Here is an 81843-nt window from a genome sequence, read left to right as displayed (position 1 = left end):
ACGGCGAGTCACTTTTTGTCAGACGCGACAAAAAGTAACCAAAAAACGCTGCGCTCCGATCATCCGGCCCCTGCGCTGCGCTCCGGGGTCCCCTCACTCCGGCCTCGCTCCCGGGAGGACCGCGCTGCAGGCCCCATCCTGGGGCCCAGCGCTTGACGGGCATCCATGCCCGTCACCTCCCTTCGCAAGGCCTGCGTTCGGCCTCCTGAAGTCGCGAAGATCAAAAGCAAGATCAAGATCAAGATCAAGATCAAGATCAAGATCAAGAGCTGGGCCGGGGGGGGCGCAGCTGGGCATTTCTCAAGCGGTGCTTGGACCGCGTCGCGCTATGCGCGACAATGGCGATCATTTTCGGAGCCCCCCATGACCGATTTCACCCCCGACGCCATCCTCGATGCAACCGGCCTGAACTGCCCGGAACCGGTGATGATGCTGCACCAGCACGTGCGTGACCTGGCCGCTGGCGGCCTGCTGAAGGTCATCGCCACCGACCCGTCGACCCGCCGCGACATTCCCAAGTTCTGCAACTTCCTCGGCCACGAACTGCTGCAACAGCAAGAGGACGCCGGTACTTTCTTGTACTGGATCCGCAAGAAAGCCGACTGAAGCGCTCTGGAACACGCCCGACGTTGCGCCTACACTGCGTTCCCCAGACAGGAGAGCGCCATGCTGATAGTTGCCGACGAGAACATCCCGCTGCTCGATGCCTTCTTCCAGGGTTTCGGTGAAATCCGCCGTTACCCCGGCCGAAGCCTCGATGCCGCCAGCGTCAAGGACGCCGATATCCTGCTGGTGCGCTCGGTAACCAAGGTCGACCGCCAGTTGCTCGAAGGCAGCCGTGTACGGTTTGTCGGCACCTGCACCATCGGCACCGATCACCTGGACCTCGACTACTTTGCCCAAGCCGGCATTCGCTGGAGCAGTGCGCCGGGCTGCAATGCCCGCGGTGTGGTCGATTACGTGCTAGGCAGCCTGCTGACCCTGGCCGAGCTGGATGGAGCAGCACTGCCCGAACGCGTGTACGGGGTAGTGGGTGCGGGTGAGGTGGGTGGCCGCCTGGTGCGGGTGCTGCACGGCCTGGGCTGGAAGGTGCTGGTGTGCGACCCGTTGCGCCAGGCCGCCGAGGGCGGCAACTACGTTAGCCTGGAAACCATTGTGCAACAGTGCGATGTGATCAGCCTGCATACCCCGTTGCAGCGCGGTGGCGAGCACCCGACCTGGCACCTGTTGGGCCAGGCGCAGCTCGCGCAGTTGCGCCCGGGTGCCTGGCTGATCAATGCCAGCCGAGGCCCGGTGGTGGACAACGCCGCCTTGCGCGAGCTGCTGCTGGACCGTGAAGATGTGCATGCGGTGCTGGATGTGTGGGAGGGCGAGCCACAGGTCGACCTGCAATTGGCCGACCTGTGCACCTTGGCCTCGCCGCACATTGCCGGCTACAGCCTCGACGGCCGCCAGCGTGGCACGGCGCAGATCTACCAGGCGCTGTGCCGTTTCCTGGGGGTGCATGAGCAGGTGCAGCTGGCAGACTTGCTGCCCCGACCGCCGCTGGCGCAGATCGAGCTGGATGCCAGCACTGACCCGGCTTGGGCATTGGCGACCCTGTGCCGCGCCGTGTACGACCCACGACGCGACGATGCCGACTTCCGTCGCAGCTTGAGTGATGACCCGCAGCAGCAGCGTGCGGCGTTCGACCAGTTGCGCAAACAGTACCCGCCTCGGCGCGAGATCGAAGGGCTGGCGGTGCGCTTGCGTGGGGAGTCGCCGCAGTTGGCGCAGCTGGTCAGTGCCTTGGGGGCTGAGTTGGTCTGACAAGTTGGCAATTCCCCAGGTTTTTGCAGTCCCCTGTAGGCGCGGCGTACACCGGCTGTCAGGCAATAAAAACCCGGCGCATGCGCCGGGTTGCAAAAAATCCGCCGATTAACCTTTGCGTACGCGCTCGACCCGGCTTTCTTCCAGAGCCTTGCAGGCCTGCTGGATCATCTGCTCGGTGATAGGCACTTCGCGCCCCTTGCCGTCGATGATCGAACCGCACGCCTGTGATTGCGGGATGGTCTGGGGCTTCTGGTTGTCATTGCCATGCTGCAAGCTCATGCACTGTCTCCTCTTCAGGTTCAAGGTCAGGGTAGCCCTGCGCCGTGACTGGCCTGTGACAGCTTCTGTGTCACGGCAGCAACAGTCCAACAGAAACCCTGTGAAAGCTCCATGATCTGTTTAGACCAATGCGTTATAGCAACCTGCGTACACTCCATCGACCCGGATGAATGATAGTCTGCGGTTTCCCCGCCATTGTGGTCGCTGCCATGCCAGAATCGGTTTCTCCCCGCCAACGCCGTGCCTTGCGCCTGGCTTGGCAGTTCGTCCGTCCGTACCGCCGCCAGGTGCTACTGGCCTTGTTGGCCCTGGTGGTCACTGCCGCCATCACCCTGTCCATGGGCCAGGGCATCCGCCTGCTGGTAGACCAGGGCTTCATGACCCGCTCCGCGCACCAACTCAACCAGACCATCGGGCTGTTCCTGCTGCTTGTGCTGGCCCTGGCAGTGGGCACCTTCAGTCGTTTCTACCTGGTGTCGTGGATTGGCGAGCGCTGCGTGGCCGATATCCGCCGTGCCGTGTTCGACCACCTGATCGGCCTGCACCCCGGTTTTTTTGAAGACAACCGCAGCTCCGAGATCCAGTCGCGACTGACCTCCGACACCACCTTGCTGCAATCGGTCATCGGCTCCTCGTTGTCGATGTTCCTGCGTAACGCGCTAATGGTCATTGGCGGTGTGGTGCTGCTGTTCATCACCAACCCCAAGCTCACCAGCATCGTGGTGGTGGCCCTGCCGCTGGTGCTGGCACCGATCCTGTTGTTCGGCCGGCGGGTGCGCAGCCTGTCGCGCCAGAGCCTGGACCGGGTGGCCGATGTGGGCAGCTACGTGGCCGAGACCTTGGGGCAGATCAAGACAGTACAGGCCTACAACCACCAGGCACATGACCGCGAGCGTTTCGCCGACACGGTCGAAGCCGCATTTGGCGTCGCCCGCAAGCGGATTGCCCAGCGTGCCTGGCTGATTACCTTGGTGATCGTGCTGGTGTTGGGGGCGGTGGGGGTGATGCTGTGGGTCGGCGGCATGGATGTAATTGCCGGGCGTATTTCCGCAGGCGAGCTGGCGGCTTTTGTGTTCTACAGCCTGATCGTCGGTAGCGCGTTCGGCACCCTGAGTGAGGTGATCGGCGAGCTGCAACGTGCGGCGGGTGCGGCCGAGCGTATCGCCGAACTGTTGGCGGCGCGCAGCGCGATCCTGCCACCCACCGTGGCGCAGGCGCTACCGCAGCAGCGGGCCAGCGGACATATCGAGCTGCAGCAGTTGGTATTCGCCTACCCGTCACGGCCCTCGGTGGCGGCTGTCGATGGCCTGAGCCTGGTCATCGAGCCTGGGCAGACCGTGGCCTTGGTTGGCCCTTCGGGGGCGGGCAAGTCGACCCTGTTCGATTTGTTGCTGCGCTTCTACGACCCCCAGCAAGGGTGCATCCTGCTCGATGGGCTGCCGGTTACCGAGCTGGATCCCGACCAATTGCGACGGCAGTTTGCCCTGGTGGCGCAAAACCCCTCACTGTTTCGTGGCACGGTGGAGGCCAATATCCGTTATGGCCGGCCCGAGGCGACCCTGGCGGAGGTCGAAGCAGCGGCGCATGGCGCCTATGCCGACGAATTTATCCGGCAGCTGCCGCAAGGCTACCAGACGCCCTTGGGCGAGGGCGGCATCGGCCTTTCCGGCGGCCAGCGCCAGCGCCTGGCGATTGCCCGTGCGTTGCTGGTCGATGCACCGATCCTGTTGCTGGATGAGGCCACCAGCGCGCTCGATGCGCAGAGCGAGCACCTGATCCAGCAGGCATTGCCCAGCCTGATGGCCGGGCGTACCACGCTGGTGATCGCCCATCGCCTGGCCACGGTGCAGCACGCCGAGCGCATCGCGGTCATCGACAAGGGGCGGGTGGTGGCGGTGGGCACCCACCGCCAGTTGATCGAGGAAAGCCCACTGTATGCGCGGCTGGCGGCCTTGCAATTCACAAGCGGCTAACGCGTCGTAAGCTTGTAACAATTTTGTAGCAATTGCCTGAGAGTATCTGGCTCAACTGTTGCGTAAGTGCTCGACCTGGCTGCCATTGCTTGATGGCAGCTTTTTTTTGGCCTGCCAACAAGGACATGGAATGCCTTACCTGGTGTTGCGGATGCGCGCCATTCCTTTCCTTCCGGTTTCGAGATCCACGATGTTGCGTAAATCCCTCAGAGTGCAAATTCTCTCGCTGCTTGGCGGTAGCCTGGTGGCGATGCTGCTGATCGCACTGGTGTGTTTCCAGTTTTTGTCGTCCAGCGTGCGCGGTTATGCTGAGTTGGTCGACGGGCCGCTTCGGGCCTCGCAACTGATTGACGAAGCCAACCTGCAGTTCAAGATCCAGGTGCAGGAATGGAAGAACGTGCTGCTGCGCGGGCGTCAGCCGGCTGAGCTGGACAAGTACTGGCAGCAGTTTCAGGCGCGCGAGCAACAGGTGCAGCAACTGCTCGGGCAATTGATCGACAGCAGCGACGCCAGGCTCAAGGCGCCGTTGCAGCAATTGCGTGATAGCCACCGACAGTTGGGCCAGGCCTATGCGCAGGGCCGTCAGGCCTTCGTCGCCGCGGGTGGCGACCCGGTCGCCGGCGATCGGGCGGTCAAGGGCGTGGATCGCGCAGCCAGTGAGCAGATGAGCGAACTGGTCGAGCAATTGCGTGCCGATGCCCGCCAGCGCGCGGCCAGTATCAGCGCCAGCGCCGAGCGCACGGTATGGCTGGGCCTGCTGGTGATGCTGGCCTCGGCGGTGACGGTGGGGCTGCTCAGCCTGTGGCTGGTGAACCGCAGCCTGATCGAGCCGATCCGCCAGCTGATCGAGTATGTTGCGCAGCTGAGCCAGGGCCGTTTTGCCGCCCGGGTGGACAGCCGCCGGGAGGATGAACTGGGGCGCCTGGCGCGGGCCGCCAATACCCTGCGCGACTTCCTCGCCGACACCGTCGGCCGGCTGAAGGACAATGCCCAGGAGCTGGAAGGTGCCAGCGGCCAGTTGCGCAGCATTGCCGGCGACATGGCCCGCGGCACCCATGACCAGTTCCAGCGTACCGACCAGGTGGCCACGGCCATGCACGAGATGTCTGCCACCGCTCAGGAAGTTGCCCGCCATGCTGCAGAAGCTGCCCGTGCGGCGGATGACGCCGACCACAGTGCCCAGGCCGGTGAGCAGGTCATGCAGCAGACTATCGACATCATTGGCGTGGTCAACCGCGAAATCGCCGGTACCGCAGCGGTGATCCGCGACCTGGAGCATGACAGCACCCGTATCGGCAAAGTACTGGAAGTGATCCGCGGTATTGCCGAGCAGACCAACCTGCTGGCGCTCAACGCGGCGATCGAAGCGGCCCGCGCTGGTGAGGCCGGGCGGGGCTTTGCGGTAGTGGCCGATGAGGTGCGCAGCCTGGCCCAGCGCACGGCAGCCTCGATTGCCGAGATCCATCAGATCATCGAAGCGGTGCAGTCGGGCGCGGTGGAAGCGGTGAAGGCCATCGAAAGCGGCCAGCAGCGAAGCGAAGAGGGGGCCGAGCAGGTGCAGCAGGCCGGGCAGATGTTGCAGCGCATCACCCTGGCGGTAGAGGCGATCCGCGACATGAACCGGCAGATCGCCACGGCGGCCGAAGAACAGACCAGCGTGGCCGAAGACATCTCGCGCAACCTCATCGAAATCACCCGTATTGCCACGGCCAACCAGGCGTCTGTGCAGTACACCGAGCAGGCGGGGCAACGCCTGCATGGGTTGTCGGGGCAACTGGGTGAAGTGACCTCGCGCCTGAGCGCCTGACAATTTCAGCGCAACAAAAAGCCCGCGCAAGGCGGGCTTTTTGAAAGGATCTGGTCGGAGAGACAGGATTCGAACCTGCGGCCTTCTCGTCCCGAACGAGACGCGCTACCTGGCTGCGCTACACTCCGATGAACAAAATCCTACTGCATCCGGTTTTTGCCCGCAAGCCCTTGTTGTTTAAAGGGCCATTGGCAAAAAAAGGTGTTTTTCACAGCTCTTTGACGGTGCGGATCTGGTCCTTGTTCAGGCGCGTGCGCTTACCGTCGAGCTGCTCGAATTCGTAGAAACCGGAGTCTTCGTCAAAGGACGGTTTGTCGGTTGCCTGGATCTCCCGGCCATCGTTCAGGGTGATGACGGTAGGGGTCGAGCAGCCAGCGAGGGCGCCCAGGCCCAGAGCGAGCAGGAAGGCGGGTAGGGTCCGTTTGATCATCGTGTTTCTCCAAGTGCGATGGTGCTAGATGACATTTATGACGCAGGACTTTAGTGCAAGTTCACTGCAAGTGCAGCATAGCGACAAATCTGTCCCCTTGATCCAGGGCAAGGCTGATGGGCGCAACGCCGGAAAAGGTACGCTGTGATATAACTGCGGCCATCTCATCCTGTTGTGACGGACACCCATGAAAGCCAAGGCAGATACCCCCTTCGTGGCGCTGAACATCGCCGTGCTGACGGTCAGCGACACCCGTACCTTCGACACCGACACCTCTGGCCAGCTGTTCGTCGACCGCCTGAGCGCCGCGGGCCACCACCTGGCCGAGCGTGTGCTGCTCAAGGACGACCTGTACAAGATTCGCGCCCAGGTCGCCACCTGGATTGCCGATGACAGCGTGCAAGTGGTGCTGATTACGGGCGGTACTGGCTTTACCGGCCGTGACAGCACGCCCGAGGCGGTGGCCTGCCTGCTGGACAAGCAGGTCGATGGCTTTGGCGAGCTGTTCCGGCAGATCTCCGTGGCCGATATTGGCACCTCCACCGTGCAATCGCGCGCCTTGGCCGGGCTGGCCAACGGCACGTTGGTCTGCTGCCTGCCGGGCTCTACCAATGCGGTGCGCACGGGCTGGGATGGCATCCTGGCCGAGCAGCTCGATGCACGCCATCGCCCCTGCAACTTCGTGGCGCACCTGAAGCAGGCAGCGGCCTGTGACAGCCGTGGCTGAGGTCAGCCAGGCCCGGCCGCTGATGCCGGTGGAGCAAGCCCTTGGGCAACTGCTGGCGCTGGCCGAAACGGCGCCAATCCGTGACATCGAGAACCTGCCGTTGGCCGAGGCCGAGGGCCGCGTACTGGCCACCGACCTGGTGGCCTCGCTCGACCTGCCGCCCTGGCCGAACAGTGCCATGGACGGCTATGCCTTGCGCAAGGCCGACTGGCAAGGCGAGCCTCTGCCGGTCAGCCAGCGGATCTTCGCCGGCCATGCGCCGCAGCCGCTGCAGCCAGGCACCTGTGCGCGCATTTTCACCGGGGCGCCTGTGCCCGAAGGTGCCGACTGCGTCGAAATGCAGGAAAACACCGAAGTGGTCGACGGCGGTCGGGTGCGCTTTCTCGCACCTTTGCAGGCTGATCAGAACATTCGCCCCCAAGGCCAGGAAACCCGCAAGGGCGAGCAGGTGATGAGCGCCGGTACCCGGCTGGGGCCGATCGAACTGGGCTTGGCGGCGACGCTGGGTCACGGCCGCCTGGACGTGGTGCGCAAGGTGCGGGTGGCGGTGCTGTCCACGGGAGACGAACTGGTCGAGCCTGGTCTGCCCTTGGGGCCGGGGCAAATCTACAACAGCAATCGTCGGCTGCTGGTCAGCTGGCTGCAGCGGCTGGGCTGCGATGTTGTGGATGCAGGCATCCTGCCGGATGACCTGGCGCTGACCCGCGCATGCCTGGCTTCGCTGGGCGACGTTGATTTGATCTTGTCTACCGGTGGTGTTTCGGTGGGCGAGGCCGACTACCTGGGCGCGGCGCTGCGCGAAGCCGGCGAACTGGCCTTGTGGAAGCTGGCGATCAAGCCGGGCAAGCCACTGACCTTCGGCCACTTCCAGGGCGTACCGGTGATCGGCCTGCCGGGTAACCCGGCCTCGACCTTGGTCACCTTTGGCCTGCTAACCCGGCCTTACCTGTTGCGCCGCCAGGGTGTGCCGGATGTCACGCCGCTGCGCTTCGATATGCCGGCAGGCTTTGACTGGCCCAAGCCTGGCACCCGGCGCGAGTACCTGCGTGCACGCATCGAGCACGGCCAGGTGCGTATCTACAAGAACCAGAGCTCCGGCGTGCTGCGTAGCGCGGCGTGGGCCGAGGGGCTGGTGGAAGTGCGTGAGGGCAGCACACTGAAACAGGGTGACAGCGTGCCGTTCATTCCCTTCAGCGAGCTACTTGGCTGAGCGGCCCAGCCAGGCACTGCCCAGTGGGGCGGCCTCTGACGGTGCTGCCTGGGTCAGGCGCATGTGCACATTCTCCAGCTGCTGTGCGGCTACGCTCCAGTCATGACGCTGGCGGGCCAACTGGCGCCCGGCAGCGCTCAACTGGCTCATGCGCCAGGGCTGGTTGAGCAGTTGGGTGATCAGCAGGGCCAGCTGGTCGCCGTCATCACTGCCCAGGTAGTGCTCACCATTGTTTGCGCTCAGGCCCGATACGCCTTTGCCGGTTGTGATTACCGGTAGGCCTGCTGCCATGGCCTCGAGGATTTTTACCTTGGAGCCGCCGGCATAGCGCAGCGGCGCGAAGAACAGTGCCGAACGTTTTTGCAACTCACGCAGGTCAGGGCGGTAGCCGAACCATTCGATGCGCGGGTCGTTCCAGTGCAGTTTCCAGCTAGCCGGCAGGGCGTGCCCGGCTATTGCCAGGCGCACTGCCGGGTTGCTCATCCACACCTGCGGCATGATGTCCTCCAGCGCCCACTCGATGGCCTCCAGGTTGGCGCCATATTCGAAGTTGCCGACGAACAACAGGCGCTGGCTGTGTAGCGCGGGTTCCACTTGCTGGTAGAAATCACAGTCAACCCCATTGACCACTACGTTTACCGGCCGTCCGCTGATCTGCGCGATCAGCTCGGCATCGTGGGCGCTGACTGCCACCAGTTCGGTGGGCTGGCGGAGCACCCTGTGTTCCCAGCGGCGGTAGCGCCAGCGGTCGAAGGCGTTGAGAGGACGCAGCCACAAGGGCAGCCGGTCGTGGCAGGCCCCGCCCATCACCGACTCCAGCGTGTGTTCGCTTAGCATGTAGGGCAGCCCGCGGGCCTGCAGCGCTTTTTCGAAGGGTTGAAAACTGTAGCTGTGCTCGATCTGGATCACGTCCCAGGGTTCGTCCAGCAATTGCTCGAAACGGTGCCGCAGACAAGGCGAAAGGCCGTTGATGATGGCCCGCATGGGGTAGTCGATGATTGGCGAAGCCAGCAGGTTCAACGGGCTGTGCAATGGCCGACGGGGTATTACGATCAGGCGTTCGAGCAGGGGCTCCAAGGCTTCGCGGGCTGCGTCGCTCAGGGGTATTTTTGACTGCGCCAACAGGGTAATGCGATGGCCCTTCTGCGCCAGTGCGCGTATCAGGTGGTATTGCCGGGTCTTGCTGCCACTGGTGGTCGGCCAGGGTAGATAGGGCAGTGTCCAGAGAATGCGCATGACCCGGAATCCTCGCTAAAGGCCGCGGATGTAAAGACGCGCCCATCGCCAGTGTGCTGAGTACCACTGCCGGGGCGCGTCCATGGCTAGGGTTCGGAGCCCCACACACAAGCGTCAAAAGACTGACTTGCCAGGGGGCGTTGTTTGCCTAGGTCAAAAACTTGTCAAATGTTCATTTTCTGAGCATAGCGCGCATTGTCGGGTGTGGGAAAAAGACCACGCACGCTTCGGTATTTTTTTGTGGGCATGCAACGATCCGCGGCCGTGTGTGGTCGAGATCTGGGTCGGTCAATTTCTCGGAGACGCGCGATGCAAGGGCGCAAGGCAATGCTGATTCTGCACGGCAAGCAGGCGATGAATGAAGAGCTGCGCAGCGCCGTGCTGGATCTGCGTGATACAGGCTGGGTGCTGGATGTGCGGGTCACCTGGGAGGCAGGTGACGCGCAGCGCCTGGTCGGCGAGGCGCTGACGGCTGGCTACAGCCATATCGTCGCTGGCGGTGGGGATGGCACTTTGCGGGATGTGGCCGAGGCCATGGGGCTGGCGGGCGCCGAAGCCAGCCTGGCGTTGTTGCCGCTGGGCACGGCCAACGATTTCGCCAAAGCCGCCGGCATACCCTTGGAGCCCGCTGCGGCACTGGCGCTGCTGAATGCGCCCGCGCAGGCCATTGACCTGGGCCAGGCCGGCGACCAGTTGTTCCTCAACATGGCCACGGGTGGGTTTGGTAGCCAGGTCACCGCCAACACCTCCGAAGACCTGAAAAAAGTGCTGGGTGCTGCGGCCTACCTGTTCACTGGCTTGTCACGTTTCAGCGAATTGCAGGCCGCTTCTGTTGAGCTGCAGGGGCCTGACTTCCATTGGCAGGGGAGCTTGCTGGCACTGGGTATCGGTAATGGTCGCCAGGCTGGGGGCGGTCAAGTGCTATGCCCCGACGCGGTGGTGAACGACGGCTTGCTCGACATCGCCATCCTGCCAGCGCCACAAGAGGTGGTTGGGGCGCTGCGGGACCTGCTGGCGGGTGACGGCCTGTTCGTTCGGGCCAGGTTACCTTGGGTCGAGATCAAGAGTGCCCAAGGGCTGGACATGAACCTTGACGGCGAGCCTTTGCAGGCCGACAACCTACGCTTCCAGGCCAGGCCTGCCGCGTTACGCCTGCACCTGCCGGCCGGGTCGCCATTGCTTAGTCATCCAGGCTGATGATTTTCTCGCGTACGGCGAACAGCACAAGCCCGGCCACGTCATGAATCTGCAGGCGCTTCATGATTTGCGAGCGGTGGGTTTCGACGGTCTTGATCGACAGGCCCAGGCCAGTGGCGATTTCCCGAGTGGCCTTGCCGCGTACGATCAGGCGCAGGATTTCCAGTTGGCGAGCAGTGAGGTTGTGCCGCTCGCCAGCAGCTTGCTTGCCATTCTTGGTGTGCCGTAGGGCCTGGTTGATGACCGTATGGGCGATGGCCGGGCTTAGGTAGCGTTCGCCGTTGCGTACCGCACCAAGGGCTTGTTCCAGCTCGGTGGCACTGGTGTCTTTGAGCAGGTAGCCGTGGGCGCCGCTTTCCAGAGCTCGCATGATCAGGTCCGGGTCAGTGTGCATCGACAGGATCAGTACCTTGCACGGACTGCCGCTTGCCCGCAGTTGGGTAAGTGCATCCAGGCCGCTGGTCGAACGCATGGAGATGTCCAGCAAAACGATGTCGGGCGCCAGCGCGCGCACGTTGTCGAGCAGTTGGCTGCCGTCGTCTGCTTCCCCGATGACGTCATACCCAGGAATGTCGCAGACCAGTGCGCGCACACCGGCGCGGATCAGCGAGTGGTCGTCTACCAGCAAAAGTCTACAGATCATGGGCGTTCGTACTCCCGGCACGTTGCTGAGTACGCGCAGGCCAAGGGAACACTGCCTCGATACGCGTGCCAAGGCCGCGCTGGCTGGTGATGTCGAGGCTACCCTGCAATGCGGTGACCCGCTCCTGCATGCCGGCCAGGCCACGCTGGCCAGCTGCGGCGGGGTGCCGCGTCGGGACGAACCCACAGCCATCGTCCTGAATCGACAACGCCAGCCCCTCTGGGGTGCGCTGCAGCTGGATGATCAGGTTGCCTGCCTGGGCGTGGCGCAGCATGTTGGTCACCGCTTCCTGGGTAATGCGAAACACCGCCATGGCCACTGCCTCGTCGATGCCGCCCAGGCGTTGGTTGCACGCCAGGCTCCAGTGCACGTCGCTGTTGGCCAGGGTGCGCACCAGGTGCGCGCGCAGGCTGGCTTCAAGGCCAAGACTGGCCAATTGCCGAGGGTTGAGCAGGGCGGACACGTCGCGCACGTTGCCCAAGGTGTCATCCAGTGTGCTGCGCAGGGTGTTGCAGTGGCTCTGCAGTTCGTCTGGCATGCGCCGTTGCAACCACTGCAGTTGCAGCTTGGCAGCGGTCAGCATCTGACCGATGTCGTCATGCAGTTCGCGGCTTAAGTGCTGGCGCTCGTCTTCCTGGACCTTGAGCATACGCTCGGCCAGTTCCGCCGGGCGCAGGCTGATCGACCTTGCGCCCAGGGCCAGATAGGCGACAGTGGCCAGCGTAGCGGCCAGTTGCAGAGCCAGCAGGCTGGCCGGGATTGCCTGCTGGGTAAAGTAGAGCACCAGATTGGCGACCAGCGAGGCCACGCATAGCGCGGCCGTGGCCCAAGGCAGCAGGGCAACGCGGGACCAGCAACGCAAAGAAGTCTTCAAGCGTGGGAGCATAGGTAGGGAAGCCACTGAAGTATTGCTGATGGAGGCCTTGCACAATGCTGCTCAGAGGCTTTGGCGCAGTACTTTCGATTTCTTTTCTGACACGTGATCGTTCAACCTTTACTCAGGTTGCAAGCGTTTGTGGGGGCGCATATTACCACTTCGCACTGTATCGGTCGCGGCTGGGTAACGCCTTGAAACGCCTGCGGGTGGGGCATTTGGCGGGTAGCAAAGTGCCACCCTTTGATCGCGCACTATGCACTTGTCGCTTAACTCGTGCGGTAATCATTCAACGTGGCCCCCGAGCATTTTTAGAACTTTTCAAGTTTGATCTTGGCGGGGCCTGAACGAGCAGGCTTAGTTGCCTTTTGTGTCTGGTTAATACGGTGGATTCGACCGGCCGGGGCGTGTGCCGGCTGCCACAGTGGTGTGCGAGTGCAGGCACACGCTGCCTTGCTCGTCGCAGGAAGCACAGGACGGCGCAATGGGTTGCTGCACGACCTTGGCCAGGTTTTTCAGCAACACCAGTTGTTCGCCGATGTCCAGGTTCAGCCGCCCGGTACGGGCATCGACCAGTTCCAGTTGCCAGGCCAGCAAGGTCAGGCAGGCCTCTAGCGCGGGCAGGGCTTCACGTTGCAGGCGACCGCGGTGACAGGCGGGGGCGAGCAACTGTTGCAGGGCGTTGGTGTAATGGGCGACTTCACGCAGGCCCAGGCGCGTGGCCTGCCGGGCAAGGTTATCGAGGGTACTGTCCAGGCAGCGGCAGGCATCCGGATCATTGTCGATCAGTTCCAGATGCTGCAGGCATTCCTGAGCCTGGGTCAGCAATATCTGTGCATCCAGCAGGTAATTCTGCAGGGCTTCATCGAACGATAAGGCAGTGTCCATGATCAGGTCCCCGCGCGTGGTGCAGGCGCAGGGGGCGGGCACGCCGAAACGATAGCTAGCAAAAGCCTGACTCCATTCATGCATTGAGAATGGCGTCACATTAATGGCTAAAGGATATCGCGAACATCAGGTTACACCCGATTGCAGCTAAGGGTTTCCCTGATGCCGGGCTAAGGTGGGGAACTTTTGTAGCACCCGCTGAATTCCCATGGAATGCCCGCAGTAAAGCATGATGGTAAAGTGATATCAATTGCCTTCACGGCATTTTCCCGCAAGGGTCAAGGTGCACGTGAAGCCGCCGATACAGGGTGGATGTTTTCACTTTTTTGACTCAAGCCTGGGGGTTTTCCAATGGCTGGCATTCTCGACACAGTAGACCAACGCACGCAACTGGTGGGTGAGAACCGCCTGGAAATTCTGATGTTTCGCCTGGCCGGCCGCCAGTTGTTCGCGATCAACGTGTTCAAGGTGCAGGAGGTGCTGCAAATGCCCAAGCTCACCCTGATGCCCCAGCGCCACGCCTTCGTCTGCGGGGTGGTCAACCTGCGTGGCCAGACCCTGCCGGTGATCGACCTGTCCCAGGCGATCGGCATGCGCCCGCTGCAGCCGGGGCCGGACAGCACCATCATCGTCACCGAGTACAACCGTTCGGTTCAGGCCTTCCTGGTGGGCGGTGTCGACCGCATCGTCAACATGAACTGGGAGTCGATCATGCCGCCGCCTGCCAGCGCCGGGCGCCAGCACTACCTGACTGCCATCACCAAGGTCGATGAAAAGCTGGTGGAGGTGATCGACGTGGAGAAGGTGCTGGCCGAGATCGTGCCGTACAACGCCCGGGTCTCTGGCGATAAACTCGCCGACCCGGTGCTGGCCCGTGCCCGTGGCCGCGAGGTGCTGCTGGTGGACGACTCCAGTGTGGCCCTGGCGCAGTTGCGTGACACCCTGTCCCAGCTGGGCATGAAGCTGCATGTGGCCAGCGATGGCCTGAAGGCGCTGCGCATGCTCAAGGGCTGGGCCGATGCGGGTGAGGACGTGTGCGAGAAGCTGCTGATGGTGTTTACCGACGCCGAAATGCCGGAAATGGACGGCTACCGGCTGACCACCGAGATCCGCAGTGATGCGCGGCTGCGCCAGCTCTATGTGGTGCTGCATACCTCACTGTCAGGCAGCTTCAATGAATCCATGGTGAAGAAGGTGGGGTGCGACAACTTTCTGTCCAAGTTCCAGCCCGACCGCCTGGTCGATGTGGTCAAGCAACGCCTGCTGCTGGATACCGCCACTGCGTGAACGTTGGGCCGGCCAGGTATAAGCTTGGTGTTTGGCATGATGCGAGGCTGCAGGGATGTTTCTCAGTGAGTTGTATCGATACCCGGTGAAGTCGGGGCAGGCGCAAAGCCTGCAGGCTTCACGGGTGGGTTTGCTGGGGTTGCAAGGCGACCGCCGCTGGATGGTGGTCGAGGAAGAAAATGGACGCTTCCTGACCCAGCGGGCCTGGCCGCACCTTGGCCAGCTCCAGGCGTGCGACGACGACGAGGGCCAGTTGTTGCTGCAGGCGCCCGGGCGGGTGCCGTTGCGGGTGCCCGTGCCCGCAACCGATGAGGCCCTGCGCGGCGTGACGATCTGGCGCGACACCCTGCGGGTGCCGGATGCCGGCGACGCGGCAGCCGCCTGGTTGACCGCGTTGCTGGGCAAGCCCGTGCGCCTGGTGTATTGCCCGGAGCAGCGCGCACGTTACCTGCCCAATGGTTATGGCTTCAACAGTGATCGGGCGGCGTTTCCCGACGGTTTCCCCTTGCTGCTTATCGGGCAGGGCTCGCTGGACGAGCTCAACCGGCGTATTGGCCGGCCCATGGAAATGTTGCGCTTTCGACCCAACCTGGTGGTGCGGGGGGCTGAACCATTTGCCGAGGATGGCTGGAAGCGAATCCGCATCGGCAACCTGGAATTTCGCGTGCTCAAGCCCAGTGTGCGGTGCATCTTTACCACGATAGACCCGGCAACCGGGGAGCGCAGTGCGGACCGCGAGCCGATGGTCACGCTCAAGACCTTTCGCGAGAAGGAGGGGGATGTACTGTTTGGCCAGAACCTGGCAGTGGATGGCAGCGGGTGGCTTGAAACAGGAATGCAGGTGGAAGTTCTGGAGTGAATGTGCCGCCTGAACCGCCCTATCGCCGGCAAGCCAGCGATAGGGCCCGTTCAGGTTCAGCAGGCCTTACATGTCATCGAAATACCGCTCATGCCAATCCACCAGCGGCTGCGGCGAATTCAGCTTCTGCCCGTAGATCACCGAATACGACAGCACGTTCTGCACATATTGGCGCGTTTCGTCGAACGGGATCGATTCCACCCACACATCGAAGCTCAGGTGTTTGGCGCCTTTCAGCCACTGCCGAACGCGCCCGGGCCCGGCGTTGTAGGCCGCCGAGGCCAGCACCCGGTTGCCGTTGAACTGGCCGTGCACCTGGCTCAGGTAGGCCGCACCCAGCTGGATATTCTTGTCCGGGTTCAGCACCTGCGCCGGTGATGCCAGCGGGATGCTGAACTTGCGCGCGGTTTCTTTGGCGGTGGCCGGCATAAGCTGCATCAGGCCGCTGGCGCCCACCGGCGAGCGCGCATCCTCCATGAATGCGCTCTCTTGGCGGGTGATGGCGAATACCCAACTCGAATGCAGGCCGCGGACTTTGGCTTCGCGCACCAGGGTGTCGCGATGGGCCATCGGGAAACGGATGTCCAGGTCGTCCCAGTATTGCGCCTGGCTGATCGTGCGGATGGCCGGGAAGTACCAACGCAGCTCATAGCCCAAGCGAGCCTGGGCAACCATTTCGTCGCGGGTGAAGTGGCGGCTGACGTGGTACCACTCGCGACGGCCCTCCACGATCTGGCCGCGGGCGTGGAACTCCAGGGCACGCTGAATGCCGGGTGTGTTGCGGACCTTCTTGACCAGTTGCGGGCTCAGCAACAACGGCTTGTTGTTCAACTGGTACGGCGTCTGTGCCCGGTCGGCGGCGAGGAAGCCGTAGAAGTCCCGCTCACGTGCCACGGTCTTGTACAGCAGGGGGATCTGCGGGTTGTTCGGCTGGGCCAGTTCCAGGCTGCGTGCCTGCCAGTATTTCCACCGGCTGCTGCTGGCCAGGTCCTGGGGCAGGCGCTTGGTCAGCTCGTAGGCGTCTTCCCAGCGGCCCAGGCGCAGCAGCAGGCGCAGGCGCCATTCGCTGACGGTGTTGTCGCGAAGCTCGGGGTCGTAGCGGGTCATCAGGTCGAGCGCGCGCGGGTCGTAGCGACGTGCCAGGGTCAGGCCGATCTCGCGGGCGATGGCAACCTTCTCATCGCGGGAAAAGTGCATGCGCTGGGCGTAATCGTCGAGCAGTGCCATGGCCCGGTCCGGGTCTTGCCGTGCAAGACGGCGCAGGCCGAGGCTGACGACGTCGGACATGGCGTCGTTGGCCGGGGTAAAGCGCGACGGCTGGCCGAGCAGCTCAGGCTTCTGCGCCACATCGACCAGCAGGCGCCCCTGCGGGCCGAGCGTGGTCAGCGTCTTGACCAGGTTGTTGGCCAGGGCGTAGTTGCGGGCCTGGGCCGCCAGCTTGGTGCGTCCCCAGCGTTTGGCCTCGGTCAGTTGGCCTTCCGCCGCCCACATGCCGAACAGCGTGTCGCAGGCGGCAGGCTGGGACTTGCCGACGTTCCACAGTTTGTCGGCTGTGGCGTAGCCCTCGGCGCGCAGGCCATGGCTGAGCTGATACTGGCCATTGAGGCAGTCCAGTTCGGTGAAGTTGAGTTTTGGGTCGTAGTATTTGACGAAAGTATCCCATTCGCCGCGTTCGGCCAGCCAGCGTAGCCAGCGCAGTTTCATCCAGTTGGCCTGGGGCAGGTCGCCATGCTTGGCGAGAAAGCCTTCGATCTCCTGGTTGCTGGCGCTTTTGAGGCGGGCGGTAAGCTCGTCGTAGGCCAGGTACGGTGTGAGCGGGTAGTCGCTCAGGGCTTGCGCATAGCGCAAGTACGGGCCCTTGTCGCCCTTGGCCAGCGCACGCTTGGCCTCGTCGTAGTACTGGCGTTGCTGGGTGAGGTCGGTGGCCTGCGCCGCGCAGGTGGCAGCGGTGAGCAGCAGGCATGATGCAATGTGTAACAGGCGGCTGCGCATGATACGTCCGGGCAGTAGAACCATGGGGAAGTGACGGCGGAGCCAGCACTGTTGGAAGCGATTGCCCTTAGCTTAGCTGTTTGCCGGCGGCGGGTGAAAGCACTGTGCTTGTATCGGGATATTAACTTCGACCAGATGTCGCAAAGCGGTCGCCGGGTGGCCAAGCGGATGCCGTCGAGGGCCAAGTCAGGTAGAATGCGCGCCCGATTTATGGAGACCAACATGACCCTGCTCAAATTCAGCGATGTGTCCCTCGCATTCGGCGCCATGCCGCTGCTGGACAAAGTGTCCTGGCAGATCGCTCGTGGTGAGCGGGTGTGCATCATCGGCCGCAACGGTACTGGCAAATCCAGCATGCTGCGCCTGGTCAAGGGCGAGCAGAAGGGTGACGACGGTGAAGTCTGGCGTGCCCCGGGCCTGAAGATCGGCGAGCTGCCGCAGGAACTGCCGGTGGCCGACGAGCGCACGGTGTTCGATGTGGTGGCCGCAGGCCTGGATGGCGTCGGCGAGCTGCTGGCGCAGTTCCACCACCTGAGCATGAATATCCAGAACGACGAAGACCTGGAAAAACTCATGCACGTCCAGCACGAGCTGGAAGCTCGTGATGGCTGGCGCCTGCAACAAGTGGTGGAGAGCACCCTGAGCCGCCTGCAGTTGCCGGCCGACAAGACCCTGGCCGAGCTGTCCGGTGGCTGGCGCCGCCGTGTGCTGCTGGCCCAGGCGCTGGTGTCCGAGCCCGACCTGCTGCTGCTCGACGAGCCGACCAACCACCTGGACATCGGTGCGATTGCCTGGCTCGAAGAGGCCCTGCGCAGTTTCAACGGCGCGGTGTTGTTCATCACCCACGACCGGTCCTTCCTGCAGAACCTGGCCACCCGCATCCTTGAACTGGACCGCGGCGGCCTGATTGACTGGAACGGTGACTACGCCAGCTTCCTGGTGCACAAGGAGGCCGCACTGGCCGCCGAAGAAACTGCCAATGCGCTGTTCGACAAGCGCCTGGCTCAGGAAGAAGTGTGGATTCGCCAAGGCATCAAGGCACGCCGCACCCGGAACGAAGGGCGTGTGCGGGCATTGAAAGCCTTGCGTGTGGAGCGTGGCGAGCGCCGCGAGCGCCAGGGCAAGGCCAACATCCAGATCGAGGCGGCGGAAAAATCCGGCAAGCAGGTGATGGTGCTGGAAAACGTCAGCTTCCATCACGCCGACGGGCCGATGCTGGTCAAAGACTTTTCCATGGTCTTGCAGCGTCAGGATCGGATCGGCCTGCTGGGGGCCAACGGCACCGGCAAGACCACCCTGCTCAAGCTGATGCTCGGCGGCCTGGAGCCCACTTCGGGCAAGGTCGAGCGTGGCACCAAGCTGGAAGTGGCCTACTTCGACCAGATGCGCCACCAGCTCGAGCTGGAAAAGACCGTGATCGACAACCTGGCCGAAGGCCGTGATTTTATCGAGATCGACGGCCAAAACCGCCACGTGCTGAGCTACCTGGGCGACTTCCTGTTCAGCCCTCAGCGTGCCCGCACGCCGGTCAAGGCACTGTCGGGTGGCGAGCGTGCCCGCCTGCTGCTGGCAAAGCTGTTCAGCAAGCCGGCCAACCTGCTGGTACTCGACGAACCGACCAACGACCTGGACGTGGAAACCCTCGAGCTGCTCGAGGAAGTGCTGTCCAACTACAAGGGCACCGTGCTGATGGTCAGCCACGACCGGGCCTTCCTCGACAACGTCGTCACCAGCACGCTGGTGTTCGAAGGCGAGGGCAAGGTGCGTGAGTACGTGGGCGGCTACGAGGACTGGATTCGCCAGGGGGGCTCGCCAAAGCTGCTGGGCGTGACCGAGAGCAAGGGCGGCAAGTCCGAACTCAACAGCGCAGTGGTGGAAAAAGTCGAGGACAAGCCCGCGCCTGTTGCTGCGCCGGTGGCGGAAGAGGCGTCGAAGAAGAAGCTCAGCTACAAGCTGCAGCGTGAGCTGGAGATGCTGCCAGGGCAGATCGACGAAGTTGAGCAGCGTATGGCTGAGGCCCAGGAAGAAGTGAATGCGGCGGGCTTCTATCAGCGGCCGATTGCGGAAACTTCGGCAGTGCTTGCGAAGATCGAGAAGCTACAGGGTGAGCTGGATGCGCTGGTAGAGCGCTGGGCCGAGCTGGAAGGCTGATCGGCTTTAACCTGTACCGGCCTCTTCGCGGGGCAAGCCCGCTCCCACAGGTATCGCGGCGCGGTCACTGTGGGAGCGGGCTTGCCCCGCGAAGAGGCCGGTACAGGTTAAGTCATTCTTTCTTCTGCAACCGCACCGCCAGTACATCGCACGGCGCACCATGCAGCACGTCATTGGCGGTGGAACCCAGCAGCAACGCCAGGCCATGGCGGCCATGACTGCCGACCACGATCAGGTCGCAATTCTGTTCCTTGGCCAGTTGGTGGATTTCCTGGCGCGGTTGGCCGTAGGTCAGGTGGGAATCGCCGCGCTGGATGTCCGGGTATTTGTTGAACAGGCGGTCCATGCGCTCCTTGGCCTGGTCGAACTGTTGCTGTTGCAACTGCGACAGGTCCATCGGTACGTCACCGCCGAATGCCATGGCCATCGGCTCGACGATGTGCACCAGGGACACCTTGGCGCCTGAGGGCTCGGCGAGCTTCATGGCACGCTTGATCACCGGGTCGCATTCTTCGGTCAGGTCGACGGCGACCAACAAATGTTCATATTGCATGAGCGGTACTCCTGGCAATCGCGATAGAAGAAGTATGGTCGCTTTCGGGCGGGTCTACCGTGAAAAATGGCTAACCAGCTCATTTGCAACGCTTTATGGGAACTACTGATATGACGGTATTGCTGGTGGTGTCAATCCTTGCGCTGATTCTCAGCCCGCTTTCCTGGCTGCGAGGCTCGCGCAAGCAGAGCGAGCAGATGAAGTTGCGGCTGGAGGCCCGGCGCATGGGGTTGGCCATGCAACTGGCGCCGCAGCAGTGGCCGCACTGGCTCGAAATGGAGCCGCCAAGCCCTTGCCCGCAATACCACCGGGCGCGGCATCGCGGGCATGAGGACAGCTTCAGCTTCTGGCAGGTCACCCCAGGGGTGTGGTGGAACCAATGGCGCGAGCCCTGCGAAGATCCTCGCTTCATCGAGGCCTTGGCGCGCTTGCCGGCGAGCGTCTACAAGGTCGAAGCCGACGCGCGGATGATCGCCCTGTACTGGACTGAACGGGGTGATACGGCTGTATTGCAGGATGTTGCCTACGTCCTCGAAACCCTGGCCTGAAACCTCGTGGGGCCACGTCGTACCCGTAGGAGCAGCCTTGTGCTGCGAAGAGGCCGGTATGCCTGATAGTACTGTTCCGGGCGTATCGGCCTCTTCGCCGCACAAGGCGGCTCCCACAGGAACGGCGTAGGCGTTCAGGGCTTTAAACGACAAAGCGGCGGCTTGGCAGAACCCTGAAGGGGTGGGGTGCCAAGTCGCCGCTTTGCGTTTCTGCTACGCAGAAAAGGCCAGGCAGGCCGGGTATTCATTCAAGCAAGTGCCAGTGTAGCCGCACTGGGGTGCCGCGCAAGCCGAAAGATGCAGCACTGTCCAACCGGGCGTGGTCAATCGCTGACGTGAATGGTCGGCGATCACTGTCATCATGTTTTGCACCCGGACGATACAAAGTGACTGGAAAGTCGCGTTTTCGTCGTGCTCCTGAGCATTTGACAACGCCGATCTTTTCGGAGAATGTGTGCACACCCAAATCAAACGGGCGTATGAATTGAGCGTTTGTATGTCATGACGCCAAGCCATACTTCCGACTAGCGCGCTGACGGGTGTGCCTGGGGCAGGGCAGCTAGGCCTGCTTCTGCTGCAGCGATCGGCGTGTACAGTTCAGCTTCCATATCGTGGAGATCAGTTGATGATTTACGAAGGTAAAGCCATCACGGTTAAGGCTCTTGAAAGTGGCATCGTCGAGCTCAAATTCGACCTCAAGGGTGAGTCCGTCAACAAGTTCAACCGCCTGACCCTGAACGAGCTTCGCCAGGCCGTCGACGCCATCCAGGCCGACGCCTCGGTCAAGGGCGTGATCGTCAGCAGTGGCAAGGACGTGTTCATCGTCGGCGCCGACATCACCGAGTTCGTCGACAACTTCAAGCTGCCCGAGGCCGAACTGGTCGCCGGCAACCTGGAAGCCAATCGCATCTTCAGTGCCTTCGAAGACCTCGAAGTGCCGACCGTTGCTGCCATCAACGGCATCGCCTTGGGCGGCGGCCTGGAAATGTGCCTGGCCGCCGACTACCGGATCATGTCCTCCAGCGCCAAGATTGGCCTGCCCGAAGTCAAACTGGGCATCTACCCCGGCTTTGGCGGCACCGTGCGCCTGCCGCGCCTGATCGGTTCGGACAACGCTATCGAGTGGATCGCCTCCGGCAAGGAAAACCGTGCCGAGGACGCCTTGAAAGTGGGCGCTGTTGACGCCGTGGTCGCCCCTGAGTTGCTGCAGGCCGGTGCCTTGGACCTGATCAAGCGGGCCATCAGCGGCGAGCTGGACTACAAGGCCAAGCGTCAGCCGAAGCTGGAAAAGCTCAAACTCAATGCCATCGAGCAGATGATGGCCTTCGAGACCGCCAAGGGCTTCGTTGCCGGCCAGGCCGGCCCGAACTATCCGGCCCCGGTCGAAGCCATCAAGACCATCCAGAAGGCCGCCAACTTCGGCCGCGACAAGGCCCTGGAGGTCGAAGCCGCGGGCTTTGCCAAGCTGGCCAAGACGTCGGTTGCCGAAAGCCTCATCGGCCTGTTCCTGAACGACCAGGAACTCAAGCGCAAGGCCAAGGCGCATGACGAGATTGCCCACGACGTGAAGCAGGCCGCCGTGCTCGGCGCCGGCATCATGGGTGGCGGCATCGCTTACCAGTCGGCGGTCAAGGGCACCCCGATCCTGATGAAGGATATCCGCGAGGAAGCTATCCAGCTGGGCCTGAACGAGGCCTCCAAGCTGCTCGGCAACCGCGTCGAGAAGGGCCGACTGACCCCGGCCAAGATGGCCGAGGCACTCAACGCCATTCGCCCGACCCTGTCCTATGGCGACTTCGCCAATGTCGACATCGTCGTCGAAGCTGTGGTCGAGAACCCGAAGGTCAAGCAAGCTGTGCTGGCTGAAGTGGAAGGCCAGGTGAAGGACGACGCGATCCTCGCTTCCAACACCTCGACCATCTCCATCAACCTGCTGGCAAAAGCGCTCAAACGCCCGGAAAACTTCGTCGGCATGCACTTCTTCAACCCGGTGCACATGATGCCGCTGGTTGAAGTGATCCGTGGTGAGAAGTCCAGTGAAGTGGCGGTGGCCACCACCGTGGCCTACGCCAAGAAAATGGGCAAGAACCCGATCGTGGTCAACGATTGCCCGGGCTTTTTGGTCAACCGCGTGCTGTTCCCGTATTTCGGCGGCTTTGCCAAGCTGGTCAGTGCCGGTGTCGACTTCGTGCGCATCGACAAGGTCATGGAAAAGTTCGGCTGGCCAATGGGCCCGGCTTACCTGATGGACGTGGTTGGCATTGACACCGGCCACCACGGCCGTGACGTGATGGCCGAAGGCTTCCCGGACCGCATGAAGGACGACCGCCGCTCGGCCGTCGACGCGCTGTACGAGGCCAACCGCCTGGGCCAGAAGAACGGCAAGGGCTTCTACGCCTACGAAACCGACAAGCGCGGCAAGCCGAAGAAGGTCTTCGATGCCACCGTGCTCGACGTCCTCAAGCCGATCGTGTTCGAACAGCGTGAAGTCACCGACGAAGACATCATCAACTGGATGATGGTCCCGCTGTGCCTGGAGACCGTGCGCTGCCTGGAAGACGGCATTGTCGAAACCGCCGCCGAAGCCGACATGGGCTTGGTCTATGGCATTGGTTTCCCTCCCTTCCGCGGTGGTGCGCTGCGCTACATCGACTCGATCGGCGTGGCCGAATTCGTCGCACTGGCCGATCAGTACGCCGATCTGGGGCCGCTGTACCACCCGACTGCGAAGCTGCGTGAAATGGCCAAGAACGGCCAGCGCTTCTTCAACTGAGCGGTCAACGAGCTAGAGCGAGAGATTTGATATGAGCCTGAATCCAAGAGACGTGGTGATTGTCGACTTCGGTCGCACGCCAATGGGCCGCTCCAAGGGTGGCATGCACCGTAATACCCGCGCCGAAGACATGTCGGCGCACCTGATCAGCAAGCTGCTGGAGCGCAACGGCAAGGTCGACCCGAAAGAAGTCGAAGACGTGATCTGGGGCTGCGTCAACCAGACCCTGGAGCAAGGCTGGAACATCGCCCGCATGGCGTCGCTGATGACCCAGATTCCGCACACGTCTGCAGCGCAGACCGTCAGCCGCCTGTGCGGCTCTTCGATGAGCGCCTTGCACACCGCTGCCCAGGCGATCATGACCGGTAACGGCGATGTGTTCGTGGTCGGTGGCGTGGAACACATGGGCCACGTCAGCATGATGCATGGCGTGGACCCTAACCCGCACCTTTCCTTGCATGCTGCCAAGGCTTCCGGGATGATGGGCCTGACTGCAGAAATGCTCGGCAAGATGCACGGCATCACCCGGGAGCAGCAGGACCTGTTCGGCGTGCGTTCGCACCAGTTGGCCCACAAAGCCACGGTCGAAGGCAAGTTCAAGGACGAGATCATCCCGATGCAGGGCTATGACGAGAACGGATTCCTGAAGGTATTCGATTTCGACGAAACCATTCGCCCGGAGACCACCCTCGAAGGCCTGGCATCGCTCAAGCCCGCGTTCAACCCGAAAGGCGGTACTGTCACCGCCGGTACCTCGTCGCAGATCACCGACGGCGCTTCGTGCATGATCGTCATGTCTGGCCAGCGTGCAATGGACCTGGGTATCCAGCCATTGGCGGTGATTCGTTCGATGGCGGTGGCAGGTGTTGATCCGGCGATCATGGGTTATGGTCCGGTACCGTCGACCCAGAAAGCGCTCAAGCGCGCCGGGCTGACCATGGCCGACATCGACTTCATCGAGCTCAACGAAGCCTTTGCTGCACAGGCCTTGCCAGTGCTGAAAGACTTGAAAGTGCTCGACAAGATGGATGAGAAGGTTAACCTGCACGGCGGCGCCATTGCTTTGGGTCACCCGTTCGGTTGCTCCGGGGCACGCATTTCGGGCACCCTGCTCAATGTCATGAAGCAGAATGGCGGTACTCTGGGGGTGGCGACCATGTGCGTCGGCCTCGGCCAAGGTATCACCACTGTCTTCGAACGCGTCTGATCGCGTTGCGGGACAGCAACCGGGGCCTTGTGCCCCGGTTTTGTTTTTACAGGTTTTATTCAAGAGGGTGGGCAACATGCAGATACAACCAGGCGTATACCGGCATTACAAAGGGCCTGAGTATCGTGTCTTCAGCGTTGCGCGGCACTCCGAGAACGAAGAGTGGATGGTGTTCTACCAATGCCTGTATGGTGATTACAGCTTCTGGGTACGCCCCCTTTTGATGTTCCAGGAGTCCGTCGAGGTTGACGGCGAGCAGGTGCCACGCTTTGCTTTGGTCAAGGCCGAAGAAGGGCTGCCTGGGTTGCTGGGCAAGTCGCACGAGTGATTGTCCGAGCTTGACCTCACACTTTTGCCACTATATATAGCGGTGCCGCGTTTGGTACCTGACGCGTTTTTCATTTTCAGATTCAGGAATACTCCGATCCATGGGCAAATCGCTGGTCATTGTGGAATCCCCGGCCAAGGCCAAGACCATCAACAAGTACCTGGGCAACCAGTACGTGGTGAAGTCGAGTATCGGCCATATCCGAGACCTCCCCACCAGCGGTTCGGCCAGCGCAAGCAAAGAGCCGGCCGCCAAGCGTGGCAAGGCCGCGGGTGAGGCTCCGGCCCTGTCGCCGAAAGAAAAGGCCCGTCGCCAGCTGGTGGCACGCATGGGCGTCGACCCGGATCACGGCTGGAAGGCCAAGTACGAGATCCTGCCTGGCAAGGAAAAGGTGATCGAAGAGCTGCGTCGCCTGGCCAAGGATGCCGACACCATCTATCTCGCAACCGACTTGGACCGCGAAGGGGAAGCCATTGCCTGGCACCTGCGCGAAGCCATCGGTGGTGACGACACACGCTACAAGCGCGTGGTGTTCAACGAAATTACCAAAAAGGCCATCCAGGAAGCCTTCTCGCAGCCAGGCGAGCTGGACATCGACCGGGTCAACGCTCAGCAGGCGCGGCGCTTCCTCGACCGTGTGGTTGGTTACATGGTTTCGCCGCTGTTGTGGGCCAAGATTGCTCGCGGCCTGTCTGCTGGCCGTGTGCAGTCGGTCGCGGTGAAGCTGGTGGTGGAGCGCGAGCGTGAAATCCGTGCATTCATCCCGCAAGAGTACTGGGAGATTCATGCCGACCTCGGTACCGCCAAGAACGCCAAGGTGCGTTTCGAGGTGGCGCGCGAGAAGGGCGAGGCCTTCAAGCCGCTGAACGAAGCCCAGGCCATGGCTGCGCTGGAGAAGCTCAAGGCTTCCAGCTACAGCGTGGTCAAGCGTGAAGACCGCCCGACCAGCAGCAAGCCGTCGGCGCCGTTCATTACCTCCACCCTGCAGCAGGCGGCCAGTAACCGCCTGGGCTTCGGGGTGAAAAAGACCATGATGATGGCCCAGCGCTTGTATGAGGCCGGCTACATCACTTACATGCGTACCGACTCGACCAACCTGTCGGTCGATGCCCTGGACATGGCGCGTAGCTACATCGAGCGCGAGTTCGGCAAGCAGTACCTGCCGGATGCGCCACTGGTTTACGGCAGCAAGGAAGGGGCCCAGGAGGCGCACGAAGCGATTCGTCCTTCCGATGTGAATACGCACCCGACCAAGCTCAGCGGCATGGAGCGCGACGCCGAGCGCCTGTACGAGCTGATCTGGCGCCAGTTCCTGGCCTGCCAGATGCCCCCGGCGCAGTACCTGTCCACCAGCGTCACCGTGGCTGCGGGCGACTTCGAGCTGCGTGCCAAGGGCCGTATCCTCAAATTTGACGGTTATACCCGCGTGCTGCCGCAACAGAGCAAGCCGGGCGAAGACGACGTGCTGCCTGAGATGGTCCAGGGCGAAGCGCTGAAGCTGATTCAGATCGACCCGAGCCAGCACTTCACCAAGCCGCCGGCGCGCTTCACCGAGGCCAGCCTGGTCAAGGAAATGGAAAAGCGCGGCATTGGTCGCCCGTCGACCTATGCGGCGATCATCTCGACCATTCAGGACCGTGGTTATGTGACCTTGCATAACCGCCGTTTCTATTCCGAGAAAATGGGCGACATCGTCACCGAGCGCCTGTCGGAAAGCTTCTCCAACCTGATGGACTACGGCTTTACCGCCGATATGGAGGAGAACCTCGACGACGTGGCCCAGGGCGAGCGTGACTGGAAAAACGTACTCGACGAGTTCTACGGCGACTTCAGCAAGAAGCTGCAGACTGCAGAGTCCAGCGAAAACGGCATGCGCGCCAACCAGCCGACCATGACCAACATTCCGTGCAAGGAATGCGGCCGGCCGATGATGATCCGCACCGCTTCCACGGGTGTTTTCCTGGGTTGTTCGGGTTACAGCCTTCCGCCAAAAGAGCGCTGCAAGGCCACCGTCAACCTGGTGCCGGGTGACGAGATTGCCGCTGATGACGAGGGTGAATCGGAATCCCGCGTGCTGCTGGGCAAGCACCGTTGCCCGATCTGCGCCACAGCGATGGACGCCTACCTGCTGGATGAGAAGCACAAGCTGCACATTTGCGGTAACAACCCCGATTGCGTTGGCTACGAGATCGAAGAGGGCAGCTACCGCATCAAGGGTTACGAAGGGCCGAGCCTGGAGTGCGACAAGTGTGGCAGCGAGATGCAGTTGAAGACCGGCCGTTTTGGCAAATTCTTCGGCTGCACCAACCCGACGTGCAAGAACACCCGCAAGCTGCTCAAGAGTGGAGAGGCGGCGCCGCCGAAGATGGACAAGGTGGACATGCCGGAGCTCAAGTGCGAAAAGGTGGACGACACCTACGTGCTGCGTGACGGTGCTTCGGGGTTGTTCCTGGCTGCCAGTCAGTTCCCGAAAAACCGTGAAACCCGTGCGCCGCTGGTGCTTGAAATTGTGCCGCACAAGCACGAGATCGATCCGAAGTACCACTTCCTCTGCGATGCGCCACAGAAAGATCCAGAAGGCCGCCCGGCAGTTATCCGCTACAGCCGCAAGACCAAGGAGCAGTACGTGCAGTCCGAGGTCGATGGCAAGCCGACCGGCTGGAAGGCCTTCTACGACGGCAATGCCTGGAAGGTTGAAGACAAGCGCTGATCTTTCGGTGCTTTAATTGGGGCCGCTTTGCGCCCCTTCGCGGCACAAGGCCGCTTCTGCAAGGAATCGCGTTCTCTTGCAGGAGGGCCTTGTGCCGCGAAGGGGCGCAAAGCGGCCCCAATCATTTATGATGCATGTATTCGCCTTGCAGCCTGATGGGAGGGCAAAGAAATGGCCCAGGAAACCTACACTCGCACCAACCAGAAACTGTTCTTCGCCGGCCTCGCTCTGGAGTCCATGGCCAAGGCTGAACAAAGCCAGGCCATGAATGCACAGGGCCTGGTTCAGGCTGAACGCGAATCGGCGCTGTTCCACCTGTATGGCGCGCTGCTGGGCCTGTGCCATGAAATCGGGGTGTTCTACCGCCTGCCGGTGGTTGCAACTGTCGAGCAAGCGCTGGCCGACGACGCGCTGAATGGCATCGCTATCCCGGAAGTGGCCGAGCTGCTTGAGCTTGCCCGTCAGCGCGAAACCTGGCTGGCGCAAATGCTGGGTGCTTATGCCGATTTGTTCCGACCACCGGTCGCCAGGAAAGCGCCGAAAACCGATGTCACGCAGCCTCTGATCCAGGCCGTCAATCTCGATGAGCCCGAGCATCCTGCGCTATCGCGTACCGAGCTGGAAAGCTGGCGCAACAACCTCAAGGGTTTGGTGAGACGTTTCCGCGATGCGTTGAGTGAGTGCTGATAGCCGTTACGGCTGGTACAATACGGACCTTTCGCGGAGAACTGCCATTTATGTCTACGTCTTTTCTGGAAATTGTCGAGTTGCCTGATGGCCGCATCGAACTGCGTCGCGCTGAGGATGAGGGCTCTCTGGTAACCCTGGATTTCTCGGAAGACGCCAAGGTGTTCCTGCAGGGCCAGCATGTAGAAGTGGCCAAGGCCATGCTTAGCGTGGGCGTGCAGATGGCCGGCCGCCTCATGGATGGTGAGCTCGAACGTGATGAAGGGCCGCGTGTGCTGCACTGACCGTGCAGCAGCCAGCAGGGTTTTCGAATGACAGGCAAAGCCTGAGCATCAGCCGAGGCGGATGTTCAGGCTTTGTGCGTTTCCGACACTGGCGGCGCGCAGCAATTGCTGGCGAGCGGTGGCGTTGACGTTGCCCAGCCAACTGACCACCGTGTGACTGCGGCCCAGGCGCAAAGCTTCGCAGGCCAGTTGCAGCGGGGTTTGATTGCCACGAGGTTGCAGCAGCAAGATGCGTTCACGGTTGAGGCCGGCATCGCGCAGCCAGGCCTGGGTCAGGCTCGACGGCGGGGCGATCAGGGTCAGCCAGCGGGCCGCGTCCTCTTCGCTCAGTTCGCGCAGTACCGGTGCCAGCAGGCTTTGGCAGTGACCTGGCGCGCCGCGCAGCGACAATTCGCTGAACAGTTCAGGCTGGTTGTGCTTGCGCGCCAGTTCGCTGGCTTTCAGGCCAGGTAGCACGGGCTGGGCGAGAAATGCTTCGAACAGGGGCAACTGGGCTTGCTCGGGTGCGTGAATGAACTGCTGCATGACGCCTCCTGGATCAGCGGCGAATGACGCCGACGCTCAAACCCTCAATCACCAGTTCCTGTTCTTTCAGGTCGACTTCGATGGGGGCGAATTCGGGGTTTTCGGCAAGCAGCCAGACCTTGCTGCCTTCACGCTTGAAGCGTTTGACGGTCACTTCGTCGCCGATGCGGGCGACGACAATCTGGCCGTTGCGGGCTTCGCGGCAGGTGTGAACTGCCAGCAGGTCGCCGTCGAAGATACCGACGTCCTTCATGCTCATGCCGTGTACGCGCAGCAAATAGTCGGCCTGGGGGTGGAAGAAGGCGGGGTTGATATTGCAGGATTGCTCAATGTGCTGTTCGGCAAGAATCGGCGCACCGGCAGCAACCCGGCCGATGATAGGCAGGCCGCTTTCTTCTGCCTTGGTTTCCAGGCCGGGAATGCGGATGCCACGGGAGGCGCCCGGGGTCATCTCGATTGCGCCCTTGCGGGCGAGGGCCTTGAGGTGCTCCTCGGCGGCGTTGGGCGATTTGAAGCCCAGCTCCTGAGCGATCTCGGCGCGTGTCGGCGGGAAGCCGTTGTCTTCGAGGCAGCGCTTGATGAACGCGAGAATTTCGGCTTGGCGTGGCGTCAGTTTCAACATGGTGAGCGCTCTGTCTTTTTGTACAGTGACTGGGATTATATACAGTACTGGATGCGCTGCAAGCCAAAAGGCGCATTAAACCTGAACGCTGGCACTTGCAGCACGCCGCCTGGGGCTTTTAAATGGCGACCGCCCGGTCACCGAGCCTTGACAGAAGCAGGACTGAAACGTATGTTTCAAACACCTGTTTGTCTGGCGGAGTACGCGGAGTAGTCATGGCCCAATCGGAAACCGTTGAACGCATTCTCGATGCTGCCGAGCAGCTGTTCGCGGAAAGGGGGTTTGCCGAAACCTCATTGCGGCTGATTACCAGCAAGGCCGGGGTGAACCTGGCGGCCGTCAACTATCATTTCGGCTCCAAGAAAGCGTTGATCCAGGCGGTGTTCTCGCGCTTCCTCGGGCCGTTCTGCGCCAGCCTGGAGCGCGAGCTGGAGCGTCGCCAGGCCAAGCCGGAGCACAAGCCCAGCCTCGAAGAGCTGCTGGAGATGCTGGTGGAGCAGGCGTTGGTCGTGCAACCTCGCAGCAACAACGATCTGTCGATCTTCATGCGCCTGCTGGGCCTGGCATTCAGCCAGAGCCAAGGCCACCTGCGGCGTTACCTGGAAGACATGTACGGCAAGGTGTTCCGCCGCTACATGCTGCTGGTCAACGAGGCTGCGCCGCGTATTCCACCACTGGAACTGTTCTGGCGCGTGCACTTCATGCTCGGCGCCGCCGCCTTCAGCATGTCCGGCATCAAGGCGCTGCGTGCGATCGCCGAGACTGACTTTGGCATCAACACCTCGATCGAGCAGGTGATGCGCCTGATGGTACCGTTCCTGGCTGCAGGCATGCGTGCCGACAGCGGCGTCACCGACGAAGCCATGGCCACGGCGCAGCTGCGACCACGCAGCAAAGCTACCGCTATTACCGCCAAGGCCTGAAGGCTGGGCGGGGCAGGGCGCTTCGGCTAAGCTAGCGCCATGCCCGATCTCGACCTGCTGCACATTTCCCTTGCCGACCAATGCCTGTATGGCTTTGCCTGTGGCCAGCTGCGCGTGCGCGTGCCGGTTTCCACGTCGCGCAACGGTGCGGGCGAGCGCTACGGTTCGGGTTGCACACCGCGTGGCCTGCATCAAGTGCGGGCAAAAATTGGCGCGGGCCTGCCGCTTGCTGCAGTGCTGGTCGGGCGGCGCTGGGCGGGTGAGGTGTGGTCGCCGGTATTGCACGCGCAATACCCGGGCCGTGACTGGATACTCACCCGCATCCTCTGGCTCAGCGGCTGTGAGCCGGGGCTTAACCGCCTGGGCGCGGTCGACACCTTCCGCCGCTACATCTACCTGCACGGCACCCCGGATACGGAACCCATGGGCGTAGCGTTGTCCCATGGCTGCATACGCCTGCGCAACACTGACTTGCTAAGCCTGTTCGAGCGGGTGCCGGCCCATTGCCCGGTGCGTATCGAACAGGCCGCCTGCCCCCAGTGGGCCTCTCTTTGTCTTCAATGAAGGATTACCCATGACCGTCAGCCTGCAAGGCTCCCTGATGGTGGATATCGCCGGTAAATGGCTGACCGCCGAAGACCGTCACTTGCTGCGCCAACCCGAAGTGGCCGGCCTGATCATTTTTGCCCGCAACATCGACAGCCCGCGCCAGGTGCGTGAGCTGTGCGCATCGATCCGCGCCATACGCCCTGACCTTATTCTGGCGGTAGACCAGGAGGGCGGCCGCGTGCAGCGCCTGCGCCAGGGTTTCGTGCGCCTGCCAGCCATGCGTGCGCTGGCCGACAATGACAACGCCGAGTACCTGGCGGAGCAGTGCGGTTGGCTGATGGCGACCGAGGTGCTGGCGGTTGGCCTGGACCTCAGCTTTGCACCCGTGCTGGACCTGGACCACCAGCGCAGCGCCGTTGTCGGCAGCCGTGCCTTCGAGGGCGACCCCCTGCGTGCCACGCAACTTGCGGGGGCGTTCATCCGCGGTATGAATGCGGCGGGCATGGCTGCCTGTGGCAAGCACTTCCCCGGCCATGGCTGGGCCGAGGCTGACTCGCATGTGGCCATTCCCACCGATGAGCGCAGCCTTGAGCAATTACGCCAGGCCGACCTGGTGCCGTTCACGCGCCTGAGCGGCCAGCTGGCGGCGGTGATGCCGGCGCATGTCATCTACCCGCAGGTTGACAACCAGCCAGCCGGTTTTTCGCGGCGCTGGCTGCAGGACATCCTTCGCGGCGAGCTGGGCTTTGACGGGGTGATCTTCAGTGATGACTTGTCGATGGCCGGTGCGCATGTGGTGGGTGATGCGGCCAGCCGTATCGAGGCAGCGTTGAGCGCCGGCTGTGACATGGGCCTGGTGTGCAATGACCGGGCGGCAGCGGAGCTGGCACTGAGTGCGGCGCAACGTATGAAGGTCAAGCCATCGCCGCGGATTGCGCGGATGCGCGGGCAAGGGTTTGCGCGGACCGATTATCGCCAGCAGCCGCGCTGGCTGGAGGCGTTGGGGGCGTTGAAGGAAGCTCAGCTGGTCGATTGACTGCCTCGGCCGCTTCGCGGGCATGCCCGCTCCCACAGGTACTGCGCATGCCAGATAGCGGTGCGGTCACTGTGGGAGCGGGTTCACCCGCGAAGAGGCCAGCTTGGGCAGTGAAAGTTGATGGTTTACCGCCCACGCTTGCCTGGCAATGGCGCAAACAGTGCCTCGATTTCTTCATCGCCCATGCGCCATTGCCCAGCCTGCCCGCCATCCAGCAAGCTGGCTGCCAATGCCGCTTTCTCCTGCTGCAACATCTGGATCTTCTCTTCCACCGTACCCCGGGTAATCAGCTTGAACACGAACACTGGCTTGTCCTGGCCAATCCGGTACGCCCGGTCGGTGGCCTGGTTTTCGCTGGCCGGGTTCCACCAGGGGTCGTAGTGGATCACCGTGTCTGCGGCCGTCAGGTTCAAGCCCACCCCGCCTGCCTTCAAGCTGATCAGGAACACTTCGCTGTCACCCTGCTGGAACTGCCGCACTGGCGTGCGCCGGTCGCGCGTGTCGCCGGTCAGCAAGCTATAGCGGATCTTGCGTTTCTGCAGCTCCTGCTCGATAAGTGCCAGCATCGAGGTGAACTGCGAGAACAGCAGTACCCGGCGCCCTTCGCTGAGCAGCTCCTCGAGCATTTCCAGCAGCGCGCCCAGCTTGCCCTTGTCGGCCTGGTTCCCATGGCTTTCCACCCCTTTTACCAGGCGCAGGTCGCAGCACACCTGGCGCAGCTTGAGCAGGGCGTCGAGGATGACGATCTGGCTGCGCGCGGCGCCATTGCGAGCGATTTCGTCGCGGACTTTCTGGTCCATGGCCACTCGCACGGCCTCGTAGGTGTCGCGCTGGGCGTCGCTGAGCTCGACCCAGTGCACCATCTCGGTCTTGGCGGGCAACTCGGTGGCCACCTGCTCCTTGGTGCGGCGCAGCAGGAAGGGGCGAATACGCGTGACCAGGTGGGCCAGGCGCTCAGCGTCGCCATGGCGCTCTATCGGGACGCGGTAGTCCTGGTTGAACCGTTTGAGGTCGCCCAGCCAGCCGGGCATGAGGAAGTGGAAGATCGACCACAGCTCGCCCAGGTTGTTTTCCATCGGCGTGCCGGTGAGGCACAGGCGCTGGCCGGCCTGTAGCTCGCAGACGGCGAGGGCGGCCTTGCTGGTGCTGCTCTTGATGTTCTGTGCCTCGTCCAGCACCAGCATGTGCCAGGCTTGGGCGCGCAGGTGTTCCAGGTCGCGTGGCATCAGGGCGTAAGTGGTCAGGACCAGGTCGTATTCGTGCAATCGGGTGAAATGCTTGCTGCGCCCTGGGCCATGCAGTGCCAGTACGCGCAGGTCAGGGGCGAAACGCTGGGCTTCGTCCAACCAGTTGGGTATCAGGCTGGTGGGCATGACCGCCAGGGCCGGTGCGCCCAAGCGCCCGGAGTCCTTTTCCAGCAGCAGGTGCGCCAGGGTCTGCAGGGTCTTGCCCAGGCCCATGTCGTCGCCGAGGATGCCGCCGGTACCCATCCCGCGCAGTGCCTGCAGCCAGTTCAGGCCCTGCTGCTGATACGGCCGCAAGTTGGCCCGCAGCCCGGCGGGGGGTGGCACTTGCAGCTCGCGGGCATCGCGCAGGCGGCGGCCCAGATCGCGAACGTGCTCGCCCCCTTCCCAGTGCAAGGGCAGGCCCTCGATTTCGTTCAGGCGCGCGGCGTCGGCGCGCTCCATGCGCAGGCTCGGGCCAGCGGTGTCTTCGTGCAGGTACAGCTCACCCAGGGTGCCCATCACGGCCTTGATGCGGCCGTAGGGCAGGGCCACGCGCAATGCCGGTGTGTCCAGGCGGCCGCGGTTGAGGTCGATCAGCAGGTGTTCATCGTCACTGCGCCGGGCCAGTTCGCTGGGGCGCAGCAGCTCTGGGCTGCTGCGCAGCAGTTGCAACACGATGGGCAACAGGCTGTGACGCTGGCCATCGACCACAATGCCCAGCTCCAGGTCGAACCATTCATGGCCGGGCGCCTCGTCGATGGTCGCATACCAGTCGTCCACCTCCTGCAAGTTGAAGGCGAAATCGCGGTGTATGTCGATGTTCCAGCCGGCTTCGCGCAGGCGCGGCAGACCTTCGCGTGCAAAGCGCAGCCAGGCTTCGTCGTCGGGCAACTGATACATTTCGCCGGCACTGTCGGGCAGGGCCTTGCTCTGCCGAGTGGCGGGTTTGAAGCCCAGGTCGCGTAACGCATTGCGCAGGGCTAGCTCGGCTTGCGGCTGTCGGCGAATTCGCTGGCTGGTGCTGCCCGCCAGGCGGGTCAGCGGCTTCTCGTCGGTGCCGCTGACCTGCAAACCGTCATAGTTGAATGCCAATGCGGCGCGGTGTTGCATTTGCCGTTGCATGCGACCGGTTTTCGGCATGTAGGCGGTGTATTCAAGGCTGCCGAGCGCAAGAATGGGCTTGGGCTGGATGTGATCGAGCAACTGCTCCTGCACTGGCGTCGGCGTCGGCACCTTGTGGCTGAGGGCATTGAGTTTATGGCTGAGGGGTACGACCAGGTGCTCGGGTACATCGGGGGCAATAGTCAGCTGCACGGCGACATGCGGATCCAGGCTGTGCTCAACCTTGCCCACTTCACTGGTCAGCAGATCGAAGTAGTAAAGTGGCAGCAGCGGGATGACGCAGCGCAGCATTTCCTCGCCGCTGTACCACAGTCCCCGGTAGTTTCCGTTGTCCAGGCGTACCCAGCGGAACTCGGCATGGCGCACCGGGCCTTGATGAAGCGGTGGGAAGCCGACATCGTAAAACATGCGCCCGGTTTCGAGTGCGCGCTGGAACAACTCGCCACCTTCCTGGCCCTTCAGTTTATAGCCGCGGTCCTGGCCGCCGCCCTGATTCAGGGCCGAGAGCAGGCGCAGAATGCGGGTGTCTTCTTCCGTCACGAAGCGCGGTGGCTCGTAGAGAAAGTCGTACAGTGACTGGACGCGGCTGAAGCGTATGCCGTCCTCGGTTCGCGTGCCCTTGCGTACCAGCAGGGCGCAGCCGGCATCATCGGTGAGGTCGAGCTGGTAGCACACCATGCGTCCGCGTTTGTCTTCGGCTGCGTTGGGCTTGGGCGGGGCCTGCTCCAGGCCGCTCAACCAGTGCTGCAGTTCCGCGGACAACGTTGCCGGGTCGGCTTGCGTGGCCTCATGATTGGACCAAGGGTCGCTTATGCAGAACAGTGCAGCGGCGCAATGCTTGCAGTTTTGCCCTACAGGGCAATCGCATTCACCGTGCACATGGCAACGGCCGCCGGCTACGTGCAACTCGATGCTTTGCCGATAGTGGTTGTCGCCACTCCCTTGGCAATTGGCCGTGATGGTCGGCCCATAGAAGCCTTCCAGTTCGACCCTGCCTTCCTCGGCATAGCGCTCACCGCGTTGCAGGGCAGCTTTGCTGAACGATTGGGTCCAGTTCGGATAAGCGTTCACCATCTCGGCGGCATCTTGCTTCATCGGATTACTGCTCCATCATCTCCGGGTCCATCACCGGCATTTTCGGCGTACCCGGTGGTGTCACCTTCAGCAGCACCGCCAGGTGCCCGCCGTCGAGGAAGGTCAGCTGGCCGGCCTTGACGTTGCTGTTGTTCTGCCTGAACTGCTCGCTTTGCAGCACGCTGCCGTTGCCGTCCAGCTGGTTGACCCAGAAGTTGGCCTCGACCGAGATGAAGCGGCCTTGCGCGATGCTCAGGTTGCCTTCGATAGGGAAGTGGCCGAACTGTTCGGCGCCTTCGCCCAGGGCAATGCGGCCAGGTTCGCTGCCGACCTGCTGCTGCCAGGCCTTGTGCATCAATACGGTGTAGTCGGCGGTGGCTTCCAGGCGGGTGGCTTCGTCTTCCAGCGCCAGTGGGCGCTCTGCGTCTTTTGCCAGGCGTGGGGCGCCAGCGCTCCAGTCTTCCGGGGCGAACGGGCTGGTGAAGGCGGGCACGCTGTTCTGCCGCACCAGAATCATTTCTACCTGATACAGGCCTTCGGCGAAGGCGGCTGGCGCGAACAGCGCCAGCAGCAGGGTCAGGCAACGGATGGCACGCATGGATCTTCCTTAGGCAGGCTGTGGGGTCAGGCGCTCGAACAGCGCCTCCAGGGTGTTGAAACGTTCGTCGGGGCGTTCCATCGGCACAAGGAAGCGGAACTGGGTAGCGCCTTCGAACTTGTAGCGTTTGGGCTGGCCCTGGATCAGCTTGATCAGGGTCAGCGGGTCGACCGGGGTTTCGGCTTCGAACTCGAGCTTGCCACCATTGGGGCCAGCATCGACTTTCTTGATGCCGAGCTTTTCCGCCTGCAGCTTGAGCGAAGTCAGGCGCATCAGGTTCTTGGTCGGTTCTGGCAGCAGACCGAAGCGGTCGATCATTTCCACTTGCAGGTCCTTGAGGCCTTCTTCGTCGGCGGCCGAAGCAATGCGCTTGTACAGGATCAGCCGTGCATGCACGTCAGGCAGGTAGTCCTCGGGGATCAGTGCGGGCAGGCGCAGGTTGATCTCCGGGCCGCCGCCAAGCGGTTGCTCCAGATTTGGCTGGGTACCCTTGCGGATCGCCTTGACCGCGCGTTCGAGCATTTCCATGTACAGGGTGAAGCCCACCGCCTGGATCTGACCGCTCTGGCCTTCGCCCAGCAGCTCGCCCGCACCGCGGATTTCCAGGTCGTTGGTGGCCAGCACAAAGCCAGCACCCAGGTCCTGGGTGTTGGCGATGGCTTCCAGGCGTTTTTCAGCGTCGGCGCTGACTTTCTGCCGGGTTGGGGTCAGCAGGTAGGCGTAGGCCTGGTGGTGGCTACGGCCGACCCGGCCACGCAGCTGGTGCAGCTGGGCCAGGCCAAACTTGTCGGCGCGCTCGATGACGATGGTATTGGCGCTAGGCACGTCGATGCCGGTTTCGATGATGGTCGACGCCACCAGCACGTTGAAGCGCTTGTGGTAGAAATCGCTCATCACCTGTTCCAGCTCGCGTTCGCGCATTTGCCCGTGGCCGATGCCGATACGTGCCTCGGGCACCAGTTCGGCAAGGTCGGCGGCGCATTTTTCGATGGTTTTCACATCGTTGTGCAGGTAGTACACCTGGCCACCGCGCAGCAGTTCGCGCAGCAGTGCCTCCTTGACCGTGCTCTTGTTCTGCTCCATGACAAAGGTGCGCACCGACAGGCGGCGCGCTGGCGGCGTGGCGATGATCGACAGGTCGCGCATGCCGGCCACTGCCATGTTCAACGTGCGCGGGATCGGCGTAGCGGTCAGGGTGAGGATGTCGACCTCGCTGCGCAGTGCCTTGAGCTGCTCTTTCTGGCGTACACCAAAGCGGTGCTCTTCGTCGATGATGGCCAGGCCCAGGTCCTTGAAGCGCACATCGTCCTGCAGCAGCTTGTGGGTGCCGATGAGGATGTCGATCTTGCCTTCGGCCAGGTCGGCGGCGGCGGCGGCCACTTCCTTGGCCGACTTGAAGCGGCTCATGACCTCCACGGTCACCGGCCAGTCGGCAAAGCGGTCGCGGAAGCTGTTGTAGTGTTGCTGGGCGAGCAGGGTAGTGGGCACCAGCACGGCGACCTGGCGGCCACTGTGCACGGCGATGAACGCCGCCCGCATGGCCACTTCTGTCTTGCCGAAGCCGACGTCGCCACACACCAGGCGGTCCATTGGCTTGGGCGCGAGCATGTCAGCCCGCACCGCCTCGATGGCCGTTTGCTGGTCCGGGGTTTCTTCGAACGGGAAGCCGGCGCTGAACGTGGCGTAGTCGGCGGACGGGTCGGCAAACGCATACCCTTTGCGCGCGGCCCGGCGGGCATAGATGTCGAGCAGTTCGGCGGCCACGTCGCGCACCTGTTCGGCGGCCTTGCGCTTGGCCTTCTGCCAGGCTTCCGAGCCCAGCCGGTGCAGCGGTGCCAGGGCATCATCGCTGCCGGTGTAGCGGGCGATCAGGTGCAGGTTGGCCACCGGCACGTACAGCTTGGCGTTCTCGGCGTATTCCAGGGTAAGGAATTCGGCAGCCTGGCCTTCGATTTCCAGGGTGGCCAGGCCCAGGTAGCGGCCCACGCCATGGTCAATGTGTACCACCGGTGCGCCTTCGCGCAGCTCGGTGAGGTTCTTGATGACCGCGTCGTTGGCGGTTTCGCCACGCTTGTCGCGGCGGCGGCGCTGCATCACGCGCTGGCCGAACAGCGGGCTTTCCGCGACCAGGGCCAGGCCTGGGTCGTCCAGCAGCAAGCCGTCATCCAGCGGGGCGATGGTGATCGCCAGGCGCTCGCTTCCGGTGATGAAGTCGGCCCAGCCGTCGACAGTGTGCGGCCGCAGTTTCAATCGTTCGAGCAGCTCCAGCAACACTTCGCGGCGGCCGGCCGATTCGGCGGTGAACAGCACGCGGCCGGGGAACTGGTCGAGGAAGTTGGCCAGCTCGGCCAGCGGCTGGTTGGCCTTGGCCTCGATCGCCAGGTTGGGCAGGGCGCGCGCCGGGAAGCGCTCGCGGCCCGCGCCCGGTTCGATGTCTTCGCTGCTGACCACCACTCGCGGCCACTGCTTGAGCCGGGCGAAGCAGTCCTCCACTGGCATGAACAGCTCGGCAGGCGGCAGCAGCGGCCGGCTGAGGTCGCCACGGCGGTCTTCATAACGGCCGCGCACGTCGTTCCAGAAGTGTTCGGCGGCCTGTTCCACGCCAGGCAGCGAAAACACCTGGGTGTCGGCCGGCAGATAGTCGAACAGGGTGGACGTTTCTTCGAAGAACAACGGCAGGTAGTACTCGATGCCGGCCGGGATGATGCCGCTGGCCAGGTCCTGGAAGATCGCACTGCGGCGGAAATCGACGTCGAAGCGTTCACGGAAGCGTGCCTTGAAGCGGGTCACTTCCTCTTTTTGCATCGGAAATTCGCGTGCCGGCAGCAGGCGCACCGAATCCACCTTGTCGATCGAGCGCTGGGTCTCGGGGTCGAAGGTGCGCAGTGTCTCGATCTCGTCATCGAACAGGTCGATGCGGTAGGGCAGCTTGCTGCCCATCGGGAACAGGTCGATCAGCGCGCCGCGCACGGCGAACTCGCCATGCTCGTAGACGGTGTCGACGCAACGATAGCCACTGGCCTCCAGGCGTGTGCGCATCTGCTCCACGTCGATGGTCTGGCCCACGTCCAGCACCAGGCTGCTGCCCAGCAGGAAGCGGGTGGGCGCCAGGCGGTGCAGGGCGGTGGTGACCGGCACCACGAGGATGCCATGGCTCAGTTCCGGCAGGCGGTACAGGCTTGCGATGCGCTGGGAAATGATGTCCTGGTGTGGCGAGAACAGGTCGTAGGGCAGGGTTTCCCAGTCGGGGAATGGCAGCACCGGCAGGTCCGGGGCGAAGAAGCGCAGCTCCTGCTCCAGACGGTCGGCGGCCTGGCTGTCGGCTGTCAGCAGCAGGGTGAAGCGGCCAGCGTTGCTGGCGGCCTCGGCGATGGCAAGGCTGAGGGCGGCACCGGGCAGGTTACCCCAGGTTTGTTTGCCGGCCGTGGCCGACATGTGCGGTAGGCGCAGAACTGACACGGGAGATTGCACTCCAAGCGTTGCGGCAAAGACACCGATTGTACCGGTGACCGTGCCGGCTGTCAGGCTCGAAAGGGCGTGAACGCTGGCTTGCGTGACTGCGACAGGCGCTCATTGCCGGTTCCGCGTCGGGGCGTCATAATGTAGCCCCTTTTTTCTGTCCCTACATGTGGAAGGTTCCCGTGACTCAGAAGCCCGACCAGTGTCTTGGTGAGTGGATTGATCGTGAAGCTCTGGCTGAAGCGATGATCCCGCTTATCGGTCAGCTCTACCGCAACAACAACGTGGTGAGCTCGATTTATGGCCGTAGCCTGATCAACCGTTCGGTTATCTCGATCCTCAAGGCGCACCGCTTTGCGCGTCATCGTCAAGCCGACGAAACCGAGCTGTCCGTCCACGAGACATTCCCCCTGCTCAAGGCCATGAGCGAGCTGAAACTGGGCGCCGCTTCGGTCGACCTGGGCAAGCTGGCCAACAAATTCAAGCAGGAAGGCAATGGCCGTACTGCCGAGCAGTTCGTCCGTGAAGAACTGGCCGACGTGGTTGGCCAGCAGAACGCTTCGGCGCGCAAAGGCACCGACGTTGTCCTGTACGGCTTCGGCCGCATCGGCCGCCTGCTGGCGCGTATCCTGATCGAGAAGACCGGTGGTGGCGACGGCCTGCGCCTGCGCGCCATTGTCGTGCGCAAAGGCGCCGAGAACGACCTGGTCAAGCGTGCCAGCCTGCTGCGTCGTGACTCGGTTCACGGCCCGTTCGACGGCACCATCACCATCGACGAAGCCAACAACACCATCACTGCCAACGGCAACCTGATCCAGGTTATCTACGCCAAGAGCCCGAGCGAAGTCGACTACACCCAGTACGGCATCGAAAACGCGTTGATCGTCGACAACACCGGGGTATGGCGTGATGCCGACGGCCTGGGCCAGCACCTGGCCTGCCCGGGCGCTGCCCGCGTGATCCTCACCGCACCTGGCAAGGGCGCGCTGAAGAACATCGTGCACGGCATCAACCACGGTGACATTGCTGCCGATGACAAGATCATCTCGGCGGCCTCCTGCACCACCAACGCCATCGTGCCGGTGCTCAAGGCTGTCAACGACAAGTACGGCATCGTCAACGGCCACGTCGAAACCGTTCACTCGTTCACCAACGACCAGAACCTGATCGACAACTTCCACAAGGGCAGCCGCCGTGGTCGTGCCGCGCCGCTGAACATGGTCATCACCGAAACCGGCGCAGCCACTGCTGCCGCCAAGGCGCTGCCAGTGCTGAAGGGCAAGCTGACCGGCAACGCCATTCGCGTACCGACGCCGAACGTTTCGATGGCCATCCTGAACCTGAACCTGGAAAAGGCCACCAACCGCGACGAAATCAACGAGTACCTGCGCCAGACCGCCATGCACTCGGAACTGCACAAGCAGATCGACTACGTCAGCTCGCAGGAAGTGGTTTCGACCGACTTCGTTGGCTCGCGCCACGCCGGTGTGGTTGACGCTGAAGCCACCATCGCCAACGACAACCGCGTTGTCCTGTACGTCTGGTACGACAACGAATTCGGTTACAGCTGCCAGGTGGTTCGCGTGATGGAAGACATGGCCGGTGTGAACCCGCCAGCGTTTCCACGCTGATTCGCTTGTAAGGCAATGAAAAAACGGGAACCTTCGGGTTCCCGTTTTTTTTGCTTGCCGTGGGTTGTGTGGTGCCTGTGAGATCGAGCGCCGCCCGCGCGGCGCTCGATATGCGCCATACCCCAAAGCCCAAGCCAAGCACCCAGGAACCGAACCTTGCGCACAGCCTTACTGTTCATTTTCCTGCTGCTCACCGCCTGCAACCAGGGCCCCACCCTTGAGCGCCTGGGCGGCCCGACCATGGGTAGCAGCTACAGCATCCAGTACGTTCGCGAGCCTGGCGGCCCGGCGCCGGCCCAGGTGCAGGCAGCGGTCGAAACCATTCTTGGTGAAATCGACCGGCACTATTCGACCTACCGCGGCGACTCTACCGTCAGCCGTTTCAACCAGTTGCCCGCCAACCAGTGCCTGGCCCTGCCACCCGACATGCTTGAACTGGTTGCCCTTGGCCAGCACCTGGCCGAGCAGAGTGAGGGTGCCTTTGACCTCACCGTTGAACCCTTGCTTGACCTGTGGGGTTTCGGCCCCCAGGCCCGCCATGAGCGGGTACCCGACCCGCAAGCCGTGGCCCAGGTTCGTCAGCGTGTGGGTTACCGGCACTTGCATATCGAAGGCCAGGCCCTGTGCAAGGACGCCCCGGTGCAGCTCGACTTCAATAGCATCGCCGCCGGCCATGCCGTGGACTTGATCGCTGCGCGCCTGCGCGCCATGGGTATAGCCAGTTTTGTCGCCGAAGCCACTGGCGAGCTCAAGGCGGTTGGCCGCAAGCCCGATGGCAGTCCCTGGCGCATCGCCCTGGAGTTGCCCCGTGAAGACCGCCAGATCGCCCGGCAGATCATTGCAGTCAATGAGCTTTCAGTCTCAACCTCGGGTGACTATCGGCACTATTTCGAGGAGAATGGCCGGCGTTATTCGCACACCTTCGATGCCCGCCTCGGGCGCCCCGTGCAGCACGACCTGGCTGCAGTCACCGTACTGGACGCCTCGGCGTTGCAGGCCGACGGCTATTCGACACTGCTGCTGATCCTTGGCCCTGAGCGTGGCTGGGATTTTGCCGTGGCGCACGGCTTGGCCGCGGTATTGGTGACTCGGGCCGAGGGTGGCTTCGTCTCTCGAGCTACGCCCGCATTCGAACGGGCGGTGAAAGGCGATTGAAAGCGCAGGCAGGGATGATGGCCGCCAGGGAATGGGTGAACCAAATGTAGTGCGGGCAAAATTGGCCTACGACGCGACCAAGGGTTAATGTGCGCGGCGTTCAGGCTTGATTAGACTGCACCCGAATTTTCTCATGACGCCCCGGCGGCATGATCGCGTCCCGCGAGCGACCGTGGCTTGCGGGCCAGTTCTGAAGGAGTACGCATGGCTGTCTACAACTACGACGTAGTGGTGCTGGGTTCCGGCCCGGCCGGTGAAGGCGCGGCAATGAACGCCGCCAAAGCAGGGCGCAAGGTAGCGATGGTCGATGACCGTCGCCAGGTCGGTGGCAACTGCACGCACCTGGGTACCATCCCGTCCAAGGCACTGCGTCACTCGGTGCGGCAGATCATGCAGTTCAACACCAACCCGATGTTCCGGGCGATCGGTGAGCCGCGCTGGTTCTCGTTCCCGGACGTGCTGAAAAGCGCCGAGAAGGTGATTTCCAAGCAAGTTGCATCGCGCACCGGCTACTACGCCCGCAACCGTGTTGATGTGTTCGTCGGCACCGGCAGCTTTGCCGACGAGCAAACCGTTGAAGTGGTGTGCCCGAACGGTGTAGTTGAAAAGCTCAACGCCAAGCACATCATCATCGCCACCGGCTCGCGCCCTTACCGCCCGGCCGACATCGACTTCCACCATCCGCGGGTCTACGACAGCGATACCATCCTCAGCCTCAGCCACACCCCGCGCAAGCTGATTGTGTACGGCGCCGGTGTGATCGGTTGCGAATACGCGTCGATCTTCAGCGGCCTGGGCGTGCTGGTAGAGCTGGTGGATAACCGTGGCCAACTGTTGAGCTTCCTGGATTCGGAAATTTCCCAGGCACTGAGCTACCACTTCAGCAACAACAACATCACCGTGCGCCACAACGAAGAGTATGAGCGTGTCGAAGGCCTGGACAACGGGGTGATCCTGCACCTGAAGTCGGGCAAGAAGATCAAGGCCGACGCCTTGCTGTGGTGCAACGGCCGGACCGGCAACACCGACAAGCTGGGCCTGGAGAACATCGGCATCAAGGTCAACAGCCGTGGCCAGATCGAGGTCGACGAGGCTTATCGCACTACCGTGCCGAACATCTACGGCGCCGGTGACGTGATCGGCTGGCCGAGCCTGGCCAGTGCCGCCCATGACCAGGGGCGTTCTGCGGCTGGCAGCATCGTCGACAATGGCAGCTGGCGCTTCGTCAATGACGTACCGACCGGTATCTACACCATTCCGGAAATCAGCTCGATCGGCAAGAACGAGCAGGAACTGACCCAGGCCAAGGTGCCGTACGAAGTGGGCAAGGCCTTCTTCAAGAGCATGGCGCGTGCGCAGATCGCCGGCGAGCCGCAGGGCATGCTGAAGATCCTGTTCCACCGTGAAACCCTGGAAATCCTCGGCGTGCACTGCTTCGGCTACCAGGCTTCGGAGATCGTCCATATCGGCCAGGCGATCATGAACCAGCCGGGTGAGCAGAACAACCTGAAGTACTTCGTCAACACCACGTTCAACTACCCGACCATGGCCGAAGCCTATCGGGTAGCTGCCTACGATGGCCTGAACCGGCTTTTTTGAGCGGCTCCGACCGGTGGCCTGAGCCGGTCGGAGAGACCGATTTCAACCCTACCCGAGGGTGGTCTTGGCCAAACCGGGAAAGTCTGTAATCAGGCTGTCCACGCCAAAGTCCGCGAGCCGGCGCATCAGTGCCGGCTCGTTGACCGTCCACACCGATACGTGCAAACCCTGGCCCTGCGCTTTAAGCAGGCGCTCGGGGGTGCACAGTGTCCAGTTCAATGCCAGCAGTTCACAGCCGTAGTTCTGCGCCACCTTCAACGGGTCGAGCCAGGCGTACTCGGCGACCAGCCCGCGTTTCACGTCTGGCACCAGCTCCAGGGCGGCGCCCAGCACTTCGCGTGAGCTGGAGGTGATGGTGACCTTGTCCAGCAGGCCATGCTGCTGGGCCAATTCGCGAATTGCCAACACGGTGGTGGCAGCACGGGTGCGCGAGGCGCTTTTTACCTCAAGCTGCCAGTGCTCGAACGGGCATTTTTCGAACAGCTCTTCCAGTTTCGGTATAGGGCAGGGCTGCACGTGGCCCGGGCCGCCTTTGCGCGCATCGATCTTCATCAAGTCGGCGGCCGGGTGGTCGACCACCTTGCCGCGTCGGCCAGTGGTGCGCTTGAGGGTGGGGTCGTGGATCACCATCAGCTCGTTGTCGGCCGACAGGTGCAGGTCCAGTTCGCAGCGGGTGACGCCGTGGGACAGGCACTGGCGGAAGCTGTGCAGTGTGTTCTCGGGTGCTTCGCCCTTGGCGCCGCGATGGCCGTAGATCAGGGTCACGTTCGTTCCTTCAAATCAGAGAAAAACAGGGTCATGGGGCGGGATCGTTCTGTTCCAGCTGCTGGCGCCGCTGTTGTTGCTGGCGCTGCAGGATATAGCGAGCCAGCAGTTGACGCTGGGCGTCGGTCATGTCGATGAATTCGGTACCGACTTCGAAGCCGCCCGCGGGGCGCGGGTCGCAATGGGTGACCTTGCCGCGCAGCAGCAAACCGTGGGCGCGGGGCATCAGCACCATCTTCACTTTCACCCGGGTGCCAGGGGCAACCTGCGTGGCCTGGGCGAATTCGATACCGCCTTCGGAAAGCACGACCGGCACCGGCTGGCCTACTTCGCCGAGCAGGGTCTGGGCGACGACTGCACTGAGCAGGTCGAGGCGTTTGTTCTGCGCCCGCAGGAAGGCCGCGAGTGTGCGGTCCTTGTCGCTCAACTGACGCAGCAGGTGCTGCGACTCGAAGTCGGACAGGTGCAGCTCGCTCAGCAGGTTGAACAGCGGAGAATCATCTTGCAATACATCTGGCTCAAGGGCTTCGGCCGCACTGAGGGGGCTGATTTGAAGTGCGATCCGGTCTTCGATGCGGTAGTATTCGCGGCGATCTTCTTCGTCTAATGTCGTCATGGCGAACCCAAGGTAGCGGCGGTGGTCCGAGTGTAAAGCCGCCGTAGGCGCCTCGCCACAAGGACGTTCCCTTTCATCCGAACAAGCCCCGACATGTTCAGACCTCTTTTCGCATTCATAGGCACGCGTTATACCCGTGCCAAACGCCGTAACCACTTCGTCTCGTTCATTTCCCTGACCTCGATGATCGGCCTCGCCCTGGGCGTGGTGGTGATGATCGTGGTGCTGTCGGTGATGAACGGCTTCGACCACGAGATGCGCACCCGCGTGCTGGGCATGATCCCGCATGCCACGCTGGAGAGCGGCCAGCCCATTGCCGACTGGCCGGCCCTTGCCCAACAAGTAAAGCAGAATCCGCAGGTGGTGGCGGTTGCGCCGTTCACCCAGATGCAGGGGCTGCTGACCCATGACGGCAAGGTGCAGAAGGTGCTGCTCAACGGCATCGACCCGGCCCGCGAGCGCGAGGTGTCGATCATCGACAACTTTGTCCTGCAAGGCCGCCTCGACCAGCTGGCGCCGGGTGAGTGGGGCATCATGATCGGCGACAAGGCTGCGGCCAAGCTGGGGGTGGGCATTGGCGACAAACTCACCTTCGTCGCCCCCGAGGTCAGCGTGACGCCGGCCGGCATGTTCCCGCGCATGAAACGCTTCACCGTGGTTGGCACCTTTCACGTCGGCGCAGGCGAGATCGACGGTTACCTGGGGCTGACCAACATCAGCGACCTTTCCCGCCTGCACCGCTGGAAGCCCGACCAGGTGCAGGGCCTGCGCCTGAAGTTCGACGACCTGTTCCAGGCGCCGCGCGTGGCCTGGAGCATCGCACAGCAGCTGGGCGACCAGGAGTTCTACAGCCGTGACTGGACCCGCACCCACGGCAACCTGTACCAGGCCATCCGCATGGAAAAGGCCATGATCGGCCTGCTGTTGCTGCTGATCGTGGCGGTGGCGGCGTTCAACATCATTTCTACCCTGGTGATGGTGGTCAACGACAAGCGCGGCGACATTGCCATCTTGCGCACGCTGGGCGCCACGCCCGGCCAGATCATGCTCATCTTCATGGTCCAGGGCACGGTGATCGGGGTGATCGGTACCCTGATCGGCGCCGTGGTCGGGATCGTTGCTGCGCTGAACGTGAGTGCGGCGATCGCCGGCATCGAGAAGCTGATCGGGCACAAGTTCCTGAACGCCGACGTGTACTTCATCGATTACCTGCCGTCGCAGATCCAGTCCCAGGACGTGTACATGGTCTGTGGTGCGGCGCTGGTCCTGAGTTTCTTCGCCACCCTGTACCCGGCCTGGCGTGCGGCCCGCACCCAGCCTGCAGAGGCGCTACGTTATGAGTGAGTCGCGCATGAGTGATAAAGCCGTTCTGAGTTGCCGCAACCTGGGCAAGTCTTACGACGAAGGCCCGGAATCGGTGAAGGTGCTATCCGGGCTCAACCTTGAGCTGCATGCCGGGGAGCGGGTGGCCATTGTCGGTAGCTCCGGTTCGGGCAAGAGTACCTTGCTCAACCTGTTGGGCGGCCTTGATCGGCCCACACAAGGCAGCGTATGGCTGGCTGGCGAAGAGCTGTCGGCCCTGGGTGAACGTGCCCGTGGCCTGCTGCGCAACCGTGAGCTGGGCTTTGTCTACCAGTTCCACCACCTGTTGCCGGAATTCACCGCCATCGAGAACGTGTGCATGCCGCTGCTGATCGGCCGCACGCCCATCCCTGAGGCCCGGGAACGTGCCGAGGCGCTGCTCAAGCGGGTGGGCCTGGGCCACCGCCTGAACCACAAGCCGGCCGAATTGTCTGGCGGTGAGCGCCAGCGGGTGGCGATTGCCCGGGCACTCGTCAACCGCCCCGGCCTGGTGATGCTCGATGAGCCTACCGGCAACCTCGACCACCATACCGCACAAGGCATCCAGGAACTGATGCAGGAGCTGTCCAGTTCGTCGCGCACGGCGTTCCTGGTGGTGACCCATGACCTCAACCTGGCGCGGCAGATGGACCGTGTATTGAAGCTCGACGACGGCCACCTGGTGGCGATCTGATCGACTGCTCGGGGTGGCAGGTGCCGCCCCGTTTTCCTGTTTTCATTGGGTGATTTCGTACATGTTCAGACCCTTGCCCATCTTCATCGGCGCGCGCTACACCCGAGCCAAGCGGCGCAACCACTTCATCTCGTTCATCTCGATGACCTCGATGATCGGCCTGTCGCTGGGCGTGCTGGCGATGATCGTGGTGCTGTCGGTGATGAACGGCTTCCAGCGCGAAATGAGCTCGCGCATTCTCGGCCTGGTACCGCATGCCGCCATCCTCGGCGTGCAGCCGCTGGACGACTGGCACAAGGTGGCCGACGCAGCCTTGCAGAACCCGGCGGTGATGGCGGCTGCACCGATTACCGAAATGGAGGGCATGCTGTCGTACAAGGGTGCGATGCAGCCGATCCAGGTGGGCGGTATCGACCCGGCCGAAGAGGGCAAGGTCTCGATCGTTGGCCAGCACATTGTCCAGGGCCGCCTGCAGGACCTGCAGCCGGGTGAGTTCGGTGTGGTCATTGGTGAATTGACCGCACGGCGCTTCCGCCTGAACACCGGCGACAAGCTGACCCTGATCGTGCCGGAAATCAGCAAGGAGCCGGGTGGCATTACCCCGCGCATGCAGCGCCTGACCGTGGTCGGTATCTTCAAGGTCGGTGCCGAGCTGGATGGTTCGCAAGCCTACATCCACGTCGCCGATGCCGGCGAGATGCAACGTTGGGCACCGGGCCAGGTGCAGGGCGTGCGCCTGAAGCTGCATGACCTGTATGCCGCGCCGCAGGTGTCCAAGGCGATTGCAGCCGGGCTGGGTGACGCCTACCGCGCCGATGACTGGTCGCACACCCAGGGCAGCCTGTTCAGCGCCATGAAGATGGAAAAGACCATGATCGGCCTGCTGTTGATGATGATCATCGCCGTGGCGGCCTTCAATATCATTGCCACCTTGGTAATGGTGGTGAACGACAAGGGGCCGGACATTGCCATTCTGCGGACCTTGGGCGCCACGCCTGCGCAGATCATGGGCACGTTCATGGTCCAGGGCAGCCTGATTGGTGTTGTCGGGACGCTGATCGGCGGCGTGCTGGGCGTGATTGCGGCGTTCAATGTCAGCCAGATCGTGGGTTGGCTGGAGCGGGTGAGCGGGCAACACATCTTTACTTCGGATGTGTACTTCGTCAGCAGCTTGCCGTCGCAATTGCAGTGGGGCGATGTGGTGATGATCTGCACGGCGGGGTTGGTGATGAGCTTCCTGGCGACCATTTACCCGGCTTATCGGGCGTCGCAGGTGCAGCCGGCGATTGGCCTGGCGGTTTGAGGTAGGTTCCAGGGCCTTATCGCCGGCAAGCCAGCTCCCACAGGTGCCGCGCAGGCTCTCGGCTTGATGCGTACCTGTGGGAGCTGGCTTGCCGGCGATGGGCCGCGAAGCGGCTCCATTTTCACCGATCCTGGCTGAACTCGATCACGAACCGTGTCCACCCATCTTCACATTCCGCCCGAATGCCCCCGCCATGGGCCTGCACGATCGACCGGGTAATCGCCAAGCCCAACCCAGCATGCTCGCTACTGCCTTCGCGCCGTGCCGGGTCCACACGGTAAAAGCGGTCGAACAACCGCGGCAAAGCAGTTGGCTCGATGGCCGGCCCGGTATTGGCCACGCTGATTCTCGGCCCAGGCGCCAGCGTCACCCTTAGCTGCCCGCCCGCCGGGGTAAAGCGCATGGCGTTATCCAGCAGGTTGGACAGCGCCCGGCGCAGCATATGCCGGTCACCGTGCAACACGGCCTCCCCCTCGCGCAGCATCTGCACATTGTTGTCTTCGGCCAGCGGCGCGTAGTACTCCAGCAGCGCATCCACCTCGTCATGCAACGCCAAAGGCGCTTGCCCCGGTACCAGCAAGCCGTGATCGGCTTTGGCCAGGAACAACATGTCGTTGATCATTTGCGCCATCCACTGCAGTTCTTCCAGGTTGCCATGCAGCGCTTCGCGGTACTCCTCAAGGCTGCGTGGGCGGGTGAGGGTAACCTGGGTATGAGTTAGCAGATTGGACAGCGGCGTGCGCAACTCGTGGGCTATGTCGGCAGAAAATGCCGACAGGCGCTGGAAGGCATCGTCCAGGCGCTGCAGCATGGCGTTCATGCTGGTGGCCAGTTCGGCCAGCTCTTCGGGCATTTGCGCCACCGGCAGGCGTGTGGTGAGCGAGCGTGCCGACACGCTGGCGGCCACTTGGCCCATCTGCCGTAACGGGCGCAGGCCGCTGCGTACCGCCCAGGCGCCGAGCAGCGCGGTGGCCAGCGCTGAAAGGCCGACCGTCAGCCAGATCAGGCGTTGCATGCCCTGCAGGAAATGCTGGTGGTGGGTGATGTCGAGGTACAGGGCCAGTTGTGGCGACTGCACGGCGCCCTGCGCCAGGTGCACAGCCAGGCTGCGGTAGTCGGTGCCTTGTGCATGCAGGGTGGCCAGCCCGGCGGGCAGCGGTGCCTGCGGTAGCCCGGTGCGGCTTTCGAACCAGGTGGTGCCGTCGCTGCCGCTGATGCGCAGGGCCAGGTCGGCCTGGTGGCTCAGCTCATCGCGCAGGGCGGGCAGGCGTGCCTGCAGCTCGGTTGGGGTGGCGATGCCGGCCAGTTGCGTACGGAACAGTGACAGGCGCGAGTCCAGCAGTTGCTGGTCGAGTTCGACGAAGTGCTGCTCGCTGGCCCGGCTGAACAACACGCCGGCGCCCAGCGAAACGGCGGCGGTGCAGGCGGCAAACAACAGGGCCAGACGGCTGCCGAGGGAAACCCTGCGCATCATTCCGTGCGCTCTTCGAGCACATAGCCCATGCCACGTACGGTGTGGATCAGCTTGTTGGGGTGCGGGTCGTCGATTTTCAGGCGCAGGCGGCGGATCGCCACTTCGATCACGTTGGTGTCGCTGTCGAAATTCATGTCCCACACCTGCGAGGCGATCAGCGATTTTGGCAATACCTCGCCTTGGCGGCGCAGCAGCAGTTCGAGCAGGGCGAACTCCTTGGCGGTCAGGTCGATACGCTGGCCGGCGCGCTCGGCGCGGCGGCGGATCAAGTCCAGGCGCAGGTCGGCCAGGTTCAGGGTGGTGTCCTGGCTGGGGCTGGTGCCGCGGCGCAACAGGCTGCGCACCCGGGCCAGCAGTTCGGAAAAGGCGAACGGCTTGACCAGATAGTCGTCGGCGCCCAGCTCCAGGCCATGCACGCGGTCCTCGACGGCATCGCGGGCGGTGAGGAACAGTACTGGCGTATCCAGGCCGGCCTGGCGCACGGCCTGGAGGATCTGCCAGCCGTCACGTCCAGGCAACATTACGTCGAGGATCAGCAGGTCGTGGTCGCCGGTCAGGGCCAGGAACTGGCCGGTTTCGCCATCGGTGGCCAGCTCAGTGGCGAAGCCGGCCTCGCTCAAGCCCTGGCTGAGGTACTGGCCGGTGCGGGCCTGGTCTTCGACGATCAGCAGTTTCATGCACTGTCCATAATCTGAAAGTTTGTGCCTGCCCTGTGGAAGCGGGTGATGTAGTGGCTGAAATGATACGTGACGAAGCGCAGGCACGCCCAAGCTGACAAAGTTGTAATCTCCCTGTCAGGTAGCTGCCAGTCGCCCGTGACTAAGGTGGCCTCATCCTGTTGTACATTTCCGGAGTCATCATGAAACGCCTGTTCATCGCCGCCCTTGCCTTGGCCAGCCTGCCGACCTTTGCCGGCGAGGCGCAAACTTTCGCCTTTGGCGAGCCGGCCCCGGCGAACAAAGCCACCCGCACGGTCAACGTGGTGCTCAAGGACATCGCCTTCGAGCCCAGAAACCTGCAGGTAAAAGCCGGCGAGACGGTGCGCTTCGTGCTGGTCAACGAGGGCAAGCTGCCGCATGAATTCAACCTGGGTGACAAGGCCATGCATGCCGAGCACCAGAAGGAAATGGTCGCCATGCAAGGCAAGCTGTTCACCGAGGCCATGAACCACGAAGGCATGGACCACGGCCAGATGATGGGTCACGGCGGCGGCCATGGCCACGGTGGCGGCAACACGGTGCTGGTCATGCCAGGCCAGCGCGCCGAGCTGACCTGGACCTTCCGCAAGTCGGCGCCCATCGAGTTCGCCTGCAACGTGCCGGGGCATTATCAGGCTGGCATGGTCGGGGCGTTGACCATCGAGTGACTTGCGCTCCAAGGCAGGGTGCAAAACCGGTAGACTAGGGGCAATTTCGAACCTCTAGGTCAGTTTCCATGCATCCTGCTGCCGAACACTCGCCGCTGGGCAAGTCCAGCGAATACATTGCCACCTACTCCCCGGAGCAGCTCTTCCCGATCCCGCGTACCGCCAAGTGGGCTGAGCTGGGCGTCACTGCACAGACCTTGCCCTGGCAGGGCGTGGATTACTGGAACTGCTTCGAATTGAGCTGGCTGCTGCCGTCGGGCAAACCGGTGGTGGCGATCGGCGAGTTCGCCATCCCGGCCGATTCGCCGAACATTATCGAGTCCAAGTCGTTCAAGCTGTACCTCAACTCGCTGAACCAGACGGTGTTCGCCTCGCTGGGTGAATTGCAGGCCTGCCTGGAGAAAGACCTGTCTGCCGCGGCCGGCAAGCCGGTGGGGGTGAAGGTACGTACCTTGGCTGAAGTCGAGGGCCAAGGCGTGGAGGCCTTGCCTGGGCTGTGCATCGATGCGCTGGACGTTGCCATCAGCAACTACGAGCAGCCGCAGCCTGAGCTGCTGCGCTGCACCCCGGAGCGAGTGGTAGAAGAAACCTTGCACAGCCACCTGCTGAAGTCCAACTGCCCCGTTACCGGCCAGCCGGACTGGGGCAGCGTGGTGGTCGAGTACAAGGGCAGGGCGCTGGACCACGCCAGCCTGCTGACCTATCTGATCAGCTTCCGCCAGCATGCCGACTTCCATGAGCAGTGCGTAGAACGCATTTATCTGGACTTGAAGAACCTGCTGCAGCCCGAGCACCTGACGGTGTATGCGCGGTATGTGCGCCGGGGTGGGCTGGATATCAACCCGTACCGTAGCACTGGGGCGATCAGCCCGAAGAATGTGCGTCTGGTGCGTCAGTAACTCTGACAGGACTGGGGCCGTTTCTCGGCCCATTCGCGGGGCAAGCCCGCTCCCACAGGTGCCGCGCTGCCCTCAAGTGCAACGAATAGCCTGTGGGAGCGGGCTTGTTCCGCGAATGGAGCGCGAAGCGGCCCTTGCTGTATCAGATACCCATGCTGTGCAGCGAGTTGGCAATGCTGCGCAGGGTGGCGGTAAGGTCTGGGTGGTCAGCCTCGAAGCGTTCGATTGCCAGGTTCACGCCATCCACCAGATTGTTGTCTGGCGTGGCTTCCTCCAGTTTCAGTTGCGCCTCGATCTGGCGCGCTTCTTCGTGCAGCGCAGCCAGTTCGTCTTCCGAAAGCGGTACGTTGCGGTCCAGTTGCTCGCGCAGGCTGTTCAGGCGCTTTTGCAATTCGCGGGCAGGCATGGGTAGTTCTCCATCAATGGCTTGGCAAACCATGGACCTTAGCGAAGCGGCAAAGGTTCTGGTCTGCCTTCAGCGTAATCCACCTGAAGCTGCTTTGCATGATCCGCATCAAGGGTGCTGTATCAAGGTTTTTCACCTTTGCGCCGGCGCTGGGTGATGTCCTGCAGGCAGGTATCCAGCGCTTCCAGGTGGTCGATGACCGAGTGCACCCCCAGGCCGAACAGTTCCAGCGTCGCCTTGCCACGGGCCGCGTCCTGTTGCTGTGAGGTCATGGCTTGCCATTGCCGAGAGCTGCGCTCGCAGAATGGGCTGCAGGCGGCCAGGCCAACTGTCCACAAGCCGGCGTTAAGGCCGGACTGCAGCAGTTGTGGGTTGCCGCTGACCAGTACGCAGCCGTCCAGGCGTTCGCTTTCCAGGGTCATCAACGCCTGCCAGCAGGCGTTGGGCGCCGGCCAGCGTACGCCGTTTACCGAATGCCCCGGCAGCCAGTCGGGCAGTACGTGTGCCAGGCGCTTGCTTTGGGTGGCGCTGAGGTCATCCAGCCAGATGCACGGCACCTGGTGCTGGCGCAGGCTGGCGAGGGTAGCCAGGGCGCCGGGGGCGGGCGAGGGGGCGCTACCATTGGCCGCCTGCACCAGGCAGCCGCGCAAGCCGAACAGCACAGCAGTGAAGGCGGGTGCAGCGTCCATGGCAACTTCCCCCAAATAGTCCGCAGGCTATTCGTTGATTGTTACCGCCCTGTGACATCGGCCCTTGTGCAACAGTTGTTCACAAAATATTGAACAAACATGTGTAAAGCTGTTTATCAGCCCGCAAGCCTCTATACTGCCGCCTTACCAGCAGCGCGACCCGTTGCGCTTGCGGCCGAGAAATTCGATGGAGAGACATCTATGCGTAGGATCGGTGCCAGTGTGATCGAACGAGTCACCCAGGCCTGTGTCTGCGCCAGCATGCTGCTGGCGCCCGTGGCAGCCACCCAGGCAGCCACCGAGGAAGATCCCTGGGAAGCGGTCAACCGGCCGATCTTCCGCTTCAACGATACCCTCGACACCTATGCCCTCAAGCCGTTGGCCAAGGGCTATCAGGCTGTCACGCCGCAGTTCCTTGAAGATGGCATCCACAACATCTTCCGCAACCTGGGCGACGTGACCAACCTGGCCAACGACGTGCTGCAGTTCAAGCCTCATGCGGCGGGTGTGGACACTGCGCGGCTGATCGTCAACACCACCTTCGGCCTGGGCGGTTTCTTCGATGTGGGGACCAAGATGGGCCTGCAGCGCAATGACGAGGACTTCGGGCAGACCTTGGGTTACTGGGGTGTGCCGAGCGGCCCTTACGTGGTCATCCCGCTGCTGGGGCCAAGCACGGTGCGTGATGGCGTGGCCAAGTACCCCGACAGCTACACCAAGCCTTACCGCTACATCGACCATGTGCCGACGCGCAACTCGATATTCGCCCTGGACGTGATCGACACGCGTGCCGACCTGCTGTCCGCCGAGAAGCTGATTCAGGGTGACAAGTACATCTTCATTCGTAACGCCTACCTGCAGAACCGCGAGTTCAAGGTCAAGGATGGCGAAGTCGAAGACGACTTCTGATCTGTGAACAGGGGCCGCAATCGGCCCCTGTTCAATGCATGGCCAGCACGCGCAACCCGAACTTCTGCTGCCCACCCGGCTGGTCGGCAATCCATACCACCTCAGTGCTGGCGTGCAGCCCTTTCAACGCCGGGTGGTCGGAATCGATGCGCACCTCAATCTGATCGCCCACCTGGAAGCGTTGCGGGGCCTGCACCTGCATGCCGCTGCTGGACAGGTCCAGGCACACGGCGGAAATCACCTGGCCTTCATGCAGCAGGCTCACCGCAGTGTCGATGCGCATGCGGATGAAATCGCGTTTTTCACTATGGCTGGAGGGCGTGTGGGGCATGCTGCATCCTTCCCATTGGGGTGCGCTAGTCGACTTTCTTATAACTCCCGGTGATTTGCCCTGTAAAGAGCGGCGAGGTCGACCGTTGCATGCTTGAAACGCCTGCCGGATGGGAGTACCGTCTGCGCCTTACAAGGTACCTTTGACAGTTGCCGGGCAGGTGTTCTTGTCCTACAACTCAAGTAGAGTGTGACCACCAAGAATTCCCGTAGCTGGCCGTCTGCTTTGCCGACACCGCTGCACCAACCCAAATCGGCGCCGTTCGCCCACATGCAGAAAACCAGTGCAACGCTGCTGATTATCGATGATGACGACGTGGTCCGTGCGAGCCTCGCCGCCTATCTCGAAGACAGTGGCTTCAGCGTCCTCCAGGCCGGTAATGGCCAGCAGGGGCTTCAGGTCTTCGAAGAACACCAGCCCGACCTTGTGATCTGCGATTTGCGCATGCCGCAGATGGGCGGCCTCGAACTGATCCGTCAGGTCAGCGAGCGTGCGCCGCAGTTACCGGTGATCGTGGTGTCTGGTGCCGGCGTCATGAGCGATGCGGTGGAAGCGTTGCGCCTGGGCGCCGCCGACTACCTGATCAAGCCGCTGGAAGACCTGGCCGTCCTTGAGCATTCGGTGCGCCGTGCCCTCGACCGCTCGCGTCTGGTGCTGGAAAACCAGCGCTACCGCGACAAGCTCGAAGCGGCCAACCGCGAGCTGGAGGCCAGCCTGCACCTGTTGCAGGAGGACCAGACCGCCGGTCGCCAGGTGCAGATGAACATGCTGCCGGAAAGCCCCTGGGTAGCTGGCGAGTTCGCGTTCGAGCACCAGATCATCCCGTCGTTGTACCTGTCGGGTGATTTTGTCGATTACTTCCGCGTGGACGAGCGGCGCATCGCCTTCTACCTCGCTGATGTTTCCGGGCATGGCGCCTCGTCGGCCTTTGTCACCGTCCTGTTGAAATTCATGACCACGCGACTCATGTTTGAGCTCAAGCGCAGCAAAATGCGCGAGTTCAAGCCGTCCGAAGTGCTCAGTCACATCAACCGCGGCCTGATCAACAGCAAGCTGGGCAAGCACGTCACCATGGTCGGCGGGGTGATCGACGAAGAGTCTGGTCTGTTGACCTACGCGGTGGGTGGGCATTTGCCGCTGCCAGTGCTGCATACCCCGGCGCACACCCGTTACCTGGAAGGCCGGGGCCTGCCGGTGGGGCTGTTCGACGAGGCCACTTATCAGGATCTGGTTGTTGAGCTGCCACCGCAGTTCAGCCTTAGCCTGATGTCCGATGGCATTCTGGACCTTTTGCCGGGTGATACGCTCAAAGATAAAGAAGCCGCCTTGCCGGAGATCGTCAGGGCAGCAGGTGGCAGCCTGGATGGGCTGCGTCAACGATTCGGATTAGCTACGCTTGGGGATATGCCGGATGATATCGCCCTATTGGTGTTAAGCAGGAACCTTCAATGAGTACCGGTAGAATCCAGTTCGCCGAGCAGAGCGGCACCTTCGTACTGAAGTTCGTCGGTGAAGTGCGCCTGACCCTGTGTTCGGCCTTGGATGCGACGATCGAGAAAATTTTCACTGCGTTGAACTTCTCGGCGATTGTCATCGACCTCACCGAAACCGAGAGTATCGACAGCACTACCTTGGGCCTGCTGGCCAAGCTGTCGATCCTGTCGCGGCAGAAGGTCGGCCTGTTGCCGACCGTGGTCACCACCAACCCGGACATTTCCCGGCTGTTGCAGTCGATGGGCTTCGATCAAGTGTTCAACATTGTCGATCGCCCGATTCCTTGCCCTGAGTGCCTGACCGACCTGCCGTCGCAGGACCAGAACGAAGACGTGGTGCGTTCCAAGGTACTGGAGGCGCACAAGATCCTCATGGGCCTGAACGACTCCAACCGCGAAGCCTTCCATGACCTGGTCAATGCGCTGGAGCGGACCTGATCGTTAACCTGCGCCGGCCCATTCGCGGGCTTGCCCGCTCCCACAGGTGCTGCGTAGTTTTCAAGCGGTACACCGCCCCTGTGGGAGCGGGCAAGCCCGCGAAAGGGCCGGCACAGGCAGCAGAATTTCTCGAGCAGACTATTTTCCGCCAATAAACTCGGTAGCCTCACCCCCACCCGCATCCAGCTGATACACCCGTGCCGGCCGCCCCTGCTCATCAAAGAACACCTGCCCCAACCCCGCACCGTTCCACAACCGCTCCCCGGCCTTGCTGTGGCTCGGCGTACGTGGCACTACTTCCATCTCCCGACGCTTGGTAAACCAGTTCAGCGGCGAGCGTGGCGCATACAGCCAGCGGTTGAGCCGGTCGAGCACGTCGAGCAGGCGCCGGGGGAACTCGTTCTTGATTCCGCTGCTGGTCACCTGCCACAAATGCGGGCTGCGCTGGCGGTGGCGGATCATTACTTCATAGACAAACGAGTAGTGCACATCCCCGGACAGCACCACGTAGTGGCCCGGCGTACGCGAGTGGCGGAAGATGTTGAGGATGACCTGCGCCGCACCGCGGTGGGCCATCCAGTTTTCGGCATCCACCAAAAGCGGATACCCCAGCCAGCTGAACACCTTCTGCACGGTCTCGATCAGCTTTACGCCAAAAATCGGCGCAGGCGAGACGATGACCGCTGATGGGTGGTCGAGCAGCGCGTGCTGCAATTCGCTAAGCGCTTCCCAGTCGAGCAGGCCGGATGGCTTGGCCAGGTTGCTTTCGCTGCGCCAGCGCCGGGTACGAGTGTCCAGCACCAGCAAGGGTGGGTTTGTTGGCAAGCTGAATTGCCAGCCCTGAAAGCGCAGCAGATCGCCGATCAGTTCATCGCGGGTTTGGCTGTTCGACGCCTGGCATTGCCTGACCAGTGGCTTGCAGCCGTCCGGATCGTTGCCCCAGGCTTGGCACAGCAGGTAGCCGAGCAGGGCATTGCCGATGATCCGCCGTGAAAACGGGTGGCCGTAGGCGGTTTCTTCCCATTGTGCCGAGAGGTTCCAGTCATCGGTGATGTCGTGGTCGTCGAAGATCATCAGACAGGGCAGGTGGGCCATCACCCGCGCCACCTGGCCGAGGTTCTCGGCAAACGCCTGAATCAGCGGCAGCTCCTGCCGGTAACGCGCCTGGCGCTGGTCGCTGAGCCCGTCGGGCATGACCATGTCCACCCACTGCCAAGGCACGGGTGACCAGACCAGCAGGTACATGGCCATGACTTCGGCGAACGTCACCAGGTGGTTGTCGGCATTGCTGGACGAAAAGATCGGCTTGCGCTTGCCGCCGAAAAAGCGCTCGCGCAGGGTGTCGTTCGTTTCCTGCGCCGGCAACAGGTCGGCGCGGTGGTAGTAGCTGGCCGGGTGCTGGTACAGCGCCTGGCTATCAGGCACCACTGCGCCATCCAGTTGCTCGTCGAACAGGCCCAGGCGCTCGATCAGGCGATGGATAGCACGCAGCATCGGGCCGGCAACATCGTCGGCGTACACCTGGTCGCCGGTCATCAGTAGCACGGCCGGGCGATCTTCGGGTTGCTTGCAGGCTTGCAGCAAGCGGTCGGCGCACAGCAGGCCATCGATGGCGGGGTGGTGGGGCTTGCGGCAGGAGCCGTGCAGCAAGTGGTCGAGCCGATCGCGCAGCACCAGGCTTGGGCGCTGGGTGCCGGGGTAGAGCAGATGCGGCCCCCATCCAGCGATGCCCTGGCCATTGATCAGCAGGTCATAGTCGAGCTGCTGGTTGCGGGGTAGGGCATTGTCGAAGTGGATATCCAGCAGGTGGATGAAGGCGTGCTGGCCGACCGGGACGACCTGGCAATCCACCGTGGCCTCGCTTGCCGGGAGGATGAATTCGGGTTGCAGCGGTTGGGTAGCGACCAGCCAGATGGCCAGGCGCTGGGGTTCCAGGCGGCGCAGTACCGGGCCGGCGAGTACGAGGGGCAAGGGGGTAGAGGAGGTCATCGACAGCTCGGGTGGCTTATCGGGCCCCTTCGCGGGTAAACCCGCTCCCACAAGTACAGCGCCAATTTCAGGCCTGCGGGTATGCGTGTGGGAGCGGGTTTACCCGCGAAGAGGCCCTGGAATTCAATTCACAACTAAAGCTTGGCAAAACAAAAACGGGCGGAAAATGCTGAACACTTCCCGCCCATCAGGCAAACCGGATATGTATCAGGCTTTTTCAGCCATCAACTTCTCCAGCTTCTCCTGGTCCCGGGCAAACTGGCGGATGCCTTCGGCCAGCTTTTCGGTGCCCATGGCATCTTCGTTCATCGCCCAGCGGAACTGGCTTTCACTCAACTGCTGCTTGGCCTCACCGGCATTGCCCGGCTTGAGCACGCGCGGCAGTTCACCCTGATCGTCGCTCAGTTGCTGCAGCAGTTCGGGGCTGATGGTCAGGCGGTCGCAGCCGGCCAGTTGTTCGATCTGGCCGAGGTTGCGGAAGCTGGCGCCCATCACCACGGTGTTGTAACCATTGGCCTTGTAGTAGTTGTAGATGCGCGTCACCGATTGCACGCCAGGGTCCTCGGCGCCCACGTAATCCGTGCCGGTGCTCTTTTTGTACCAGTCGTAGATACGACCCACGAACGGCGAAATCAGGAACACCCCGGCATCGGCACAGGCCTGGGCTTGGGCGAAGGAGAACAGCAGGGTGAGGTTGGTCTGGATGCCTTCCTTCTCCAGCTGCTCGGCAGCGCGGATGCCTTCCCAAGTGGAGGCCAGCTTGATCAGCACGCGGTCTTTGGAGACCCCGGCTGCGTCATACAGGCCGATCAGCTGGCGGGCTTTGTTCAGCAGCGCCGGTTCATCGAACGACAGGCGTGCATCCACCTCGGTCGAGATACGCCCGGGAATGACCTTGAGAATGCCCGAGCCCACGGCCACCGCGAACTTGTCGCAGGCCAGGTCGACATCGCCCTTGGCATCGGCCTTCACCTGCTTGAGCAGGTCGGCGTAGCCCGGGATGGCGGCAGCCTTGAGCAGCAGCGACGGGTTGGTGGTGGCATCGACCGGCTTCAGGCGGGTGATGGCATCCAGGTCCCCGGTGTCGGCGACCACGGTGGTGAACTGCTTCAGTTGTTCCAGCTTGGAAGTCATGGGCGTGCTCTGTCCTGTGCATTTACTCGACATTACCCGAGCCCCGACAGCCGCTCAAGGGCCTGTAGAAGCGGGCTTGCCCACGAAGGGCCGTACGTAAGGTGAAGATTCGAGTGCCCGGCTGCCTTGAGGTTCCACATACTCGTCTGAGCGGCCTTGTGTCGCGACAGGGCGCTCCTACAACGGCCGTGTCGCGTGCATGGGTAGTATCACCGTCCTTGCAGCAACTCCACCGCCTGGTCAAACACTGCCAGCGGCTGCGCCGCCTTGTGAATGTCTGCCGACAGCAACTGACGGAAGCGCCGCGCCCCCTTGAACCCTTGGGCCAGCCCCAGAATATGCCGGGTAACGTGGTGCATCGCGCCGCCACTTTCCATGTGCGCCACAATATAGGGCCGCAATTGCGCCAGCACTTCGCTACGGCTGACCACCGGCGCATCGCTGCCAAACAGCCGCTGGTCCACCTCGGCCAGCAGGTAAGGGTTGTGATACGCCTCACGCCCGAGCATTACGCCATCGAAGGTTTCAAGGTGTGCCTGGCATTCTTCCAGGGTCTTGATCCCGCCGTTGAGCACGATCTCCAGGTCCGGGAAGTCTGCCTTCAACTGCGCTGCTACTTCATAGCGCAGGGGCGGAACCTCGCGGTTCTCCTTCGGCGACAGTCCTTCCAGAATCGCGATGCGCGCATGCACGGTAAAACTCCGGCAGCCGGCTTCGCGCACCTGGCCGACGAAGTCGCAGAGTTCGGCATAGCTGTCGCGGCCATTGATGCCGATGCGGTGCTTGACCGTCACCGGTGTCGACACCGCATCACGCATGGCTTTCACGCAATCGGCCACCAATGCCGGGTGAGCCATCAGGCAGGCACCGATCATGTTGTTCTGCACCCGGTCGCTCGGGCAGCCGACATTGAGGTTGACCTCGTCGTAGCCCGCGTCCTCGGCCAGGCGTGCGCAGGCGGCCAAATCGGCGGGCACGCTACCGCCCAGTTGCAGGGCCAGCGGGTGCTCGGAGGCATCGTGGCGCAGGAAACGGTGGGCGTCGTTGTGCAGCAGGGCACCGGTGGTGACCATTTCGGTGTAGAGCAGGGTTTGCTTGGAGAGCAGGCGCAGGAAGAAGCGGCAGTGGCGGTCTGTCCAGTCCATCATAGGTGCAACGCTGAAGCGGCGTGACGGCTCAGGGCGCGTGGTTGTTGGGCTAGAGCCTGTATTAGCGGTCATATCGTTCAACGTTTTCGGTACCGAATGCTGGATTTTAGGGCGTAGCAGCAAATTGCAGGGGCGGCATTAGCAAATGCTGGCAACAAAAAGGATCTGCGTTTGCCCGGGGTGTCGGCTAGTTTACCAAGAGAGCTTGGTATCCGTCTGGAAACAGGCCGAGTGTTCCGTCTGAGGCCCAATACACGCGTGTAGACGTTAGCTATATGTGTCGGAACCGTCGCCGTGTCCCGATTTGTCTCCGCTGACAATGATGTTGTCCTTGCGCTAGGGCGCATCAAGCGGGCAGGCCAAGGCGCACGACCTCGGCACTGCCTACCGACCCGCCGCCGATACCCAGTTCGTCCGGCGCCAGCAGCGCTGGCTAGATAGACCCTGTCCCCGGCGTGGTGGCGCCGGGGCTTCGTGAGGTGCCAGGCAATTCCCTAGAAGCTGTACTTCACATTGACCATCAGGTTACGCGGCGCCCCCCAGAAAACCGTCCCGTAGTTGCCAATGCCACTGTAGTAGTGCTTGTCGAACAGGTTGTTGACGTTAAGGGTTGCCTTCAGATTGCGGGTAAAGTCATAGCCACCCACCAACCCCACCAGCGCATAGGACTTCTGTTCAAACTTGGCAGCCGGGTCGTCGATCGCGTACCAGTCCTCATCGCTTGGCTTGAAGAAGGTCGCACTCTGCCAATACGCATTGCCGCCCACGGTGAACTTGTGCCAATCGCCCTGCAGGCGGTAGTTGGTCGCCAGCTTGAGCAGATGCTGCGGTTGGTTGGTTGCCACGCGCTGGTCATCAGCATCGTGGGATTCGGCGAAGGTGTAGCCCGCCATCACTTGCAGGTCCTTCATCAGCTCGCCGTTTACTTCCAGCTCGACGCCGCGGGTGGTGACGCCTTGCGCCGCCCGGTAGGCGCTGCCGCCACTTGGCGTGGTGCCGCCGGTGAGCACAGCGAAGTTGTCCTGCTTCAGCTCGAACAGGGCCAGGCTGGCATTCAGGCGGTTTTCGAAGTAGGCGCCTTTGATACCGATTTCATAGCTTGCACCGGTAAGTGGGTCGATAGGCTTGCCGTCCGCGCCGAGGCTATACGCCTGGGGTTTGAACACGTCGGTGTAGCTGGCATACACGGTGTGGTACCGGTCCAGGTCGTAGGTGACGCCAGCGTAAGGCACGATTTCGCTGGAGTTGGTGGCGCTGGCCGGGAGGCGGCGACCGATGGCGTTGATCGTGTCGATGTCCCATTTGTAGTCGACGATCCGTGCCCCCAGGATAACGGCCAGCGCGTCGGTAGGTTTCAGGATGGTTGCCGCAAAGCCCACCTTCTGCCGCGCCTCGATATCGAAGGTGGACCACCATTCGAAGTTGGTTGGGGTATCGCCGTAGCCGTCCCACTGGAATACATCGTCGATGACGCCATTGGTCACACCATCATCACGCTTGGAGGTTGATTTGGTGTGGGCGATGCTGTAGCCGAACACGGCTTCATGCACGCGCCCACCCAGCGAGAACGGGCCGCGAGCATACAGGTCCAGGCCTTTTTCCTTGCTGGTGGTGTTGAATTTGCTCGCGGTGCCGTTGTTGTTCACGGCGCCGGTTTCGGGGTCGATGTTGCCGCCGACAAAGCCATGAGAAATGCTGCCGTCTGCCTGAATCGCCTCGCTGCTGATGCCCGAGATCAGCTCGCGCGAGCGGTAATCACGGCTGCTGAGTACGCCCTTGAGTACCCAGTCGTTATCGAAGGTGTGGGCAAGTTCTGCAAAGGCGCGCTGGGTTTCCTGATTGCGCCAGGTCCAGCGGTCGGCGGCGTTGGTATCACGGTCGAACTTGACCGTACGGCCATCGAGAAAGAACGCGGGCAGTGCGCCGGTGGTGCTGCCGTTGTCGTAGTTTTTCTGCACGTCGTAGCCAAGCGTGAACAAGGTGTTCTCGCTGAGGCCGGCTTCCAGCACGCCATAGAAGGTGTTCTGCTCGCCGGTCAGGTACTCGACGTAACTGTGCCGGGATTGGGTGCCAGCGACCATGCGGCCACGGACATTACCGCTGTCGGTCAACGGGCCGGCAAGGTCGAAGTCGGCCTGGTATTTGTCCCAGGACCCGGCGCCTGCGCCGATACGGCCCTGCAGTGCGGCAGTGGGGCGCTTGCGCACCAGGTTGATGACCCCAGAGGGGTTGCCGGCGCCGTTGACCAGGCCGGTTGCGCCCTTCAGTACTTCGACCCGGTCATAGACCAGGCTGTTGCCGATGCTGTAGTTGTCGCGCAATGAGCCGCCGTCGGAGGACAGGCTGGGCACGCCATCGAACTGGTAGTTATCCAGCTTGAAACCGCGCGAGTAGAAGGTAAAGGCTTCGGAGCTTTCCTGGTTGACCGTGACACCGGGCGTTTGCTTCAGCACTTCGGAAACACTTTGCAGGTTCTGGTCGTCCATCTGTTGGCGGGTGACCACGCTGATCGACTGCGGGGTTTTGCGCAGGCTCAGGTTCAGGCGTGTGGCGGCGGCCGTTTCGCCGGTGGTGTAGGAGCCGCTTCCCTCGGTGGTCAGGCCCAAACCTTCACCCGTGATGCTGGTTGCGCCCAGTTGCAGTGCCGAACCAGCATCAACCTGGCTCACCAGCACATAGTCGTTGCCCACCCGCTGGGCCTGCAGCCCACTACCGGCCAGCAGTAGGGCAAACCCCTGTTCGATATTGAAGCGGCCGTGCAGCCCGCTGCTCTGCCGACCCTGGGTCAGCGCCGCATCGAACGACAGCAGCACCCCGGCCTCGCGGGCGAAGCGGTTCAAAGTCGTCATCAACGGCCCTGGGGCGATATCGTAGACGCGGCTGGCCTGTTGCGCTTGGGCCTGGGCGCTCGTCGACAGCAGCGGGGCCAGCAGCCCGGTATGCAGTGCGATGGCGCTGCCAAGCAGCAGGGACGTGAGGTGTTTTCGGCGCGGGTATGGGCAGCTTGTTGTTATAGGCATGACAGCTCCTTCAAATGCCTGTTTGGGCGGTTTGCAGGAGAGCTCGAACGAGAGAGGCCAATCCGACAATGCGGCTGATAATATTTTCACCCGACGCCATTACGTGGCAGGCATCAGCCTGACCCAGTAGCGCGTCCAGGTGCTGATCTTCAGTTGTAGCGCCTCGGCGATCGCCACCAGGGCGCGGTCGGTGTCGTCCAGTGGATACACCCCAGCCAGGCGCAGCCCGGCCACGTCGTCACTGCAACTCAGCACGCCGGGGCGGTAGCGCTGCAGTTCGGCCAAGGCGCGGCGCAGCGGCCAGCCGTCGAGCACCAGCTGCCCCTCGCGCCACGCGGTGCGAGCCAGGTCGGCTGGGCGTGGCTCGGGCAGCGGGCCGTTGTCGAAGGCCAGGGCCATCCCTGCGTCAACCCGCACCTCGCGGGCGCTCGCAGCGTTGCGCACCGCAACGGCGTGTTCGATAACGGACAGCTCGGTGCAGTCGGCACGCAGGCGCACGGTGAAATCAGTGCCCAGGGCACGCATCTCGCCATGCACCGTGCGCACGCGCAGCGGACGCGGGTCGCTGGCAGTGCGTATGGCGATTTCTCCCTCGACCAGGACGATCAGGCGTTGCTCTGTGCTATAGCGGATATCGACGACAGAGGCGGTATTGAGCGTCAGCCGCGTGCCGTCCTGCAGGGTCAGGCTGCGGCGTTCGCCGGTCGCCGTACGCACATCGGCCAACCAGACAGGGGCGTTGCGGTAGCCCGTCCAGGCTACCCCAGCCAGCCCCATACCCAGCACCAGCGTCTTGAGCACCGTACGCCGTCCCGTCCCGATCTGGCCTGCGGCAAGGGTGTGCCTTGCCAGCGGGCCATGCACGCCGGCCAGGCCTGCCTGCAACTGCTCCAGGCGCCCCCAGGCCCAACCGTGCAAGGGTGACTGCTCGAGCCAGGCTTGCCACTGTGCCCGGTTTTGCGGGCAGTCAGGTGCGGCGAGAAAGCGCGCATGCCAGTGTGCCGCTTCGCGCAGGGCCTGGCGCTGGTCGGAGGGGCTCACAGTTGCGCATCGAAAGCGAACAGCAGGCAACGTTCGGTGGCCTTGGCCATGTACTTCGTCACCGAACTGACAGACACACCGAGGCGCTGTGCGACCTCTGGGTAGGTCAGGCCATCCAGTTGCACGTACAGGAAGGTATCGCGCACTTTCTGGCCCAGCCCGTCGAGCATGGCGTTCAATTGCATCAAGGTTTCCAGCATCAGCAGGCGCTGCTCGGGCGAGCACTCTTCGAGTACCGGCTGGCTGCCGAGGAACTCCAAGTAGGCTTGCTCAAGGTTGCGTCGGCGCAGCTGGTCGATCATCACCCGCCGCGCTACGGTGGCCAGAAAGCTGCGAGGCTCTGCCAACGGCTGGCGTAGCGCGCTGCTGATCAGACGCAGAAAGGTGTCCTGGGTAATATCGGCCGCCCGGTCTGCATTACCCAGGCGCCGGCGAATCCAGCCTTGCAGCCATTGGCTGTGGTCGCGGTACAGGGCATGCATCTCATCATGCCGGGCTGATGCGGGCGGCTGCGGGTAGGGCACCTGGATCTTCCTGATTATAAAGTGCGGATAAGAATTGATCGCAATTATAGGGCTGTCAGGATGCTTTGCAATGTCAGTGATTTTGAGGAGCTGAGCTGCAGGGCCCGTACCAAGGGGCAGCAGAATCAACGTGCAGGTGTTGCTGCTTCTTGGGCAGGAATGGCGTATCAAGCGTGCCCAGGGCTATCGAAACCCAGTCGGCAAACTCACCTTCGGAGCGTGACCAGAACAAGGTCGAGCCGCACTCTACGCAAAATTCCCGCATCACCCTCGGCGAAGACGCATAGGTCTTGATACTGGTGGCGCCACGAAGGATGCGCAGCATGCTGCGCGGAACACTGCCGTATGAAGCGAATGCTGCCCCGTGCCCTTTGCGGCATTGGCTGCAATGGCAGTGGCTCACAGCTTTTGGCGGGGTAAGCAGCAGGTAACTGACCGCTGCGCACAAGCAGCTTCCTTGGTATGCCTCTTTCACTGGCGCTTCCGTGCAGGTGGAAAACGCCAGCGTAACCGCCCCGGCGGGATCAGTCGACCGTGGCACGCCTGCACACCTGCTTCGGTGTCCGCACGGTATCGATAACGAGCATGCAAAATTATTTTTCAGCCGGTGCATCCAGAACGGCACCCGATGGGTAGTTCTTATCAGGCAGTCGATGATTGCCTGACCCCAGACCCTTACGGAGTTCGCCCCATGATCATCAAGCCCGCTTTCTCCCTGCTCGCTGCCTGCCTCGTACTTGCATCTGGCGCCGCCCATGCCCAGTCAGGCGTCCCGGACGCAATCAAGGTTCCCGACGGCCACGCCATCATGCTGGAAACCGTCGGTGTCGGTGAGATCACCTACGAATGCCGCGACAAGGCCAGTGCGCCAGGCCAGATGGAGTGGGTTTTCGTTGGCCCCAAGGCGGTCCTGAACGATCGTAGCGGCAAGCCTGTGGGTGACTATTTTGGTCCTCCGGCCACCTGGCAGGCCAAGGACGGTTCGAAAGTGACCGGTACCCAGCTTGCCGTAGCCCCGGCCGCCAAAGGGGACATTCCGTATCAACTGGTCAAGGCCAACCCTGCCGAGGGCAAGGGTGCAATGCAAGGGGTCAGTTATATCCAGCGGCTGGCGACGCGCGGGGGAGTAGCGCCTTCGATGGACTGCACAGCGCAGAGCAAAGGGGCGCAGCAGGTCGTCAAGTACCAGGCGGACTACGTGTTCTGGTCAGCCAAATGATCAGGGCTTGAGCAGCACACCAGCGATTGATCATCTACGCTGCTGGAGGTGCCCCAAGCTGGTAAGCCAGGGCACCGTCCAGGTTTCATGACGAAGGAACGACCCCATTTTGAATTCGCCTGTGCTTCCCTTTGATTTCGAGGGCTGTCTTGCTGCTTGTGCTCAAGGAGACCGCCACGCCTTGCAGGCGCTCTATGAGCAGGAGGGGGGCCGTTTACTGGGTGTGGCGCGGCGCATTGCCCGCGACCAGGCGAGCGCGGAGGATATCGTTCACGATGCCTTTGTCCGTATCTGGACACATGCAGCCAGCTATGACCCATCGCGCGGGTCTGCCCGGGGCTGGGTCTACAGCATCACCCGTCACCTGGCGCTGAACTGCGTGCGAGACAGCCGCTGGGAAACCGAGCTGGACGAGCCTGGCATGATCGCAACTGCAAGCCCGGAATTGGACGACCTGCAACTGTGGTCAGGCTCGGCGAAAATCTATCGCTGCCTTGAGCGACTGCAACCCGCTCCCCGGCGCTGCATCCTGCACGCGTATGTGGACGGTTGCAGCAATGCCGAAATCGCAACCCTGCTGGGGGCGCCGCTGGGCACTGTGAAGGCATGGATCAAGCGAAGCCTGAAGGCCCTGCGAGAGTGCATGACATGAAGCCGACCCCTGGTGATGACAGCGCCGAGCAGCTGGACGACCTTGCAGCCGAGTACGTACTGGGCACCTTGAGCGGCGAACAGCGTGCTGCCATGCAGGTGCGGTTGGCGTCGGAGCCGGCCGTACGTGCCGCAGTGGACGCATGGGAGGCCCGCCTGCTCGAACTGGCTACGCGGGTTGAGCCCGTCACGCCAAGCCGCCGCCTGTGGGGCAGAATCGAGCGAAGCCTGGCGCAGGCCAACCCGCCCAGGCGCCAACGGCCTGCCGGTTGGCAGCGACTTGGACTGTGGCAGGGGCTGAGCGCTGCGGGGCTTGCGGCGAGCTTGCTGCTGGCCTTTGCGCTATTGACCAAGGCGCCACCTGTGACCACCTACATGGTGGTGCTGGTAGCGCCGTCGGGCCAGGCCCCGGGGTGGGTCGTGCAAGCCAACGATGCGAGCATGATCGAACTGATCCCGCTTGGCCTGGACGATGTGCCCGAAGGCATGACCTTGCAGTTCTGGACCAAGGGCGAGCAGTGGCGCGCACCTGTTTCGTTGGGGCTGGTCAAACCTGGCGAGCAGTACCGCGTGCCGTTGAGGCGTTTGCCTGAGCTTGAACCCAACCAGTTGTTCGAGCTGACCCTTGAGAAGGCGGGGGGCTCACCCACGGGTGCACCAACGGGCCCAGTGAAGTTCATTGGCCGCGCGGTGAAGGTAATATAAGCCAGACAGGGCACAGGTGATACGCAGTGGCTTGGCCGACCGATGATTCCAGGTTTAAAGTCAACTCAAGGTCGCTAGCATTTTCCAGGTGGGCTACGAGGATAGGTGAACTGGCGAAGATCAGCGGGCGCGCTGATCCTGCAACAGCTCTCCATGGCCGTGCGTACTCGCCAGTATCGGAGATGGATAGAAAAGGCTTCGCGTAATGGCCTGGGAGACGCAGGGTGAGGCTGCGATAGGAATCTCCCCGATGGCCTCAAAATGCGACTGACCGACGATGCTCAGCCGTTGCCACCACCCTGCCGCGCTTGAGCACCATAAGCCGTGTCGGCAGGTCGAGAATGACATCGGCCACAGCACGGCAATCCATCATCACCAGGTCGGCATCATTGCCCACCGCCAAACCGTAGTGTTTCAAGCCCAAGGCTTTGGCAGGGTTTGTCGTGAGCATCGACAACACGGTGGCTTGATCATCCGCGCCGCCCAAGTGGCACGCGGGAATGGCCATTTGTGCAATGTGCAGCAGGTCGCCTGTGCCATACGGGGTGAAGGCGTTCCGGATGTTGTTGGTGGCCAGGCAAACCGTCACACCGCCGTCGCGCAGCGCACGTACAGGTGTCAGGGTGCGCCTTACATTGTGACTGTCACCCCGGGCTCCCAGGTGCAGGTCGGTGGCAGGCAGGCACATCACGCTGATGTCGGCCTCGCGTAGCAACGCAATGACCTGCGCCTGTCGCGCAGGCGAGACGGCGGCCAGGCTGGTCAGATGCCCCACGCAGACCCGCCCCTGGTAGCCTTCGGCAATGGTTCGACGTGCCACGTATTCAATGGTCATGTGCTCGGCGTCATCGGCGAAATCCTGGTGCAAGTCGATGTCTTTGCCATAGCGCTTGGCCAAATCAAAGACGAAATCAATGTGCTCCAGCGGTGACTCGTCGTTGTAGGGAATGCCGCCCACTACATCGGCCCCCATCTCCATTGCCTGGGTCATCATGGCCTGCATGCCAGGCAGCTTGAGAATGCCTTCTTGCGGAAAGGCTACGACCTGGATGTCGATCACCTCGCGGAACTGCTCGCGCAACTCCAGCACCACTTCGAGCCCCGTGAAGCCCTGGGCGGGGTCGAATTCGGCGTGGGCACGCACGTGCGTGGTACCGGCCTGCACCAGTGCGCGCAGTACCTGGATCGAACGTTCGCGGATATCTTCACGGGTCAGTGTGGGCTTCAGTTCGGCAGTGACGGCTATCGCTTCCTTCAAGGTGCCGGAGCGATTGGCTTTGCGCTGCATGACGTAAGCTTTTTCAAGGTGCAGGTGGCCTTCGACAAACCCGGCAACCAGCACTTTGCCGTGGCCTTGCACTTCGTGCTCTGCCGTGGTGTCGATGTGTTGCGCGATCTCGGCGATTTTGCCTGCTCGCACAGCCACATCTACCAGTGGCTGGGCATCGTCAATGCGTACACTTCGAAATATCAGGTCCATCAACTTCAGTCCTCATAGTGAGTGCTGTTGCGCTACGAAGGCCGGGCTCAATTATTCGAGCAACCATTGCCCATCACGCGGTACTCAAGCACATGCTCTTTGCCTTGGGAGTCTTCGTACGTCATGCGAGCAGGCACTACCTGGCAAACATCCGGCACTTCGCTTATGGAAATGACGCGAGCGATATCGAGGTGCTGGCCATAGCTGTACTGTTCAACCGGCAGCGGGTCGACCTGTTGCTCAACGCCGGCAGCCATGGCCACGTTGCACAGCCCGCTTAGTATCAATGCGAACAACGCTTTCAATTTGATCACCTTCAGGTTGTGGTTCGGCCGCAAAATTGCGGCCGAACCCATGTGTCAGCCAAATCAGAACGGTTTGGTGGGCAGGTATTTGCCATCCAGGGTGATTACCGCGCGCGAGCCACCCTCGGGGTCTTCGACTTTCTTGATGTCCAGCTTGAAATTGATGGCACTGATGATGCCGTCGCCGAACTTTTCATGAACAAGCGCCTTCAAGGTGGTGCCGTACACTTGCAACATCTCGTAAAAGCGGTAGATGGTGGGGTCGGTCGGGATACCGTTTTGAATGCTGCCGCGCAGTGGCACTGTCTGCAGCAGTGCGATGGCGTCCGCGTCGAGGCCGAGCTTGTCGCCCACCACCTGGGCAGCGCTCGCTGGCAGCGGGTGCTGGCCCAACAGTGCAGCGGTGACGAACGCTTCGGACAAGCCGGTACCCTCGGTGATCTGGGAGAACGACAGGTCTTTGCGGGCTTTGGCCAGAAGGATGACTTCGCTCAGGGCAAGGCGGGCGTTCTGGTTGATTTGCGATTGGATCATGGTGTTTCTCCTTGGTTGAAAGATGTTCAGGCAACACGCTTGGGTTGATGGGAAACGGCGTGTACTTCGGGGTTGTGGGCGAGGGATACGAAGGTGCCGGTACTGCCATCGAAGGCCTCGATCAGCCCGCTTTCGATGTCGTAGATCCAGCCATGCAATGTCACGCGGCCTTCTTCCAGGGCCAGGCGCACCGAGGGGTGGGTCTGGATGTTGGCAAGCTGGGCGATCACGTTTTCGCGCACCATGGCTTCGACCTTGGCCTGCGGGCCGAAATGGTTGCGGGCTTCGTTTACCACGCGGGCCGAGTCGGCGTAGCGCAGCCAACCGGCCACTGCGGGCATGTGGTCCAGGCATTTGCAGGTGGCGATGGCCGTCATGGCACCGCAGTCGGAGTGGCCGCAGATGACGATGTCAGAAATCTGCAAGGCCGCCACGGCGTATTCGACCGAGGCCGATACACCTCCAGGCTCGGGGCCGTAGGACGGCACGATGTTGCCTGCATTGCGGATGACGAACAGGTCTCCGGGTTCGCGCTGGGTGACCAGCTCGGGCACCAGGCGGCTGTCGGAGCATGAGATGAACAGTGCACGTGGGCTTTGCTGGCTGGCCAAATCCTTGAACAGTTTGACGCGCTCGGGGTAGGCCTCTTTCTGGAACTTCAGAAACCCGTCGATGATGTCTTTCATGGTTGACTCCTTGAATGACGCGATGTGTTGAAGCAAAGGTTACGCAGCCCCTTCAATAAGGTAAAAGTCTGATTTATGATCTAGTCCATCAGATAATCTTATAGGTGCGTTCATGCTTGCCCGGCACATCCAGTACTTCATCGCAGTGGCAAATCACCGCAGTTTCACGCGCGCCGCAGCGGCCTTGCATGTGTCTCAGCCGGCCTTGTCGCAGCAGGTCCGGCAGCTGGAAGAGAGTCTTGGCACACTGTTGTTCGATCGCTCTGGCCGGACCACGCGCTTGACGGATGCCGGCGAGGTTTACCTGCGTTATGCCAAGCGAGCTGCGCAGGAACTGCAGGAAGCAAAACGAGCGATTGATGACCTCGGCGATCTGAGTCGCGGGTCACTTCGGGTGGGGGTAACACCAACATTCACCAGCTACCTCGTTGGCCCGCTGGTTGAAGCGTTCTATGGGCGGTACCCGAACATCACGCTGGTGGTGCGTGAGATCGCTCAAGAGGCGATGGAAGAACTGTTGTTGGCCGACGAGGTTGATGTGGGCATTGCGTTCGACAACGGCCATCATCTGGACCTGGAGGCCCAAGCGCTACTGGTCGAAACCCTCGCGCTGGTGGTCGGCAAGCATCATCCTCTAGCCACGACGGGCAGTATTGGCCTGGAGGCGTTGAACTCAGAATCGTTGATACTCTTGAGCGCCGAATTCGCCACGCGTGAGCAGATCGACAGCTACTGCCGCCAACACAACATTCGCCCTCACGTACAAGTGGAAGCCAATACCATCAGTGCGCTTATCGAAGTGGTCAGCAGGACCACGCTCTCGACCTTGTTGCCGGCCACCATCGCCCAGGCTCACGAGCAGCTGGTCGCTATCGAGCTAGACCCGCAGCGCCTGCAACGCACTGCTGTTCTGATGCAACGAAAAGGGGTTTACCAAACGGCAGCAGCCAGGGCCTTTGTCGAATTGGCGATGAAAGTGGCCAAGCAACTTGAGTCGCCAGGCCGCTCCGTTCAGCGGATGTAAAAGGGTGCCGTTGGCCGCTATCGACCCTTGAAAATGCTGAAAAATAATCCGGCATGGCGTCAGGCGCGGGCATTCTGTTCCACGTCGCAGCCGCTTCGTTAGGGTTGCGCCTTCTGATGCAAACCGCGGTGGCCGCTTTCTCGGTGATCAAGCTCTGCCGGCTATCTGCTCTGGCTCGGGGAAAGCGGCGGAGCTTCGAATGAGCCCCGCGTTGTCATCAAGATACTGAAGGATCGTTGGCCAGCTTCGCATGGGTGGCCAGTTCTTCAGTGATGAAGGCCGAAATCATTGCCCGGTAGACCTGCTCTACGACCTCAGCCGAGGTACCATTCTCGGCAGCCATTTCACGAACCTTTCTTATCACTTGCTCGACCCGAGCAGGCGCACGCACATCATCGGTGGTTTTCTTGAAGGCAGCCGCTTGGGTCACAAGCCGGCCCCGTTTGGCGAGAAGCGAAACAAGGTTGCGGTCGATTTCATCGATCCCTTGGCGGACTTCGTCCAGAGAGGTGCAACGTACGTCCATTTGCCTGACTTCCTTTTCATGAGCCTACGTTTGGTTAGGGCAGGCAGTTGCTGGTGGTTTGGGGCTGTATTGTAGCCTCTGGTGAATGTCCGCAACGGGCCGGTTAGCGCCTCTGGATTGGGTTGACCATCCTTGTCCTACCTCACATGGAGGACAAGCCATGAACGCCATTACGACCAGCAACCATCAGCCTTGGAACAAAGCAAAATTGGTCGGGCAGAAAGCTCCGCTCCGACTGAAAGATATCTGGGCCATTCGGGTAAGGCTCCAAATCGCGGAGGAAACTCGTGATTTAGCCCTTTTCGATCTGGCCATCGATAGCCAAGCTACGAGCCTGCGATCTGACCAAGCTTCGCGTACGCGACGTTGCTCATGGGGAGCACGTGTCATCGCGGGCGATAGTGATTCAGCAGAAAACCCAACGTCCCGTACAGTTTGAAATTACAGAGCAAACGCGGCTGGCCCTACAGGCCTGGATACATCAAGCCCAACTCCACAGCGAGGATTGTCTTTTCCCAAGCCGGCTACACGCCTCAGCGCATCTCTCCAACCGGCAGTACGCCCGAATCGTCAAAGCGTGGATAAAGTCTATTGGGCTAGATCCTGCTATGTACGGCACCCACACGATGAGACGTACAAAGGCATCGCTGATCTATTGCAGGACAAAGAACCTGAGAGCAGTTCAGCTCCTGCTCGGCCATACAAAGCTTGAAAGCACGGTGCGATACCTGGGCATTGAAGTCGATGACGCATTGGAGATGGCAGAGCAGACGGAGGTCTGACAGCGTCCAGCGACGGTCGAGGAATGACCGTCGCGATTCGACCCATATCTGCCGCTCACGGACGGTCACGTCCGGCCCGGGAAGTATCTATCCGTGAGCTTTCTTAACCACTTCAAGCTTACATGCGCCCTTTGCACGGCAGCCATTTTTCAGGCCGCGATTGTCAGTAATCTTAGTTGCGCGAGAGTAAGTCAGGCGATTTACCGGCTGCCATCTGATAGTCGAAACTCTACTGTGAGGTGACTGACTTCGTGAACAGGTTTGAGCCGCTCACGAATGCTGTCGGCGTTCGCAGTGGCGTCGCCAAGGACGCTGACGATGGCAGCATGGGCTTGTGGCCCAACCCGCCAGACGTGCAGGTCCGTAATGGAGGCATCTCCCGGCTTCTCAACCAGTTCGCGAATTTCCTCGGCAACGTGCATATCTGTCTGGTCCAGCAGTACCCCAGCTGTAATCCCCATCAAGCTCCAGGCCCAACGTGCGATGACAATGGCGCCTACGATGCCCATGGCCGGGTCCAGCCACACCCAGCCGAGATATCGCCCGGCGAGCAGTGCAATTATGGCCAGCACCGAAGTGAGTGCGTCAGCGATGACATGGACGTAGGCCGACTTCAGGTTGTTGTCATGGCCGTGATGGGCATGGCCGTGATCATCATGATCGTGCCCATGACTGTGCCCGTGACCCAGCAACAGCGCACTGACGAGGTTGACGACCAGGCCGACAACTGCGATGAGCGTAGCAGTACCGAACTGAACATCTGTTGGCTGCAAGAGGCGCATGACAGACTCAACTGCGATGCCCAGGGCGACCAGGCCGAGAATCAGTGCCGAAGCGAACCCGCCCAGGTCACCAACCTTGCCGGTGCCGAAACTGTAGCGCTGGCTGGATGCATGACGTCTTGCGTATCCGTAAGCGACTGCGGCGATGCCCAGCGCCCCGGCGTGGGTTGCCATGTGAAAGCCGTCGGCGAGCAACGCCATCGAGCCTGTGAGATAGCCGGCGGTGATCTCGCCAATCATCATCACAACAGTCAGGGCCACAACCCAAAGCGTACGCTTGGCATTTTCGTCGTGGGCCGAGCCAAGGAACATGTGGTCGTGTGTGTGGTTGATGTTGATGCTGTTCATGGACGTGTTCACTTGGAGTAGCGTCGGATGGCTTCCAGTAGCTCTTCGACACCCTTGCTACGCTCTTCTTCGCTGAGTGCTGGGTTAGCGACATGCTCCCGTGCATGGTCCTCGATGATTTCCTCCATCAAGCCATTGATGGCTCCGCGAGTAGCGGCAACAAGGTGAAGTGTTTTGGCGCAATCGTGGTCTGATTCCAATGCCCGTTCAACGGCTTGGATTTGCCCGGCGATGCGTTTTACGCGCTTGAGAAGATCGTCTTTGTTTGCTGCGATATGACCCATGGGATACCCCCTATACCTATCTACGCCTATGATAGGCATACCCCCTATACCTATGCAAGGTCGTTGCCCGAAACCCCAGGCAGGTAAAGTCAGATAAGAGCTAGAGGGAACGGGTATCTGTTTGTACCGACAGCTGTTCTCCGCAAAGGGCAGCTTCGGGTCGATAGCAGTCTGCGATCGGCTGACTTCAACCCTGAGCGGGCACCATCTGCATCGGGGCCGCTTCGCGCCCCATCGCCGACAAGCCCGGCTCCCACTGGTACAGTGCTGGCCTGAAAGCTGGTGACACCCCTGCGAAAGCCAGAGGCCAGCACAGTACTTCCAGGTCACCGACGCCGTCAGGTTGCTCGGGGCGCTGTAACTGGCAGGCGTGAACCAGGCATGCCAGTCGTGCATCTATTGTCGCGTCTATTTCAGAAGCTGTACCGGGCAGTGACAGTGAAGTTACGCAGATCACCATAGACGTCGTACGGGCTCCAGGTGTTGTTGCTGGCGATTCCCTGGTAGTACTTCTTGTCAAACACGTTGTTCACGTTCAACCGCGTGTCGAGCTTCTCGCTAACCTTGTAGCCCACCATCAACCCGTATACCGCGTAAGCACCTTGGTCGATGTGATAATTGCCGAACGCATTGGAACCTTTGTTGAAGATGCTGCTCTGGGCATAGACGTTGCCGCCGACACGCCATTTGTGCAACTCGCCCGGCAAGGTGTAGGTGGTGCTGAGCTTGAACAGGTGTTCGGGCAGGTCGGTGTCGAACTTCGTGCCCTCTTTGGTTTTGTCGGCGTCCTTGCGGTATTGGGTCTGCGAGTAGGTGTAGCCAGCGCCCACCTGCCAGTTCGGGGTCAATGCCCCCATCAACTCCAGGTCGATACCCTGGGTACGCACCTTGCCGGAGGCTTCGTAGCAGGTAAAGTTGGTGCAACCGGCCTGGTCGGTAGTTTCCGCCGCGCGATTTTCCTGATCGATCTGGAAGACAGCCACGCTGGCATTGAGCGCGCCGTCGAAGTACTCACCCTTGATACCTATTTCGTAGTTCTTGCCTTCGATCGGGCGGATGATCGAGGCATCTCGGGCCAGTTCCGACTGGGGCATGAAGATATCGGTGTAGCTTGCGTAGACCGAGTGATGGTCATCGAGGTCGTAGATCACGCCGGCGTAACGGGTAACGTTACGGGTTACCTTGTAGTCGGCATTGGTGTAGTAGCCATCATTGATCTCGCTGTACACCGACTGGTTGTCATACCAGTCCAAACGCGCGCCAACGATCAGCTTGAGCGGGTCGGCCAGGTTGATCCGGGTGGTGGCATAAACCCCTTCCTGCTCGACGTGCTCGCTGAGGGTGTAGATGTCGGCCACAGAAGGCTTGCTCACACCACTTGGGTTGACGCTGAACAGATCGTCGACCGGCAGGAACACGGTACCGCCGTGGGCGCTGGTCTTGACTTCACGCTTGCTGGCACCGACCACCAGCTCATGCTGGCGCTCGAGCAACTTGAACGGGCCACTGGCGTACACATCGTAGGTGGACTGGTCATAGTCACGCCGCTGGTTGAACACCCGCTGGCGGAGAACTTCTGCAGCCGGCGTGCCGGTGCGCTCGAACACCGCCCCTTGCATGGCAAAGTCCGACCAGCTCTTGGAAGCGGCCAGGTGCAGGCGCCAGTCGTTGCCAAAGCGGTGGTCGAGCTCGGCGAAAGCCGTGGTGTTGTCGATGTCCTGATAGCTCCAGTCGTAACCAACGTTAGTGGAGCGGGAGTAACCGACGTGGCTGCCATCACGGTTGACCGGCAGGCCACCCCAGTTGATGTTGTTATTGTCGTTCTGGTTGGAGGCACCCAGGCTCAGGGTGGTGCTGTCGGTCAGGTCGAACTCGGTGATGCCATAGAACAGGCCACGCTCGCGACCCGCGTAGTCCTGGTAGCTGTCCTTGTCGTGGTAGGCGCCCACGAAACGCCCGCGCACGCTGGCGCTGTCACTGAGCGGGCCACTGAGGTCCAGCTCGCCGCGGTAGTTGTCCCAACTGCCGGCGGAACCTGTGACGCTGCCCTGGAACTGCTGGGTGGGCCGTTTGCGCACCATGTTGATCGCCGCCGACGGGTTGCCTGCACCCTGCATCATGCCCGTGGCACCGCGCACGATTTCGACCCGGTCATTCGGGGCCATATCGGCTGCGGCGACCCAGTCGGCGTTGTAGGTTGTCGGCAAGCCGTCGAACATCAGGTTGGTGACGGGAAAGCCACGCGAGAAATACTCGCTGTTGGCTGGGCGTGCTGCCGACATCCGCAGGCCGGGGGTGGCCTGCACCACGTCATCGAGGCTGCGCATGGCCTGGTCGTCCATCCGTTGCCGGGTGATGACCGTTACCGACTGTGGCGTTTCGCGTATGGACAAAGGCAGCTTGGTGGCGCTCTGCATGGCGCTGGAGGTGTATGAACCAGTGCCTTCGGTGGTACTGCCAAGAGCCTGCCCGGTGATGCTGGTGGCCCCCAGCACCACCGCGCCATCGCCACCGTCAACCAGCAAATAGATGCCGTTGGCCTGGCGCACTGCCTGCAGGTTGCTACCAGCAAGCAGCGTGGCAAAACCGCCCGCGACGCTGTAGCTGCCCCTGAGCCCAGCGGAGCGGCGGCCCTCGGTACTGGCACCGTCGAACGACAGTGTAACGCCCGCGGCGCTGGCGAATTGACCCAAGGTTTCGGTCAGCGAACCCGGTGCAATATCGTAGCTGCGGGTTTGCTCCTGGGCCGCCGATGCGGCAACGGCATTGCCCCCTGCCATGTACATTGCGCCCAAAGCCAGGTGTACGGCCAATGCCAATGCTGGATGCGACTGTCGCGTGTTGCTCATGTTTCCCTCCCCAGGAACATTCGATTGAACATGTGGGAGGAAAAGCCGAACGAGCTGCCAGCAAAGTGCAAGGTGGCGAACATTTTTTTCCGCGTGCGGCGGTCAGCTGCCTGGCAACACGGTCACCCAGTAACGCGTGCGCCGATGCACCTTGAGCGGGAATGCACTTTCCAGCGCGGTCAGCGCCAGGTCGGTGTCGGCGATCGGGAACGCGCCGGAGATCTTCATGCGCGCTACGCCAGGGTCGCAGCTCAACAAGCCGGGCCGGTAGCGCGACAAATCCGCCAACAGCTCAACCAGCGGGGTGTCGATGGCCACGACGCTGCCTTGCGCCCAGGCAGCGACGCTGGCGTCATTGGCACGCAGCGGGCCAATGCCCTGGGCGTTGAACGTTGCGCGCTGGCCGGCTACCAGGCGCATTTCGTAAAACCTGCCGACAGAAACCTCGACAGCTTTCTCCAGCACGGCCACTTCGCTGCGGTGGTCGTCGACACTGACCTGAAACTGCGTGCCTAGGGCGAACACACGGCCATCGCGGGTGTCGACCATGAACGGCCGGGCAGCGTGATCGCGTGCAGTGGTGATCAGCACCTGGCCGCGCCGCAACAGCAAACGCCGTTGCTGGCCATCGAAAAACGCGTCCACCGCCGTGTCGGTGTCCATCAGCATCCGACTGCCATCGGCGAGTTGCACCGTGCGCTGATCACCGACACCCGTACGATAGTCGGCGGCCCAGACCTGCCGGGTTTCGCTGCGCCAGCCGACACCACCGAGCACACCACCACCCAACAGCACGGCCAGCCCATACAATACCTGGCGGCGGGCCTGCCCTGCGCCGAGCAAGGTCGAAGCGGCGAGGCGCCCAGGCAAGCCGGCAAAGCGGTCGCTGACCGCCAGCATCCTCTGCCACGCCTCACGGTGCAGCGGGTCGCTGTCGTACCAGCCCTGCCAGCGCGCTTGCTCCTCTGTGCTGGCCGACTGGGTGGACAACTGCGCATACCAGCGTGCCGCCTCGCGAACGGCCTGGCGCGGGGCAGGCCCTCGAGTTGCGCCAGCACGAACACCTCGCGCACCTTGGCGCCGAGGCCGGCGAGCATTCGGTCGAGCTCGATCAGGGTTTCGAACACCATCACCTGGGCTTCGGAGCTGGGCACGTGGGTCTCAGGCAAAGCGGCCAGTGCTTCGAGGTAAGCCTGCTCCAACGAGCGACGGCGATACAGGTCGATCATCAAGCCTTTGGCCACCTTCGACAGGTAGTGCCGGGGGGCGCGGATCTCATCGGCGGTACGCGCCTTGAGTACCTTGAGGAACGTATCCTGCACCAGGTCCGCAGCATCGCAGTGGTTGCCCATACGCTTGCGCAACCAGCCGAGCAGCCAAGGGCTGTGTTCGACGTAGAGCGTGCCGACGGAGGCAGAAACAGACGAGTCGGCCGACATGGAGGCTATCTCAAATAGGAATTTCTCTTATTATTGTTTGTGAGCGTGAGGACTGGCAATACCTGTGGCTGCGGGTTTACCCGCAAAGCAGGCGGTGCGGTGGATGGCACCGGCTGTGCAGGTGTTCGCGGCTGAACCCGCTCCCACAAAGTGGGCTGCCCCCAAGAAAGAGCAGACGGGGCTCTGAAGCGTATGGCGACCGGCGCTTCCTTGCAGATGAGGGCGCGTCATTCAACCTGTCAGCTGACCAGGGCGGTGCAGTTGACCGCATCGCCCATTGCCGTAGAATCGCGCGCCCCAATTTCAACAAGCATGGCGAGAGGGAGCTTCAATGCAACGGGTGATGATCATTGGTCAGCCGGGTTCTGGGAAAAGTACCCTGGCGCGCAAGCTGGGCGAGCGCACGGGCTTGCCGGTCGTGCATATCGACACGATTCATTGGCAGCCAGGCTGGGTGGAGCGGAGCCGGGACGAGAAGACGCGTCTATGCCACGAGGTCGAGGCTCGTGAGCGCTGGATCTTCGAAGGCGGCCATTCGGCCACATGGAGCAACCGCCTGGCCCGCGCTGACATGGTGATATGGATCGATCGCTCGGCGCCGCTTCGATTCTGGCGCGTGCTCCTCAGAACGATGCTGAACCGCGGTCGGTCCCGGCCAGACTTGCCGGATGACTGCCCGGAACTGCTGGCCAACCTGCCGGAGTTTTTCAGGTTCATGTGGCGGACGAAAACCTCGTCTCGCAAGGCAATGAAGCGATTCGTGGCGACGGTGCCGTCGGGGTGTCGCGTGGTCTGCCTGCGGTCCAATCGGGAGACCGAGATTTTTCTCGCAAGCATGGGCACGCAGCCTGATGGGGTTGTGCAAGGTCATTAGATGGCGGCGGGCGCCTGCCGAAACGGCGCATTAGAACGTTCTTACCTGCCCAAGGATGGCCCATGGCGCTGACCAGCAAGATCACGACCCACAACCCCGCATGGCCGCAACGGTACGAAGCGGACAAACTGCTGCTCGCCTTGGCATTCGGCGATGAGCTTGTCGCCATGCACCATGTAGGCAGCACAGCTGTCCCGCAACTTGCAGCCAAGCCTGAAATCGATGTGCTGATCGAGGTTTCGGAGCATCGCAATGAGGCAGCGCGGGACGAGGTTCTGCTGACGCTGGGGTATGTACGCGGCAGTGACCTGTCGCAAGGGCACCATTTCTACCGCCGCAATGTTGGCGAGGTGCGAACCCACAAGATCCACATTTGCAGGTGTGGCCATCAATCAGTCATCCAGATGCTGACGTTCAGAGATCTGCTCAGGAACGACAGCTTACTTCGGCAGCGATATCAAGACCTAAAGATTGAGCTGGAAGCCACCAATACCGGCGGTATGGCTGAGTATCTGGAAAAGAAGGGGCCGTTCATTATCGCGGCGTTGCTTGAGGGGGATAACAGGCGACGGTGATGGTCCGCTAGGGGGCGACAGCTGCCGGTCGCGCACGACCGCTTTCGACCCATAGCTGCCCTTGGCGGAGGGCAGCTAACGGCCAAAAGCGGTCAGTGACAATATTCGCAAAGTCTGCCGCTCAGCTTCCCGAAGACCGATCTCGACTATTCGTTAGGTACAGCACCATCGCTGCGCGAGCCGCATCTTTGACTGCTGCTCCGCGCAGTGCTGCAATGGGGTCACGTTATCCGCATAGGATGTTGCTCCATGCGAGTGAATCTCCAAACACTCCCGACGCGATACCTTCAGCCTCAACCAAGGTGATATTCGCGCCTTTATCAGCCAGGTGTTACGCCAGCGAAGCGCCCACGATGCCGGCACTAATGACAACGACTCGTTTGTCCAGAGCATTTCCCATATCAACCTTCACTCTGTAGACCTGAAGGCGGTTTCAGTGTCTGCCTCTGGTCGATTTCTGCTTGTCGTAAGGGGCAGCAGTTGTCGTCTAGAAAGCAGATGTAAATTTGTCTGAAGTGGCGAAATAGCTGCCAAAATCATCGTGTTAAAACGCCGCCTGAAATGGCAGCAAGATAAGCGCGTGAGTGTTGTTGGCACTGGAGGGTAGCGAAAAATCGTTCAGCTACTACGGTAAGCGTCATCAACGACTATAGTCATTGGTGAGCCAGAGCGAATCTGACCATTCCCCTGCCAACCTGGCCTAATCCAATTCCGCGATTACACGGCGGATCTTCTTGTGTTCCTTGATGCGGAACGTGAACGTTTCGCTGCCGAAATCACTCAGGCTCAGGCTGAGATCGAGGCAGCGTTGTCTTTTTTTGAACCCCTTGATGGTGGATGGAGTTATCCCACCGGGCACGTCGCATCCCACTGAGCACGTCCCAACCACCCATCTATCAAGGTTCAAGCAATGAATACTTTAGAGTTCGATGATGCACAAAAAACCAATGGCGACCTGGTTCAGGGGCCGCTGCCGGCCGGCACTGTCGCGCCCGACTTCACTCTTCACGCAACCCCTGATCAACAGTTGTCGCTGCGTGAGCTAAAGGGAAATCCCGTGATATTGGCGTTTTATCCCGCTGACTGGACTTCGGTGTGTGGTGACCAACTGACTTTGTACAACCAGTTGCTACCCACATTCAGAGAATAGGCGGCCTCAGGTTCCAAGTGCAACAGTCAGTTGATAATGTTGAGCCGATTGGTTGCCAGCAGTTGCAGATGATCCG

The 81843-nt window shown here is 62.1% G+C and carries 74 protein-coding genes, 1 tRNA gene and 5 pseudogenes; 41 read left to right on the top strand and 39 right to left on the bottom strand.

All coding sequences use genetic code 11. From position 1 onward, the window contains the following. Positions 1-363 precede the first annotated feature (363 nt). On the top strand, positions 364-606 hold the full coding sequence (gene tusA / locus LU684_RS26845; protein ID WP_016500764.1) for a sulfurtransferase TusA: 243 nt from the start codon (positions 364-366) through the stop codon (positions 604-606). A 60-nt stretch (positions 607-666) separates the two neighbouring features. Continuing rightward, positions 667-1809 carry a 4-phosphoerythronate dehydrogenase PdxB gene (gene pdxB / locus LU684_RS26840; protein WP_023048914.1) on the top strand — a complete coding sequence of 381 codons (1143 nt, stop codon included), beginning with the start codon at positions 667-669 and terminating at the stop codon, positions 1807-1809. A 108-nt stretch (positions 1810-1917) separates the two neighbouring features. On the opposite strand, the gene LU684_RS26835 is transcribed toward pdxB, so the two are convergent. Further along, positions 1918-2091 (bottom strand): PA1571 family protein, encoded by a 174-nt coding sequence (locus LU684_RS26835; protein ID WP_016485621.1) that lies wholly within the window; start codon positions 2089-2091, stop codon positions 1918-1920. A gap of 209 nt (positions 2092-2300) precedes the next feature. Here LU684_RS26835 and LU684_RS26830 point away from each other — a divergent pair, with 209 nt between their 5' ends. The 3 genes and pseudogenes from LU684_RS26830 to LU684_RS30850 all read left to right on the top strand — a co-directional run bounded on the left by LU684_RS26830 (position 2301) and on the right by LU684_RS30850 (position 5871). Continuing rightward, positions 2301-4064, top strand: a complete 1764-nt coding sequence (locus tag LU684_RS26830; RefSeq protein WP_024717342.1) for an ABC transporter transmembrane domain-containing protein — start codon at positions 2301-2303, stop codon at positions 4062-4064. Between the two features lie 130 nt (positions 4065-4194). Next, positions 4195-4938 (top strand): annotated as a pseudogene (locus LU684_RS30855) (methyl-accepting chemotaxis protein); the annotation flags it as partial. 165 nt (positions 4939-5103) lie between these two features. Next, the gene (locus tag LU684_RS30850; protein WP_371262311.1) at positions 5104-5871 is read left to right on the top strand and encodes a methyl-accepting chemotaxis protein; all 768 of its coding nucleotides are present in this window, start codon (positions 5104-5106) and stop codon (positions 5869-5871) included. A gap of 51 nt (positions 5872-5922) precedes the next feature. Here LU684_RS30850 and LU684_RS26820 read toward each other — a convergent pair. Further along, positions 5923-5999: transfer RNA gene (locus LU684_RS26820), tRNA-Pro, on the bottom strand. A gap of 80 nt (positions 6000-6079) precedes the next feature. Beyond that, positions 6080-6301 (bottom strand): YgdI/YgdR family lipoprotein, encoded by a 222-nt coding sequence (locus LU684_RS26815; RefSeq protein ID WP_016485624.1) that lies wholly within the window; start codon positions 6299-6301, stop codon positions 6080-6082. A gap of 187 nt (positions 6302-6488) precedes the next feature. Here LU684_RS26815 and moaB point away from each other — a divergent pair, with 187 nt between their 5' ends. After that, entirely contained in the window at positions 6489-7028 is a 540-nt protein-coding gene (gene moaB / locus LU684_RS26810; RefSeq protein ID WP_016485625.1) for a molybdenum cofactor biosynthesis protein B, read from the top strand. After that, entirely contained in the window at positions 7012-8238 is a 1227-nt protein-coding gene (locus LU684_RS26805) for a molybdopterin molybdotransferase MoeA (RefSeq protein ID WP_023048916.1), read from the top strand. Before moaB ends, LU684_RS26805 begins: the two co-directional genes overlap by 17 nt. Here LU684_RS26805 and LU684_RS26800 read toward each other — a convergent pair. Further along, complete coding sequence (locus LU684_RS26800; protein WP_060518399.1) at positions 8227-9474, bottom strand: glycosyltransferase family 4 protein; 1248 nt, start codon at positions 9472-9474, stop codon at positions 8227-8229. The two genes, LU684_RS26805 and LU684_RS26800, sit on opposite strands and share 12 nt — an antisense overlap. 309 nt (positions 9475-9783) lie before the next feature. Here LU684_RS26800 and yegS point away from each other — a divergent pair, with 309 nt between their 5' ends. Further along, positions 9784-10671: a lipid kinase YegS gene (gene yegS, locus LU684_RS26795; RefSeq protein ID WP_016485628.1), complete on the top strand. Its 888-nt coding sequence runs from the start codon at positions 9784-9786 to the stop codon at positions 10669-10671. Here yegS and LU684_RS26790 read toward each other — a convergent pair. From LU684_RS26790 to LU684_RS26780, 3 genes are all read right to left on the bottom strand, one after another. Then, positions 10655-11314: a response regulator gene (locus tag LU684_RS26790; protein WP_016485629.1), complete on the bottom strand. Its 660-nt coding sequence runs from the start codon at positions 11312-11314 to the stop codon at positions 10655-10657. The genes yegS and LU684_RS26790 overlap by 17 nt on opposite strands. Next, the gene (locus LU684_RS26785) at positions 11304-12200 is read right to left on the bottom strand and encodes a sensor histidine kinase (RefSeq protein ID WP_210668604.1); all 897 of its coding nucleotides are present in this window, start codon (positions 12198-12200) and stop codon (positions 11304-11306) included. The genes LU684_RS26790 and LU684_RS26785 overlap by 11 nt, the downstream gene beginning before the upstream one ends. A gap of 366 nt (positions 12201-12566) precedes the next feature. After that, a complete protein-coding gene (locus LU684_RS26780) occupies positions 12567-13076 on the bottom strand; it encodes a hypothetical protein (RefSeq protein ID WP_024717340.1) in 510 nt (169 codons plus the stop codon). Positions 13077-13427: 351 nt separating this feature from the next. Between LU684_RS26780 and LU684_RS26775 the strand changes: the two genes are divergently transcribed. Beyond that, entirely contained in the window at positions 13428-14363 is a 936-nt protein-coding gene (locus LU684_RS26775; RefSeq protein WP_145914580.1) for a chemotaxis protein CheV, read from the top strand. 55 nt (positions 14364-14418) lie between these two features. After that, on the top strand, positions 14419-15222 hold the full coding sequence (locus tag LU684_RS26770) for an MOSC domain-containing protein (RefSeq protein WP_145914579.1): 804 nt from the start codon (positions 14419-14421) through the stop codon (positions 15220-15222). Positions 15223-15288: 66 nt separating this feature from the next. Here LU684_RS26770 and LU684_RS26765 read toward each other — a convergent pair whose 3' ends face one another. Further along, the gene (locus tag LU684_RS26765) at positions 15289-17214 is read right to left on the bottom strand and encodes a transglycosylase SLT domain-containing protein (RefSeq protein ID WP_232895223.1); all 1926 of its coding nucleotides are present in this window, start codon (positions 17212-17214) and stop codon (positions 15289-15291) included. Between the two features lie 222 nt (positions 17215-17436). Here LU684_RS26765 and LU684_RS26760 point away from each other — a divergent pair, with 222 nt between their 5' ends. Then, on the top strand, positions 17437-19365 hold the full coding sequence (locus LU684_RS26760; RefSeq protein ID WP_016485635.1) for an ATP-binding cassette domain-containing protein: 1929 nt from the start codon (positions 17437-17439) through the stop codon (positions 19363-19365). Between the two features lie 112 nt (positions 19366-19477). Here LU684_RS26760 and LU684_RS26755 read toward each other — a convergent pair whose 3' ends face one another. Further along, positions 19478-19918 carry a universal stress protein gene (locus LU684_RS26755; RefSeq protein ID WP_016485636.1) on the bottom strand — a complete coding sequence of 147 codons (441 nt, stop codon included), beginning with the start codon at positions 19916-19918 and terminating at the stop codon, positions 19478-19480. 110 nt (positions 19919-20028) lie between these two features. On the opposite strand from LU684_RS26755, the gene LU684_RS26750 reads away from it, so the two are divergent. The 7 genes from LU684_RS26750 to LU684_RS26720 all read left to right on the top strand — a co-directional run bounded on the left by LU684_RS26750 (position 20029) and on the right by LU684_RS26720 (position 28455). Next, the gene (locus tag LU684_RS26750; protein WP_060518383.1) at positions 20029-20466 is read left to right on the top strand and encodes a hypothetical protein; all 438 of its coding nucleotides are present in this window, start codon (positions 20029-20031) and stop codon (positions 20464-20466) included. A 625-nt stretch (positions 20467-21091) separates the two neighbouring features. After that, positions 21092-23239 carry a fatty acid oxidation complex subunit alpha FadB gene (gene fadB, locus LU684_RS26745; protein ID WP_016485638.1) on the top strand — a complete coding sequence of 716 codons (2148 nt, stop codon included), beginning with the start codon at positions 21092-21094 and terminating at the stop codon, positions 23237-23239. A 31-nt stretch (positions 23240-23270) separates the two neighbouring features. Next, entirely contained in the window at positions 23271-24446 is a 1176-nt protein-coding gene (gene fadA, locus LU684_RS26740; protein WP_012271343.1) for an acetyl-CoA C-acyltransferase FadA, read from the top strand. Between the two features lie 76 nt (positions 24447-24522). After that, positions 24523-24774: a DUF1653 domain-containing protein gene (locus tag LU684_RS26735; protein ID WP_016485639.1), complete on the top strand. Its 252-nt coding sequence runs from the start codon at positions 24523-24525 to the stop codon at positions 24772-24774. A gap of 100 nt (positions 24775-24874) precedes the next feature. Further along, a complete protein-coding gene (topA, locus tag LU684_RS26730) occupies positions 24875-27484 on the top strand; it encodes a type I DNA topoisomerase (protein WP_197888729.1) in 2610 nt (869 codons plus the stop codon). 171 nt (positions 27485-27655) lie between these two features. Beyond that, a complete protein-coding gene (locus LU684_RS26725) occupies positions 27656-28171 on the top strand; it encodes a DUF6586 family protein (RefSeq protein WP_016485641.1) in 516 nt (171 codons plus the stop codon). A gap of 50 nt (positions 28172-28221) precedes the next feature. After that, complete coding sequence (locus LU684_RS26720; protein ID WP_003248777.1) at positions 28222-28455, top strand: hypothetical protein; 234 nt, start codon at positions 28222-28224, stop codon at positions 28453-28455. A 48-nt stretch (positions 28456-28503) separates the two neighbouring features. Here LU684_RS26720 and sulA read toward each other — a convergent pair whose 3' ends face one another. Together sulA and lexA are read right to left on the bottom strand one after the other, a co-directional pair. Then, positions 28504-28980, bottom strand: coding sequence for an SOS-induced cell division inhibitor SulA (gene sulA, locus LU684_RS26715; RefSeq protein WP_016485642.1), 477 nt, complete (start codon positions 28978-28980; stop codon positions 28504-28506). Between the two features lie 13 nt (positions 28981-28993). Further along, positions 28994-29602: a transcriptional repressor LexA gene (gene lexA / locus LU684_RS26710; protein ID WP_012271348.1), complete on the bottom strand. Its 609-nt coding sequence runs from the start codon at positions 29600-29602 to the stop codon at positions 28994-28996. A gap of 215 nt (positions 29603-29817) precedes the next feature. On the opposite strand from lexA, the gene LU684_RS26705 reads away from it, so the two are divergent. Genes LU684_RS26705 through nagZ form a run of 3 tightly spaced genes read left to right on the top strand, consistent with a single transcriptional unit; the run spans position 29818 to position 32110 of the window. After that, complete coding sequence (locus LU684_RS26705) at positions 29818-30525, top strand: TetR/AcrR family transcriptional regulator (RefSeq protein WP_023048969.1); 708 nt, start codon at positions 29818-29820, stop codon at positions 30523-30525. 39 nt (positions 30526-30564) lie between these two features. Further along, positions 30565-31089, top strand: coding sequence for a L,D-transpeptidase (locus tag LU684_RS26700; protein WP_023048970.1), 525 nt, complete (start codon positions 30565-30567; stop codon positions 31087-31089). A 22-nt stretch (positions 31090-31111) separates the two neighbouring features. Continuing rightward, on the top strand, positions 31112-32110 hold the full coding sequence (gene nagZ / locus LU684_RS26695) for a beta-N-acetylhexosaminidase (protein ID WP_172455937.1): 999 nt from the start codon (positions 31112-31114) through the stop codon (positions 32108-32110). A 125-nt stretch (positions 32111-32235) separates the two neighbouring features. On the opposite strand, the gene LU684_RS26690 is transcribed toward nagZ, so the two are convergent. Genes LU684_RS26690 through mfd form a run of 3 tightly spaced genes read right to left on the bottom strand, consistent with a single transcriptional unit; the run spans position 32236 to position 39589 of the window. Further along, positions 32236-35553 carry a DEAD/DEAH box helicase gene (locus LU684_RS26690; protein ID WP_145914574.1) on the bottom strand — a complete coding sequence of 1106 codons (3318 nt, stop codon included), beginning with the start codon at positions 35551-35553 and terminating at the stop codon, positions 32236-32238. Between the two features lie 4 nt (positions 35554-35557). After that, on the bottom strand, positions 35558-36130 hold the full coding sequence (locus LU684_RS26685; protein WP_016485648.1) for a CsiV family protein: 573 nt from the start codon (positions 36128-36130) through the stop codon (positions 35558-35560). 9 nt (positions 36131-36139) lie between these two features. After that, complete coding sequence (mfd, locus tag LU684_RS26680; protein ID WP_031311939.1) at positions 36140-39589, bottom strand: transcription-repair coupling factor; 3450 nt, start codon at positions 39587-39589, stop codon at positions 36140-36142. 167 nt (positions 39590-39756) lie between these two features. On the opposite strand from mfd, the gene LU684_RS26675 reads away from it, so the two are divergent. The 3 genes from LU684_RS26675 to sthA all read left to right on the top strand — a co-directional run bounded on the left by LU684_RS26675 (position 39757) and on the right by sthA (position 43974). Further along, positions 39757-41220, top strand: coding sequence for a glyceraldehyde-3-phosphate dehydrogenase (locus LU684_RS26675; protein WP_016485650.1), 1464 nt, complete (start codon positions 39757-39759; stop codon positions 41218-41220). A 156-nt stretch (positions 41221-41376) separates the two neighbouring features. Further along, positions 41377-42375 carry an FAD:protein FMN transferase gene (locus tag LU684_RS26670; protein ID WP_232895222.1) on the top strand — a complete coding sequence of 333 codons (999 nt, stop codon included), beginning with the start codon at positions 41377-41379 and terminating at the stop codon, positions 42373-42375. A gap of 204 nt (positions 42376-42579) precedes the next feature. Next, on the top strand, positions 42580-43974 hold the full coding sequence (gene sthA / locus LU684_RS26665; protein WP_016485651.1) for a Si-specific NAD(P)(+) transhydrogenase: 1395 nt from the start codon (positions 42580-42582) through the stop codon (positions 43972-43974). Between the two features lie 48 nt (positions 43975-44022). Here sthA and LU684_RS26660 read toward each other — a convergent pair whose 3' ends face one another. Continuing rightward, positions 44023-44739 (bottom strand): glycerophosphodiester phosphodiesterase, encoded by a 717-nt coding sequence (locus LU684_RS26660; RefSeq protein WP_016485652.1) that lies wholly within the window; start codon positions 44737-44739, stop codon positions 44023-44025. Between the two features lie 31 nt (positions 44740-44770). Then, positions 44771-45355 (bottom strand): PilZ domain-containing protein, encoded by a 585-nt coding sequence (locus LU684_RS26655; RefSeq protein WP_016485653.1) that lies wholly within the window; start codon positions 45353-45355, stop codon positions 44771-44773. A gap of 93 nt (positions 45356-45448) precedes the next feature. Between LU684_RS26655 and LU684_RS26650 the strand changes: the two genes are divergently transcribed. The 3 genes from LU684_RS26650 to LU684_RS26640 all read left to right on the top strand — a co-directional run bounded on the left by LU684_RS26650 (position 45449) and on the right by LU684_RS26640 (position 48693). Next, entirely contained in the window at positions 45449-46699 is a 1251-nt protein-coding gene (locus LU684_RS26650; protein WP_016485654.1) for a lipoprotein-releasing ABC transporter permease subunit, read from the top strand. A 7-nt stretch (positions 46700-46706) separates the two neighbouring features. Next, positions 46707-47390 (top strand): lipoprotein-releasing ABC transporter ATP-binding protein LolD, encoded by a 684-nt coding sequence (lolD, locus tag LU684_RS26645; protein ID WP_172901731.1) that lies wholly within the window; start codon positions 46707-46709, stop codon positions 47388-47390. A 61-nt stretch (positions 47391-47451) separates the two neighbouring features. Next, entirely contained in the window at positions 47452-48693 is a 1242-nt protein-coding gene (locus LU684_RS26640; protein WP_024717337.1) for a lipoprotein-releasing ABC transporter permease subunit, read from the top strand. Positions 48694-48814: 121 nt separating this feature from the next. Here LU684_RS26640 and LU684_RS26635 read toward each other — a convergent pair whose 3' ends face one another. Further along, complete coding sequence (locus LU684_RS26635; protein WP_232895221.1) at positions 48815-50167, bottom strand: heavy metal sensor histidine kinase; 1353 nt, start codon at positions 50165-50167, stop codon at positions 48815-48817. Then, the gene (gene cinR / locus LU684_RS26630; protein WP_016485658.1) at positions 50164-50844 is read right to left on the bottom strand and encodes a two-component system response regulator CinR; all 681 of its coding nucleotides are present in this window, start codon (positions 50842-50844) and stop codon (positions 50164-50166) included. The genes LU684_RS26635 and cinR overlap by 4 nt, the downstream gene beginning before the upstream one ends. A gap of 182 nt (positions 50845-51026) precedes the next feature. Between cinR and LU684_RS26625 the strand changes: the two genes are divergently transcribed. Together LU684_RS26625 and queF are read left to right on the top strand one after the other, a co-directional pair. Further along, the gene (locus tag LU684_RS26625; protein WP_016485659.1) at positions 51027-51533 is read left to right on the top strand and encodes a cupredoxin domain-containing protein; all 507 of its coding nucleotides are present in this window, start codon (positions 51027-51029) and stop codon (positions 51531-51533) included. A 68-nt stretch (positions 51534-51601) separates the two neighbouring features. After that, positions 51602-52432: an NADPH-dependent 7-cyano-7-deazaguanine reductase QueF gene (gene queF, locus LU684_RS26620; RefSeq protein WP_016485660.1), complete on the top strand. Its 831-nt coding sequence runs from the start codon at positions 51602-51604 to the stop codon at positions 52430-52432. Positions 52433-52574: 142 nt separating this feature from the next. Here the strand turns inward: queF and LU684_RS26615 are convergent, their stop codons facing one another. Both LU684_RS26615 and LU684_RS26610 read right to left on the bottom strand, forming a co-directional pair. Continuing rightward, positions 52575-52838 (bottom strand): DUF4404 family protein, encoded by a 264-nt coding sequence (locus tag LU684_RS26615; protein ID WP_016485661.1) that lies wholly within the window; start codon positions 52836-52838, stop codon positions 52575-52577. 122 nt (positions 52839-52960) lie between these two features. Further along, positions 52961-53527 (bottom strand): phosphonoacetaldehyde phosphonohydrolase-related protein, encoded by a 567-nt coding sequence (locus tag LU684_RS26610; RefSeq protein ID WP_232895220.1) that lies wholly within the window; start codon positions 53525-53527, stop codon positions 52961-52963. Between the two features lie 201 nt (positions 53528-53728). Between LU684_RS26610 and LU684_RS26605 the strand changes: the two genes are divergently transcribed. Beyond that, the gene (locus LU684_RS26605) at positions 53729-54436 is read left to right on the top strand and encodes an MlaA family lipoprotein (RefSeq protein WP_016485663.1); all 708 of its coding nucleotides are present in this window, start codon (positions 53729-53731) and stop codon (positions 54434-54436) included. Between the two features lie 31 nt (positions 54437-54467). On the opposite strand, the gene LU684_RS26600 is transcribed toward LU684_RS26605, so the two are convergent. Further along, entirely contained in the window at positions 54468-54767 is a 300-nt protein-coding gene (locus LU684_RS26600; protein ID WP_016485664.1) for a PilZ domain-containing protein, read from the bottom strand. Positions 54768-55037: 270 nt separating this feature from the next. Here LU684_RS26600 and rssB point away from each other — a divergent pair, with 270 nt between their 5' ends. After that, positions 55038-56219: a two-component system response regulator RssB gene (gene rssB, locus LU684_RS26595; RefSeq protein ID WP_024717336.1), complete on the top strand. Its 1182-nt coding sequence runs from the start codon at positions 55038-55040 to the stop codon at positions 56217-56219. Then, a complete protein-coding gene (gene rssC, locus LU684_RS26590) occupies positions 56216-56698 on the top strand; it encodes an anti-sigma factor antagonist RssC (RefSeq protein ID WP_013971741.1) in 483 nt (160 codons plus the stop codon). The genes rssB and rssC overlap by 4 nt, the downstream gene beginning before the upstream one ends. Positions 56699-56836: 138 nt before the next feature. Here rssC and LU684_RS26585 read toward each other — a convergent pair whose 3' ends face one another. The 7 genes from LU684_RS26585 to LU684_RS26555 form a co-directional block, all read right to left on the bottom strand. After that, entirely contained in the window at positions 56837-58687 is a 1851-nt protein-coding gene (locus LU684_RS26585) for an alkaline phosphatase D family protein (protein ID WP_095116830.1), read from the bottom strand. 207 nt (positions 58688-58894) lie between these two features. Continuing rightward, positions 58895-59821 carry a transaldolase gene (gene tal, locus LU684_RS26580; protein WP_023048541.1) on the bottom strand — a complete coding sequence of 309 codons (927 nt, stop codon included), beginning with the start codon at positions 59819-59821 and terminating at the stop codon, positions 58895-58897. A 209-nt stretch (positions 59822-60030) separates the two neighbouring features. Continuing rightward, positions 60031-61041 carry a tRNA dihydrouridine(20/20a) synthase DusA gene (gene dusA, locus LU684_RS26575; RefSeq protein ID WP_060518370.1) on the bottom strand — a complete coding sequence of 337 codons (1011 nt, stop codon included), beginning with the start codon at positions 61039-61041 and terminating at the stop codon, positions 60031-60033. Positions 61042-61463: 422 nt separating this feature from the next. After that, positions 61464-63989, bottom strand: coding sequence for a TonB-dependent siderophore receptor (locus tag LU684_RS26570; RefSeq protein ID WP_232895219.1), 2526 nt, complete (start codon positions 63987-63989; stop codon positions 61464-61466). A 99-nt stretch (positions 63990-64088) separates the two neighbouring features. Further along, positions 64089-65030, bottom strand: a complete 942-nt coding sequence (locus tag LU684_RS26565) for a FecR domain-containing protein (RefSeq protein WP_060518366.1) — start codon at positions 65028-65030, stop codon at positions 64089-64091. After that, positions 65027-65554, bottom strand: coding sequence for a sigma-70 family RNA polymerase sigma factor (locus tag LU684_RS26560; protein ID WP_019472810.1), 528 nt, complete (start codon positions 65552-65554; stop codon positions 65027-65029). The genes LU684_RS26565 and LU684_RS26560 overlap by 4 nt, the downstream gene beginning before the upstream one ends. Positions 65555-65627: 73 nt before the next feature. Further along, complete coding sequence (locus LU684_RS26555; protein WP_082422023.1) at positions 65628-66029, bottom strand: GFA family protein; 402 nt, start codon at positions 66027-66029, stop codon at positions 65628-65630. Between the two features lie 216 nt (positions 66030-66245). On the opposite strand from LU684_RS26555, the gene LU684_RS26550 reads away from it, so the two are divergent. From LU684_RS26550 to LU684_RS26540, 3 genes are all read left to right on the top strand, one after another. Then, complete coding sequence (locus LU684_RS26550; protein ID WP_145914506.1) at positions 66246-66773, top strand: DUF3455 domain-containing protein; 528 nt, start codon at positions 66246-66248, stop codon at positions 66771-66773. A 109-nt stretch (positions 66774-66882) separates the two neighbouring features. Continuing rightward, positions 66883-67425 carry a sigma-70 family RNA polymerase sigma factor gene (locus LU684_RS26545; RefSeq protein ID WP_031311700.1) on the top strand — a complete coding sequence of 181 codons (543 nt, stop codon included), beginning with the start codon at positions 66883-66885 and terminating at the stop codon, positions 67423-67425. After that, positions 67422-68129, top strand: coding sequence for an anti-sigma factor (locus LU684_RS26540; protein ID WP_232895218.1), 708 nt, complete (start codon positions 67422-67424; stop codon positions 68127-68129). Before LU684_RS26545 ends, LU684_RS26540 begins: the two co-directional genes overlap by 4 nt. Positions 68130-68385: 256 nt before the next feature. Here the strand turns inward: LU684_RS26540 and LU684_RS26535 are convergent, their stop codons facing one another. The 4 genes from LU684_RS26535 to LU684_RS26520 form a co-directional block, all read right to left on the bottom strand. Continuing rightward, entirely contained in the window at positions 68386-69609 is a 1224-nt protein-coding gene (locus tag LU684_RS26535; RefSeq protein WP_102689587.1) for an amidohydrolase family protein, read from the bottom strand. A gap of 47 nt (positions 69610-69656) precedes the next feature. Next, the gene (locus LU684_RS26530) at positions 69657-69914 is read right to left on the bottom strand and encodes a DUF2790 domain-containing protein (RefSeq protein WP_102689595.1); all 258 of its coding nucleotides are present in this window, start codon (positions 69912-69914) and stop codon (positions 69657-69659) included. 63 nt (positions 69915-69977) lie between these two features. Next, positions 69978-70448 (bottom strand): cyanase, encoded by a 471-nt coding sequence (cynS, locus tag LU684_RS26525; protein ID WP_023047166.1) that lies wholly within the window; start codon positions 70446-70448, stop codon positions 69978-69980. Between the two features lie 26 nt (positions 70449-70474). Further along, positions 70475-71134: a carbonic anhydrase gene (locus tag LU684_RS26520; RefSeq protein ID WP_060518358.1), complete on the bottom strand. Its 660-nt coding sequence runs from the start codon at positions 71132-71134 to the stop codon at positions 70475-70477. 112 nt (positions 71135-71246) lie between these two features. Between LU684_RS26520 and cynR the strand changes: the two genes are divergently transcribed. Continuing rightward, complete coding sequence (gene cynR / locus LU684_RS26515) at positions 71247-72158, top strand: transcriptional regulator CynR (RefSeq protein ID WP_023047164.1); 912 nt, start codon at positions 71247-71249, stop codon at positions 72156-72158. 47 nt (positions 72159-72205) lie between these two features. Next, positions 72206-72338 (top strand): annotated as a pseudogene (locus tag LU684_RS26510) (LysE family translocator); the annotation flags it as partial. A gap of 37 nt (positions 72339-72375) precedes the next feature. Here LU684_RS26510 and LU684_RS26505 read toward each other — a convergent pair. Next, a complete protein-coding gene (locus LU684_RS26505) occupies positions 72376-72684 on the bottom strand; it encodes a chorismate mutase (protein ID WP_060518356.1) in 309 nt (102 codons plus the stop codon). Between the two features lie 160 nt (positions 72685-72844). Here LU684_RS26505 and LU684_RS26500 point away from each other — a divergent pair. Then, positions 72845-73466 (top strand): annotated as a pseudogene (locus LU684_RS26500) (tyrosine-type recombinase/integrase). Between the two features lie 200 nt (positions 73467-73666). Here the strand turns inward: LU684_RS26500 and dmeF are convergent. The 5 genes and pseudogenes from dmeF to LU684_RS30615 all read right to left on the bottom strand — a co-directional run. Next, on the bottom strand, positions 73667-74596 hold the full coding sequence (gene dmeF, locus LU684_RS26495; protein WP_023047161.1) for a CDF family Co(II)/Ni(II) efflux transporter DmeF: 930 nt from the start codon (positions 74594-74596) through the stop codon (positions 73667-73669). 8 nt (positions 74597-74604) lie between these two features. After that, positions 74605-74880 carry a metal/formaldehyde-sensitive transcriptional repressor gene (locus tag LU684_RS26490; RefSeq protein ID WP_031311694.1) on the bottom strand — a complete coding sequence of 92 codons (276 nt, stop codon included), beginning with the start codon at positions 74878-74880 and terminating at the stop codon, positions 74605-74607. Between the two features lie 413 nt (positions 74881-75293). Further along, entirely contained in the window at positions 75294-77729 is a 2436-nt protein-coding gene (locus tag LU684_RS26485; RefSeq protein ID WP_232895217.1) for a TonB-dependent siderophore receptor, read from the bottom strand. 102 nt (positions 77730-77831) lie between these two features. Continuing rightward, positions 77832-78719 carry a FecR domain-containing protein gene (locus tag LU684_RS26480; protein ID WP_060518352.1) on the bottom strand — a complete coding sequence of 296 codons (888 nt, stop codon included), beginning with the start codon at positions 78717-78719 and terminating at the stop codon, positions 77832-77834. A gap of 101 nt (positions 78720-78820) precedes the next feature. Further along, a pseudogene (locus LU684_RS30615) lies at positions 78821-79081 on the bottom strand (sigma factor); the annotation flags it as partial. Positions 79082-79499: 418 nt separating this feature from the next. On the opposite strand from LU684_RS30615, the gene LU684_RS26470 reads away from it, so the two are divergent. Then, the gene (locus LU684_RS26470; RefSeq protein WP_060518350.1) at positions 79500-80042 is read left to right on the top strand and encodes an AAA family ATPase; all 543 of its coding nucleotides are present in this window, start codon (positions 79500-79502) and stop codon (positions 80040-80042) included. 62 nt (positions 80043-80104) lie between these two features. Beyond that, positions 80105-80617: a GrpB family protein gene (locus LU684_RS26465; protein WP_023047155.1), complete on the top strand. Its 513-nt coding sequence runs from the start codon at positions 80105-80107 to the stop codon at positions 80615-80617. 229 nt (positions 80618-80846) lie between these two features. Here LU684_RS26465 and LU684_RS26460 read toward each other — a convergent pair. Next, positions 80847-81017 (bottom strand): annotated as a pseudogene (locus LU684_RS26460) (FAD-dependent oxidoreductase); the annotation flags it as partial. 510 nt (positions 81018-81527) lie between these two features. Here LU684_RS26460 and LU684_RS26455 point away from each other — a divergent pair. Beyond that, on the top strand, positions 81528-81767 hold the full coding sequence (locus tag LU684_RS26455) for a redoxin domain-containing protein (RefSeq protein WP_232895216.1): 240 nt from the start codon (positions 81528-81530) through the stop codon (positions 81765-81767). The last annotated feature ends 76 nt before the right edge of the window (positions 81768-81843 follow it).

This window comes from Pseudomonas sp. NMI542_15 (assembly GCF_021283425.1).
GTDB classification, from domain to species: domain Bacteria; phylum Pseudomonadota; class Gammaproteobacteria; order Pseudomonadales; family Pseudomonadaceae; genus Aquipseudomonas; species Aquipseudomonas fortuita.
The sequence above is the reverse complement of the archived record's forward strand: the minus strand, read 5'-3'. Positions and strand labels throughout refer to the sequence as shown.

Excerpts from the sequence above, each read along its gene's own strand:
- LU684_RS26765 (WP_232895223.1), bottom strand. The coding sequence starts at position 17,214 with ATGCGCAGCCGCCTGTTACACATTGCATCATGCCTGCTGCTCACCGCT.
- LU684_RS26640 (WP_024717337.1), top strand. The coding sequence starts at position 47,452 with ATGTTCAGACCCTTGCCCATCTTCATCGGCGCGCGCTACACCCGAGCC.
- LU684_RS26750 (WP_060518383.1), top strand. The coding sequence starts at position 20,029 with ATGACGGTATTGCTGGTGGTGTCAATCCTTGCGCTGATTCTCAGCCCG.
- LU684_RS26655 (WP_016485653.1), bottom strand. The coding sequence starts at position 45,355 with ATGACGACATTAGACGAAGAAGATCGCCGCGAATACTACCGCATCGAA.
- LU684_RS26705 (WP_023048969.1), top strand. The coding sequence starts at position 29,818 with ATGGCCCAATCGGAAACCGTTGAACGCATTCTCGATGCTGCCGAGCAG.
- LU684_RS26720 (WP_003248777.1), top strand. The coding sequence starts at position 28,222 with ATGTCTACGTCTTTTCTGGAAATTGTCGAGTTGCCTGATGGCCGCATC.
- LU684_RS26835 (WP_016485621.1), bottom strand. The coding sequence starts at position 2,091 with ATGAGCTTGCAGCATGGCAATGACAACCAGAAGCCCCAGACCATCCCG.
- LU684_RS26490 (WP_031311694.1), bottom strand. The coding sequence starts at position 74,880 with ATGGGTCATATCGCAGCAAACAAAGACGATCTTCTCAAGCGCGTAAAA.
- LU684_RS26815 (WP_016485624.1), bottom strand. The coding sequence starts at position 6,301 with ATGATCAAACGGACCCTACCCGCCTTCCTGCTCGCTCTGGGCCTGGGC.
- LU684_RS26780 (WP_024717340.1), bottom strand. The coding sequence starts at position 13,076 with ATGGACACTGCCTTATCGTTCGATGAAGCCCTGCAGAATTACCTGCTG.
- LU684_RS26775 (WP_145914580.1), top strand. The coding sequence starts at position 13,428 with ATGGCTGGCATTCTCGACACAGTAGACCAACGCACGCAACTGGTGGGT.
- LU684_RS26760 (WP_016485635.1), top strand. The coding sequence starts at position 17,437 with ATGACCCTGCTCAAATTCAGCGATGTGTCCCTCGCATTCGGCGCCATG.
- LU684_RS26650 (WP_016485654.1), top strand. The coding sequence starts at position 45,449 with ATGTTCAGACCTCTTTTCGCATTCATAGGCACGCGTTATACCCGTGCC.
- cynS (WP_023047166.1), bottom strand. The coding sequence starts at position 70,448 with ATGATCCAATCGCAAATCAACCAGAACGCCCGCCTTGCCCTGAGCGAA.
- LU684_RS26520 (WP_060518358.1), bottom strand. The coding sequence starts at position 71,134 with ATGAAAGACATCATCGACGGGTTTCTGAAGTTCCAGAAAGAGGCCTAC.
- lolD (WP_172901731.1), top strand. The coding sequence starts at position 46,707 with ATGAGTGATAAAGCCGTTCTGAGTTGCCGCAACCTGGGCAAGTCTTAC.
- topA (WP_197888729.1), top strand. The coding sequence starts at position 24,875 with ATGGGCAAATCGCTGGTCATTGTGGAATCCCCGGCCAAGGCCAAGACC.
- LU684_RS26455 (WP_232895216.1), top strand. The coding sequence starts at position 81,528 with ATGAATACTTTAGAGTTCGATGATGCACAAAAAACCAATGGCGACCTG.
- yegS (WP_016485628.1), top strand. The coding sequence starts at position 9,784 with ATGCAAGGGCGCAAGGCAATGCTGATTCTGCACGGCAAGCAGGCGATG.
- LU684_RS26770 (WP_145914579.1), top strand. The coding sequence starts at position 14,419 with ATGTTTCTCAGTGAGTTGTATCGATACCCGGTGAAGTCGGGGCAGGCG.
- LU684_RS26700 (WP_023048970.1), top strand. The coding sequence starts at position 30,565 with ATGCCCGATCTCGACCTGCTGCACATTTCCCTTGCCGACCAATGCCTG.
- moaB (WP_016485625.1), top strand. The coding sequence starts at position 6,489 with ATGAAAGCCAAGGCAGATACCCCCTTCGTGGCGCTGAACATCGCCGTG.
- LU684_RS26690 (WP_145914574.1), bottom strand. The coding sequence starts at position 35,553 with ATGAAGCAAGATGCCGCCGAGATGGTGAACGCTTATCCGAACTGGACC.
- cinR (WP_016485658.1), bottom strand. The coding sequence starts at position 50,844 with ATGAAACTGCTGATCGTCGAAGACCAGGCCCGCACCGGCCAGTACCTC.
- rssC (WP_013971741.1), top strand. The coding sequence starts at position 56,216 with ATGAGTACCGGTAGAATCCAGTTCGCCGAGCAGAGCGGCACCTTCGTA.
- LU684_RS26610 (WP_232895220.1), bottom strand. The coding sequence starts at position 53,527 with ATGGACGCTGCACCCGCCTTCACTGCTGTGCTGTTCGGCTTGCGCGGC.
- LU684_RS26615 (WP_016485661.1), bottom strand. The coding sequence starts at position 52,838 with ATGCCTGCCCGCGAATTGCAAAAGCGCCTGAACAGCCTGCGCGAGCAA.
- LU684_RS26550 (WP_145914506.1), top strand. The coding sequence starts at position 66,246 with ATGATCATCAAGCCCGCTTTCTCCCTGCTCGCTGCCTGCCTCGTACTT.
- cynR (WP_023047164.1), top strand. The coding sequence starts at position 71,247 with ATGCTTGCCCGGCACATCCAGTACTTCATCGCAGTGGCAAATCACCGC.
- LU684_RS26675 (WP_016485650.1), top strand. The coding sequence starts at position 39,757 with ATGTGGAAGGTTCCCGTGACTCAGAAGCCCGACCAGTGTCTTGGTGAG.
- fadA (WP_012271343.1), top strand. The coding sequence starts at position 23,271 with ATGAGCCTGAATCCAAGAGACGTGGTGATTGTCGACTTCGGTCGCACG.
- LU684_RS26600 (WP_016485664.1), bottom strand. The coding sequence starts at position 54,767 with ATGCCCCACACGCCCTCCAGCCATAGTGAAAAACGCGATTTCATCCGC.
- LU684_RS26470 (WP_060518350.1), top strand. The coding sequence starts at position 79,500 with ATGCAACGGGTGATGATCATTGGTCAGCCGGGTTCTGGGAAAAGTACC.
- LU684_RS26625 (WP_016485659.1), top strand. The coding sequence starts at position 51,027 with ATGAAACGCCTGTTCATCGCCGCCCTTGCCTTGGCCAGCCTGCCGACC.
- LU684_RS26605 (WP_016485663.1), top strand. The coding sequence starts at position 53,729 with ATGCGTAGGATCGGTGCCAGTGTGATCGAACGAGTCACCCAGGCCTGT.
- sulA (WP_016485642.1), bottom strand. The coding sequence starts at position 28,980 with ATGCAGCAGTTCATTCACGCACCCGAGCAAGCCCAGTTGCCCCTGTTC.
- LU684_RS26535 (WP_102689587.1), bottom strand. The coding sequence starts at position 69,609 with ATGGACCTGATATTTCGAAGTGTACGCATTGACGATGCCCAGCCACTG.
- sthA (WP_016485651.1), top strand. The coding sequence starts at position 42,580 with ATGGCTGTCTACAACTACGACGTAGTGGTGCTGGGTTCCGGCCCGGCC.
- LU684_RS30850 (WP_371262311.1), top strand. The coding sequence starts at position 5,104 with ATGGCCCGCGGCACCCATGACCAGTTCCAGCGTACCGACCAGGTGGCC.
- LU684_RS26785 (WP_210668604.1), bottom strand. The coding sequence starts at position 12,200 with ATGCTCCCACGCTTGAAGACTTCTTTGCGTTGCTGGTCCCGCGTTGCC.
- pdxB (WP_023048914.1), top strand. The coding sequence starts at position 667 with ATGCTGATAGTTGCCGACGAGAACATCCCGCTGCTCGATGCCTTCTTC.
- fadB (WP_016485638.1), top strand. The coding sequence starts at position 21,092 with ATGATTTACGAAGGTAAAGCCATCACGGTTAAGGCTCTTGAAAGTGGC.
- LU684_RS26505 (WP_060518356.1), bottom strand. The coding sequence starts at position 72,684 with ATGGACGTACGTTGCACCTCTCTGGACGAAGTCCGCCAAGGGATCGAT.
- tusA (WP_016500764.1), top strand. The coding sequence starts at position 364 with ATGACCGATTTCACCCCCGACGCCATCCTCGATGCAACCGGCCTGAAC.
- rssB (WP_024717336.1), top strand. The coding sequence starts at position 55,038 with ATGCAGAAAACCAGTGCAACGCTGCTGATTATCGATGATGACGACGTG.
- LU684_RS26585 (WP_095116830.1), bottom strand. The coding sequence starts at position 58,687 with ATGACCTCCTCTACCCCCTTGCCCCTCGTACTCGCCGGCCCGGTACTG.
- LU684_RS26485 (WP_232895217.1), bottom strand. The coding sequence starts at position 77,729 with ATGAGCAACACGCGACAGTCGCATCCAGCATTGGCATTGGCCGTACAC.
- LU684_RS26725 (WP_016485641.1), top strand. The coding sequence starts at position 27,656 with ATGGCCCAGGAAACCTACACTCGCACCAACCAGAAACTGTTCTTCGCC.
- tal (WP_023048541.1), bottom strand. The coding sequence starts at position 59,821 with ATGACTTCCAAGCTGGAACAACTGAAGCAGTTCACCACCGTGGTCGCC.
- LU684_RS26540 (WP_232895218.1), top strand. The coding sequence starts at position 67,422 with ATGAAGCCGACCCCTGGTGATGACAGCGCCGAGCAGCTGGACGACCTT.
- LU684_RS26790 (WP_016485629.1), bottom strand. The coding sequence starts at position 11,314 with ATGATCTGTAGACTTTTGCTGGTAGACGACCACTCGCTGATCCGCGCC.
- LU684_RS26800 (WP_060518399.1), bottom strand. The coding sequence starts at position 9,474 with ATGCGCATTCTCTGGACACTGCCCTATCTACCCTGGCCGACCACCAGT.
- LU684_RS26685 (WP_016485648.1), bottom strand. The coding sequence starts at position 36,130 with ATGCGTGCCATCCGTTGCCTGACCCTGCTGCTGGCGCTGTTCGCGCCA.
- lexA (WP_012271348.1), bottom strand. The coding sequence starts at position 29,602 with ATGTTGAAACTGACGCCACGCCAAGCCGAAATTCTCGCGTTCATCAAG.
- LU684_RS26635 (WP_232895221.1), bottom strand. The coding sequence starts at position 50,167 with ATGATGCGCAGGGTTTCCCTCGGCAGCCGTCTGGCCCTGTTGTTTGCC.
- dmeF (WP_023047161.1), bottom strand. The coding sequence starts at position 74,596 with ATGAACAGCATCAACATCAACCACACACACGACCACATGTTCCTTGGC.
- LU684_RS26465 (WP_023047155.1), top strand. The coding sequence starts at position 80,105 with ATGGCGCTGACCAGCAAGATCACGACCCACAACCCCGCATGGCCGCAA.
- LU684_RS26830 (WP_024717342.1), top strand. The coding sequence starts at position 2,301 with ATGCCAGAATCGGTTTCTCCCCGCCAACGCCGTGCCTTGCGCCTGGCT.
- dusA (WP_060518370.1), bottom strand. The coding sequence starts at position 61,041 with ATGACCGCTAATACAGGCTCTAGCCCAACAACCACGCGCCCTGAGCCG.
- LU684_RS26755 (WP_016485636.1), bottom strand. The coding sequence starts at position 19,918 with ATGCAATATGAACATTTGTTGGTCGCCGTCGACCTGACCGAAGAATGC.
- LU684_RS26570 (WP_232895219.1), bottom strand. The coding sequence starts at position 63,989 with ATGCCTATAACAACAAGCTGCCCATACCCGCGCCGAAAACACCTCACG.
- LU684_RS26735 (WP_016485639.1), top strand. The coding sequence starts at position 24,523 with ATGCAGATACAACCAGGCGTATACCGGCATTACAAAGGGCCTGAGTAT.
- queF (WP_016485660.1), top strand. The coding sequence starts at position 51,602 with ATGCATCCTGCTGCCGAACACTCGCCGCTGGGCAAGTCCAGCGAATAC.